At 67.6% G+C, this 111657-nt stretch carries 103 protein-coding genes, 1 tRNA gene and 1 riboswitch (1 of these 105 only partly in view); of the genes, 61 read left to right on the forward strand and 43 right to left on the reverse strand.

All coding sequences use genetic code 11. The annotated features are described in order from the left end of the window. The 5 genes from AC5LXX_RS03610 to AC5LXX_RS03630 form a co-directional block, all read left to right on the forward strand. Positions 1-942 carry the 3' portion of an LTA synthase family protein gene (locus tag AC5LXX_RS03610; protein WP_493410502.1) on the forward strand. The gene continues 588 nt to the left of window position 1, outside the view, so only the last 942 of its 1530 coding nucleotides appear in the window; the start codon falls outside the window, past its left edge; the stop codon is at positions 940-942. Between the two features lie 3 nt (positions 943-945). Continuing rightward, complete coding sequence (locus tag AC5LXX_RS03615) at positions 946-8583, forward strand: SDR family NAD(P)-dependent oxidoreductase (protein WP_493410503.1); 7638 nt, start codon at positions 946-948, stop codon at positions 8581-8583. Beyond that, on the forward strand, positions 8580-9497 hold the full coding sequence (locus tag AC5LXX_RS03620; RefSeq protein ID WP_493402404.1) for a UDP-3-O-acyl N-acetylglycosamine deacetylase: 918 nt from the start codon (positions 8580-8582) through the stop codon (positions 9495-9497). Before AC5LXX_RS03615 ends, AC5LXX_RS03620 begins: the two co-directional genes overlap by 4 nt. 64 nt (positions 9498-9561) lie before the next feature. Then, positions 9562-10890 (forward strand): aminotransferase class I/II-fold pyridoxal phosphate-dependent enzyme, encoded by a 1329-nt coding sequence (locus AC5LXX_RS03625; protein WP_493410504.1) that lies wholly within the window; start codon positions 9562-9564, stop codon positions 10888-10890. Further along, entirely contained in the window at positions 10887-11561 is a 675-nt protein-coding gene (locus AC5LXX_RS03630) for a GNAT family N-acetyltransferase (RefSeq protein WP_493410505.1), read from the forward strand. The genes AC5LXX_RS03625 and AC5LXX_RS03630 overlap by 4 nt, the downstream gene beginning before the upstream one ends. Before the next feature lie 21 nt (positions 11562-11582). Here AC5LXX_RS03630 and AC5LXX_RS03635 read toward each other — a convergent pair whose 3' ends face one another. Together AC5LXX_RS03635 and AC5LXX_RS03640 are read right to left on the reverse strand one after the other, a co-directional pair. After that, complete coding sequence (locus tag AC5LXX_RS03635; protein ID WP_493411082.1) at positions 11583-12416, reverse strand: class II glutamine amidotransferase; 834 nt, start codon at positions 12414-12416, stop codon at positions 11583-11585. A gap of 200 nt (positions 12417-12616) precedes the next feature. Beyond that, positions 12617-12946: a carboxymuconolactone decarboxylase family protein gene (locus tag AC5LXX_RS03640; protein WP_006484989.1), complete on the reverse strand. Its 330-nt coding sequence runs from the start codon at positions 12944-12946 to the stop codon at positions 12617-12619. A 130-nt stretch (positions 12947-13076) separates the two neighbouring features. Between AC5LXX_RS03640 and AC5LXX_RS03645 the strand changes: the two genes are divergently transcribed. From AC5LXX_RS03645 to AC5LXX_RS03685, 9 genes are all read left to right on the forward strand, one after another. After that, positions 13077-14024, forward strand: coding sequence for a cupin domain-containing protein (locus tag AC5LXX_RS03645; protein WP_493410506.1), 948 nt, complete (start codon positions 13077-13079; stop codon positions 14022-14024). 104 nt (positions 14025-14128) lie between these two features. Beyond that, a complete protein-coding gene (gene yiaA / locus AC5LXX_RS03650; RefSeq protein ID WP_493410507.1) occupies positions 14129-14572 on the forward strand; it encodes an inner membrane protein YiaA in 444 nt (147 codons plus the stop codon). Positions 14573-14710: 138 nt separating this feature from the next. Then, the gene (locus AC5LXX_RS03655; RefSeq protein ID WP_493410508.1) at positions 14711-15775 is read left to right on the forward strand and encodes a glycosyltransferase family 2 protein; all 1065 of its coding nucleotides are present in this window, start codon (positions 14711-14713) and stop codon (positions 15773-15775) included. Between the two features lie 48 nt (positions 15776-15823). Further along, entirely contained in the window at positions 15824-16840 is a 1017-nt protein-coding gene (locus AC5LXX_RS03660) for a hypothetical protein (protein WP_493410509.1), read from the forward strand. Further along, on the forward strand, positions 16837-17586 hold the full coding sequence (locus AC5LXX_RS03665) for a hypothetical protein (RefSeq protein WP_493410510.1): 750 nt from the start codon (positions 16837-16839) through the stop codon (positions 17584-17586). Before AC5LXX_RS03660 ends, AC5LXX_RS03665 begins: the two co-directional genes overlap by 4 nt. Next, on the forward strand, positions 17583-18740 hold the full coding sequence (locus AC5LXX_RS03670; protein ID WP_493410511.1) for a glycosyltransferase family protein: 1158 nt from the start codon (positions 17583-17585) through the stop codon (positions 18738-18740). The genes AC5LXX_RS03665 and AC5LXX_RS03670 overlap by 4 nt, the downstream gene beginning before the upstream one ends. After that, entirely contained in the window at positions 18737-19354 is a 618-nt protein-coding gene (locus AC5LXX_RS03675; RefSeq protein WP_493410512.1) for a phosphatase PAP2 family protein, read from the forward strand. Before AC5LXX_RS03670 ends, AC5LXX_RS03675 begins: the two co-directional genes overlap by 4 nt. Further along, positions 19351-20298 carry a fatty acid desaturase family protein gene (locus AC5LXX_RS03680; RefSeq protein ID WP_493410513.1) on the forward strand — a complete coding sequence of 316 codons (948 nt, stop codon included), beginning with the start codon at positions 19351-19353 and terminating at the stop codon, positions 20296-20298. The genes AC5LXX_RS03675 and AC5LXX_RS03680 overlap by 4 nt, the downstream gene beginning before the upstream one ends. Before the next feature lie 861 nt (positions 20299-21159). Beyond that, positions 21160-22968: a hypothetical protein gene (locus AC5LXX_RS03685; RefSeq protein ID WP_493410514.1), complete on the forward strand. Its 1809-nt coding sequence runs from the start codon at positions 21160-21162 to the stop codon at positions 22966-22968. A gap of 401 nt (positions 22969-23369) precedes the next feature. Here AC5LXX_RS03685 and AC5LXX_RS03690 read toward each other — a convergent pair. The 9 genes from AC5LXX_RS03690 to AC5LXX_RS03730 form a co-directional block, all read right to left on the reverse strand. Beyond that, positions 23370-23446: transfer RNA gene (locus AC5LXX_RS03690), tRNA-Lys, on the reverse strand. A 109-nt stretch (positions 23447-23555) separates the two neighbouring features. Then, positions 23556-24305 carry a tol-pal system protein YbgF gene (gene ybgF, locus AC5LXX_RS03695; protein WP_124449297.1) on the reverse strand — a complete coding sequence of 250 codons (750 nt, stop codon included), beginning with the start codon at positions 24303-24305 and terminating at the stop codon, positions 23556-23558. A 19-nt stretch (positions 24306-24324) separates the two neighbouring features. Beyond that, positions 24325-24837 carry a peptidoglycan-associated lipoprotein Pal gene (pal, locus tag AC5LXX_RS03700; RefSeq protein WP_011351072.1) on the reverse strand — a complete coding sequence of 171 codons (513 nt, stop codon included), beginning with the start codon at positions 24835-24837 and terminating at the stop codon, positions 24325-24327. Between the two features lie 17 nt (positions 24838-24854). Further along, positions 24855-26153 carry a Tol-Pal system beta propeller repeat protein TolB gene (gene tolB / locus AC5LXX_RS03705; protein WP_493410515.1) on the reverse strand — a complete coding sequence of 433 codons (1299 nt, stop codon included), beginning with the start codon at positions 26151-26153 and terminating at the stop codon, positions 24855-24857. A 109-nt stretch (positions 26154-26262) separates the two neighbouring features. Continuing rightward, entirely contained in the window at positions 26263-27318 is a 1056-nt protein-coding gene (gene tolA, locus AC5LXX_RS03710; RefSeq protein ID WP_493410516.1) for a cell envelope integrity protein TolA, read from the reverse strand. Continuing rightward, positions 27315-27764 (reverse strand): protein TolR, encoded by a 450-nt coding sequence (gene tolR / locus AC5LXX_RS03715; RefSeq protein ID WP_493410517.1) that lies wholly within the window; start codon positions 27762-27764, stop codon positions 27315-27317. The genes tolA and tolR overlap by 4 nt, the downstream gene beginning before the upstream one ends. Before the next feature lie 10 nt (positions 27765-27774). Further along, a complete protein-coding gene (gene tolQ / locus AC5LXX_RS03720; protein WP_021157170.1) occupies positions 27775-28452 on the reverse strand; it encodes a protein TolQ in 678 nt (225 codons plus the stop codon). Positions 28453-28582: 130 nt separating this feature from the next. Beyond that, positions 28583-29068 carry a tol-pal system-associated acyl-CoA thioesterase gene (gene ybgC, locus AC5LXX_RS03725; protein ID WP_493410518.1) on the reverse strand — a complete coding sequence of 162 codons (486 nt, stop codon included), beginning with the start codon at positions 29066-29068 and terminating at the stop codon, positions 28583-28585. 108 nt (positions 29069-29176) lie between these two features. Continuing rightward, on the reverse strand, positions 29177-29923 hold the full coding sequence (locus tag AC5LXX_RS03730) for an SDR family NAD(P)-dependent oxidoreductase (RefSeq protein WP_124449511.1): 747 nt from the start codon (positions 29921-29923) through the stop codon (positions 29177-29179). Positions 29924-30103: 180 nt separating this feature from the next. After that, a riboswitch (ZMP/ZTP riboswitch) is annotated at positions 30104-30205 on the forward strand. A 137-nt stretch (positions 30206-30342) separates the two neighbouring features. Here AC5LXX_RS03730 and glyA point away from each other — a divergent pair. From glyA to AC5LXX_RS03765, 7 genes are all read left to right on the forward strand, one after another. Continuing rightward, on the forward strand, positions 30343-31590 hold the full coding sequence (glyA, locus tag AC5LXX_RS03735; RefSeq protein WP_124449287.1) for a serine hydroxymethyltransferase: 1248 nt from the start codon (positions 30343-30345) through the stop codon (positions 31588-31590). Positions 31591-31596: 6 nt separating this feature from the next. Continuing rightward, positions 31597-32076 (forward strand): transcriptional regulator NrdR, encoded by a 480-nt coding sequence (nrdR, locus tag AC5LXX_RS03740; protein ID WP_006476792.1) that lies wholly within the window; start codon positions 31597-31599, stop codon positions 32074-32076. 153 nt (positions 32077-32229) lie between these two features. Next, positions 32230-32793, forward strand: coding sequence for a GspH/FimT family pseudopilin (locus tag AC5LXX_RS03745; protein WP_493410519.1), 564 nt, complete (start codon positions 32230-32232; stop codon positions 32791-32793). Further along, positions 32790-33200 carry a type IV pilus modification PilV family protein gene (locus tag AC5LXX_RS03750; protein ID WP_493410520.1) on the forward strand — a complete coding sequence of 137 codons (411 nt, stop codon included), beginning with the start codon at positions 32790-32792 and terminating at the stop codon, positions 33198-33200. The genes AC5LXX_RS03745 and AC5LXX_RS03750 overlap by 4 nt, the downstream gene beginning before the upstream one ends. Beyond that, positions 33184-34023, forward strand: coding sequence for a PilW family protein (locus AC5LXX_RS03755; RefSeq protein WP_493410521.1), 840 nt, complete (start codon positions 33184-33186; stop codon positions 34021-34023). The genes AC5LXX_RS03750 and AC5LXX_RS03755 overlap by 17 nt, the downstream gene beginning before the upstream one ends. Positions 34024-34163: 140 nt before the next feature. Next, positions 34164-34688 (forward strand): pilus assembly PilX family protein, encoded by a 525-nt coding sequence (locus AC5LXX_RS03760; RefSeq protein ID WP_493410522.1) that lies wholly within the window; start codon positions 34164-34166, stop codon positions 34686-34688. Between the two features lie 50 nt (positions 34689-34738). Beyond that, positions 34739-35131, forward strand: coding sequence for a type IV pilin protein (locus tag AC5LXX_RS03765; RefSeq protein WP_493411083.1), 393 nt, complete (start codon positions 34739-34741; stop codon positions 35129-35131). 64 nt (positions 35132-35195) lie between these two features. On the opposite strand, the gene AC5LXX_RS03770 is transcribed toward AC5LXX_RS03765, so the two are convergent. The 3 genes from AC5LXX_RS03770 to AC5LXX_RS03780 all read right to left on the reverse strand — a co-directional run bounded on the left by AC5LXX_RS03770 (position 35196) and on the right by AC5LXX_RS03780 (position 36496). Next, a complete protein-coding gene (locus tag AC5LXX_RS03770; protein ID WP_493410523.1) occupies positions 35196-35639 on the reverse strand; it encodes a DUF3318 domain-containing protein in 444 nt (147 codons plus the stop codon). Positions 35640-35682: 43 nt separating this feature from the next. Continuing rightward, positions 35683-36072, reverse strand: a complete 390-nt coding sequence (locus AC5LXX_RS03775; RefSeq protein WP_124449275.1) for a phage holin family protein — start codon at positions 36070-36072, stop codon at positions 35683-35685. A 121-nt stretch (positions 36073-36193) separates the two neighbouring features. Beyond that, complete coding sequence (locus AC5LXX_RS03780) at positions 36194-36496, reverse strand: ElaB/YgaM/YqjD family protein (protein ID WP_006494044.1); 303 nt, start codon at positions 36494-36496, stop codon at positions 36194-36196. 316 nt (positions 36497-36812) lie between these two features. Here AC5LXX_RS03780 and AC5LXX_RS03785 point away from each other — a divergent pair, with 316 nt between their 5' ends. Beyond that, the gene (locus tag AC5LXX_RS03785; protein WP_034187217.1) at positions 36813-37451 is read left to right on the forward strand and encodes a peroxiredoxin; all 639 of its coding nucleotides are present in this window, start codon (positions 36813-36815) and stop codon (positions 37449-37451) included. 124 nt (positions 37452-37575) lie between these two features. Here the strand turns inward: AC5LXX_RS03785 and AC5LXX_RS03790 are convergent, their stop codons facing one another. Beyond that, positions 37576-38763: an acyl-CoA dehydrogenase gene (locus AC5LXX_RS03790; RefSeq protein ID WP_124449273.1), complete on the reverse strand. Its 1188-nt coding sequence runs from the start codon at positions 38761-38763 to the stop codon at positions 37576-37578. A 115-nt stretch (positions 38764-38878) separates the two neighbouring features. Between AC5LXX_RS03790 and AC5LXX_RS03795 the strand changes: the two genes are divergently transcribed. After that, on the forward strand, positions 38879-39670 hold the full coding sequence (locus tag AC5LXX_RS03795; RefSeq protein ID WP_493402426.1) for an IclR family transcriptional regulator: 792 nt from the start codon (positions 38879-38881) through the stop codon (positions 39668-39670). A gap of 214 nt (positions 39671-39884) precedes the next feature. Here the strand turns inward: AC5LXX_RS03795 and AC5LXX_RS03800 are convergent, their stop codons facing one another. Continuing rightward, positions 39885-40688: an EAL domain-containing protein gene (locus tag AC5LXX_RS03800; protein WP_493410524.1), complete on the reverse strand. Its 804-nt coding sequence runs from the start codon at positions 40686-40688 to the stop codon at positions 39885-39887. A 353-nt stretch (positions 40689-41041) separates the two neighbouring features. On the opposite strand from AC5LXX_RS03800, the gene AC5LXX_RS03805 reads away from it, so the two are divergent. Genes AC5LXX_RS03805 through fahA form a run of 5 tightly spaced genes read left to right on the forward strand, consistent with a single transcriptional unit; the run spans position 41042 to position 46971 of the window. After that, positions 41042-42703, forward strand: coding sequence for an FAD-dependent oxidoreductase (locus AC5LXX_RS03805; protein ID WP_493410525.1), 1662 nt, complete (start codon positions 41042-41044; stop codon positions 42701-42703). Positions 42704-42731: 28 nt separating this feature from the next. Then, entirely contained in the window at positions 42732-42962 is a 231-nt protein-coding gene (locus AC5LXX_RS03810; protein ID WP_124449265.1) for a DUF2783 domain-containing protein, read from the forward strand. Beyond that, positions 42959-44320, forward strand: a complete 1362-nt coding sequence (locus tag AC5LXX_RS03815; protein ID WP_493410526.1) for an MFS transporter — start codon at positions 42959-42961, stop codon at positions 44318-44320. The genes AC5LXX_RS03810 and AC5LXX_RS03815 overlap by 4 nt, the downstream gene beginning before the upstream one ends. 15 nt (positions 44321-44335) lie before the next feature. Beyond that, positions 44336-45670 (forward strand): homogentisate 1,2-dioxygenase, encoded by a 1335-nt coding sequence (gene hmgA, locus AC5LXX_RS03820; RefSeq protein WP_493410527.1) that lies wholly within the window; start codon positions 44336-44338, stop codon positions 45668-45670. Then, complete coding sequence (gene fahA / locus AC5LXX_RS03825) at positions 45667-46971, forward strand: fumarylacetoacetase (protein ID WP_493410528.1); 1305 nt, start codon at positions 45667-45669, stop codon at positions 46969-46971. The genes hmgA and fahA overlap by 4 nt, the downstream gene beginning before the upstream one ends. A 78-nt stretch (positions 46972-47049) precedes the next feature. Here fahA and AC5LXX_RS03830 read toward each other — a convergent pair whose 3' ends face one another. The 5 genes from AC5LXX_RS03830 to AC5LXX_RS03850 form a co-directional block, all read right to left on the reverse strand. Continuing rightward, the gene (locus tag AC5LXX_RS03830) at positions 47050-48210 is read right to left on the reverse strand and encodes an MFS transporter (protein WP_493410529.1); all 1161 of its coding nucleotides are present in this window, start codon (positions 48208-48210) and stop codon (positions 47050-47052) included. A gap of 93 nt (positions 48211-48303) precedes the next feature. Further along, positions 48304-49473, reverse strand: a complete 1170-nt coding sequence (locus AC5LXX_RS03835) for an MFS transporter (RefSeq protein ID WP_493402434.1) — start codon at positions 49471-49473, stop codon at positions 48304-48306. 239 nt (positions 49474-49712) lie between these two features. Next, positions 49713-50462: a 5,6-dimethylbenzimidazole synthase gene (bluB, locus tag AC5LXX_RS03840; protein ID WP_493410530.1), complete on the reverse strand. Its 750-nt coding sequence runs from the start codon at positions 50460-50462 to the stop codon at positions 49713-49715. Between the two features lie 172 nt (positions 50463-50634). After that, entirely contained in the window at positions 50635-51633 is a 999-nt protein-coding gene (locus AC5LXX_RS03845; protein ID WP_493410531.1) for a 2-hydroxyacid dehydrogenase, read from the reverse strand. A gap of 30 nt (positions 51634-51663) precedes the next feature. Further along, positions 51664-52647 carry a LysR family transcriptional regulator gene (locus tag AC5LXX_RS03850; RefSeq protein WP_493410532.1) on the reverse strand — a complete coding sequence of 328 codons (984 nt, stop codon included), beginning with the start codon at positions 52645-52647 and terminating at the stop codon, positions 51664-51666. A gap of 756 nt (positions 52648-53403) precedes the next feature. On the opposite strand from AC5LXX_RS03850, the gene AC5LXX_RS03855 reads away from it, so the two are divergent. Then, positions 53404-54615 (forward strand): pyridoxal-phosphate-dependent aminotransferase family protein, encoded by a 1212-nt coding sequence (locus tag AC5LXX_RS03855; RefSeq protein ID WP_059235871.1) that lies wholly within the window; start codon positions 53404-53406, stop codon positions 54613-54615. A gap of 27 nt (positions 54616-54642) precedes the next feature. On the opposite strand, the gene AC5LXX_RS03860 is transcribed toward AC5LXX_RS03855, so the two are convergent. Further along, positions 54643-55578 carry an AraC family transcriptional regulator gene (locus tag AC5LXX_RS03860; RefSeq protein ID WP_322081977.1) on the reverse strand — a complete coding sequence of 312 codons (936 nt, stop codon included), beginning with the start codon at positions 55576-55578 and terminating at the stop codon, positions 54643-54645. Between the two features lie 134 nt (positions 55579-55712). On the opposite strand from AC5LXX_RS03860, the gene AC5LXX_RS03865 reads away from it, so the two are divergent. The 3 genes from AC5LXX_RS03865 (at position 55713) to AC5LXX_RS03875 (ending at position 57982) form a co-directional block, all read left to right on the forward strand. Further along, a complete protein-coding gene (locus AC5LXX_RS03865) occupies positions 55713-56603 on the forward strand; it encodes a DMT family transporter (RefSeq protein WP_322081978.1) in 891 nt (296 codons plus the stop codon). 122 nt (positions 56604-56725) lie between these two features. Continuing rightward, a complete protein-coding gene (locus AC5LXX_RS03870; RefSeq protein WP_493410533.1) occupies positions 56726-57379 on the forward strand; it encodes a hypothetical protein in 654 nt (217 codons plus the stop codon). Between the two features lie 9 nt (positions 57380-57388). Then, positions 57389-57982, forward strand: a complete 594-nt coding sequence (locus tag AC5LXX_RS03875) for an RES family NAD+ phosphorylase (RefSeq protein ID WP_493410534.1) — start codon at positions 57389-57391, stop codon at positions 57980-57982. A 38-nt stretch (positions 57983-58020) separates the two neighbouring features. On the opposite strand, the gene AC5LXX_RS03880 is transcribed toward AC5LXX_RS03875, so the two are convergent. Next, positions 58021-59235, reverse strand: coding sequence for an MFS transporter (locus tag AC5LXX_RS03880; RefSeq protein ID WP_493410535.1), 1215 nt, complete (start codon positions 59233-59235; stop codon positions 58021-58023). Positions 59236-59572: 337 nt separating this feature from the next. Between AC5LXX_RS03880 and xdhA the strand changes: the two genes are divergently transcribed. The 4 genes from xdhA to AC5LXX_RS03900 all read left to right on the forward strand — a co-directional run bounded on the left by xdhA (position 59573) and on the right by AC5LXX_RS03900 (position 64676). Next, on the forward strand, positions 59573-61135 hold the full coding sequence (gene xdhA / locus AC5LXX_RS03885) for a xanthine dehydrogenase small subunit (RefSeq protein ID WP_493410536.1): 1563 nt from the start codon (positions 59573-59575) through the stop codon (positions 61133-61135). An 18-nt stretch (positions 61136-61153) separates the two neighbouring features. After that, positions 61154-63517 (forward strand): xanthine dehydrogenase molybdopterin binding subunit, encoded by a 2364-nt coding sequence (xdhB, locus tag AC5LXX_RS03890; protein WP_493410537.1) that lies wholly within the window; start codon positions 61154-61156, stop codon positions 63515-63517. Position 63518: 1 nt separating this feature from the next. After that, a complete protein-coding gene (xdhC, locus tag AC5LXX_RS03895; RefSeq protein ID WP_493410538.1) occupies positions 63519-64187 on the forward strand; it encodes a xanthine dehydrogenase accessory protein XdhC in 669 nt (222 codons plus the stop codon). 87 nt (positions 64188-64274) lie between these two features. Next, complete coding sequence (locus tag AC5LXX_RS03900; RefSeq protein WP_493410539.1) at positions 64275-64676, forward strand: polyketide cyclase; 402 nt, start codon at positions 64275-64277, stop codon at positions 64674-64676. A gap of 27 nt (positions 64677-64703) precedes the next feature. Here the strand turns inward: AC5LXX_RS03900 and AC5LXX_RS03905 are convergent, their stop codons facing one another. The 3 genes from AC5LXX_RS03905 to AC5LXX_RS03915 all read right to left on the reverse strand — a co-directional run bounded on the left by AC5LXX_RS03905 (position 64704) and on the right by AC5LXX_RS03915 (position 67895). Further along, complete coding sequence (locus tag AC5LXX_RS03905; protein ID WP_124449232.1) at positions 64704-65651, reverse strand: LysR family transcriptional regulator; 948 nt, start codon at positions 65649-65651, stop codon at positions 64704-64706. Positions 65652-65719: 68 nt separating this feature from the next. Next, positions 65720-66358, reverse strand: coding sequence for a 2-hydroxychromene-2-carboxylate isomerase (locus AC5LXX_RS03910; RefSeq protein ID WP_124449230.1), 639 nt, complete (start codon positions 66356-66358; stop codon positions 65720-65722). 94 nt (positions 66359-66452) lie between these two features. Continuing rightward, positions 66453-67895 carry a TAXI family TRAP transporter solute-binding subunit gene (locus tag AC5LXX_RS03915; RefSeq protein WP_493410540.1) on the reverse strand — a complete coding sequence of 481 codons (1443 nt, stop codon included), beginning with the start codon at positions 67893-67895 and terminating at the stop codon, positions 66453-66455. A 439-nt stretch (positions 67896-68334) separates the two neighbouring features. On the opposite strand from AC5LXX_RS03915, the gene AC5LXX_RS03920 reads away from it, so the two are divergent. The 5 genes from AC5LXX_RS03920 to AC5LXX_RS03940 all read left to right on the forward strand — a co-directional run bounded on the left by AC5LXX_RS03920 (position 68335) and on the right by AC5LXX_RS03940 (position 74647). Continuing rightward, entirely contained in the window at positions 68335-68700 is a 366-nt protein-coding gene (locus AC5LXX_RS03920) for a BON domain-containing protein (RefSeq protein WP_089424630.1), read from the forward strand. Between the two features lie 138 nt (positions 68701-68838). Then, the gene (locus AC5LXX_RS03925; RefSeq protein ID WP_493410541.1) at positions 68839-70929 is read left to right on the forward strand and encodes a D-(-)-3-hydroxybutyrate oligomer hydrolase; all 2091 of its coding nucleotides are present in this window, start codon (positions 68839-68841) and stop codon (positions 70927-70929) included. A 611-nt stretch (positions 70930-71540) separates the two neighbouring features. Further along, positions 71541-73376 (forward strand): S10 family peptidase, encoded by a 1836-nt coding sequence (locus AC5LXX_RS03930; protein WP_493410542.1) that lies wholly within the window; start codon positions 71541-71543, stop codon positions 73374-73376. A gap of 276 nt (positions 73377-73652) precedes the next feature. After that, a complete protein-coding gene (locus tag AC5LXX_RS03935; protein WP_493410543.1) occupies positions 73653-74210 on the forward strand; it encodes a nucleotidyltransferase domain-containing protein in 558 nt (185 codons plus the stop codon). Continuing rightward, a complete protein-coding gene (locus tag AC5LXX_RS03940) occupies positions 74210-74647 on the forward strand; it encodes a hypothetical protein (RefSeq protein ID WP_493410544.1) in 438 nt (145 codons plus the stop codon). Before AC5LXX_RS03935 ends, AC5LXX_RS03940 begins: the two co-directional genes overlap by 1 nt. 76 nt (positions 74648-74723) lie before the next feature. Here AC5LXX_RS03940 and AC5LXX_RS03945 read toward each other — a convergent pair whose 3' ends face one another. The 5 genes from AC5LXX_RS03945 to AC5LXX_RS03965 form a co-directional block, all read right to left on the reverse strand. Then, positions 74724-75512 carry a sulfite exporter TauE/SafE family protein gene (locus tag AC5LXX_RS03945; RefSeq protein WP_493410545.1) on the reverse strand — a complete coding sequence of 263 codons (789 nt, stop codon included), beginning with the start codon at positions 75510-75512 and terminating at the stop codon, positions 74724-74726. A 292-nt stretch (positions 75513-75804) separates the two neighbouring features. Next, positions 75805-77244 (reverse strand): DHA2 family efflux MFS transporter permease subunit, encoded by a 1440-nt coding sequence (locus AC5LXX_RS03950; RefSeq protein ID WP_493410546.1) that lies wholly within the window; start codon positions 77242-77244, stop codon positions 75805-75807. 137 nt (positions 77245-77381) lie between these two features. Further along, positions 77382-78113, reverse strand: coding sequence for a DsbA family oxidoreductase (locus AC5LXX_RS03955; protein ID WP_493410547.1), 732 nt, complete (start codon positions 78111-78113; stop codon positions 77382-77384). 174 nt (positions 78114-78287) lie between these two features. Further along, positions 78288-79082, reverse strand: coding sequence for a helix-turn-helix transcriptional regulator (locus AC5LXX_RS03960; protein WP_493410548.1), 795 nt, complete (start codon positions 79080-79082; stop codon positions 78288-78290). After that, positions 79079-80053, reverse strand: coding sequence for an ornithine cyclodeaminase family protein (locus AC5LXX_RS03965; RefSeq protein WP_493410549.1), 975 nt, complete (start codon positions 80051-80053; stop codon positions 79079-79081). The genes AC5LXX_RS03960 and AC5LXX_RS03965 overlap by 4 nt, the downstream gene beginning before the upstream one ends. A 382-nt stretch (positions 80054-80435) precedes the next feature. On the opposite strand from AC5LXX_RS03965, the gene AC5LXX_RS03970 reads away from it, so the two are divergent. The 10 genes from AC5LXX_RS03970 (at position 80436) to AC5LXX_RS04015 (ending at position 89358) form a co-directional block, all read left to right on the forward strand. Beyond that, entirely contained in the window at positions 80436-81215 is a 780-nt protein-coding gene (locus AC5LXX_RS03970; protein WP_493410550.1) for an ABC transporter substrate-binding protein, read from the forward strand. A 67-nt stretch (positions 81216-81282) separates the two neighbouring features. Then, entirely contained in the window at positions 81283-82527 is a 1245-nt protein-coding gene (locus tag AC5LXX_RS03975) for an NAD(P)/FAD-dependent oxidoreductase (protein WP_493410551.1), read from the forward strand. A gap of 187 nt (positions 82528-82714) precedes the next feature. Further along, positions 82715-82984: a hypothetical protein gene (locus tag AC5LXX_RS03980; RefSeq protein ID WP_493410552.1), complete on the forward strand. Its 270-nt coding sequence runs from the start codon at positions 82715-82717 to the stop codon at positions 82982-82984. Positions 82985-83055: 71 nt separating this feature from the next. Further along, positions 83056-85731 carry a beta strand repeat-containing protein gene (locus AC5LXX_RS03985; RefSeq protein WP_493410553.1) on the forward strand — a complete coding sequence of 892 codons (2676 nt, stop codon included), beginning with the start codon at positions 83056-83058 and terminating at the stop codon, positions 85729-85731. A 299-nt stretch (positions 85732-86030) separates the two neighbouring features. Further along, positions 86031-86390, forward strand: a complete 360-nt coding sequence (locus AC5LXX_RS03990; protein WP_124449204.1) for a COG4315 family predicted lipoprotein — start codon at positions 86031-86033, stop codon at positions 86388-86390. Positions 86391-86423: 33 nt separating this feature from the next. Further along, positions 86424-86939: a sigma-70 family RNA polymerase sigma factor gene (locus tag AC5LXX_RS03995; RefSeq protein ID WP_049032111.1), complete on the forward strand. Its 516-nt coding sequence runs from the start codon at positions 86424-86426 to the stop codon at positions 86937-86939. Next, positions 86936-87718 carry an anti-sigma factor family protein gene (locus AC5LXX_RS04000; RefSeq protein ID WP_493410554.1) on the forward strand — a complete coding sequence of 261 codons (783 nt, stop codon included), beginning with the start codon at positions 86936-86938 and terminating at the stop codon, positions 87716-87718. The genes AC5LXX_RS03995 and AC5LXX_RS04000 overlap by 4 nt, the downstream gene beginning before the upstream one ends. Positions 87719-87746: 28 nt before the next feature. Continuing rightward, positions 87747-88169, forward strand: coding sequence for a quinol oxidase (locus AC5LXX_RS04005; RefSeq protein WP_493410555.1), 423 nt, complete (start codon positions 87747-87749; stop codon positions 88167-88169). Further along, positions 88166-88798, forward strand: coding sequence for a LolA family protein (locus tag AC5LXX_RS04010; protein WP_493410556.1), 633 nt, complete (start codon positions 88166-88168; stop codon positions 88796-88798). The genes AC5LXX_RS04005 and AC5LXX_RS04010 overlap by 4 nt, the downstream gene beginning before the upstream one ends. A gap of 44 nt (positions 88799-88842) precedes the next feature. Further along, entirely contained in the window at positions 88843-89358 is a 516-nt protein-coding gene (locus AC5LXX_RS04015) for an SRPBCC family protein (protein WP_493410557.1), read from the forward strand. A 36-nt stretch (positions 89359-89394) separates the two neighbouring features. Here AC5LXX_RS04015 and AC5LXX_RS04020 read toward each other — a convergent pair whose 3' ends face one another. The 6 genes from AC5LXX_RS04020 to AC5LXX_RS04045 form a co-directional block, all read right to left on the reverse strand. Continuing rightward, on the reverse strand, positions 89395-90444 hold the full coding sequence (locus AC5LXX_RS04020) for an ABC transporter ATP-binding protein (protein ID WP_493410558.1): 1050 nt from the start codon (positions 90442-90444) through the stop codon (positions 89395-89397). A 27-nt stretch (positions 90445-90471) separates the two neighbouring features. Continuing rightward, entirely contained in the window at positions 90472-92070 is a 1599-nt protein-coding gene (locus tag AC5LXX_RS04025) for an ABC transporter permease (RefSeq protein ID WP_493410559.1), read from the reverse strand. A gap of 2 nt (positions 92071-92072) precedes the next feature. Continuing rightward, the gene (locus AC5LXX_RS04030; RefSeq protein ID WP_124449188.1) at positions 92073-93107 is read right to left on the reverse strand and encodes an iron ABC transporter substrate-binding protein; all 1035 of its coding nucleotides are present in this window, start codon (positions 93105-93107) and stop codon (positions 92073-92075) included. A 62-nt stretch (positions 93108-93169) separates the two neighbouring features. Further along, entirely contained in the window at positions 93170-94477 is a 1308-nt protein-coding gene (gene efeB / locus AC5LXX_RS04035; protein ID WP_493410560.1) for an iron uptake transporter deferrochelatase/peroxidase subunit, read from the reverse strand. A gap of 11 nt (positions 94478-94488) precedes the next feature. Continuing rightward, positions 94489-95622 carry a hypothetical protein gene (locus tag AC5LXX_RS04040; protein WP_493410561.1) on the reverse strand — a complete coding sequence of 378 codons (1134 nt, stop codon included), beginning with the start codon at positions 95620-95622 and terminating at the stop codon, positions 94489-94491. Between the two features lie 79 nt (positions 95623-95701). Further along, positions 95702-97168 (reverse strand): carbohydrate porin, encoded by a 1467-nt coding sequence (locus tag AC5LXX_RS04045; protein WP_493410562.1) that lies wholly within the window; start codon positions 97166-97168, stop codon positions 95702-95704. 681 nt (positions 97169-97849) lie between these two features. On the opposite strand from AC5LXX_RS04045, the gene groES reads away from it, so the two are divergent. Further along, positions 97850-98143, forward strand: a complete 294-nt coding sequence (gene groES / locus AC5LXX_RS04050) for a co-chaperone GroES (protein ID WP_011351136.1) — start codon at positions 97850-97852, stop codon at positions 98141-98143. Between the two features lie 46 nt (positions 98144-98189). After that, positions 98190-99830, forward strand: a complete 1641-nt coding sequence (gene groL / locus AC5LXX_RS04055; protein WP_043181578.1) for a chaperonin GroEL — start codon at positions 98190-98192, stop codon at positions 99828-99830. 110 nt (positions 99831-99940) lie between these two features. Here the strand turns inward: groL and AC5LXX_RS04060 are convergent, their stop codons facing one another. The 4 genes from AC5LXX_RS04060 to AC5LXX_RS04075 all read right to left on the reverse strand — a co-directional run bounded on the left by AC5LXX_RS04060 (position 99941) and on the right by AC5LXX_RS04075 (position 102753). Beyond that, complete coding sequence (locus tag AC5LXX_RS04060; RefSeq protein WP_493410563.1) at positions 99941-100390, reverse strand: hypothetical protein; 450 nt, start codon at positions 100388-100390, stop codon at positions 99941-99943. 4 nt (positions 100391-100394) lie between these two features. Beyond that, positions 100395-101009 (reverse strand): peptidoglycan recognition protein family protein, encoded by a 615-nt coding sequence (locus AC5LXX_RS04065; protein ID WP_493410564.1) that lies wholly within the window; start codon positions 101007-101009, stop codon positions 100395-100397. A gap of 15 nt (positions 101010-101024) precedes the next feature. Beyond that, positions 101025-101507, reverse strand: a complete 483-nt coding sequence (locus AC5LXX_RS04070; RefSeq protein WP_493410565.1) for an Hcp family type VI secretion system effector — start codon at positions 101505-101507, stop codon at positions 101025-101027. 379 nt (positions 101508-101886) lie between these two features. After that, positions 101887-102753, reverse strand: a complete 867-nt coding sequence (locus AC5LXX_RS04075) for a hydroxymethylpyrimidine/phosphomethylpyrimidine kinase (RefSeq protein WP_124449180.1) — start codon at positions 102751-102753, stop codon at positions 101887-101889. Between the two features lie 253 nt (positions 102754-103006). On the opposite strand from AC5LXX_RS04075, the gene AC5LXX_RS04080 reads away from it, so the two are divergent. The 8 genes from AC5LXX_RS04080 to AC5LXX_RS04115 all read left to right on the forward strand — a co-directional run bounded on the left by AC5LXX_RS04080 (position 103007) and on the right by AC5LXX_RS04115 (position 109609). Then, a complete protein-coding gene (locus AC5LXX_RS04080) occupies positions 103007-103177 on the forward strand; it encodes a rubredoxin (protein ID WP_004186709.1) in 171 nt (56 codons plus the stop codon). Positions 103178-103281: 104 nt separating this feature from the next. Further along, the gene (locus AC5LXX_RS04085; protein WP_493410566.1) at positions 103282-104583 is read left to right on the forward strand and encodes a hypothetical protein; all 1302 of its coding nucleotides are present in this window, start codon (positions 103282-103284) and stop codon (positions 104581-104583) included. 181 nt (positions 104584-104764) lie between these two features. Continuing rightward, the gene (locus AC5LXX_RS04090; RefSeq protein ID WP_006491354.1) at positions 104765-105343 is read left to right on the forward strand and encodes a YqgE/AlgH family protein; all 579 of its coding nucleotides are present in this window, start codon (positions 104765-104767) and stop codon (positions 105341-105343) included. Then, entirely contained in the window at positions 105340-105789 is a 450-nt protein-coding gene (gene ruvX, locus AC5LXX_RS04095) for a Holliday junction resolvase RuvX (RefSeq protein ID WP_493410567.1), read from the forward strand. Before AC5LXX_RS04090 ends, ruvX begins: the two co-directional genes overlap by 4 nt. Beyond that, complete coding sequence (gene pyrR, locus AC5LXX_RS04100) at positions 105776-106288, forward strand: bifunctional pyr operon transcriptional regulator/uracil phosphoribosyltransferase PyrR (protein ID WP_322082001.1); 513 nt, start codon at positions 105776-105778, stop codon at positions 106286-106288. The genes ruvX and pyrR overlap by 14 nt, the downstream gene beginning before the upstream one ends. Before the next feature lie 73 nt (positions 106289-106361). Beyond that, positions 106362-107393 carry an aspartate carbamoyltransferase catalytic subunit gene (locus AC5LXX_RS04105; protein WP_006476735.1) on the forward strand — a complete coding sequence of 344 codons (1032 nt, stop codon included), beginning with the start codon at positions 106362-106364 and terminating at the stop codon, positions 107391-107393. Between the two features lie 52 nt (positions 107394-107445). Continuing rightward, the gene (locus tag AC5LXX_RS04110; protein WP_322082002.1) at positions 107446-108732 is read left to right on the forward strand and encodes a dihydroorotase; all 1287 of its coding nucleotides are present in this window, start codon (positions 107446-107448) and stop codon (positions 108730-108732) included. Between the two features lie 19 nt (positions 108733-108751). Then, entirely contained in the window at positions 108752-109609 is an 858-nt protein-coding gene (locus tag AC5LXX_RS04115; protein ID WP_493410568.1) for a lysophospholipid acyltransferase family protein, read from the forward strand. An 18-nt stretch (positions 109610-109627) separates the two neighbouring features. On the opposite strand, the gene AC5LXX_RS04120 is transcribed toward AC5LXX_RS04115, so the two are convergent. Further along, positions 109628-110626, reverse strand: coding sequence for a glycosyltransferase (locus AC5LXX_RS04120; RefSeq protein ID WP_493410569.1), 999 nt, complete (start codon positions 110624-110626; stop codon positions 109628-109630). Between the two features lie 103 nt (positions 110627-110729). Beyond that, on the reverse strand, positions 110730-111566 hold the full coding sequence (locus AC5LXX_RS04125) for a symmetrical bis(5'-nucleosyl)-tetraphosphatase (RefSeq protein ID WP_493410570.1): 837 nt from the start codon (positions 111564-111566) through the stop codon (positions 110730-110732). Between the last annotated feature and the right edge of the window lie 91 nt (positions 111567-111657).

The raw sequence follows: 111657 nt of genomic DNA on the forward strand, positions 1-111657 counted from the left end.
GTGGTCGAAGCGGGGCCCTTCGTCTCAGGTACGTCGGTGCAGCACCCCGACGTCATCATGATCCAGAGCGAATCGCTCTTTGACGTGCGGCGCATTTCACCGGCGGTTGCGCCAGCCGTGCTCTCCCAATTTGATCGAGCGCGAAGCGAAGCCGTATGCTACGGCGAGCTTTCGGTGCCGGCATGGGGCGCAAACACGATGCGCACTGAATTCTCGATGCTGACCGGCCTGCCGTTCGAGCGCCTCGGCTACGCGCGCTTTTATCCGTATGCGTTCTTGCGCCGTGCGTGCGCGTCGATCGCAAGCTGGTTCGGTCGCGGCGGTTACGAAACGCTGGCGATTCATCCGTACTACGCTGATTTCTTTGGCCGCAATCGTGTCTTTCCGTTGCTTGGATTCAACACATTTCTCGACATCGAATACTTTGCCGACGCGCCGCGTGCCGGTCCGTATATCTCCGATGCAGCCGTGCTTGACGCAGTGATCGCCGCGCTGGAACGCGAGAGCGAGAAACCGCGTTTCATTTTTGCCATGACGATGGAAAACCACGGCCCATTGCACCTCGAGCAGGTTTTGCCTGGAGAATCATCTTCGAGGCATACTCTTGGCGAAGATGCCTGCTGGCGCGACCTGACTGCCTATCTGCGGCACATTGAAAATGCAGACGCAATGATCGGGCGCTTGCTCGATTATTTGCGCACCCGTGATCGTGAAACAGTCGTTTGCTTTTACGGCGACCACGTCCCCGCATTGCCTCATGTTTTCCAGAAGCTGGGCGTTACCCCGCAACGCAGCGACTACTTCATTTGGCGAAACTACGGCACAGACACTCCCGAATGCCGGAATCTGGCAGCCGAAGAGCTCGGTTCGGTACTTTTGCATGTGGTACAAGATGACGGAAGTCGTGCGGAAGAGCCGTGCGCATCCGAGAAAGCGACATAAAAGATGAACAGTAAGATTGCAATAATTGGGGTGGCTTGTCGGTTTCCCGGGAGCGCTAACAATCTTGGCGACTTCTGGCAACTGCTGCGCGACGAACGCGACGCAGTGACCGAGATCCCCGCCGACCGCTTCGGTACCGACTTCTACCGGCACCCGTCCAAGCGCGAACCGGGCAAGAGCTACACGTTCGCGGCCGGTGTGCTCGACAACGTCGCCGGCTTCGACACCGCATTCTTCGGCATTTCCCCGCGCGAAGCGGCCCAGATGGACCCTCAGCAGCGCCTGCTGCTCGAACTCGCGTGGGAAGCATTCGAAGACGCCGGCGTGCGCCCGGCCGACATGCGCGGCAGCAACTGCGGCGTCTTCGTCGGCGCCGCCAGCATGGATTACGGCAACCGCAACATGGACGATCTGAACGTGATCGATCCGTATTCGGCGACCGGCAACACCCTGAGCATCGCGTCGAATCGCGTGTCCTATCTGTTCGACCTGCGCGGCCCGAGCATGTCCGTCGACACGGCCTGCTCGTCGTCGCTCGTCGCACTCCACCAGGCCGTCAAGGCGCTGCAGTCCGGCGAAGCCGAGATGGCGCTCGCGGGTGGCGTCAACCTGCTGCTGCATCCGTTCGGCTTCGTCAGTTTCTCCAAGGCGTCGATGCTGTCGCCGCGCGGCCGTTGCCGCGCGTTCGATGCGACCGGCGACGGCTATGTGCGCTCGGAAGGCGGCGCATTCGTGCTGCTCAAGCCGCTGGATCGCGCACTCGCCGACGGCGACACGATCCATGCAGTCATCGCCGGCTCCGGCGTGAACTCCGTGGGCCATTCGCCAGGCGGCATCAGCGTGCCGGGCGCGGCCGCGCAAGCGTCGCTGCTGCGCAGCGTGTACGCGCGCGCCGGCATCGATCCGCAGTCGCTCGCGTACCTCGAGGCGCACGGCACCGGCACGGCAGTCGGCGATCCGATCGAGGCGCGCGCGCTGATCGACGTCGTGTCGGGCGAGCGCCCGGCGGACCGTCCGCTGCTCATCGGTTCGGTGAAGACCAACATCGGCCACCTCGAAACGGCCTCCGGCATGGCCGGCCTGCTGAAGGCCGTGCTGTGTCTGAAGCATCGCGCGGTGCCGCGTTCGCTGCATTTCGTCACGCCCAATCCCGGCATCGATTTCGACGGCGGGCGCCTGCGCGTCGTCGATCGCTACATGCCGCTCGAAGCGAGCGACGCGCCGCTGACGGTCGGCGTCAACTCGTTCGGCTTCGGCGGCACGAATGCGCACGTCGTGCTGACCGAGGCGCCGGTCGCAAACGACGTGACGGCGACAGCGCCCGAGCCGGTTCAAACGCAGCTGTCTCCGCTCGTGCTGACCGCGCGCAGCACGCCTGCGCTCGGCGCACTCGCAGGCCGCTATCTGGCGATGCTCGACAACGGCGGCGACTGGCAGGCGCTAGCCGCCGCGGCCGCGCGTCGCCGCCAATGGCTCGAACATCGCGCGATCGTCGCACCGGCCGACGTGGCCGAAGGCCGTGCGGCGCTTGCCGCACTGGCCCAACCGGCCCACGAAGGCCTGCCGCACTGCGTCGCAACCGGCCAGGCACCCGCCGACGCGCTGCGCACCGCGCTCGTGTTCTCGGGCAACGGTTGCCAGTGGGTCGGAATGGGCAACGAGCTCTATGCGGAGAATGCCGTTTTCCGCGCGGCGCTCGACGAAGTCGATGCGCTGTGGTGTGCCGACGGCAGCCCGTCGCTCGTCGACGTGATGCGCGGCGGCCCGAGCGCGGAATGGCTGGCCGGCGCGGGCGCCGAATGGCTCGCCGCGACGGAGAACGCGCAACCGCTGCTGTTCGCGATCCAGGTCGGCATGATTCGCGTGATCGATGCGCGCGGGATGCGTTACGACGCGGCGATCGGCCATAGCGTCGGAGAAATCGCCGCGGCGTGGGTGACGGGCGCGCTGTCACTCGCCGACGCGGTGCGCGTGATCAAGATCCGCAGCCGCGCGCAGGCGATGACGCGCGGCAGCGGCCGGATGGCGGCCGTCGGCATCGGCGACGCGGCGGCACGCGAGCTGATCGCGCGCCACGGGCTCGCGCGCCGGGTCGAGATCGCCGGCATCAACAGTCCCGATGCCGTCACGCTCGCGGGCGAGCTGCAGGGTTTGCAGGCGCTGGAGGCGGCGCTGCGCGGCAGCGGCAAGTTCTTCCAGATGCTGGATCTCGACTATGCGTTCCACAGCAGCCACATGGATCGCATCGAGCCGGTCGTGCTGGCCGAACTGGCCAGCCTGCGGCCGCAACCGGGCAACGGCGCGTTCGTGTCGACCGTGACCGGCGGCGCGCTTTCCGGCACCAAGCTCGACGCGCGCTACTGGTGGCGCAATATCCGCGAGCCCGTGCGCTTCGGCGACGGCATCGCGTACCTGATCGAGCAGGGCGTCCGGTTGTTCGTCGAAGTGTCGCCGCATTCGATCCTGCGCACGTACGTGAAGCAGGCGTTCGCCGCAGCCGGCGCGACCGGCGCGGTGCTGCCGACGCTCAAGCGCGATCACGGCAGCGCGGCGACGCTGCGGCAGGCGATTCTCGCGGCGATCGCGCACGGCGCGAGCGTCGATCCCGACCGCTTTGCACCGGGCACGTCGCGTGCGGCGTTGCCGTCCTATCCGTGGCAGCGCGACCGCTTCTGGCTGACGCCGACGGTCGAAGGCTACGGCCTCGTCAATCGCCGCCGCGAGCATCCGCTGCTCGGCTATCGGCTGCACGAACACGCGTTCGGCTGGGAAAACCAGCTCGATCCGGCAAAGCTGCCGATGCTGGCCGATCACGTGGTCGATGGCGGCGTGGCATTCCCGGGCGCGGGTTATGTGGAAATGGCGCTCGCCGCGGCGCGTACGTTCTTCGACACGGCGGACGCGGCACTCGAAAACGTCGAGATCCGCACGCCGGTCGTGTTCCAGCCGCAGCAGGCGAAGCTGTTCCGGCTCGTGATCGAGCCGCGCACCGCGACTTTCACGATCGAGACGCGCGACCGGATGTCCGATGGCGCATGGACGCTGAACGTGACGGGGCGGATGCTGGAAAGCGGTAGCGTGCTGGGCGCGGCGCGCTTCGTGCCGTCCGGCACGCTGGAGCGCCTGCTCGCGCTGCCGGCCGCCGATGGCGACACGCTGTACGCGAACACCGCGGCGATCGGCCTGACGTACGGGCCGGCGTTCCGCTGGGTCCGCACCGTGCGCGTCGCCGCGGGCGACGATGCGGCGCTGGCCGACGTCTCCGCACCTGCCGCATGCGGCGATGCGCGGGCGCTGTCCGCCTATCTGCTGCATCCGGCATTGATGGACAGCGGGTTTCATCCGCTGTTCGCGCTGCTTGCCGCGCACGCGCGCGACGGCGAACATCCGGCTTACGTGCCGGTGCAGATCGGCCGGGTCGACTATCTGCGCGGCGACACGGTCACTCGCGTACTCGCGAGGATCGACCGGCGCAGCCCGCATTCGGTCGTCGCGCATTTCGAATTCCTCGACGCGCAGGGCGCGATCGTCGCGCGGCTCGGCGCTTGCCGGTTCCGGCGCGTCGATCTCGTCGGCCGCCGGCAGAACCTGCCCGCGCGCTTCGTGTACCGCCTCGAAGAGGTGCCACTGCCGGGCGAAGTCGATGCCGCCGGCCTGCCGGCGCCCGACGCGCTGCTCGCGCAAGCGGTCGCCCGGCTCGATACGGCCGAAGACGACGGCCGCCGCACGCAGCATCTGACCGAAATCCTGCCGCTGCTCGATGTGCTCGCGAGCCTATACGTGCTGCGTGCGTTCGATGCGCTCGGCGCGTTCGCCGCTGCATGGCGGCCGGCGCCCGGGCGCGCGGCGCTGGCGGCACGTCTTGCCGACATGCTCATCGAAGACGGCCTGGCTCATCGCGACGGCGCGCACCTCGTGCGCGACGACGCGGCGTGCGCGGCGTTGCCGCCGCTCGACGAGCTGTGGCGCGGGCTGCTGGCCGAATCGCCGGGGCACGTGGCGGAGCTGACGCTGCTTGCGCATTGCGGCGCGGCGTTGCCCGACGTGCTGAGCGGCGCGAAGGACGGCACCCGCTGGCTGTCGCCGACCGGGCACAGCCTGGTCGAGCAACTCCTTGCCGCATCGCCGACCTGGCAGCACGTGCACGCACTGCTGACGGCCGGCGTCGAGCAGGCGGTCGATGCGTGGCAGCCGGCGCGCCGGCTGCGCGTGCTCGAACTGGGCGCGACGGACGGCGACGTGCTGCAGACGCTCGGCATGCATCTCGCGGCCGCGCGCTGCGATCACACGATCGCCGCGACGGCCGGCCAGCTGGCCGGTTTCGATACGGACGCGGAAGCGGCGGTGCGCACGGTGGCACTGCAATCGGGCGAGCGGCTGTCGCTGTCGGCCGACGATGCCGGGCCTTACGACCTGATCGTCGCGAACCGTGCGCTGAGCGGCCGTCACGATGTGGCCGACGCGCTGAATGCGATGCGGTCATGGCTGGCGCCGGGCGGATTGCTGCTGCTGGCCGAGCCGCGCCGCGGCCGCTTCTCCGATATCGTGTTCGCCCCGCAGGCGGCGTCCACGGAAGTCGATGCGCCCGCGCCGCTGGCGCCGGCTGATCTCGAGGCGGCGCTCGCACGCGCGGGCTACGTCGACGTCGTGCGGCACGTCGAGCAGTCGCTCGATCTGGACGGCACGCCGACGTTCGTCGTCGCGCGTAATCCCGCGAACACGATGGCCGCCCAACGTGGCGGCGACCCGAGCGATCTCGATACGCTGGCACGCAACGAACAATGGCTCGTGATCCACGCGCCGGATGCGGTCGACGGCTTCGGCGGGCAACTGGCCGATGCGCTTGCGCTGGCGGGCTATCCGGCCGATATCGTGGACATCACGCACGCGGCCGACGCGATCGCGTCGCTGCCGGCCGGGCAGCCGGCGCACGTCGTGTTCTGCGCACCGGACACGCCGCTCGCGGAAGCAGCGACGGGCGACGGCCTGATGGCCGCGCAGCGTTACGGCGCGATCGCGCTGGCGGCACTCGTCCGCGCGCTCGGCGCGCAGCCGCACGCGGCCACGCGATTGACCGTCGTCACGCGCGGCGGCGCGCCGTTTGCCGGAGCCGCGAATGCGCACCCGGAGCAGGCGACGCTGTGGGGCCTCGGTCGCGTACTCGCGAACGAGCATCCCGAACTCGCGTGCCGCCTGATCGACGTCGATCGCGCGGCGGCCGGGATTCCCGATGCGCTGATTCGCGAGCTGACCGGCCCGGCGGTCGAGGAGGAAGTTGTCCTGAGCGCGCGCGGGCGGCTGGTGCCGCGCATGCTGACGGCTGCACAGGCGGCAGCGCGCGACGATGGCGCGATCGCACGCGCGTCGGTGCTCGCGTTCGACGCACCGGGCTCGTTGCGCAATCTCGAATGGTTTGCGTTGCCCGAAAGCGCGCTGGGCGAGGACGAGGTGGAAATCGAGCCGGTTGCCACCGGCCTGAATTTCCGCGACGTGATGTATGCGATGGGGCTCCTGTCCGATGAGGCGGTCGAGACCGGCTTCGCGGGCGCGACGATCGGCATGGAGCTGTCCGGCCGCGTCGTGCGGGTCGGCCCTGCCGTGACCGCATTTGCGCCGGGCGACGCGGTGCTCGGCTTCGCGCCGGCATCGTTCGCGACGCGCGTCAGGACGCGCGCGCAAGCGATCGCGCTGAAGCCCGAACGCCTGTCGTTCGAGGAAGCGGCGACCGTGCCGACCACGTTCTTCACTGCGTATTACGCGCTCGTCGAACTCGCGCGGCTGCGCCGCGGCGAACGCGTGCTCGTGCACGGCGGCGCGGGCGGCGTCGGCATCGCCGCGATCCAGCTCGCGCGCCACTTCGGCGCGGAAGTGTTCGCGACGGCCGGCAGCGACGAGAAGCGCGAGTTCGTGCGCCTGCTCGGCGCCGACCACGTGCTCGATTCGCGCAGCCTCGCGTTCGCGGACGAGATCCGTGCGATGACGGGTGGGCAGGGCATCGACATCGTGCTGAACTCGCTAGCCGGTGAAGCGATGGTGCGCAGTATCGACACGCTGCGTCCGTTCGGCCGTTTCCTCGAGCTCGGCAAGCGCGATTTCTACGAGAACAGCCATATCGGGCTGCGGCCGTTCCGCAACAACATCAGCTATTTCGGCATCGATGCCGACCAGTTGATGGGCGCGTTGCCGGAGCTGACCGAACGCCTGTTCGGCGAAGTAATGGCGCTGTTCGCGGCAGGCGTGCTGCATCCGCTGCCGTATCGCGCGTTCCCCGCCGAACGGGCCGAGGATGCGTTCCGCTACATGCAGCAGGCGCGCCAGATCGGCAAGGTGCTCGTGACCTATCCGTCCGGCACGCCGGCGCCGACGCGCGGCGTCGCGGGCGCGGGTTCGCTCGTGCTCGATCCGCAAGGCACGTACCTGGTGGTGGGCGGCACGGGCGGGCTCGGTTTCGCGAGTGCGCGCTGGATGGTCGAGCGCGGCGCACGCCGGCTGACGCTGGCGAGCCGCTCCGGCGAACTCGCCGCCGCGGCGCGCGACGAAGTCGCATGCTGGCGCGACGTGCTGGGCGTCACCGTCGACGTCGTGTCGTGCGACGTGACCGATGCCGCGGCGGTCGACGCGATGATTGCCGCGATCGTCCGGCGTGGCGCGCCGCTGAAGGGCGTGCTGCATTCCGCGATGTCGATCGACGACGGCCTCGTGCGCAATCTCGACGATGCGCGCATGGCCGCGGTGCTCGCACCGAAGGTGGCAGGCGCATGGAACCTGCATCGCGCGACGCGCGGGCTGCCGCTCGACCTGTTCGTGGTCTATTCGTCGGCGACGACCTATCTCGGCAATCCGGGGCAGTCGAACTACGTCGCGGCCAACACGTTCCTGGAAGCGCTGGTCGAACATCGCCGCGCGGCAGGGTTGCCGGGCACGTTCATGGCCTGGGGGCCGCTCGAGGACGTCGGTTTCCTCGCGCGCCACGCCGATACGCGCGAAGCGCTGCAGTCGCGGATCGGCGGTGCGTCGATCACGTCCGACGAGGCGATGGTTGCGCTCGAGCGCACGCTGGTCGCGGGCGCGGCCGGCGAAGCCGTGGTCCGGCTCGACTGGCACGCGGTCGCGCGCGGCATGCCGGCCGCGAAGGCGCGCCGGTATTCGCGGCTGCAATCGAATGCGAGCGGCGGCGATGCGCGCGACGGCGGCACGCAGCTGCGCGAAGAAGTGCTCGCGTTGCCGCGCGACGAAGCGGTCGCGCTGGTTGCGCGGACGCTGCAGGCGCAGATCGCGCGGATCCTGCACATGACGCCCGATCGCATCGCGCTCGACAAGTCGGTGCTCGACATGGGCATGGATTCGCTGATGGGAATGGAACTCGGCCTCGCGGTCGAGGAAGCGTTCGAGGTCAAGCTGTCGGTGATGGCGATCGCCGAGGGCGCGTCGGTGACGACGCTGGCCGCGCGCATCGTCGATTCGATCGGCGCGTCGGCCGATGCCGGCTCCGATGCTGCGGCAGCGACCGTTGCTGCGCAGGAGGCCGTCGCGGCGCTGGCCGCGAAGCACGCGATCGAAGGCGAAGCGCGTGCGATGCTCGACACGCGGCCGTCGCCCGGCACCGGTCATGCGTCGCCGACACTGGAGGTCACTCGATGAGCGCGCCGGCCGGCTGGGCGGCGCGTCAGGGCACGCTGGCACGCCCGCTGACGATCGACGGGCACGGGTTGCACACGGGGCGCCGGGTCGGTGTGCGGATCCTGCCCGCGCGTCCGGAAGATGGCGTGACGGGCATCGCGTTCCGGCGCATCGAGCACGGGCGCACGCTCGCGACGCTGCCGGTCGATCCCGCGCTGCGCCGCGCGCAGCCGCTCTGCACGATGCTGCGCAATGCCGACGGCGTCGGCGTTCGCACGGTCGAGCATCTGCTCGCGTCGCTGCTCGCGTGTGAGATCGATCATGCGATCGTCGAGCTCGATGCGGAGGAAGTGCCGATTCTCGATGGCAGCGCAACGCCGTGGGTCGACGCGATCCGCGCATGCGGCCGCGTCGCGCTCGATGCGCCGAAGCGCTTCATCCGCGTGCTGCGGCCCGTCGTCGTCACGGACGGCGACGGCGACCAGCGGCGCGAAATGCGGATCGAGCCGGCGCCGCGTTACGAATTGAGCGTGCGCAACGACCTGCGCGGCTTCGGCGACATGCACTGGGACGGCGCGCTGACGCCGGCCGCGTTCGAAACCGAAATCGCGCCGTCGCGCTCGTACGGGCGCGTGAAGTGGGCCGTGCCGGCGATCGTCGCAGGCTATCTGCGCGGTGTGCCGATCCTGCGCGGCGCGCGGCCGTCGTGCACCGCGTCCATCGTCGGCAATCGCGTGCTGGGCGGGATGCGGCTGCCGGAGGAATTCGTCCGGCATCGCGTACTCGACCTGGTCGGCGATCTCGCGCTGGCGGGCGCGCCGCTGCTGGCGCGCGTGAGCGCGTTGCGGCCGAGCCACGAGATGAATTTTCGGCTGGTCGATGCGCTGCTGGCCGCGCCGGACGCATGGCAGTGGGCCGAGTTTTCCGACGCGTGACGCCACGCCTTTTAAAAATACGCGGCGTAACATAGCGCCTTTTCGAGATACAGCGAAGGAAGCAATGGCACTGGGAGAGCATCTTCGCCAGCAACTGGCGGCGAAAGCGTTGAAACGGCAACTGGAGCGCGCGACGGATGCCGCCGCGGCGCCCGGTGTGCCCGGCACGCCGGCTGCACAGACTGCTTCGGCACGCAGCCGCTTCGAGTCGATGCCGCAGTATCAGCAGGTCCGGATCATGCGCGAGATGGGCGAGAAGCTGCGCGTCGACTCGCCGTTTTTCCGTGTGCACGACGGCGTCGCCGGCGCGACGACGCAGATCGGCGGCCGCGAATACCTGAACTTCGCGAACTACAACTATCTCGGCCTGGCCGGCGACCCGGACGTGTCCGCGCGCGCGAAAGCCGCAATCGACCGCTACGGCACATCGGCATCGGCGAGCCGGATGGTCGCGGGCGAACGCCCGGTGCAACGCGATCTCGAACGCGCGCTGGCCAGTTTCTACGAAACCGACGACTGCGTCGCGTTCGTGAGCGGCCACGCGACCAACGTGACCGTGATCGGCGCGCTGTTCGGCCCGGGCGACCTGGTCGTCCACGATGCGCTCGCGCACAACAGCATCGTGCAGGGCGCACAGCTGAGCGGCGCGAAGCGGTTGAGCTTCGCGCACAACGACTGGCAGGCGCTCGACGAATTGCTGTCGCGCGTGCGCCGCGAATACCGGCACGTGCTGATCGCGATCGAGGGGCTGTACAGCATGGACGGCGACTTCCCCGACCTGCAGCGCTTCGTCGACGTGAAGACGCGCCATGGCGCGTTCCTGCTGGTCGACGAGGCGCATTCGCTCGGCGTGCTCGGCGCGACCGGCAAGGGCATCCGCGAGCATTGCGGCGTCGCGCCTGACCAGGTCGACATGTGGATGGGCACGATGAGCAAGACGCTGGCCGGCTGCGGCGGTTTCATCGCCGGCTGCCAGCCGCTCGTCGACATGCTGCGCCATCTGGCGCCGGGCTTCCTGTACAGCGTCGGGCTCGCGCCGACGCTCGCCGAGGCGTCGCTGGCCGCGCTCGAACGCCTGCAGGCCGAGCCGGCGCGCGTCGCGCAGCTGCAGGCGCGCGGGCGGCAGTTCCTGACCGAAGCGCGTGCTGCCGGGCTGAATACGGGCACGAGCGCGGGCTACGCGGTCGTGCCGGTGATCACCGGGAGTTCGCTGAAGGCCGCGCAGTGGGCGAACGCGATGTTCGACGAAGGGATCAACGTGCAGCCGATCTTCTATCCGGCCGTCGAGGAAAAGGCGGCGCGGCTGCGCTTCTTCATCTGCTCGACGCACGAGCCGGAGCAGATCAGTCGGACGGTTAATGTGTTGTCGCGGCTGGCGGGACGCAGCGCATGACGCAGGCCGCCGCGTTTGCGCAGGCGGTCCAGCGCGCTGGTGAGGCCGCGCGGTTTCGCGTGGCCGATGCGGATGACGCGGCTGCGTGCGGGCCGCTCGTGTTTGCATCCGGCGTGGCCGAATTCGGCTTCTTTCTCGGCGAAAGTGACGCGCGGTGCATCGCGTTCCTGCAGCAGGCGTTCCGGTCGCGTCACGGGCGCTTCTCGTGGCGCCGGCATCGCGTCGCGGTTGACGACGATGGCACCGTGCTCGCCGTGATGGCGATTCACGACGGGCGGCGGACGACGTTCGACGACGTGCATGTCGTGTGGGCACTCGCGCGCTTCTTCGGCGTGCGTCGCACGATCGGCCAGTTGTTGCGCGGGCTGATCCTCGAAACGGAACTCCCGGCGCCGAAGCGTTCGCAGATCCTCGTCGCGCATTGCGCGACCGACGAACGGCAGCGCGGCACGGGTATCTTCAGTGCGCTGTTCCGCGATGCGCTCGATTCCGGCGCGTTGCCGGCCGACGGCAGCCGCGAAGTCGTGCTCGACGTGCTGACCCGCAACGTGCGCGCCCGCGCACTGTACGAGCGGCTCGGGTTTGCCGCGCTGCCGCGGCGGCGCGCCCGATCGCACCGGCTGCCCGCCGAACTCGATTCGATCCGGATGCGGTTCTCGCGCCGCGCCTGACGGCGCGTGCGGCGCCGCCCGCTACTTATGCCGCGGCGCGAACGGCCGCTGCTGCACATCCGCGCCATGCGCGACGATCGCCATCCCTTCCGGCACTTCCTCCCACGCGCCACGCAAGTCGACGAGCGGCTCGGACACGACCATGAACGCGTCGTCGCCGGCTTCGGCGATGCGCGGGTTATGCGGATACAGCTCGTGCAGGTGCTTGAACGACGTGCTGTGGAACAGCGAGCGCGATTGCCGTTCGCTCGAGTAGCGCACCGCGATGATCTGGTCGCCGTCGGTCGCGCAGATCGTCATGTTGAGCGGATCGGCCACGCGGTGCCGCGCGGCGGTTTCCTCGACCATGCCGACCATCCGTTCGAGCGCCGGCAGCGGCGTCTGTTCGAGGCCGTAGGTCAGCGCCAGACGGAACATCAGCTCGGAATCGGTCGAGCCTTCGAGCGTCGGGAACAGCGCGGGATCGACCTTCATCGTCAGGTCGCGGCGCAGCTTGTGGAAGTCGCGGATCAGCCCGTTGTGCGCGAACAGCCAGCGGCCGTGGCGGAACGGGTGGCAGTTGGTTTCCTGCACCGGCGTGTCGGTCGCCGCGCGGATATGCGCGATGAACATCCGTGAGCGAATCGCGCGCGCGGCTTCGCGCAGGTTGCGGTCGTTCCATGCGGGATGCACGGAGCGATAACGGAACGGGAGTTCGTCGGGGCGCCCGTACCAGCCGAGCCCGAAGCCGTCGCCGTTCGTGGTCGTGGCGCCGAGCTCCGAATGCAGGCTCTGGTCGATCAGCGAATGCTTCGCGCGGAACAGCACGGTTTCCAGATGGATCGGATTACCCGTATAGGCGAGCCAGCGGCACATGGAGCGCTCCTTCACGATGGATCGTTCGCGCATGGTAGCCGACTTCGCAGCGTGTCCGCGTCCGTGCGTGGCGCGACAGCTGCCGGCGCGAGCACGCCGGCCAATCTTCATACATCGCGAGGCGGATGGCCGTCAGGCCTGACGACTTGACGGCCGGGCGCCGCGCGGCAGGGCGGCCCGCGACGGCGCCGCGGTGACGGTCAGTCGCCGAGCGCGTCCATCACACGCGCCGAATAGACGAGCGCCGCGCCCGCATTCAGCGCAATCGCGACGCCGAGCGCTTCCGCCACTTCCTCCTTGGTTGCGCCGTGCTTCGCCGCTTCGGCGGTGTGAACGGCGATACAGCCGTCGCAGCGCGTCGTGACGGCCACCGCGAGCGCGATCAGTTCGCGCGTCTTCGCGTCGAGATGGCCGGTCTTGGCGCCGGCGCCGGACAGCGCCTTGTACCCGGCCAGCGTATCGGGCGACAGCTTGGCGATGTCGCCGATGCGCGTCGAGAGTTCCTTCCGGTATTCGTTCCAGTTCAGCATGATGCGTCCTTATCGAGAAGAAGTGAGGAGGGCGGCGGGCGCCGCGATCTCGGGCGATGCAGACCTATTCTGATCGCTCGCGCTGAGGGTTTCGATACGCTAGAGTGTCAATTTTTAGCGCAATCGTCTCATGGATGCATTGAGTCAACTGCTGTCGCTGGGGCGCAGCCACGTCGAACTCGACGTGCGCTGTCTGCTGGATGGGCCGTTCGCGATGCCGCACGACCCGCTGCCGCCCGGCGAGGCGGCGTTCCACCTGGTGCTGGCCGGCACGTGCCGGCTGCGCACGGTCGACGGCCGCACGCTGCAGCTCGCCGCAGGCGATTTCGTGCTGCTGCCCGCGGGCGGCGCGCACGACCTGCTCGATACGGGGAGCGGCCGGTCGCAGCCGGCCGTGCCGCTGCGCGACGTCGGCGCCGGCGGCGGCGCGGTGCTGCCGGTCAAGTCGAATCTCGATCCGGCCGAACCGGGCGGCGCGAGCGTGGATCTGCTGTGCGGGCGGTTCGTCTATGCGCGCGGCGCGGGCGAGCTGCTGATGCGCACGCTGCCGCAGGTGCTGCACGTCGAATTACGCGAAGCATCGGGGGCCGAGCCGCTGCAACTGCTGACAAGCGTGCTGCGCACCGAGGCGTCGAACGTGCAGCCGGGCGCAGGCGCGATCGTGAACGCGCTCGGCCAGGCGCTGCTCGCATATGCGCTGCGGGCCTATGGCCGCGGCGCGCGCGTGCCGTCCGGCTGGCTTGCGTTGGCGGCCGATGCGCGGCTCGGTCCGTCGGTCCAGGCCGTGCTGCAGGCGCCGGAGCGGCCGTGGACGGTCGAGTCGCTCGGCGACGCGGCGGCCATGTCGCGTGCGACGTACGCGCGGCATTTCCGCGAGAAGGCCGGGATGAGCGTCGGTGCGTTCGTCGCGCAGATCCGGATGATGCATGCGTGCGCATTGCTGCAGGACACGCAGCGCGGGCAGGCGGAGATCGGGCAGGCGGTCGGCTACCAGTCCGAGGCCGCCTTCGGCAAGGCGTTCCGCGCGGTACTCGGCACGACACCGGGGCGCTGGCGGCGCGCGCAGCGCGGCATGTAAGACTGCAAGTGCGACTGTCGTGGCGCGCACCAAAGCTGCTACCATGCGCAAAACGCAGTTCAACGAAAACGATTTCGAACAAGAAGAAAGAGAGGGCAAAAGCAATGAACCAGACCACTATCCAGCAGCCGTCGTTCGCGTTCGTGGCCGCGTCGTGGGCCGCGCTGCTCGCCGGCTTCGCGGCCTTCCTGATCGGCCTTTGGAATGCCGGCATGCAACTCAACGAGAAGGGCTACTATTTCACCGTGCTGGTGTTCGGCCTTTACGCGGCGATCTCGTTGCAGAAGAGCGTGCGCGACCGCGCGGAAGGCATTCCCGTCACGGGCATCTACTACGGCCTCAGCTGGATCGCGCTGCTGCTGTCGATCGCGCTGCTGGTCGTCGGCCTTTTCAACGCCACGCTGCAACTGAGCGAAAAGGGCTTCTACGCGATGTCGTTCGTGCTCGCGCTGTTCGGCGCGGTGGCCGTGCAGAAGAACACGCGCGACCTGCAGAACACGAAGCCGCGCTTCACCGACGCAGACTCCGCGCCGTCGATCCAGGAGTGACGTCGCGCATGGCGGGTGCCTGACCAGGCGGCCCGCCGGGCGACGTGGTCCGCGGCGGCCCGCTTTGGACGGCGTGCCGCAGGCCACCTTCCTGCCGTTTCATCCAATCCGTCGCGCACGACGGTGGAGATATTCCGGATGCCGAACTTCAATGAAACCGCACCGCGTACGCGCGCGGCCGCTCGTTCCGTGGCGGCGAAGGCCGCGCTCGTACTGGAGACGAACAACCTGCGCGGCGGCGCGGGTCTCGCGCAGGCCGTCGACAGCCTGAAGCGCCTCGTGTCGGCGCTGTCGAGGCAGACCGTGCCGCCAGCGGCACTCGCGCAATGGATCATCACGCACGACGGCCTGCCGGCCGATGCGCGCACGGAAATCGCTGCGCTGGCCGGCCGTTCGATCGATTTCGTCGAGATCGGCGCGAGCACCGGCTACTACGATGCGAAGAACGACGGCTTCGATCGCGTCGACGCGGACCGCTGCGACATCGTCGTGTTCGGCGATGCCGATTGCCGCCCGGCCGACGACTGGCTCGAACACCTGCTCGTGCCGTTCGCGCGGGAGTCGGGCGACGCACCCGTCGCGGTGGCGGGGCGCACCAGCTACGCGCCGAACGTGCTCGGCACCGCGCTGACGTCGATCGATTTCATGTATTTCCCGAGTCCGCTGCGCGCCGGTGCGACGCGCAACTTCTATGCGAACAACGTTGCGTTCCGGCGCGATGTATTCGCGCAATTCCGCTACGAGCCGCTCGATGGCGTCTATCGCGCGCATTGCCAAGTGATGGGGTTGCGGATGCAGGCAGCTGGCGTGGCCGTCGAGTTCGCGCCGGATGCACACACGGAGCACCGGCTGCCGGACACGCATTTCGAGTCACTGAAGCTGCGCTGGATGCGCGGCGAGGACAGCGTCGGGCTGACGCCGTATCTCGTGAACGCGTACCTGCCGCGCCGGTGGCAATGGCTCGGCCGCAGCGGCCCGCTCGGCCCGTTCTGCGTGATGGCGATGCGGCTCGGCTACAGCCTGCGGGCACTCGATCATCAGCAGTTGCCGCAACTGGGTGCGGTTCGCTATCTCGCGGCCGTCGGCGTCACGATCGCCGCGTCCGCCGTCGATACGCTCGGCGCACTGGCGCGCGGGTTCGGGCTCGCAGGGCGAGCGTCGGCCCGGCGCGATCTCGATGCGCTGTCCTATCACCGTCATTGAAGCGGCGCCACGTTACTTCGACATCCTGAATCCATTCCGACGACGACCATGCCCTCATTCGCCACCCGTGTTGCCTGCCTCGCCCTGTTTGCCGCCAGCACCGGCGCCCATGCCGCGCCGATCGATCACGCGGGGCGCGGGATCTATCACTTCGCGTCGCAAAGCGGCTGCCCGTTCGCGAGTGCGGCCGCGACGGACTGCAATCGCATCGCACTCGATGCGCCCGAAGTTCATGCGAGCATCGATACCGATGCGCACGCGATCGTCTTCTCGAGCGATGCGAACCGCCGCTCGAAGGACGTGCTCGGCGACGTGCTGCTGCAGGGCACGGGCGTCGACGGCGACGGCCGGCGCGTGCCGCTGAGCGTGCACGTGCTGCTGCGCCGCGACGGCGCGAAATGGGACCGCGACGTGTATGTCCACGCGCCCGTGCGCGGCAAGTTCACTGATGTGCGGATCGATCCGTACCGTGTGCGCGTGAAGGAGGGCGACGGCGAGCGCGACGTGCTGACGCCGGACGAAACGCTTGGGCTGTTCGCGCATCCGTCGCTGGCGTCACGGCTCGCGCGGCATCTCGTGAAGGTGAGCGCGACCGATCCGAAGCAGCCGTCCGCGGACGACATCACGATCGCGCTCGGTGTCGGCGGCCTGACGAAGTCGGTGGCGCGCGCGAGCTTCACGTCGAACGCACCGCGCGATGCGGACGTCGATCGCGCATTGGCGTCGGGCACGTGGGCGATTCGCTTCGACGCACTGAGCAATCACATTCCGGTGTGGGTCGCGCAGCGCGAGCTGTTCCTGTTCGGTCTCGACGGCAGTGCGCTGCTGAAAGACGTGCGCGAGCGCGGTTTCAAGAAGAACGACCGGATCGAATTCGGCGCGCGCGACGGCAACGGCTATCTGCGCGTGAACGGTCATGAGGAAGCGTTCGCGGGCGCCGCGGCGTCCGCGCATGCGTTCATGCAGGAAAGCTTCGTCGGCCTGATCCTCGGCTGGCGTCGCGATCCGGCCGCGGCGGCTGCGGCTGCGACGAAATCCGCGTCCGCACGGAGTGTGCCGGCATGAGTGCGGCAGGCGAACTGCCTGCGTCGCCGCAGACGGCGGACGGCGCGTGCTTCGACTGTCTCGATGTACCCGTGCCGCAGGGTGCGGCGCGGGTGCGTGCGTATCTCGTCGATCGCATCAAGCGGGAGGCGATCCGGCGGCTGCATCGCAGCGCGCACGGCGAGCGCTGGATGCTGCGCATGTACCTGATCGGCGAAGAGGCGACCGAGTGCGCGTTGCATGAAGACTGGACCGGACAGCCGCCGGCCTGGCTCGTGCCGCGGATCGAGCAGCATCTCGCGGACGAGCGCCGTCACGCGGCTGCATTTGCCGATGCGCTGCGCCGGCGCGGCGCCGAGGCTTCGGCCGGGCCGCACGAACCCGACTGGCTGAGCCGGCGCAAGATCATGCGATGGCGAAGGCTCGCGCAACGCCATGCACCGCATTTCGCGCAAGGCGTGCTCGTGCCGGCCTATGCGACGGGCCTGTGCGCGGAACAGATGGCGATGCGCGTGCTCGCACGCCACTGCGCGACGATCGGCGACATGCATCCGCTCCATCCGTTGCTCTCGCGTGTGCTCGCCGACGAGACGCGGCACGTGCGGCTCTGTTCGGATACGTTGCGCCGTCTCGTTGAGCCGTCGGAGGCTGCGCATCTCGCCGCGTTGCTGCGCGAAATCCGCGCGATCGAAGCCGGGTTCGGCGTGACGGGTGCGCTGGCGATGTACGCAGCCGGCTGGATCCATTCGCTTCGTCCGCGCACATGATGCTGCGGATCGTCTATCTCGCGACAGCCGACGCGCGCGGCCACCTGATGCGCGCGCAATTGCTCGTGCATGCGTTGCGTGCGGCCGGCGCGCAGGTCGACGTGTTGACGACGTCCGATGCGGGACAGGCGTTCCTGGCCGCATTCGGCATCGATGCGCCGGTGCTGTCCCGCCACTACGCGGTGCAGTTCGACGAGCGGCAGAACATGCTGCGCGACGCGACCGACCGTAATGTCGCGCACTACGTGTTCAGGCCGACGCGGATGCTGCGCGACCTCGTGCGGCTGCGTGCGATCGTTCGCGATGCGGATCTCGTGATCAACGATTCGTTTCATCCGGCGCTGCTGTTCATGGGCGCGGTGCCGGGCTGGCGCCGCCGCGTCGTTCACGTGTATGGCGGCAGCCTGCGCCGTGCGTTGACCGGCAATTTCGATGCGCGGCTGCCGCGCATGCTGGCGCGTGCATTCGCGCGGATTGTCGACTGGCAGATCGATTCGGCGCTGGGCTGCATCGAACACGATTTTGCGTACGACGCGGCCGACGACGCGCCGCAATCGCGCGGACATTACCGGCTGCCGACGCCGTTGCCGGTTGTCGCCGAACTGCCGGCGCTGGAACAGGCTGCCGCGGCCGTTTATCTGAATCCGCACTTCCGCGACGTCGCGCTCGCCGATGCGCTGTCGGCCGGCATGCGCGACGCGGGGCTTGCCGCGTATCGCGTGGGCGAGGGCTACGCCGGGCACGACGGCTGGACCGGTGTCGATGCCGACTGGGTGACGCGCGCCGCGCATGCGCCGCTGATCGTATCGGCGCCCGGCATGGCCGCGCTGTCGATCGCGCACGTCTATCGCCGCCCGATCCTGCTCGTGCTGACCGATCAGCCCGAGCAGGCGAGCAACGCTGCGCGCGCGGCGCGGCTGCAACTCGTGCACCGCATCGTCACGTGGCGCGGTGATGCTGTGGCATTCCGGCAGGCGATCGGGCAGGCCGTTGCCGACCTGATGCGCAATCCGGGCACGCCGGCAGGAACGCGCGCCGGACGCGAGCAGGCGCGTGCGCGCGTGGACGCATGGACGTCGCGCATCCTCGCACTGCGGTCGCATGCGCGGCCGGCCGACGCGGAAACCCGATGCGAGGCGCCGGCACCGCGATGAAGACGTTGACGCTTCATGACGATCGCCGGCTCGATGTCCAGCAGATGCTGGCCGCGACGTTCGGCATGGCTGCCGGCCTCGCGATCTTCTTCGTGCTCGAGCGCGGCGTCACGCCGCGTTACGTGCTGGCCACGGCGATCGATGCGCGGATTCCGTTCCTCGCATGGTCCTGGTTCGTCTATGTTGCGTTCTTTCCGTTCGTGATCGTGCTGGCCGCCTATGCACGGCCGCCCGCGTTCGCCGCGTTCAAGGAGGCCGTGCTGATCGCGTTCGTGTTCAGTGTCGTCTGCTTCCTGCTGTTTCCGGAAGCCGTGCCGCGGCCCGACGTCGCGGAGATCGGCAACGCGTTCGTGCGCCATCGTCTCGCGCGCATGTGGCAGCTCGATCTCGCGGCCAACGGCTTTCCGAGCCTGCATGTCGCGGTGACGTGCCTTGCGTGCCGGACGCTGGTGGACCGGCGCCGGATCGTGGCGACTGCGGTCGGGCTGCTGATCTGCGCATCGACGCTGACGCTCAAGCAGCATACGGTGGCCGATGTGCTCGGCGGCGTGGTGCTCGCGATGGTCAGTGCGATGTGGGTCGAGCGGCGTTCGCTGCGCAGGAGGTTCGCGTGAAGGTCGCTGGTGTGCGTCAAGGTGTGCCGAACGCGGAACTTGCGCGGTTCGAGCCCGATCCCGCGTTGTTTCGCGTGGATGCGTCGCGTGTCGCGATGGCACTGGCCGGCGACTGGCTGATGATTGCCGCGGCGTTTGCGGCGGCGATCGTGTTGCCGCATCCGTTCGTGTATGCGTGTGCGGCGATCGTGATCGCGCGCAGCCAGCTTGCGCTGGCGGTCATGATGCACGAGGGCGCGCACGGGTTGCTGGCGCGGAACCGGCGTATGAACGACTTGCTCGGGCAACTGTTCGCGGCCGGTCCGTTGTGGTTGTCGCTGCGCACGTACCGTGCGGGTCATCTGAAGCACCATCGCGCGCCGATGCAGCCGGACGATCCCGTCGCGCTGCTGTTCGGCGTGCACGACTATCCGGTGACGCGCGGGCGGTTGGTCGGCCGCCTGCTCGCCTATGCGTGCGGGGTCGGCTACGTGACGAGCGTCGTGAAGCTCGCGCGCGGCAAGTTTGCGCATGCGTTGCCGAAGGTGGAGAAATCGCGCGCGTATGCGGCGTGGGAGATCGTGTCGATGCTGGCCTGCAACGGTTTGCTGTTCGGTGCGCTCGCGTTGGCCGGACATCCGTTGCTGTATGTCGCGCTGTGGATCGTGCCGTCGGTCACGCTATTGCCGCTTGCCGGGCAGGTGCGGGCGATCTTCGAGCACGCGGGGTTGCCGGCTGGCGAGGACCAGAGCCGCAACGCGCGCACGATCTTCCGGCGCTCGTGGCAGACGTTCCTGTTCGGTCCGCATGCGATTCATTTTCATATCGAACATCACCTGTTCGCGCGGATGCCGTTCCATAGCCTGCCGGTCGTGCACCGGCAACTCGCGCAGCGGCAGTTGCTGCCCGACGGCAATCTGTACGCGGGATATGGGGCGGTGCTGCGGGACGTGAGTGTGCGCTGACGTGTCGTTCGGCAGGTCAGCTAATATTCACAAATGTACGACCGTTGATTTCAGGTGACGGGTATTGAATCAGGCGGTACTTTCGTTGACGCTCGAGACACTGGTAGCTGGCGCATACCTGGCCGGATCGCGGCCAATGCGAGTGACAACGCGTACGTACGCAATTGCGACAACCATAAAGCTTTGCAGATCGATGCGAGGGACGATGCGGTGATGATCGCGGAGTCAGCTGGACACGGCACGGTGTTCAGTGTTGCCGCGGCGCTGAATCGTCCGAATGGGCGGTCGTCACGCAGTATGACGATCTGTTCGTCGGCGCCGGGGTAGTGGTGGCTCGCGATTGCGCGTGGCAGGAGCGCCGGCAGCGCAGACGCCGGTTGCGATGACAGAACCGGGATCCGCCGTGACGGCAGGGTCGACGGAACTGACGTAGTAACTCGCTTGCTGTCCATGTTGGCTGTTCAAGCGATTCCATCTCGAGCATTGTCCGATTTTTCGCAACCGTCTCTGCCGCAATGCGAAGCGTATATGCGGCCCTCTTTTGATGGTTTGTTGGCTCTCCATTTCGTCAGCGGATATTCGATCTGTCGAAAGTCTGAATTTTATGGAGAATTGCAAGGAAAGGCAGTAAGATTGCGGTAAGCAAGCATGTTGGTTTCAGTGCGCGAATATTTGAATTGAGAATTCAAATTTGGTCACGACAAGCCAGCTTGAGTGAGACGGATTCAGTCCATCCGGGGAGGTGGGTTGATCAAACGCACGAAATTAAAGAAATTGTCATTGATGCGCAGATATTTTGTTTCATTGGGAAGTGGGTCGCAATTTGCGCAGATCAAGTCAATCTGAATCGGTTATAAAAACATGAAATCTACATTGTTTTTGCATGCGGGTGGGCCGAAAACAGGGTCGTCTGCGTTGCAGAGTTTTCTTGAGTTCAACGCCGAGAAGCTTGGTGCGTGCGGTATAGGGTATCTGAATAAAGCTGGAATGGTGTTTGAGCATCAGATTTCGAGCGGAAATGGTGAAATGTTACGTGAGGCCATTCGTGATGAAGAAAATGATGCCGCGACGATTGCTGCGGTAATTAGATCTTATTTCGGCGCATATTCGAATGCGATTTGTTCGTCTGAATTGTTCGGTGAATTTTCTTCTGAAAATTGGCGCATGCTCGCCGATATTTGTCGAAGGGAAGGTATTCAGTTGCGCGTGATTTTCTACGTGCGAAACGTGATCCCGTTCATGAAATCAGTTTATGATCAGCTCATCAAACGTCATGGACTGTATGAGGATTTTGAGGTATGGGTCGATACGGCTGAATGGCTGCACATATCCACGCTCAAATCCCTCTCCGAAGCGTTATCCAGCGATGAATTAACTGTTATCAGCTACGAGGCAATCAAGAAGCGGGTGGTTGATTCCTTCGCTGGGCTGATTGGAGTTGCTGCTCTTGAGAGTCAGGATAGAATCGTTAATCGATCCCTGACTGGCGTGGAGCGTAGTCTTCTTCGTAGAATAAATCGGGAGTTTGGTGGTTCATTCTCCGAGGAGATTTCGGATCGGATGATTTATGCGGAGCCGTTTGCCAGATCAGAGTCTGTCGAGGTAACTGAAGAAGTCGAGAGAGGGCTCGAGAGGCGGTATAGAGCCGACATCGACTGGATCAATAGTCATTTCTTTGGTGGCGCTGATGTTGTTTCTCTTTCCGGCGAGCGTAACAAGACCGATCGCCGAGCGCTCACCGTTGAGGCCTCGCTGAATGTTGACGGCGAGATGGCGGGCCACGAGGTGCGCGTGAGGGATCTGGTGCTGGACTGGGCGTTGGAAAGAATTGCACTGACTCAGCAGTCCGGTGCCTCGCACGTGGCAAATGCCTTGTTGAATATCGACTGGCATCTGGCAAATGATCCGTTGATCCCGCAGGATTTTGATCCGATTGCTTATTTACTTAATAACACTGACATTCTTGCGTCGGGCACGTCCCCCTATGCCCATTTCATTGCCCATGGCCGGTACGAGATAGGACGGATCTGGACGGCAGGGGCGAATAGTGGTTGGTCGAGAGCCAAAGAGGGATTGGCCGAGATGACGCAGGAGTTGGGTGAACTCAAGGAAGAGTTGGTTCGCGAACGTATCAAGTCGGAGACGGCGTGCGCGATGGTAACGGTGAGCGCCCGTAGTGAGGTTGAGGCATTACTGCGGCAGCAAGCGGAAAGAGAGCGAAAGTATGCAGAGGAGCTTGCTCATGCACATTCGAGAATCGACCGAGAGCGCCTTGCCGCGATCGAAGTTGCCGAGAAAACGTACACGCCGCTGATTGACGAGCATGCGAGGCGCGTGGATGCCCTGGAGACGCGTCTGCTGGATGCGCAGGGCCAGTTGGATAATTCGCGTCAGGAAATTGCACTGCTGCTTCGTCAGCAACTGGAGTGCTCGCAAGCCCACGCAGAGCAGATTGCGCGACTGCACTCGGGTATGGATGAGGAGCGCGCCGCAATGATCGATGCCGCCAGTAAGAAGCAGTTGGTGTTGGCGGAAGAGTTTGAGCGGCGGGCAAGCGTCCTTGAAAGTGAGCTTTCAAGGATGCGAAGTCAATTCGAAGCATCGCGCGGCGAGATCGAGGTGCTCTTGCGCAGAACGGCGGACCTGGAGCGGCAATCGACTCATGAATAAACGGCGGCATTGAATGCCGCATCTGAGTGCCGGGACGCGTTTAAGGCGTCTTGCGATCCTGTTGTCGAAAGTGATGGACGACCTGCTCTGGGTCATGCATTGGCGAATGCGGGTTAGGTGGCTCGGGATATGCCAATGCCGATTGGATTTGCCGGTACGGCGAGTGCGGGCTCGTCGATTTCGGCGGGCATCGACAATGCAGTCCGAAAGCGAAATTCGACTGATTGCGTGCACCGCTGAAACGAATTGGTGGCGGCGTAGTGGACCTCTTGAGCCGAGCCGCCCGTCGCTCCAACGCGCACCCTGCTCCAAGGAAGCGGAAATTCCGAATTCGTCGCAGGAGCGACAGACGCAAAAAAGCCTCCACTTGGGAGGCTTTAATTTGCACTATCAAAGATAGTTGGTAGGGTGGGAGGGACTCGAACCCTCGACTCTCTGATTAAAAGTCAGATACTCTAACCAACTGAGTTACCACCCCACGTTCTTGAAACCTGTTGGGTCGTTGCTTCGACAACTTTGGCAAGCGACCCAAAGAGCAAAAGATTATAGCGACGGATTGTTAGGGTGTCAACAACCCGCCGCGATAATTATTTGATCGTTTCGAGCTTGCCCTGCGCCGTCTGCGCCGCGTTCGATCCGGCGTACTGCGACACGACCTGCTCGAACGTCTTCTTCGCGGCCGCCTTCTGGCCTTGTTCGAGCTGGTTCGTCCCGATCGCCACGAGGGCATCGGCCGCGCGCGGATGCTGCGGGAACTTGCTGACGATCCCTTGCCACGTCGCAGTCGAGCCGCGGTAGTCGCGCAGCGCGTATTGCGCATTGCCGTACCAGTACTGCGCGGTCGGCTGGTAAGGGCTCTGCGGATACTTCGCGATGAACGCGCGGAACGAAGCCGCGGCCGCCTTGAAGTTGCCGTTGCGGAACTGCTGCTGCGCCGCGCTGAGCGCATCCGTTTCACCCGGCTGCACGGTGCCTTCGACACCATCGATCGTCGTCTGCTGCGGCTCGAACTTCTTGAGCCGCGTGTCGAGATCCTGGTAGTACTCTTTCTGCTGCCGCTCGAGCGTCGTCAGCCGGTTCGTCAGATCCTCGTTTTCGCCGCGCAGCGTCGCGACCTGCTGGTTCAGCTGGTCGAGACGGCCGGATTGATCGAGGATCGTACGCTGGGCGGCAGACAACTGGCTCGCCAGGTTGTCGGTTTTGCTGCGCAGATCGAGCACGGCGCGGCGCGCTTCGTTGTCGTCGAACACGCCGGCGTGCGCCGGCGCGGCCGACCACGCCGCGCCGGCGACGCAAAGAGCTGCGGCTGCACGCAGCCAGGTTACACGGTGCGTCATACGGCGATTCTTCCGTTACTTACTGTTGGTAGACGAGGTCGGCGCGACGGTTCTGCGCCCACGATGCTTCGTCGTGACCTGCTGCCTGCGGCTTTTCCTTGCCGAGGCTCACGGCTTCCATTTGCGAATCGTTCACGCCGAGCAGTGCCATCGCACGACGGACGGCTTCCGCACGCTTCTGGCCCAGCGCGAGGTTGTACTCGCTCGTGCCGCGTTCGTCGGTGTTGCCCTGGATCAGCACGTGACGCTGCGGGTGGCTCTTCAGGTACTGAGCGTGCTGCTGCATCAGCGGCTGGTACTCGTCCTTCACCGAATAGCTGTCGAAGTCGAAGTAGATGCTGCGCTTCGCGAGCGGGCTGTTCGGGTCGTTCAGCGGATCGACGTTCACTTGCGCGACATTGTCGGCGCTCGGTTGCGTGCTGACTGCGCCCGCGTTGTTCGCCTTGTCGTCGAGCTTCACGCCCGACTTACATGCGGCGAGCGCGCTGATCATCATCACGGCCAGGGCCAGACGAGCTTTATTCGACATCATGGTTACTCTCCTTGTGGTCATTGCATGAAGGGCCCCCACGACGGCTCGCGAACGGAGCCGCCCTGGACGGACAGGATTTGCGGCGGCGCGCTGCCGTCGGAGGGCACTGCAGCCAGGACATTGCGACCACCCGACTGGGTAGCGTACAGAAGGTACTGGCCGTTTGCCGCGAAGCTCGGCGATTCGTCGTGACTGGTATTCGTGACGGCGTTCGCCGCGCCGGATTGCAGATCCTGAACGTACAGCTTGAAGCCCCCACCCGTGCGGGAGATGTAAGCGAGCAGCTTGCCGTCCGGGCTGATACGCGGACTCGTGTTGTAGCTGCCGGTGAAGGTCACGCGCTGCGCGGCACCGGCGCTTTCACCCTGTGCGGGCATCCGGTAGATCTGCGGCGCACCGCCGCGATCGCTCGTGAAGTAGATCCAGCGGCCGTCCGGCGAGTAGAACGGCTCGGTGTCGATCGAGCTGCTCTGCGTGAGGCGGCGCAGGCCGCCACCCGTCGAGTTGACCGTATAGATTTGCGTATTGCCCGTCAGCGACAGCGCAACGGCGAGCGTGTTGCTGTCCGGCGACCAGGCCGGTGCACTGTTGTTGCCCTTCTGGTCGGAGACGATGTAGCGGCGGCCGGTCGGCAGGTCGTGGATGTAGACGATCGGCTTCTTGCGCTCGAACGACACGTACGCGACCTTCGTGCCGCTCGGCGACCACGACGGCGAGATGATCGGTTCGGTGCTCGTCAGTGCGCTGATCGCATTTTGTCCGTCCGAATCGGACACCTGCAGCTTGTACTTGTTGCCGATCTTGACCACGTATGACAGGCGTGTTGCAAACACGCCCCGCGTTCCAAGCAGCTTCTGGTAGATGTAGTCGGCAATCTGATGGCCCGTTTTGCGCAGCGAGCCGTCGTTTGCTGCCGTCAGCGACAGGCCGCCGAGGCTTTGCTGCTTCACGGTGTCGTACAGGATGAAGTTGACCTTGTACTGGCCGTTCGCTTCGCGGTTCACGCTGCCGGCGACGAACGCATTCGCGCCCTTGGCCTTCCATGCGCCGAGATCGACCGAGGCGGTCTCGGGCACGGGCGTGCTGCCTGCGTCGACGTTGGTGAATTTGCCGCTGCGGGCGAGGTCGGCACGGACGATCGACGTGACCTGCTGCGGCAAGCCCGCCTCGTTCGCGAAATTCGCCGTGGCAATGGGGAACTGGGTCGACCCGACACCGGTGATCAGCACGTTGACCTGGGCGTTAGCGGCGCTGCCCGCCGTAATCAGACACGAGGCCACGAGTGCCCTGAAACCTAGCTTTGTCATCAAACTCATGCTTCTTGCTTCCCGTATGGCTTGGATCGCTGCGCAACCGCAGAGACAGTAAAAATACCCGATTCGTTCCCGTCTGACAGCGACGCCGGGAGTGTAAGCGCATTTCCGCTCACTCCGCTGCCTTGAAGGTAATCGTAATGTCCGACGGGGTACGACCGTTAGAATCGGGCGGCAACGGGACCGATGCGTGGATCGCATTCACCACGGCTTGATCCCACCCCGAATTCCCGCTCGAGCGGGAGACCGATGCGCTCAATACGTCACCGGACGGCGTGCACCGAATCTTGACGACGGTGGTCAGGCCTGCTCGCTCGCCGCCCCAAACGATGTTTGGTTTGACGCGGCGGCGCACCTTGTCGGCATAGCCGGGCGTCGCGGCATTGCCGCCGGAACCCGTGCCCGTGCCGCTTTTCGCGAGGCCTTCGCCGCCGCCTTCACCGGCGCCGGACAGGCCCTGCATCTGTGCGAGACGCGCGTTGCGCTCGCGGTCGAGCTTCGCGTTCGCCGCCGCGCTGGCCTTCGCGCGCGCCGTGGCTTCGGCCTTCGCCTTGGCCTGCGCTTCCGCCTTGGCCTTCGCGGCCGCGTCGGCTTTGGCCTTCGCCGCCTGCTGCGCTTCGAGCTGCGCCTGCTTCTGCTGCTGGAGTTTCTGCTGTTCGAGCTTCTGCTGCTCGGCGAGCTGCTGTTGCTTGAGCTTGTCGGCCTGCTTCTGCCGGTCGCGTTCCGCGGCTTTCTGCGCGGCGAGTGCGGCGGCCTGCTGGGCCGCGAGCTGTGCACGCCGGGCTTCGTCTTCCTCCCGGGCTTTCAGTTGCTGCGCGCGGCGCTGCTGATCGAGCAGCGCTTCGCGCGCGGCGGCTTCCTGCTGCCGCTTCTTCTGCTGCAGCGCGATGTCGGCCTGCTCGTCGCGCATCGGGGGAGGGGGCGGCGCGACCTTCGCGGGCGGCGTGGGCGTGACGACGGGCCGCGGTGCGGGGACGTCGGGCACCTCGGTCCATAGCTCGGCTTCGGCGCCGGCCGGCGTGCTGTTCTGCCACTGCACGCCGTGATAGAGGAACAGCGCGAGCAGCACGTGCATCAGCGCGGCGAGCGCGAACGCGCGCCACGTCCCGCGCTCGCGAGGAGGCTGGAGCGGGTAGGCGGATCTGCGCGTGGATTGCTGCCGGTTCATTGCGATTTGACGAGGAGGCCGACGCGCTTGACGCCGCGCGCCTTCAGATCCGACATCACGGTCATGACGGCATCGTACTGCACGGTCTTGTCGGCCGCGATCACGACCGGCTGGTCAGGGTGATCGGCCTGCCGGGCCGAGATGAAGCTGTCGAGCTCGGCCTTCGTCATCGTGTCTTCCTGAGTCGAGCCCGAGTCGCCCTTGTACTTGACGCTCATCGTGCGGTCGGCCTTGATGTTGACGACGACGGGCGGCATCTGCTCCTGCGGCGCGGCATTGCCGACGGTCGGCAGGTTGATGATCGACGGGGCGACGAGCGGTGCGGTGACCATGAAGATCACGAGCAGCACCAGCATCACGTCGATGTACGGCACGACGTTGATGTCGGCCATTGCACGGCGCGAGCGGCCGCCGCGCATGCTGGATCGGATGGGACTTCCTGCCATGGCGCGCTCCTTACTGGGCCTGACGCTGCAGGATGTTCGAGAACTCTTCGATGAAGGTCTCGAAGCGGATCGCGAGGCGGTCGATGTCGTGCGCGTAGCGGTTGTACGCGACCACCGCCGGAATCGCGGCGAACAGGCCGATCGCGGTGGCGACGAGCGCCTCGGCGATGCCCGGCGCGACGTTCGCGAGCGTGGCCTGCTGCACGTTCGCGAGCCCGCGGAACGAGTTCATGATCCCCCAGACCGTGCCGAACAGGCCGATGTACGGACTGACCGAGCCGACCGACGCGAGGAAGGCGAGGTTCGCTTCGAGCACGTCCATCTCGCGCTGGAACGACGCGCGCATCGCGCGGCGGGCACCGTCGAGCACGAGGCCCGGATCGCTGATGCGCTTTTCCTTCGCCTTCAGGAATTCGCGCATCCCCGATTCGAAGATCCGCTCGAGCGCGCCGATCGTGTGGCGATTGTTGGCCGCGCTCTGGTACAGCGCCTGCAGGTCGCCGCCCGACCAGAAATCCTTCTCGAAGCGTTCGGTCTGCGCGCGCGCGCGGCGGATCGCGAACCACTTGCGGAAGATGAAGGTCCACGACATCAGCGACAGCAACAGCAGCAGTCCCATCACGGCCTGGGCCAGCACGCTCGCGTTGAGGACGAGGGAAATGATCGACAGGTCTTGAGAAGTGTTCATAGAGGTTTGAGTAACGGCCCTTCGGGGCGCCCGGTATGCGTGCGGCGCGGCGCGCCGGCCATGCCTGACGCCGAACCTTGCTTAGTATCGAATCAGAACGGCAAGTTCATAGGCTTTGTCTAAACGGCGCTCATGCGCGCTTCGTTGACACTGGAGCGTGCCCGGCGTCGATGACGGGCCCGCGTTGCAGCGCGTCGAGCACGGCCGGCGGGATGGCCGCGGGCCGGATACCGTTACGGTCGACGCAGCCGAGGCGAATGTGCCCGGCTACGAGCAGCGTGTCGCCACACCAGGCTTCCTGCGTGAATTCCACCGAGGCGCGGCCGATGCGTCCGGGCCGGCTCGTGATCGTCAGCGTGTCGTCGAGTCGCGCCGGCGCGCGGTAGTCGAGCGACGTACTGCGGACGATGAAGATCGCGCCGGTATCGTCGGCGAGCTGACGCTGGTCGATACCGCACGCGCGCAACCACTCGGTGCGGGCGCGCTCGAAGTACTTCAGGTAGTTGGCATAGAAGACGATGCCGCCTGCGTCGGTATCCTCGTAGTACACACGCACCGGCCAGGTGAAGCCGGAAGGCGCTTCCGGGGAGCGGGTAGGCTGAGTCATGGCGCGCATTCTACCGGAAGGCAGGAAGCCGATTCGTAACCGATTCGTAACGGAATGTAGTACGCCGTAGCACACCGCGGGCCGGCCGGAGGCGGGCCCGCGGCTGCGGGCGGCGTATCAGCCGCGATGGATCGTGAGGCCGGCCGGCGCTTGCGCGACCGGCATCATTTCGATCGTGTTGATGTTGACGTGCGCAGGGCGCGTGGCGATCCAGTAGATCGTGTCCGCGATGTCCTCGGCCGTGAGCGGCTGGACGTTCTGGTAGACGTTCGCCGCCTTTGCATCGTCGCCGCGGAAGCGGACGTTCGAGAATTCCGTGCCGCCGCACAGGCCCGGCTCGATGTCGGTTACGCGCAACGGCGTGCCGATCAGGTCGGCGCGTAGGTTCAGGCTGAATTGTCTGACGAAAGCCTTGGTTGCACCGTATACGTTCCCGCCCGGATACGGATAGGTGCCGGCCACCGAGCCCAGATTGAAGATATGGCCGCGACCGCGCGCGATCATGCCGGGCAGCAATGCGTGCGTGACGGTCACGAGGCCCGAGCAGTTCGTGTCGATCATGGTCTGCCACTCGTCGAGGCTCGCCTTGTGGGCCGGTTCGACCCCGAGCGCGAGGCCGGCATTGTTGACGAGCACGTCGAGCGCCGCGAATTCGGCGGGGAGGGCGGCCGGCACGGCCTCGACGGCTGCGCGGTCGCGCACGTCGAGCTCGAACGGCAGAAGGGCGTCGCCGAGTTCGGCGGCGAGCGCGTCGAGACGGTCCTTGCGGCGCGCAGTCGCGACGACGCGGTGACCACCGTTGACGAAGGCACGGGCGATGGCGGCGCCGAAGCCGGCGGACGCGCCTGTGACGAACACGATCATTGCTGCTCCTGGTCGATGACAAAATAGCGGGTAGTATCCCGCAAGCCTACTGAGATTGCCGCACCGCGGCAAGGCGGCAAAGCGTTTCGGCACGGGCACGTAGAGTCTGGCCCCAATTGCATCCGGCGCGCTGCCGTGCGGTTGCCTATTCATGACGCATCCAATACACTAACGCGCTCATCACCCCTGCGTGACTGGCGATAGAACCCGTTCGGGTTCAAGGTGGAGCATCCCACCGTGAAGCGCGGGGCGCCGTTTTTGCCGTTCGCCTGGGCAGCCGTTGTGCGCCGTCGCGTGCATCGCCGGTGGCTGTCCTGCCTCGCGTCATTCGGATTCTTCCGCCACGTCGAGCTGGTCCCGCCAGCAGCGCACCGTACTCGGCCGCTCCGGTCAACCTGTACACACTTAACGGAAACCGTATGTTTGACAGAGCCCAAAGCACCATCGCGAACGTCGATCCCGAAGTCTTTGCAGCGATCGAGCAGGAAAACCGCCGCCAGGAAGATCACATCGAGCTGATCGCGTCGGAAAACTACACGAGCCCGGCCGTGATGGCCGCCCAGGGCTCGCAGCTCACGAACAAGTACGCGGAAGGCTATCCGGGCAAGCGCTACTACGGCGGCTGCGAATACGTCGACGTGGTCGAGCAGCTCGCGATCGACCGCGTGAAGCAGCTGTTCGGCGCGGAAGCCGCGAACGTGCAGCCGAACTCGGGTTCGCAGGCGAACCAGGGCGTGTTCTTCGCGATGCTCAAGCCGGGCGACACGATCATGGGCATGAGCCTCGCGCACGGTGGTCACCTGACGCACGGCTCGCCGGTCAACATGTCGGGCAAGTGGTTCAACGTCGTGAGCTACGGCCTGAACGAAAACGAAGACATCGACTACGAAGCGGCTGAGAAGCTCGCGCAGGAACACAAGCCGAAGCTGATCGTCGCGGGTGCGTCGGCGTTCTCGCTGAAGATCGATTTCGAGCGCCTCGCGAAGATCGCGAAGTCGGTGGGCGCGTACCTGATGGTCGACATGGCGCACTACGCAGGCCTGATCGCGGCCGGCGTGTACCCGAACCCGGTGCCGCACGCGGACTTCGTGACGACGACGACGCACAAGAGCCTGCGCGGCCCGCGCGGCGGCGTGATCCTGATGAAGGCGGAGTACGAGAAGCCGATCAACTCGGCGATCTTCCCGGGGATCCAGGGCGGCCCGCTGATGCACGTGATCGCGGCGAAGGCGGTGGCGTTCAAGGAAGCGCTGTCGCCGGAGTTCAAGTCGTACCAGGAGAAGGTGGTCGAGAACGCACGCGTGCTGGCTGAAACGCTGGTGAAGCGCGGCCTGCGGATCGTGTCGGGCCGTACGGAAAGCCACGTGATGCTGGTGGACCTGCGCGCGAAGAACATCACGGGCAAGGCAGCGGAAGCGGCACTCGGTGCGGCACACATCACGGTGAACAAGAACGCGATTCCGAACGATCCGGAAAAGCCGTTCGTGACGAGCGGCGTGCGCCTGGGTTCGCCGGCGATGACGACGCGCGGGTTCGGCCCGGCGGAAGCGGAGCAGGTGGGCAACCTGATCGCCGACGTGCTGGAGAACCCGGAAGATGCCGCGACGATCGAGCGCGTGCGTGCGCAGGTCGCCGAGCTGACCAAGCGTTTCCCGGTCTATCGCTGATCGCCGATGCGCTGCCCGTTCTGCCGGCATGACGACACGCAGGTCGTAGACTCGCGCGTGTCCGAAGATGGCGCCGCGATTCGCCGGCGCCGTCGCTGCTCGGCTTGCGACAAGCGCTTCACGACGTACGAGCGGGTCGAGCTGTCCCTGCCGTTCGTCGTGAAGAAGGACGGCAGTCGCACGGAGTTCGACCGTCGCAAGATCGTCGCCAGCATGCAACTCGCGCTGCGTAAGCGGCCGGTTGCTGCCGACGCGATCGACGCGGCGGTCGCCCGCATCGAATATCAACTGCTCGCGACAGGCGAGCGTGAAGTGCGTAGCGAGAAGCTCGGCGAACTCGTGATGAACGAGTTGCGCGGCCTCGATACGATCGCTTATGTGCGCTTCGCATCGGTGTATCGCCGGTTCGAGGACGTTTCCGAATTTGCCGACGTGATCGAAGAGTTCCGTCGCGCCTCTCCCGCCAAGACCCCGCGTAAGCGCTGACGCGCTGCGTTCGTTCATCGTCTTCTCCGTTGGTTCAGTTCGCGCCGATTGTGTCGGTCGCGACCGGATGTCGCCAGTCGGCCGTTCGGCAAATGGTGCGAGTCCGCACGCATCGCTACAGTCGTCTCCTCACCCTGGTGGAGGACGATGGCGATGGGGCTGCACACTCAACCTTTGAAAAATCCATGGCTTGGCTCCGGCGGGTTCACGCTCGTCGAGCTGATGGTCGCGCTCGCGCTGGCGGCCGGGCTCGCGCTCTACGCGGCGCCCGCGTTCGACCAGTGGCGCATGCGTGAGCGTGTGGATGCACGCTCGCGTGCGTTGCTCGGCGCGCTTTCGTTTGCGCGTACCGAGGCGACGCGTCTTGGCACGCGTGTCACGCTGTGCCGGGCCGGGAACGGCGGCACCTGTCTGCGTGCCGGCGAGCGGTGCGATGCGGCCGAATGGTCGTGCGACTGGATCGTCAGCGGGCAGGTCGACGGGCAATCGCGCGTACTGAGACGCTATCCGCGCGATGCCGAAGTGGCCGTCGCGGGCGCCGCGCACGATCTGGCTTTTGCGCCGCCGGCCGGCCAGGCGATCGGCGGAATCCGGCGGTTCGAATTGCGTCCGCGGCGCGGCGTGTCCGACGCGGAAGACGCACGCGTGTCGCGTTGCGTGAGGATTGCGGCAGGCGGCCGGGCGCGGGTGGTCGCCGGCCGCTGCGGCTCGGCATGATCGCGATGCGCAACGCCATGCGCGGCACGTCGCTGATTGAGGCGACGCTGGCCATCGCGCTGCTCGCGACCGTGATGCTGGCCGTGGCCGGCAGCCAGCTCGCGATGGCGCGCACTCAGCGGGCGACGATCTGGCGCGAGCGTGCGCTGTGGCTGGCCGACGCGCGTATCGAGCGCTTGTACGCAAGTGCCGGGACAGGCGATGGCCTCGCGGCGCTGGCGGCTGCGTCGTTGCCCGGCGGTGCGATGACGCTCGACGACGGGCCGGGCGGCGTCCGCTACGCGGTCGTCGGCTGGCGTAGCGGCAACGCGGCTGCGTCGCCGCGATGCGAAGCCGCGGGCGTGTCGGCTCAGCCGCCCACGTGCGTCCGGGTTCCGTTTCGGGAGACCGATGCCGATGCACGCTGATCGTCGAATGCGTGCACACACGCTGCTCGAGGTGCTGATTGCGATGACCGTCGGTCTCCTCGTACTCGCAGCGGCAGGCGCGCTCCATCACGCGCAGCGCATCGCGCAACGGCGTGCGGAAGACGCCTTCCGGATGCGCGATGCGGCAGGCACCGCGCTGATGTTGATCGGCCAGCAGATCCAGATGGCGGGGTTCCGGCCGCTCGATATGGAAGGCGCGTCATCGTTGCCGCCGGTGTTCGGCTGTTCGACGGCGCGCGTGCGGGGCGATGGCGCACAGGTGCGGTGCGAGTCGGTGCGCGCTGCGTCGGATGCGCTCCTGGTCCGGTATGTCGGTGATGCGGTGTCGACGTGGTCGACGGTGAGCGGCCAGGCGTCGGATTGCCTCGGGCAAGGTGTCGGCGCGCCTGGCGAGCGGCCGTTGATGGAGAACCGCTTCGATGCGCACGTCAGTCCGTCGACGGGGGAGCCCGAGCTGTATTGCGAAGGGAGCGGCCGTCCGGGCACGCCGCAGCCCGTCGTGTCGGGCGTCGATCAGTTGCGCGTGCGCTATTTGCGTCGCGGCGGCGCGCAATTTGTCGATGCCGATGCGATGCGGGTCGAAGACTGGCGCGATGTCGTGGCCGTGCATGTCTGCGTGCGGGTGCGCGGCGAACCGATGCGCGAGCCGTCCAGCCATGTCGACTGCAACGGTCTTGCCGCCGTTGCACAGGACGGACGTGCACGGTTGACGCTCGATCGCATCATCGCGTTGAGAAATTCAGCGCTCGGCTTCGGAGCTACGTTGCCTGATGCAGCGCGCACACGCGAGGTGTTGCGATGAGCGGGGCAGGTCGGTCCGTGTGGGCGAGATCGCAACGGGTTGCAACGGGCAACGTGCATGGGCCCATCGCCGCGAGCGGCGACGAACCACAACAGGCTGCGTGCACGAGCGCCCTGGCGACGAACCCGTGCGAATCGCGCATGCGCTTCCGGTCGGCATGCCGCGCCTGGCGTCGCGACGCAGGGCTCGCACTGCCGGCAGTCATCGCGGTCGGTGCGGCCATTGCAGCGCTGACAGGCACGTGGTTCGAAGCCGCGCTGACGGAATCGCGTCGCACGCGAGCGCTGTCCGATCGGCTGATCGCATTCCACGCAGCCGATGCCGCGCTGGTGGCTTGCACCGCGCGATTGCTCCGTGGCGCGGCACCCCATGTGAGCGAGCGCGAATCTTACGCGGAGCCCGACGCCTGGCAGCGCATGCCATCGCTGGCGGCCGCCGAAGCATTCACGCCGTTCGCCGGATGGCCGATGGCCGCGCAGCCGCCGCGATGCCTGATCGAGGCGTGGCGCGGGGCAGGGCCGCCCGGTAGCCGTGCTTACCTCGTCACCGCACGTGGCGTCGGTGCGCACGCATCGAGTGCAGTCTGGCTGCAGCACCAGGTCGCGATACGCGACGAGCACGTCGTCGCGCTGCGCTGGCGTCGCGTCGCGGCGGTGCTTCAGTGAACGGCCGCCCTTCCGTATTCCGATCGGCGGGATTCACGCTGATCGAGTTGATGATCGTGCTCGCGATCGTCGCGGTGCTGGCCGGATGGGGCATCCCGTCGTATCGCGAACATGTCGCACGCGTTCATCGCGCGTCGGCGGTGTCCGCGCTGTATCGCGCGGCCCAGTATCTCGAAACGCTGGATGGTTCGTTGCCCTCGGCGTTGCCGGACGCGCTCGTGCAGGCGCCGCCGGATGGGCGTGCCGTCTATCGCCTGACGCTGCGGCGGCCGGGTCGCGACGATTCGCCGGTGAGCTACGAACTGGACGCAAGCCCGCTCGACACGGGCCCGATGCAAGACGATCCATGCGGGTCCTTCACGCTGGATTCCGGCGGGACGAAAGGCAATGTGCGGCGCGATGGCGCCGACGAACCGGGCACGGCGTGCTGGGGTGCGCGTTGAGTCCGCAAGCGTCTGCGAGAAAGGCGCGCGACGGCGCATGGCCGTGCGCGCGGGAGGTCGGCGGTCAGTCGTCGTGCGGGTCGAGCCCGCGCTCGTCGCGGGATTGCTTCCAGATCCGGTAGACCTCCCATGCGGCGAAGCCGAGCGTGCCCCACTTCAGCGCGGGGCCCGCGCTCGCGCGCAGCAGCGAGCGAACGGGTTTCGCCAGCACGAGCGACGCGAGCGAACTCAGCATCGGGTACTGGTTGACGAGATTGCCGAGGCTCGCGTTCAGATTTCTGGCGGACTGGCTGAACTTGTTGGTGGAAAGGCCGGGGATGAAAACCTTGAGCCAGCTGAAGCGCGTGACGGCCTGGCGCATCTCGCCGGCGGCTTCCGCGAGCTCGAGCCGCTCGACTTCGGATCGCAGGATCAGCAGTTCCTTGCGGAGCGCGCGATGCTGCGATGCGCTCCAGTTCGATCGCGACGAATGGGATCGGGGTGAATTGCCCGTAACGTTCTGGCTCATGGCGCGTCGACGAAGTAGGTGGGAGGGGTGAACGCGATGGCGATCACGGCTTGCCGCGGAACAGTTCGCGGTCCTTCTCGAGTTCGGCGAGCGTCGCCTCGAATACGGTCGGTGCGTCGCGCAGGCCCGAGCGGGCTTTCAGCGCGCACACGATGCCGGCGGCGGCATACAGTGCGGTGATTACCGCGAGCGACTGCCAGCGATAGGTATCCCAGAACGCGATCGCGACGAGCACGGTCAGGCTGATGAGCGCCATCGTCGCGAGCATCATCGCGGCGAGCCCGAGGAACAGCACGCCCATCAGGCGCTCCTTCTCCTCGGCAAGCTCGATGCCCACCAGTTCGAGGCGTGTCTGCAGAAGCCCGATCGCGGAGCCGACGAGGCGGCGCAGCGGTCCTTGGCCGGACGGCTGCGAGGTGGTGTCTGTCGTCATGGATGAGGTGCGTGCGCGCAGTGAGCAGCTAGGACAAAGCCGGCCGGCGGAAACCGCCGGCTGGCTTCGACGCCCGCGGGCCGCGCGACGCGGCCCGCGGGACGAAACGGCGCAGAGCGCGTTACTTGCGGTTGATCAGCAGGCCGATCAGCACGCCGACGCCGGCGGCCACGCCGATCGACGTCCACGGGTGCTCGTGCACGTAATCGTCGGTCGCGCGTGCGGCCTTCTTGCCTTTCTCGACCACCACGACCTGGACGTCGGCAGCCTTTTCCTTGGCCTGCTTCAGGCGCGACATCGCCTTCTCGCGCAGCTCGGCCGCACGGTCGCCCGTGCTGCTCGCTGCTTGCTTGAGCAGGTCTTCGGCGTCCGAGAGAACGGTTTTGATATCCGACATCAGTTTCTCCTTGTTGATTTCCGACATTGCAACTCCCTTCGTGCGTCATGCTGCAGGTTCACATCGTAGCGAAACCCCTGCCTGCTGGCGAGCCGGGAACACACGCGGCGGCAGTGCAAGACTGCATGGTAAACGACTTGTAATCATGAACAGAGCGGCAAAGGATTGAAAAGTTTCCCTCGTGGCCGTCCGTCCCGTCCCGGCGCCGGGTAAAAATGACAAAAAAGTATGAATATCAAACGGAATAATCGTTCGCACGACCCATTGCTTCCCGTAAGCTGATGGACTGCCCCGCGCTGTCCAGCGCGCGGTTTCAACCAGCATCGTTCGAGGAGGGAACATTATGAGTCTGCGTCTTGGCGACATCGCACCGGATTTCGAGCAGGAATCGAGCCTGGGCACCATCAAGTTTCACGACTGGCTCGGCAACAGCTGGGGCGTCCTGTTCTCCCATCCGGCCGACTACACGCCGGTGTGCACGACGGAACTCGGGCTGACCTCGAAGCTGAAGGGCGAATTCGAGAAACGCAACGTGAAGGTGATCGCGCTGTCGGTCGACGGCGTCGAATCGCACAAGGGCTGGATCAACGACATCAACGAAACGCAATCGACGGTCGTCGGCTTTCCGATCATCGCCGATGCGGACCGCAAGGTTTCGCAGCTGTACGACATGATCCACCCGAACGCGAACGAGACGCTGACGGTGCGCTCGCTGTTCGTGATCGATCCGAACAAGAAGGTGCGGCTCACGATCACCTATCCCGCCAGCACGGGGCGCAATTTCGACGAAGTGCTGCGCGTGATCGACTCGCTGCAGCTGACCGACAACTACAAGGTCGCGACGCCCGGCAACTGGAAGGACGGCGACGATGTCGTGATCGTGCCGTCGCTGCAGGATCCGGAAGAGCTGAAGAAGCGCTTCCCGAAGGGCTTCAACGCAGTGCGTCCGTATCTGCGCCTGACGCCGCAGCCGAACAAGTAAGCATCGGCGGCCCGGAACCGCGGTTCCGATGAACAACGGCCCGCCCGGCAGTGATGCCGGGCGGGCCGTTTGCTTGGGCGATGACGCACGCGGCATCGCGGCCGCGTGCATCACGTGCGGATGCTCAGAAGAATGCCTGGATGCCCGTCTGCGCGCGGCCGAGGATCAGCGCGTGGATGTCGTGCGTGCCTTCGTACGTGTTGACCACTTCGAGGTTCACGAGGTGGCGCGCGACGCCGAATTCGTCGGAGATGCCGTTGCCGCCGAGCATGTCGCGCGCGAGGCGCGCGATGTCGAGCGCCTTGCCGCACGAGTTGCGCTTCATGATCGACGTGATCTCGACGGCCGCCGTGCCTTCGTCCTTCATCCGGCCGAGGCGCAGCACGCCTTGCAGGCCGAGCGTGATTTCGGTCTGCATGTCGGCGAGCTTCTTCTGGATCAGCTGGTTCGCGGCGAGCGGCCGGCCGAACTGCTGGCGGTCGAGCACATACTGGCGCGAGGTGTGCCAGCAGGACTCGGCCGCGCCGAGCGCGCCCCACGCGATCCCGTAGCGCGCCGAGTTCAGGCACGTGAACGGGCCGCGCAGGCCGCTCACGTTCGGCATCAGGTTCTCTTCCGGCACGAACACCTCGTCGAGGACGATCTCGCCGGTGATCGATGCGCGCAGCCCGACCTTGCCGTGGATCGCGGGCGCCGACAGGCCCTTCCAGCCTTTCTCCAGGATGAAGCCGCGGATCGCGTCCTTGCCGTTCTCTTCGAGCTTCGCCCACACGACGAACACGTCGGCGATCGGCGAGTTCGTGATCCACATCTTCGCGCCGGACAGCGAGTAGCCGCCGGGCACCTTCTTCGCGCGCGTGACCATGCTGCCCGGATCGGAGCCGTGGTTCGGCTCGGTCAGCCCGAAGCAGCCGATCCATTCGCCGGTCGCGAGCTTCGGCAGGTATTTCTGCTTCTGCGCGTCGGAGCCGAATTCGAAGATCGGCACCATCACGAGCGACGACTGCACGGACATCATCGACCGGTAGCCCGAATCGACGCGCTCGACTTCGCGCGCGATCAGTCCGTAGCTCACGTAATTGAGGCCGGGGCCGCCGTATTCCTCGGGAATCGTCGGGCCGAGCAGGCCGACTTCGCCCATCTCGCGGAAGATGGCGGCGTCGGTGCGCTCGTGGCGGAACGCTTCGGTGACGCGCGGCGCGAGCTTGTCCTGTGCGTACGCCTGCGCGGCATCGCGCACCATCCGCTCTTCTTCGGTCAGTTGCTGGTCGAGCAGCAGCGGATCGTCCCAATGAAAAGTTGCAGCGGTCATCGTCTCATCTCCAGTTGGTCCGGTCTTCCAGCCGGGCCCCATGCCAAAAGTTCGCTTGACTGTAGTTCCGCTGTGCGGAACAATGTTTTGCAAATCGAACCCAGTGTAGCACCAGATGACACTTTCAACCATCGACGAAACCACGATCGACGAGCGCAAGTTCGTCGTCGCGCTCGCGCGCGGGCTCGACCTGCTGCGCGCCTTCCGGCCCGGCGAGACGATGCTCGGCAACCGCGACTTCGCGGAGCGCACGGGGCTGCCGAAGGCCACCGTGAACCGGCTCGCCTATACGCTGACCGTGCTCGGTTACCTGCGCTACGACGAGACGCTCGGAAAGTATGCGCTCGACGCCGGCGTGCTGTCGCTCGGCTACGCGCTGCTGTCGGGTTCGGGGACGATCGATCTCGCGCGGCCGCACATGCAGGCGCTCGCGCGCGAGATCGGCGCGGCCGTGTCGCTGGGCTGCCGGGACGGGCTCGACATGATCTACCTGGAGACGATCCGCAGCGAGACGGCGCTGACGCTCGGGCTCGCGCCCGGTTCGCGGCTGTCGATGCTGACGAGCTCGATGGGGCGTGCGTACCTGGCCGTGCAGCCGGAGGATGTGCGCCGCGCGCTCTACGCGGAACTGCACCGCGCGGCAGGCGGCGCGGCGGACGCCGATGCGCTCGTCGCCGCCGCGCAGCATGCGGTGGCCGAATTCTCGGCGGGCGGGTGCTGCTATTCGTTCCGCGCGTGGCACATGGACGTGAACGCGGCGGCCGTGCCGTTTCGCGAGCCGCGCGAGGGGCGCTGGCTGATCCTGAGCTGCAGCGGTCCCGCGTCGTCGATGGACGAGGACGTGTTCCGGACGCAGATCGGGCCGAAGCTGAAAGGGCTCGCGCAACGGCTCGGGCAGACGGCTTGAGCCATGCGGTGCGCGACGGCCATGCCGTCGTCGCCGGTGTCGGCGGGAACCACGGAAGGCGGCGGCGCCTTCCGGTTGCGCCGGCCATGCAGGACATCCAGTCACGAACCGGCCGGCATCGGGCACGGATGACGCAAGCCGAACGGATTCCGCGAACGGCGCGTCGCCCGATTTCGGCACCCGGCACATCGCGCGTGCCGGTCACGCCATCCGCTCAGGCCGTCACGACCTTCGCAAACACGGGGCCCTGCATGAACCGCACGTCGTGCTGGCGCAGCAGCTCGCACTGCGTCTCGTCGACGACGCCGTCGAAGATCAGCGGAATCCGCACGCGCTGCGCATAGGCGACAAGCGCCTTGACCATCCCGTCGCGCAACGCGATCCCTGCATCCATCTTGATGAAGTCGGGCCGCGCCATGTCCGATTCGACCGCGAGGATGCGGCCCGGGTCGGGCAGCTTGTCCGCGACCTTGAAGCCGTGATGCTGGTAGCTGCGCGTCAGGTAGCCGAGGAAGGTCTTGTGCGCGACCGCGACCGCCGGCAGCTCGATCACGATCCGCTCGGGCGGCAGCCCGAAGCGCTGCAGCACCGACGAGAAATGCTTGCCGTGGTCGTACTTCACGCTCTTCAGCAGCCGCTCATGCACGCGCAGGAACAGCAGCCCGTGGCGCTGCGCGCCGAAAAAGTTGATCGCATGCAGCGCGCGCGACAGGCGGTCGATCGCGACCAGCGTCTGGTCGTCGACGGCCGAGTCGACCGGATCGTGCGCCGCGCCCGTGACGACCGTCACGGCCTGGAAGCCGAGCTCGTCGCCATAGCGCTCGATCGCGTCGGCAAATGACGTCGATTGCGGCGCGCCGGGCATCGTCACGTCGTAGATCGGTTCGTAGGCGCTGCCGAGCGTGCGCTCGGGCAGATTCGCGCTCGCGGTGCCGCCTTCGGCCAGCGCGAGGTGATCCCGCAGATACGGCAGTTGCCCGGCACGGGCGACCAGCTCGGGAATGGTGGGCGGAATCATCGGCGTAAGAAGGAAAAACGGCGGCCGAACGGGCCGCCTCGTAGCTTGATATTAGCAGCGCGCGCCAAGCTCGGCTTGGCGTTTCGTTCATATGGTTATCCCGTCCGGGCCCACTCGCCTAGGGTTTACGTTGATTTCACTATTCGTAATTGGTTTTACTATTCGTAAATCCAAGGATTTGTCGCCGATCAAGAAATGCGGCATGCGGGCGCCGCGAGACGGCGCCGTTCACGAATCAACAGGAAGCAAGGAGCGAGACGTGGCGGTTGACAGGACAGCCGGGCAGGCGCGCCGGCAGGAGACGAAGGGCACGACGGGCGCGCCGGTGCGCGCGCGGCAGGGTTGAGGCGCGGATGGCGACCATGAGCATCGATTACCAGACGCTGAAGTTCGAGTACCGCGCGCGCGCGCATGACGCGGCCGTCCATCCGGTCATCGTCGTCGGTGCGGGCCCGGTGGGCCTCGCGGCCGCGATCGACCTCGCGCAGCAGGGCGTGCCTGTCGTGCTGCTCGACGACGACGACACGCTGTCGACCGGTTCGCGCGCGATCTGCTTCGCGAAACGCACGCTCGAGATCTTCGACCGGCTCGGCTGCGGCGAGCGTTTCGTCGACAAGGGCGTGAGCTGGCACGTCGGCAAGGTGTTCCTGCAGGACGAGCAGCTGTACGCGTTCGACCTGCTGCCCGAGGAAGGGCACGCGCGCCCCGCGTTCATCAACCTGCAGCAGTACTACGTCGAAGGCTATCTGGCCGACCGTGCGTTCGAGCTGCCGAACCTCGACATCCGCTGGAAGCACAAGGTGACGGGCATCGAGCAGTCGGCCGAACACGCGGTGCTGACGATCGAGACGCCGGACGGCATCGCGACGCTGCACGCGCGGTACGTGATCGCGGCCGACGGCTCGCGCAGCCCGATGCGCACGATGATGGGCCTCGAAAGCCATGGCCGCACGTTCAAGGACCGCTTCCTGATCGCCGACGTGAAGATGAAGGCGGAGTTTCCGACCGAGCGCTGGTTCTGGTTCGATCCGCCGTTCCACCGCAACCAGTCGGTGCTGCTGCATCGCCAGCCCGATAACGTATGGCGCATCGACTTCCAGCTCGGCTGGGATGCCGACCCCGTCGCCGAGAAGCAGCCGGAGCGCGTGATCCCGCGCGTGCGCGCGCTGCTCGGGCCGGACGTCGAGTTCGAGCTCGAATGGGTGAGCGTCTATACGTTCCGCTGCCAGCGGATGGACACGTTCCGCCACGGCCGCGTGCTGTTCGCGGGCGATTCCGCGCACGGCGTGTCGCCGTTCGGCGCGCGCGGCGCGAACAGCGGCGTGCAGGACGCGGACAACCTCGCATGGAAGCTGAAGCTCGTGCTCGACGGCCGCTCGGACGACCGCCTGCTCGACACGTATGCGAGCGAGCGCGAATTCGCGGCCGACGAGAACATCCGCAACTCGACGCGCTCGACCGACTTCATCACGCCGAAGAGCGCGGTGTCGCGCGTGTTCCGCGACGCGACGCTGAAGCTCGCGCGCGACTGCGAGTTCGCGCGCAAGCTGGTGAACAGCGGCCGCCTGTCGGTGCCGGCGGTACTGGCCGATTCGCCGCTGAACACGCCCGATCGCAACGGCGACGCATTCGCCTGCGCGATGCGGCCGGGCGCGGCGGCGGCCGATGCGCCGGTGCGCGTGCAGGGTGCGTCGGGCTGGCTGCTGCAGCATCTGCGCGGCGGCTTCACCGGCGTGCTGTTCGGCTTGCCGGGCGATGCGGCCGCGCTCGCCAGGGCCGTCGACGGCCTCGCGCTGCCGGTGCGTCCGGTGCTCGTCGTGCCGGCCGGCCATGCGCAGCCGGTGGCCGGCGTCGACGTCGTGGAGGACGTCGACGGTTTTGCCGCCCAACGCTACGACGCGCAGCCGGGCACGTTCTACCTGCTGCGCCCCGACCAGCACGTCTGCGCGCGCATGCGCACGCTCGACCGCCAGGCGATCGCCGACGCACTGGCGCGCGCGACCTGCGCACGCTGAATACGATAAAGACACCGGAGACACCGTCATGCCCGCACTCGATACCCGCCCGCGCCTGGCCGACCCCGACGCATTCTACGAAGCGCTGATCGACATGCATCGCGACCTGTCCGACAGCGACAGCCAGCTCGTCAACGCGAAGCTGATCCTGCTGCTCGCGAACCAGGTCGGCGACGCCGACGTGCTGCGCGAAGCGATGGCGCTCGCGCGCCAGGGCGTGACGCCGCCCGTGCATCCGGCCGCCGAGGTGGCGCAATGAGCGCGGCGCCGGCCGACGCACGCGTGCTCGAGGTCGAGCGCGTGATCGACGAGACCCATCGCCCGGGCTTTCACTGGATGCTGCTGATGCTGTGCGGGCTGTGCCTCGTGATCGACGGGTTCGACGCGCAGGCGATGGGCTACGTCGCGCCGAGCGTGATCGCCGAATGGGGCGTGCCGAAGCAGGCGCTTGGGCCCGTGTTCAGCGCGAGCCTGTTCGGGATGCTGCTCGGCGCGCTCGGGCTGTCGGTGCTGGCCGACCGGATCGGGCGGCGCCCGGTGCTGATCGGCTCGACGCTGTTCTTCGCGGTGACGATGCTCGCGACGCCGTTCGCCGGTTCGATTCCCGTGCTGATGGCGCTGCGCTTCGTCACGGGCCTCGGCCTCGGCTGCATCATGCCGAACGCGATGGCGCTGGTCGGCGAGTTCAGCCCGGCCGCGCATCGCGTGAAGCGGATGATGATCGTGTCGTGCGGCTTCACGCTCGGCGCGGCGCTCGGCGGCTTCATCAGCGCCGCGCTGATTCCCGCATTCGGCTGGCGCTCGGTGTTCTTCGTCGGCGGTGCGGTGCCGCTCGTGCTGACGATCGCGATGGTCGCGCGGCTGCCGGAGTCGCTGCAGTTCCTGGTGCTGAAAGGGCGCGTCGCGCAGGCGCGCGACTGGCTCGCGCGCTTCGCGCCGCAGGCCGGTATCGATGCGAACACGCGCATCGTCGTGCGCGAGCGTGCCGCGAGCGGTGCGCCGGTCGCCGAACTGTTCAGCCATGGCCGCCTGCCGGTCACGCTGCTGCTGTGGGCGATCAGCTTCATGAACCTGATCGATCTGTATTTCCTGTCGAACTGGCTGCCGACCGTGATGCGCGATGCCGGCTATTCGCCGGGCACCGCGGTGATCGTCGGCACGGTGCTGCAGACGGGCGGCGTGATCGGCACGCTGTCGCTCGGCTGGTTCATCGAACGTTACGGCTTCGTGCGCGTGCTGTTCGTGTGCTTCGCGTGCGCGGCCGTGTCGGTGGGGCTGATCGGCTCGGTCGCGCATGCGCTGCCGTGGCTGCTGGTCGTCGTGTTCGCGGGCGGGTTCTGCGTGGTCGGCGGGCAGCCGGCCGTGAATGCACTCGCGGGCCAGTATTACCCGACGTCGCTGCGCTCGACGGGCATCGGGTGGAGCCTCGGCATCGGCCGGATCGGCTCGGTGCTCGGACCGCTCGTCGGCGGACAACTGATTGCGCTCAACTGGTCGAACGGCGCGCTGTTCCACGCGGCCGCGGTGCCCGTGCTGTGCTCGGCGCTGTTCGTTCTCGGCCTGGCGGGCGTGACGCGGCGCAACGGCGTGCAGGCGCCGAACGCCGCCATGAATTGAGGGAGAAAGGAAACGATGACGCTTGACCTGTCGAAACCGGCGAACGCCGGCTACCTGAGCGGTTTCGCGAACGAATTCGCGACCGAGGCACTGCCCGGCGCGCTGCCGCACGGCCGCAACTCGCCGCAGCGTGCGCCGTACGGGCTGTATGCGGAGCAGTTGTCGGGCACCGCGTTCACCGCGCCGCGCGGCCACAATCGCCGCTCGTGGCTGTACCGCATTCGCCCCGCCGCCGTGCACCGGCCATTCGAGCCGTACGCGGGCCCGCAGCGGCTCGTGTCGGAATTCGGCGATTCGGCCGACGTGCCGCCGACGCCGCCGAACCAGCTGCGCTGGGATCCGCTGCCGATGCCGGTCGAGCCGACCGATTTCGTCGACGGGCTCGTGACGATGGCCGGCAACGGCTCGGCCGCCGCGATGAACGGCTGCGCGATTCACCTGTACGCGGCGAACCGCTCGATGCAGGACCGCTTCTTCTACAGCGCGGACGGCGAACTGCTGATCGTGCCGCAACAGGGGCGCCTGTTCATCGCGACCGAATTCGGTCGCGTCGACGTCGAGCCGTTCGAGATCGCGGTGATCCCGCGCGGCGTGCGCTTTTCCGTCACGCTGCCGGACGGCGACGCGCGCGGCTACCTCTGCGAAAACTTCGGCGCGCAACTGCGCCTGCCTGATCTCGGCCCGATCGGCTCGAACGGGCTCGCGAACCCGCGCGACTTCCTGACGCCGCAAGCCGCGTACGAAGACCGCGAAGGCGCGTTCGAACTGATCGCGAAGCTGAACGGCCGCCTGTGGCGCGCGGACATCGGCCATTCGCCGCTCGACGTCGTCGCGTGGCACGGCAACTACGCGCCGTACAAATACGACCTGCGCCTGTTCAACACGATCGGCTCGATCAGCTTCGACCATCCCGATCCGTCGATCTTCCTCGTGCTGCAGGCGCAGAGCGACACGCCGGGCGTCGACACGATCGACTTCGTGATCTTCCCGCCGCGCTGGCTCGCGGCCGAGGACACGTTCCGCCCGCCGTGGTTCCACCGCAACGTCGCGAGCGAATTCATGGGGCTCGTGCACGGCGCGTACGACGCGAAGGCCGAAGGCTTCGTGCCGGGCGGCGCGAGCCTGCACAACTGCATGTCGGGCCACGGGCCCGATGCGGATACGTTCGAGAAGGCGTCCGCGAGCGACACGACGAAGCCGCACAAGGTCGACGCGACGATGGCGTTCATGTTCGAAACCCGCACGCTGATCCGGCCGACGCGCTATGCGCTCGACACCGCGCAGCTGCAGGCCGACTACTTCGAATGCTGGCAAGGCATCAGGAAACACTTCAATCCGGAGCAACGATGAGCGATACCCAAGACTGGCGCGCGACGCTCGACCCGGCTCGCAAGAGCTGGATCGACACCGCGAACGAGCCCACCTGCGATTTCCCGATCCAGAACCTGCCGTTCGGGATCTTCAGCGATGCGAAGCAGGCGGCGCAGCGTGCGGGCGTGGCGCTGGGCGACCAGATCGTCGATCTCGCGGCGCTCGCGCGCGCGGGCCTCGTGACGCTGCCGGCTGGCGCCGATGCGTTCGCCGCGCCGACGCTCAATGCGTTCATCGCGCTCGGCCGCGACGCATGGCGCAGCGTGCGCGTGCAGCTGTCCGACCTGTTCTCGCGCGACAACGCGACGCTGCGTGACGATGCGGCGCTGCGCGCGCAGGTGCTCGTCGCGCAACGTGACGCGACGCTGCATCTGCCGGTCGAGATTCCCGGCTATACGGATTTCTATTCGTCGAAGGAGCACGCGACCAACGTCGGCTCGATGTTCCGCGATCCGAAGAATGCGCTGTTGCCGAACTGGTCGGAGATGCCGATCGGCTACAACGGCCGTGCGTCGTCGGTGGTCGTGAGCGGCACGCCGGTGCGGCGGCCGAACGGGCAACTGAAGCTGCCCGACCAGGAGCGTCCGGTGTTCGGCGCGTGCCGCAAGCTCGACATCGAACTGGAGACGGGCTTCATCGTCGGGAAGGGCAACACGCTCGGCGAGCCGATCGCGTGCGAGGATGCGGAAGCGCATATCTTCGGGATGGTGCTGCTGAACGACTGGAGCGCGCGCGACATCCAGCAGTGGGAATATGTGCCGCTCGGGCCGTTCAATTCGAAGGGCTTCGCGACGACGATCTCGCCGTGGATCGTCACGCTCGATGCGCTCGAACCGTTCCGCGTCGCGCAGCCCGAGCAGTCGCCGCAGCCGCTCGCGTATCTGCGGCACGCCGGCAAGCATGCGTTCGACATCGCGCTCGAAGTGACGCTGCGTGCCGAAGGCGCGGCCGAAGCGACGTCGATCTGCCGCACGAACTTCAGGCACATGTACTGGACGATGGCGCAGCAGCTCGCGCATCACACCGTCGCGGGCTGCAACACGCGCGTGGGCGACCTGATGGGTTCAGGCACGATTAGCGGGCCGACGAAGGATTCGTCCGGCAGCCTGCTCGAACTGACGTGGAACGGCAAGGAGCCGGTCGCGCTGAACGGCGGCGGCAGCCGTGCGTTTATCGAGGACGGCGACGAGCTTACGCTCGCCGGGTGGTGCCAGGGCGACGGCTATCGCGTCGGCTTCGGCACGTGTGCGGGGAAGATCCTGCCGGCGCGGAAGGTGTAACGCGTAGTACGGCAGGACCGAACGGCCCGCGTCATGCGGGCCGTTGCCGATTCGTCGAGGTGGTTTCGTCGATACGAATCAGACCGCGCGTTGCAACGTGGCGCGGCGCTCCCACAGCGCGGCCGCGACGAACGCCGCGACGCAGGCGACCAGCACGCCGACCAGCGCGTTGCTGCCCAGCTGCTCCATCAATGCGCCGGCCACCAGCGGGCCGCCGAAGCTCGCGGCGCTCCACGATGCCGATACGAGCGAGCTCGCGGTGACGAGCGCCGCGCCGCGGAAGCGTTCGCCGCACGCGACCAGCGACAGCGTATAGATGCTGCCGGCCGCCGCGCCGAGCACGAACAGCAGCGGCCAGCACAGCCACGGATTCGCGATGACGAACGGCAGCAGCGGCAGGCCGGCCAGCACGATCCAGCCGGCGCCGAGGTGCACGCGTTCGCGGCCGAGCTTGTCCGCGAGCCAGCCGATCGGGAACTGCATCGCGGTATCGCCGAACAGCATGATCGACGCGAGCAGCACGGCGGTCGCGCTCGCGACGCCGTGATCCATTGCATAGAGCGGCAGCAGCGACAGCGCGAGCGTATCGAACAGCGCGAAGAAGCCGGTGCCGATGATCAGCGCGGGCATGCGGGGCAGCACCGCGAACCAGCTGTCGTGTGCTTCGTGATGCGCGTCGTCGCCGGCGAGCGGCGCGCGCCGGATCGTCGCGAGCGTCGGCAGCGCGAGCAGGAACAGCGCGCCGCACAGCGCGAAGCGGATGTGCGTCGCGCCCGCGATCTGGCTGACGAGCACGGGGCCGGCCATCTGGAACAGCGTGAAATTGGTCGCGTAGATCGCGACGACGCGGCCGCGCGTCGAATCGTCGGCGAGCTGGTTGACCCACGCTTCGCCGATCGTGAACAGCAGCATCAGCGCGGCGCCGCACAGCACGCGCAGCGCGCCCCACAGGATCAGGTTCGACGTGAACTGCATCAGCGCGGTGGCGGCCGCGAGCAGCACGACCGACACGACGATCGCGCGGCGCGAGCCGATATGCCGCGCGAGCGCGGTGACGAACGGGACGATCGCGAGGCCGCCGAGCGCCTGCGCGGCCGTCAGCATGCCGACCACGTTGGTGCCGTGTCCGGCTTCGGTCAGTGCGAGTGCGGTGAGCGGCAACGTGGCGCCGGTCCCGAGGCCGACGACCGCGACGCTCAGGATCAGCGCGAGGAAATCGCGATTGAGAATGGCTTTCATCGGGCGGGATGCTACACCGCGACCCTTGAAAGGTCCATGAAGGCCATCAGGATCGAGTGGGGTTGTGTCCGCAACGATTGCAGCAGGGTTGCGTCACACGTATTCGGTCGGCACGCCGACCGGGCGGCGTTCGAGCGACGCCGACCACAGCGTGAGCGCGAGTGCCGCGACGGCCATCGCGACGCCGACCCACGGCAGGCTCACGAGCGATACACCGGAGCCGATCGCCATCCCGCCGAGCCATGCGCCGGTCGCGTTGCCGAGGTTGAACGCACCCTGGTTCAGCGTCGACGCGAGGTTCGGCGCATCGCTGGCGCGATCGACGATCATGATCTGCAGCGGCGGCACGATCGCGAACGCGAGGATGCCCCACACGAAGATCGTCGCGAGCGCGGCGAACGGCACGTGCATCGTGCCCGCGAACAGCGCGAGGACGATACCGATCAGCGCGAGCGTCGCGATCAGCGACGGCATCCGGCGCCAGTCGGCGAGCTTGCCGCCGAGCGTGCCGCCGACCGTCAGCCCGAGGCCGAACAGCAGCAGCACGTAGGTGACCTGGCGCGGCGAGAAGCCCGTCACGTCCTCGAGGATCGGCGTGATGTACGTGAACACGCTGAACAGGCTCGCGGACGCGAGCACGCTGATGCCGAGCACCATCAGCACCTGCGGGTGCTTCAGCACGCTGAATTCGCGCGTGATGCTGGTGTCGGGCATCGCGAGGTTCTTCGGCAGGCACACCGCGAGCGCGGCGGCCGCGGCGATGCCGATGCCGGTGACGGCCCAGAACGTCGCGCGCCAGCCGAATGCCTGGCCGAGCGCGGTGCCGAGCGGCACGCCGAGCACGTTCGCGAGCGTGAGGCCGGTGAACATCAGCGCGATCGCCTGCGCGCGGCGGTTCGGCGCGACGAGGTTGCTGGCGACGACCGAGCCGATCCCGAAGAACGCGCCATGACAGAACGCGGTGACGACACGCGCGGCCATCAGCACCGCATAGCCCGGTGCGATCGCGCAGAACAGGTTGCCGGCGATGAACAGTCCGATCAGGCCCATCAGCGCGCGCTTGCGCGGCATCTTCGCGGTGACGATCGCGAGGATCGGCGCGCCGATCGTCACGCCGAGCGCGTAGCCCGACACGAGCATGCCGGCGGCCGGAATCGACACGCCGAGATCGCGCGCGACATTGGGCAGCAGCCCCATGATCACGAATTCGGTGGTACCGATTCCAAATGCGGCGACGGCAAGGGCGAAAAGAGGCAGGGGCATCGCGGAGGCTCGGGAAAAATGCCGCACGAGCCAGGCGCGGGAGGCGCGGGACGGGCGGTGGGTCAGTCGAATGACAGCCGCGATTCTACTTCAGTGAAAACCCTTATGCTTGGGGCCAAAACGGCTGTTGCCGGCGTGCGACGCGCCGGCAGGCGGGAAGCTCACAGTGTGGGATTTTGCGGCGATTTCCCGCGTCGGACCGTATCGGGGCCGGACGACGGGCGTGGCTGGTTCGGCCGTCACACGATGCGTTCGGGCGATCCGGCGGGGACGGCATGCGGCACGTTCGTCACGTCGGCTTCCGGCTTCGTGTCTGCAGGCGAAGCGGCCGTGCCGACGCCGTCGATCGCCGCCGGGTCGTCCCAGCCGTTCTCGAACAGGCAAGCCTCGATCGGCATCCGCGCGGCCCAGCGCTCCTGTTCGAGCATCGGCTTCGCATAGAACGCGTCGACGTGCCCGACGCACAGCACGGCGATCGGCTTCGCACCGTCGGGCATCCGCAGCAGCGTGCGCAGCGCGTCGACGTCGAACAGCGACACCCAGCCCATCCCGAGCCCTTCCGCGCGCGCCGCGAGCCACATGTTCTGGATCGCGCACGCGGCGGATGCCAGATCCATCTCCGGCAGCGTGCGGCGGCCGAACACGTGGCGCTCGCGGCCGTCGGCGAGCGCGACGACCAGCAGTTCGCCGCATTCGCGCACGCCTTCGACCTTCAGCCGCATGAATTCGTCCTGCCGCTCGCCGAGCGCATCGGCGGTCGCGCGGCGCTCGGCTTCGACCAGCGCGTGGATCGCGGTGCGCAGCGCGGGATCGGTGATGCGGATGAAGCGCCACGGCTGCATGAAGCCGACGCTCGGCGCATGGTGCGCCGCGCGCAGCAAGCGCGCGAGCACGGCCGGGTCGACGGGCGCCGGCGTGAAGTGGCGCATGTCGCGCCGTTCGAAAATGGCGCGGTAGACCGCGGCGATGTCGGAGTCGTCGAAACGCATGAGCGGCAAAAGCAGGGGAGGACGTCGGCGCAACGATAGCAGACGGCGCGCCCGAAACGTTACTTCATCCGAAACAAAGCGCGGAATTGTTGACGAAGACGAGCGCAGTGCGCGGCACCGTGCACAAGCAAACGATTGCGAGTGCGCTGCCGGCCGTCAAATGGGCCTTTTCTCAGCGATTTGCCGCCACGACGTTCTGCGGCGTGCCGGCGTGCCACGCTTCGACGTTCAGCAGCGTCGTATGCGCGATCTCGGCCAGCGCCTCGCGCGTGAAGAACGCCTGATGCGACGTGACGATCACGTTCGGGAACGTCAGCAGGCGCGCGAGCACGTCGTCCTGCAGCGGCAGGTCGGAGTGATCCTCGAAGAACAGCCCGCTTTCCTCTTCGTACACGTCGAGCCCGAGGTGGCCGAGCTGGCCGCTCTTGAGCGCGTCGACCAGCGCCTGCGCATCGACGAGGCCGCCGCGGCCGGTGTTGATCAGCATCGCGCCGTGCTTCATCCGTGCGAGCGTCCGTTCGTTGATCAGATGGTGCGTCGACGGCAGCAGCGGGCAGTGCAGGCTGACGATGTCGGCGTGGTGCAGCAGTTCGTCGAGCTCGACGTAGCGCGCGCCGAACGCGATCAGCTCGTCGTTGTACGGCGGCACGGAGTGCGCGAGCACGTGCATCCCGAAGCCCATCATGATCTTCGCGAATACGCTGCCGATGATGCCGGTGCCGATCACGCCGACGGTCTTGCCGTGCAGGTCGAAACCGAGCAGGCCGTTCAGCGAGAAATCGCCTTCGCGGGTGCGGGCGACCGCGCGCGGCAGCCGGCGGTTGAGTGCGAGAATCAGCGCGACCGCGTGCTCGGCGACCGCATGCGGCGAATACGCGGGCACGCGCACGACCGTGATGCCGAGCCGCTCGGCGGCCGCGAGGTCGACATGGTTGAAGCCGGCCGAGCGCAGCGCGATCAGCCGCGTGCCGCCGTCGGCGAGCCGTTCGAGCACGGTCGCGTCGATGGTGTCGTTGACGAACGGGCACACGACTTCATAGCCGTGCGCGAGAATCGCGGTTTCCGCGTCGAGGTGCGACGGCTGGAAGTGCAGCCGATAGCCGAACTGCCGGTTGGCGGCGGTAAACGAATCGTCGTCGTACTGCCGGCTGCTGAACAGGATCACGCGCACGCTGCACCTCCGATGGCTGACGCGCGCAGTTTACTGCAGCCCCGTGACGATGTCGGACCGTTCGGGCCCGCGCGACGGCCGCAGGAAGCCGTAGTCCGTCCGGTCGCGAGCCGTCGGTGCGCTGAAGTGGTCGAGCGCGTGCTCGACGAAGCTGCGCGTGCGGGCCGGCACGTACTGGCGGTTCGGGTAGACGAGGGACAACTGCGCGTCGGGATCGTCGATCCGGTAGCTGGCCAGCAGCCGCACGAGCGTGCCGCTGTTGAGCGCGTCGGCGACGCATGGCTCGGGCAGCACGGCGATGCCAGCCCCGGCCACGGCAGCGGCGTGGACCAGCGCGAGCTGGTTGACCGTGCACGCCGGGCGCACCGTGACCGAATGCGCGACGCCGTCGTGGCCGACGAGCTGCCACGTCGGCGCATGCTGGTGCGGCGCGAGCGTGACCCAGTCGTGGCCGGGCAGGTCGTCGGGTGCGCGCGGCTCGCCGCGCCGGTCGAGATAGGCCGGCGCCGCGCAGGCGACGAACGGATTCGGCGCGAGCGCGTGGCCGATCAGCGTCGGGTTGCCGTCGAGCCGGTTGCCCGTGACGATGCCGACGTCGTAGCCCGAATCGAGCACGTCGAGCGGCCCTTCCGAGACGGTCAGCTGTACGCGCAGCTCGGGGTAGCGGTGCCGGAAGCTGCTGACGAGCGGCGTCAGCGCCAGCGGCGACAGCAGCCCCGATGCGACGACGCGCAGCGTGCCGGCCGGCTCGCGCACGGCATGCGCGACGGACGACTCGAGGTGATCGAATTCCTCGAGCAGCGCACGGCAGCCGTCGAGGTAGCGCACGCCGGCCTCGGTGAGCGACAGGTTGCGCGTGGTGCGGTGGATCAGCCGTGTGTTCAGGTGGCCCTCGAGCATCGCGATCGAACGCGTGACGAGTGCATTGGACACGCCGAGATGGTGCGCCGCGCGCCGGAAGCTCTGCTGCTCGGCGACGCAGACGAATACACGCATGGTCTGAATCTGGTTCATGGCTTGCGTATTTCTGGCCCGGTTGATTGATTATGTTGTGATTTTTCGCCGCGCAACCCAGAAAGCGCATCGCGCGGCACCCAGTTCTCCCTCGTATCGAAAAAATCGCTTTTTTCGATTCCGCAGACGATTGTTAAATACCGGACCGATATCCGTCAACCTGAGAAAATGGGCGGCTTGCGGAAAATCGAAATCACGGGTAACGGTTAAACGCTGCAGTGCAGCACATGCGCGCCGCGCAAAACTGACGCGGTATTGGAATATGCGCTGATTCTTCGAATATTATTTATGTTAATCAATGATTTGCGGATGATTCGGGTGGCGTGGCTTCGTTAATTTGCGGAGTCGTTCCCCAATGCGTGCCGCGATAATGGATGTTTTCGGACATGCGCCGGTATTGTGTATCGCATTCCGCGCGGCGGTTTTTATCGGGCAGCTGGCCTATTCCGTTCGATGCGAAAGTTGTCGTAAGCCGTCGGCGTCTCAGAATTGCGGTGTTATTGGCGGAGAAAATCGCGTGCACGGAAGCCGAATGGAACCGTTTCGCAACCGGCCGGCAATCCCTTTTTCAATCGGGATGGCCATCGTGCAATAGGCACGCGGCCGGCTGGCCCGGTCAGGCGACCGGGCCACCGTCGCGCTGTCCGGCCGCGTGTGCCTCTTGCGCGAGGCCGCGGAACGCGGAATCATCGATCAGTTCGCCATGCCGTGCGGCGAGCGTCCGTGCATTTTCTTTCCTCACCTCTTGCCAGCCCCATGTCCATCGATTACTCGCCGATTCCCTGTCCCGTCGTCGTGCCGCTCGACGCGATCCTGCCCGAAGAACCGCTGCTGATGATGGGGGCCGGCCCGGTTCCGATCCCGGCCGCCGTCGCGAAGGCGAACACGATCGTGATCAACCACCTCGGCGCGACGATGGCGAAGATCATCGAGCAGGTGAAGGAGATGGCGCGCTACGTGTTCCAGACCCGCACGAAGTGGGTGCTCGGCGTCGCGGGCCCCGGCTCGGCCGCGATGGAGATGGCGATCTCGAACCTCGCCTGGCGCGGCACGCGCGTGCTGTCGATCCGCAACGGCTTCTTCAGCGCACGGATGGCCGAGATGGCCACGCGCGTCGGCGCCGACGTCGCGACGCTCGAAGTGGCCGACCGCGCGGTGGCGAGCCTCGACGAGATCGCGGATGCGATCGCCCGCGAGCGGCCCGAGATCGTCACGATCGTGCAGGGCGAGACGTCGAACACCGTGTGGAACCGCGACCTGCGCGACATCGCGGCGCTCGCGAAGGCGGCCGGCGCGCTGGTCGTCGTCGATGCGGTGTGCACACTGTCGACGATGCCGCTCGAGATGGACGCGTGGGGCATCGATGCGGTGATCACCGGCGGCCAGAAGGGGCTGTCGTCGATCCCGGGCGTATCGCTGATCGCCTTCTCCGATGCCGCGTGGGAGCGCATGAAGCATCGCACCGAGCCGAACGCGCACTGGTGCCTCGACATGGCGCTCGCGGAAAACTTCTGGCACAACGCCGGCTATCACTACACGGCGCCCGTGTCCGGCGTGCTCGCGCTGCACGAGGCGCTGCGGCTCGTCTGCGCGGAGACGCTCGAAAGCCGCTTCGCACGCCATCTGCGCTGCTCGCTCGCGCTGCAGGCGGGCGTCGAGTCGATGGGGCTCAAGCTCTATGCGCCGAAGGACTGCCGGCTCAATTCGGTGGTCGGGATCGAGACGCCGGAAGGGCTGACGCCCGGGATGGTCTGCGGCCACATCTCGAAGCAATACCAGGTCGAGATCTCGGGCTCGTTCGGCTTGCCGATCGTCCGGATCGGGCAGATGGGCGAGCAGTGCCGCGAACACAACCTGTTCCGCACGCTGCATGCGTTCGGCCGCACGATGGTCGACCTGAAGGTACCGGTCGACCTGCCGGCCGGCGTCGCGGCGCTCGAACAGGAATTGTCCCGGCGCGGCGCGTAAGCAGGGAAGCGAGGGAAGGGGCCGCGCTCAGCGGCCCTGCATCGCGCGCCGGTACGTATTCGGCGTCGTGCCGTGCGCGTCGCGAAAGCGGTGGCTGAAGTGGCCGGCGTTCGCGTAGCCGCAGTCGGCTGCAACTTGCGCGAGCGGCAGCGCCGTCGTGCGCAGCAGTTCGCGCGCCCGAGCCAGGCGTTGCTCGGCCACCCACGCGTGCGGCGCGCGTCCGAACGACAGCCGGAACATCCGCGAGAAGTGGTATTCGGACAGCGCGGCGACCTCGGCCAGCTCGCCGAGCGTCAGCGGCTGCGTGAGATACGTGTCGATGTAGTCGCGCACGCGGCGGCGCACGGCCGGCGCGAGCCCGCCGCGGAACGTCGTGTCGGTGCGTGTCGTGCTTTGCCCGCGCAGCAGCAGGCTCAGCACCTCGTGCGCGGTTTCGTTCACGCGCAGTCGCTCGTCGGCATCGTCCCAGCCGTCCAGCGCGAGCGAGCGCAGCAGCGCGGCGACGCGCGCATCCTCGAAATAGGTGCGATCGGCGAGCTTCAGCTCGCGCGGCTCGCGGTCGAGCTCGCGGATCGCGCGCTGCGTGAAGTGCTCGGGCAGGAAATACAGGTGGATGAAGTGCATCTCGCCGCGTACCCACCAGCGCGATTCATGGTCGCCCGGCAGCGCGCACAGCAGGCTCGGCGCGCCGTAGCGCGGCACGCGCTGGCGCTCGGTCCGGTAGCCGCCGTCGAGGTAGCACGACAGCGTGTGGTGGCCGGGCTGCTCGTAGACCGTTTCGCTTTCATCGGTGATCCGCGTCCATTCGGCGATCGCCAGGTGGTCGCCGAGCCACGCGAAGCGCTCGAGCGTCGCGTTCGCATCGGCGAGCGTGCGGCAGACCGACTGCAGGCCGAACGGTAGATCGCCGCCGGCCAGGGCGGCGGCGTGGTCGACGGGCGGGGCGGAGAGGGAGAGGCTCATGATGCGCCGAGTATAAGCGGGCGCACGGCAGCGCGTGCGGCGCCCCGAAAAAGACCGCAATTCCGGACAATCGGCCCGCGCCGCGCGGCGGCATAGTCGGAATCCCGATTCACCCGATTTTCCGGATTGCCGCCATGAACCTGTCGCTTTATTTCGTCACCGTGCTGATCTGGGGCACCACCTGGATCGCGATCAAGTGGCAGCTCGGCTCGGTGCCGCCGCCCGTATCGATCGCATGGCGCTTCTGGCTCGCGGCCGTCGTGCTGTTCGCGCTGCTGCGCGTGATGCGCCGGCCGGTGCGCCCGCCGCGCGACGCGTGGCGCTTTCTCGTCGCGCAGGGCTTCGCGCTGTTCTGCGTGAACTTCCTGTGCTTTTACTACGCGGAGCAGGTCGTGCCGAGCGGCCTCGTCGCGGTGATCTTCTCGACCGCGCCGCTCCTGAACTCGATCAACGGCCGGCTGTTCATGGGCCGCCCGCTGCGGCCGTCGGCGATCGCCGGCGCATTGCTCGGGCTGACCGGCATCGCGTGCCTGTTCTGGCAGCAGATGGCCGGCCATCTCGACGATCACGCGACCTGGACGGGGCTTGCGATCGCGTTCGCGGGCACGATGTGCTTTTCGATCGGCAACCTGTTGTCGAGCCGGATGCAGTCGATGGGGCTGCACCCGCTCGTGACCAACGGCTGGGCGATGCTGATCGGCGCGGCGATCCTGACCGTCGGCAGCGTGGCGGCCGGGATGCCGTTCACGCTCGACACGAGCCCGCGCTATCTCGGTGCGCTCGTCTACCTCGCGGTGCCGGGTTCGGTGATCGGCTTCACCGCGTACCTGACGCTCGTCGGCCGGATCGGGCCGGAGCGCGCCGCCTACTGCACGGTGCTGTTCCCGATCGTCGCGCTGGCCGTGTCGACGGTGTTCGAGGGCTACCAGTGGTCGCCGCTCGCGGTGGTCGGGCTGCTGCTGGTGGTGGCCGGCAACCTCGTCGCGTTCGACCTGACGCGCCGGCTGTTTCTGCGGACGGCTTGATGAAGTTCGTGGCTGCGCGAGCCCTCGATCGAGGAAACCGGCGAACGATCGGTTTGGTTGACACGGTTGACTTGGTTTCGATTCGGGGCTACGCTCGATCATTCCGGTAGTGACGGGAGGTGATGATGATCGCGCGGGCTCATACGCTGGAAGGGACGGCTGTCATTCTTGATGTCGAGACGGAGGAGGCGCTGCGCAGCGCTGTCGGCGCGGCGACCATGCTCGGTCCCGATCGCGCGCGGGCGCTGCTCAGCCTGCCTGACGAGCAATTGGGGCACCTGTTCAAGGTCGGCATCGCGCAGGTCATCGATCTGGCCGGCACGATCACGTTCGGCATCGCCGCTGCCGCGACGCGCGACAGGAAGCCGACCGGCCGGAAGAAGCGGGCGGAGAGCGTCGCCGTCGATCCGGAGCGGCAGGTGCAGGCGGAACGGCGCATGCTGGTCGCCGACGGCAAGCTGCTGCCTGCCGCGCAGACATGGGCCGGCCTCGGCATGACGCGGCAGGCGCTCAGCAAGGCCGTGGCGTCCGGCCGGATCTTCACGGTCGATGTCGGCGCCGCACAGTACTATCCGGCCTTCTATCTGGCGGGAGATATCGATCGGAAGACCCTGGGCAAGGTGACCCAATGTCTGGGCGGCTTGCCGGGATGGAGCAAATGGCAGTTTTTCACATCGCCGAAGGCATCCTTGGGCAACGTTACGCCGCTCGTCGCGCTGTCGCGCGGGAAAGTGGATGAAGTCGAGCGCGCCGCCACGGCGTTCGCCGAGCGCTAGGCGGCCCGTTTGCTGACGGCGCCGGGGGAACATTTCGCGAGCGCGACACTGGTGACTCGCGAAGTGGCGCCGACGGCGCTGGTGCGTATCTCGCGATATGCGACCGGCGAGCCTTACTTCGGGAAATCGGGCGGCAATCGCTTCGACGATCCGCGCAAGCGGCGGCGGTACGGCACCAGCTATTTCGGCTTCGATCTGCATTGCGCATTCGCCGAGACAGTGCTGCACGACGAAGTCGCCGATCTGGTGCGGGGCGGTTTTCCGCTCGTGACGACCGAACTCGATCGCTACGTCCTGTCATTTGACGGCGCGCCGCTGACCGTCGCCGTCCTGCACGGCTTGCCGTTGAAAAATCTCGGTGGTGACGGCGCGTTGTCGACCATCGCACCGTACGACGTTCCGCAACAGTGGTCGCTTGCCGTCCACCGGCATCCCTGTCGCGTCGACGGGTTTTTGTACATGTCGCGCCATCTCAACACGTCGGAAGCGCTCGTGCTGTTCGATCGTGCGGAACCGAAGCTCTCGCTCGGGCGCGCCGTTCCGTTCAGGCGCCATCCCGATGCGGCCCGCGTATTGCGGGACTTCAACGTGCTGCTGCGTTGACGCGCGTTGCGCGTGCGCCAACGCGCGTCACGCCTCTCTCACGCTGCCGCGCCGCTCCCCGCCACGCGCGCCTGCCGCTGGTACAGCACCATCGACAGCGCGACGCCCACAGCCGCCGCCAGCGCCGCGAACAGGAACACCTGCGGATAGCCGAATGCGCCCGCGACATAACCGGCGAGCGGGCCCGTGATGCCGAGCGACAGGTCGAGGAACACCGAGTACGCGGACAGCGCCGCGCCACGGCTCGCGGGCGGCACGAGCGCGACGGCCTCGACGCCGAGTGCCGGGAAGATCAGCGCGAAGCCGAAACCGGTCAGCGCGGCGCCGACCAGCGCGATGTGCGGCACGGGCGCGAGCCACAGCAGCAACAGGCCCGAGCATTCGAAGGCGAACGACACGATCGCGACGCGGAAGCCGCCGTAGGTCTTGATCGTGTTCGCGAACAGCAGGCGCGCGCCGATGAACAGCGTGCCGAACACGGTCAGCGACAGCGCGGCGTTCGGCCAGTGGCGCGCGGCGTAGTACAGCGTGACGAAGGTCGCGATCGAGCCGAAGCCGGCCGAGCCGAGCGCCAGGCCGAGGCCGTGCGGCAGCACGCGCGTGAACACGCTCGCGTACGACATCCGTTCGCCGTGCACGAGCGGCACCGAAGCGATCAGGCGCGCGAGGTAGAAGCCGGCCGCGGCCAGCGCGATCACGATCACGCCGATCAACGCCGGGTTCAGCGTATTCGCGATCGCGACGCCGACCGGCGCGCCGAGCGCGAGCGCGCCGTAGGTCGCGATGCCGTTCCACGAGATCACCTTCGCGTTGTGCGTGACGCCGACGCGGCCGATGCCCCACAGGATGGCGCCGGTGCCGCACAGGCTTTCGCCGACGCCGAGCACGAGCCGGCTCGCGACCAGCAGCACGAGGCTCGCGACCGGCCAGTGCGCGAGCAGCAGCGCGACGAGCAGCAGCACGCCCGACACACCGCACCCGATCAGCCCGCGCAGCACCGTCTGCTTCGGGCCGAGCGTGTCGGCCAGGCGCCCGGCGAGCGGCCGCGACGCGAGCGTCGCGAAGTACTGGACGCTGATTGCGCCGCCCGCGACGATCGCGGAAAAGCCCAGGTCGTCGTGGACGAAGCCCGGCAGCACCGCGAGCGGCAGGCCGATGGTCAGGTAGCAGATGAACGTGAAGCAGACGACGGACACGATTTGCAGCGTGACCGCGAACCCGCTGCGCGGCGGTGTGGCGGAATCGGTGGACATGGGGTCGGAACGAATGAGCGAAGCAAACGGAAGACGGCGAAAAAGGGAATCGGGATTTTCCCATGGAACCGGTTTTCACGCAGGTACCATTTAGTTAATCGCGACCTCATTTCGGCGATGGCGGACGGTGGCGGCGGCGTCGGGAACGGGCGCAGAGCCCCGTGCGGAAAGGGTGCCGGGCCACCGCCGGCGTCCATATCGCGGCAGTTATATGGGCCCCATGCGTGATGGGCTATGGGTTGCGGAATTTGACGGTGATAGCGTGCAAACTGTCAGAAAAACGTCGGTCAGGCGCTCCGCGCAGGCCGCCTTGCCCCCATTGAAGAAACATCGAGACATGAGTGAGCCGATTCGCTTCTACCATCGTCACGCGCTCCGCGAAGTCAGCGGCGCGGACGTCACCCGCACCGTGCTGCAATACCTGCGCGAGGACGCGCATTGCACCGGCACCAAGGAAGGCTGCGCGGAAGGCGACTGCGGCGCATGCACGGTCGTCGTCGGCGAGCTGACCGACGCCGGCACGGTCGAGTTCAAGGCCGTCAACGCATGCATCCAGTTCCTGCCGACCCTCGACGGCAAGGCGCTGCTGACGGTCGAGGACCTGCGCCAGCCGGACGGTGCGCTGCACCCGGTGCAGCAGGCGATGGTCGATTGCCACGGTTCGCAATGCGGGTTCTGCACGCCCGGCTTCGTGATGTCGATGTGGGCGCTGTACGAGAAGCACGGCCATGAAGGCTGTGCCGCCGCGTGCACGAAGGCGAAGGACGTGCCGACGCGCACCGAGATCGCCGACGCGCTGACCGGCAACCTGTGCCGCTGCACCGGCTACCGGCCGATCGTCGATGCGGCCGTGCAGATGTTTGACGCGGCCGGCGAAGGTGCGTCGGCGCCGGTCGACACGGCCGCGCTGGCCCGCACGCTCGCGTCGCTCAAGCGCGACGACACGTTTGACTACACGACGCCGGGCGGCGCGCGCTTCGCGGCGCCGCGCACGCTCGACGCGCTGGCCGCGCTGAAGGCCGAGCGTCCCGACGCGCGCCTTCTCGCGGGCAGCACCGACATCGGCCTGTGGGTCACGAAACAGATGCGCCGCCTCGACGACCTGATCTACGTCGGCCAGATCGCCGAACTGCAGCGGGTCGTGCACGGCGACGACTGGATCGAGATCGGCGCGGGCGTGACGGTCGAGAAGGGCTATGCGGCACTGGCCGGCACGTATCCGGAACTGACCGAGATGTGGAAGCGCTTCGCGTCGCTGCCGATTCGCAACGCAGGCACGATCGGCGGCAACGTCGCGAACGGCTCGCCGATCGGCGATTCGATGCCGGGCCTGATCGCGCTCGGCGCGCGCGTCGTGCTGCGCGGCGGCGACACGGTGCGCGAGCTGCCGCTCGAGGCGCTGTACACGGGCTACCAGCAGAAGGACATGGCGCCGCACGAATTCGTCGTCGGCCTGAAGGTGCCGACCCGCACCGGCGCGCGCGCGAAGCTGCAGTTCCGCACGTACAAGCTGTCGAAGCGGTTCGACTCCGACATCTCGGCCGTGTGCGCGGCGTTCGCGTTCATCGCGGACGGCGACACGATCCGCGAGCCGCGCATCGCGTTCGGCGGGATGGCCGCGACGCCGAAGCGAGCGACCCAAACGGAAGCCGTGCTCGACGGCGCGCAGTGGCACGAAGCCACCGCGCAGGCTGCGATGCAGGCGCTCGAGCGCGACTACCAGCCGCTGTCCGACATGCGCGCGACGAGCACGTATCGACTCGATACCGCGAAGAACCTGATGTACCGATTCTGGCTGGAGACGCGTCCGCACGACCCGCTGCCGCCGCAAGCCCTGAATGTGCGTGAAGTGGCCGCCGAAGCCGGCGCCGAAGTTGCCGATGTCTCGGCGCGCGTCTGAAGACGGAGAACACCGGACATGAACCAGCAAGCAGAACCGTTCCTGAGCACCCTCGACCCGCAAGCCGACGCCGCGCAGGTCCACGTGTCGCGCGCGCACGAATCCGCGCACCTGCACGTCAGCGGGCGTGCCACCTACACCGACGACATTCCGGTCGTCGCGGGTACGCTGCACGCGGCGCTCGGCCTGTCGGCGAAGCCGCACGCGAAGATCGTGTCGATGAACTTCGACGCGGTGCGCGCGACGCCGGGCGTGGTCGCCGTGTTCACGGCCGACGACATCCCGGGCGTCAACGATTGCGGCCCGATCATCCACGACGACCCGGTGCTCGCGAAGGGCATCGTGCAGTTCGTCGGCCAGCCGATGTTCATCGTCGTCGCGACGTCGCACGAAACCGCGAGGCTCGCCGCGCGCCGCGCGCAAGTCGACTATGAAGAGCTGCCGGCGATCCTCACCGCGCAGGAAGCGCGTGCAGCCGAAACCTACGTGATCCCGCCGCTGAAGCTCGCACGCGGCGACGCGGCCGCGCGGCTCGCCGTCGCGCCGCATCGCGAGTCGGGCGAGATGCTGCTCGGCGGCCAGGAGCAGTTCTACCTGGAAGGCCAGATCGCGTATGCGGTGCCGAAGGACGACGACGGGATGCACGTGTACTGCTCGACGCAGCACCCAAGCGAGATGCAGCACCTCGTCGCGCACGTGCTCGGCGTCGCGTCGCACAACGTGCTGGTCGAATGCCGCCGGATGGGCGGCGGCTTCGGCGGCAAGGAATCGCAGTCGGGCCTGTTCGCGTGCTGCGCGGCGCTCGCCGCATGGAAGCTGCTGTGCCCGGTGAAGCTGCGTCCGGACCGCGACGACGACATGATGATCACCGGCAAGCGGCACGACTTCCATTACCGCTTCGACGTCGGCTACGACGACGACGGCCGCATCGACGGCGTGGCGCTCGACATGACGTCGCGCTGCGGCTTCTCGGCCGACCTGTCGGGCCCGGTGATGACGCGCGCGGTGTGCCACTTCGACAACGCGTACTGGCTCGGCGACGTCGACATCGCCGGCTACTGCGGCAAGACCAACACGCAGTCGAACACCGCGTTCCGCGGCTTTGGCGGCCCGCAGGGCGCATTCGCGATCGAGTACATCCTCGACGACATCGCGCGTTCGCTCGGCCGCGATCCGCTCGACGTCCGCTACGCGAACCTGTACGGCAAGACCGAACGCAACGTGACGCCGTACGGGCAGACGATCGAGGACAACGTGCTGCAGGAACTGCTCGGCGAACTCGAGACGACGAGCGACTACCGCGCCCGGCGCGCGGGCGTGCGCGCATTCAACGCACGCAACACGGTGCTGAAGAAGGGCATCGCCATTACGCCGGTGAAGTTCGGCATCGCGTTCAACGTCACGCACTTCAACCAGGCCGGCGCGCTGGTGCACATCTACACCGACGGCTCGGTGCTCGTGAACCACGGCGGCACGGAGATGGGGCAGGGGCTCAACACGAAGGTCGCGCAGGTCGTCGCGCACGAGCTCGGCATCCGCTTCGGCCGGATCCGCGTGACGGCGACCGACACGAGCAAGGTCGCGAACACGTCCGCGACGGCCGCGTCGACGGGCTCGGACCTGAACGGCAAGGCCGCGCAGGATGCGGCGCGCCAGTTGCGCGAACGGCTCGCGGTGTTCGCGGCGAAGCAGTTCGGCGACGGCAAGGTCGAGGCGGCCGACGTGAAATTCGGCAACGATTTCGTGTCGGTCGGCGGCCACAGCGTGCCGTTCGGCGAAGTGATCGCGAAGGCCTACCTCGCGCGCGTGCAGCTGTGGTCCGATGGTTTCTATGCGACACCGAAGCTGTACTGGGATCAGTCGAAGCTGCAGGGCCGGCCGTTCTACTACTACTCGTACGGCGCGGCCGTGTCGGAAGTCGTGATCGACACGCTGACGGGCGAGATGCGCACGCTGCGCGTCGATGCGCTGCACGACGTGGGCGCATCGCTGAACCCGGCGCTCGACATCGGCCAGGTCGAAGGTGCGTTCATCCAGGGGATGGGCTGGCTGACGACCGAGGAGCTGTGGTGGAACAAGGGCGGCAAGCTGATGACGCACGCGCCGTCGACGTACAAGATCCCGACGGTGAACGACACGCCGCCGGAGTTCAACGTGCGGCTGTTCCAGAACCGCAACGTCGAGGACAGCATCCACCGTTCGAAGGCCGTCGGCGAGCCGCCGCTGCTGTTGCCGTTCTCGGTGTTCTTCGCGGTGCGCGACGCGGTGGCCGCGGTCGGCGACTACCGGGTGAACCCGCCGCTCGACGCGCCGGCCACCGGCGAGTCGATCCTGCGCGCCGTGCAGGCGGTGCGGGCGGCCAGCGCCGCGCAGGCAGGCTGACGTGAACGGGCCCGCTCGTCCGCCGCGTCCCGAGTCCCGCGCGCCTGTCGCGGGGTGCGAAGGCGCGTGCTGCACCGCGTCGTCGTCCATGCAGCCGTTCGCACCCGGCACCGGCCAGCGCAATCGCGCGACCGGCACGCCGGCGCCGATGCACATCGTGCTGTTCGGCGCGGGGCACGTCGGCCACGCGCTCGTCACGCTGCTCGGTGCGCTGCCGTGCGTCGTGCAATGGGTCGATACGCGCGACGAGCTGTTCCCGGACGAATGTCCGCCGAACGTGCAGCCGGAGCCGACCGACACGCCGGAGGCCGTCGTCGACGCGGCGCCGCCTGGTGCGTATTTCCTCGTGATGACGCACAACCACGCGCTCGACTTCTCGCTCGCCGCGCAGATCATGCGGCGGCGCGACTACGCGTACTTCGGGATGATCGGCTCGCGCACCAAGCGCGTGAAGTTCGAGCGCCGGCTTGCCGCGCGCGGCGTCGATCCGGCGCGGCTCGTGGAGATGGTGTGCCCGATCGGTGTCGCGGGCATCGTCGACAAGGCGCCGGGCGCGATCGCGGTGGCCGTGTGCGCGGAATTGCTGCAGGTGCGCTCGGGCATGCCGGTGGCCGATGCGAAGGCGGCAGCGGCCGGGCGCGCACGCGACGAGGTGTCCTGCTCGCGGTGACGCCGCGCGGCCGGCGCACGGTCGCGCGTTTTTGCATACACTGCACGGCAACGCGCGGCATCGGGCCGCGCCTTACCGTGCACGCCCATGTCCGACCACCCGATCTACCTCGACACACTCGATGCGAGTCTCGTCGCCATCGAGCGCTGGCTGTCCGGCGTCGATACCGCGCCCGCGGCACTCGACGCGCTGCTCGCCGCGTTTTCCTCCGGCTTCACGATGATCCTGACCGACGGCCGCGTCGTCGACCATGACGGTACGCGCGCGCTGTTCGCGAAGCTCGCCGGCGCGAAGCCGGGGCTGCGCATCACGTTGTCGGACATCCGCGTGCTCGCGACCAGCGCATCGCATGCGGTGATCACCTATCTCGAAGCACAGCATGCGGCATCGGGCGAACTGCCCGCGCGCCGTGCGACGGCCGTGTTCGAACGCGACGCGGCGGGCGTCGTGCGCTGGACCCATCTGCAGGAAACCTTCTGCACGGCCTGAGCGGCCGCGTGGCGTGCCGGCCGCGCGTCAGCGCTTGCGCGTGCGGGCGACCGTCAGCTCGTCGGACACGCTCTGCATCAGCGCGCACAGCCACGCGATGTCGGTCGGCCGGTCGGGCTGCGGATGCGTGAGCAGGTAGCTCTTGATGCGCGGAAAGGGCACGGGCGGCGTGACGACGACGAGCGGCAGCAACTGCGCATAGTGCGTCGCGAAGCGGCGCGTCGTCGTGAAGATCAGGTCCGACTGCAGCAGCACTTGCGGCACGATCCCGAAGTACGGCAGCGTCGTCACGATGCGCCGCGTGAGGCGCGCGCGTGCGAGGCCGATCTCGATCGCGTTGCGCTTGTCGCCGGTGTACGGCGTCGGTGCGACGTGCGCGGCCGACGCATACGCTTCGCGCGTGAGCGGCACGCGCGCGAGCGGATGCGCGTCGCGCATCAGGCACACGATCGTGTCGGAGAACAGGTCCTGGCGCGCGAACTGCGGGTCGGGCTTCGGCCAGTTGCCGATCACGAGATCGAGCGCGCCTGATTCGAGCGCGCCCGCGTGGTCGAGCGCGGGATTCAGCGAATCGATTTCCAGGTGCGCATGCGGCGCCGCGTCGCGAAAGCGCTCGATCAGCGTCGGCATGAAGAAATCGTTCAGGTAGTCGGGCGCCGCGACGCGGAACGTGCGGCGCGCGGACGACGGATCGAAGTCGCCGTGCGGCGTCGCGATGAAGTCGACCTCGCGCAGCGCGCGCTGCGCGGCCTCGAGCAGCGATGCACCGTATTCGGTCGGCACCATGCCGGATTTGCCGCGCACGAGGATCGGGTCGTTCAGCGTTTCGCGCAGCTTGCGCAGCGCGGTGCTGATCGCGGGCTGGGTCTGGTTCAGCCGCAGCGCGGCCTGCGTGACGCTGCGCTCGAGCAGCAGCGTGCGCAAGACGCGCACGAGCCAGATATCGAGCGAGGCGGTACGGTCGTCGTCTTCCATCGGTTGGGGGTGTTCGGGTGACGCGTAACCTTACCGCAGCCGCGCGTTGGCGTGCGTGATACCGGCCATCACGCACGGCCCTTCGGCAGCGTGCTGATCCGCTTGACCTCGCGCGATTCGAGCCAGTTCGGCGTGCGTGCGCAGTACAGCACCATCGGCAGCGCGTCCTCGCCCCAGAACAGCTGCTGGTTCATCCAGAACGTCGGCACGCCGAACACGCCGAGCGCGATCGCGTCGGCATTGTTGCGGACCAGTTGCGCGGTGGTTTCCTCGAATTCGATCAGCTCGTCGCCGTGGCCGACGCCGACGCGCTCGCACAGCGCGGCGAAGCCTTCCGGCGTCGACGGATCGTTGCCGTCGCGCCAGATGAAGCGGAACATCTCCAGCACGGTCGCGATATCGGCGCGCAGCGCGATCGCGAGGCGCAGCAGCTTGTCGGAATCGAACGGGTGCGCGGGCGGCATCTTGAAGCGGATGCCGAGCTGTTCCGCGCGAAACAGCGCGTGACGGTACGTGAACACGCGCTTGGCCGGCACGTCGGCGGTCGCGCGCTGGCCCCAGTGGCGCTGCAGGTCGGCCAGCGACACGGCCACGGGTTCGAACGGCACGTCCGGCCATTTGTCGTGCTGCTCGAGCAGCAGATACGAGAACGGCGACACGAAGTCGAAGAACCAGGCGGGTTGGGCGGTGTCGAGGCCGGTTGTCATGTCGTTCTCCAGAGGGTGGGGCGTGCGGCGCCTGGCGGCGGCCTCCATGTTACGCGGCGGCACGCGCATGCAGCAATGATCGCGGATCGTCCGCTCACGCGGAACCGGGAGTCGCCCGAGGGGGCGTGCCGGCCGGCGGCGCGGCCTCGGCGCGCGCGTTCGGCGCACCGCCGGCGCCCGGCGAGCCCGCCGGCGTGTCATGGTCGTGCGCGGTGAGCCGTTCGCGCACGAAGCCGATGTGCTCGCGCAGCACGTAGAACTGCCCGGCGTAGGCCAGCGGCATCTTCATCCGGTTCACGGCTTCCTCGATGTCGTCCAGCTCGTCGAGCAACTGCACGCGCTCCTCGGCCGTGTGCTCGCCGAGCGCGCGGCGCTCGAGCGCGATCAGCGCGCCGTACCAGCGGTAGATGCGCGAGCGCACGCGCCAGCCGTACAGCGACGGCACGAGCCGCAGCCCGGGGATCAGCACGACGATCAGCGGCACGACCACGACCAGCAGCCGGTCGACGAGGCTCGCGACCCAGAACGGCAGCCGCCGGTACAGGAGGGTCTTGCCCGACTTGTAGTAGCGCGCGGCGTCGTCGGACAGCGCGAACCCGCGCGTGACGGGCGACGGGAATTCGCCCGCGTGCTGCAGGATCGTCGCATGGCCGTGCACCTCGCGAGCGGCCTCGATCAGCAGGTCGGACAGCGCGGGGTGCAGCGAGTCGCGCGCGACGAGTTCGATGGTCGGCGCGACCGTGTGGATGTCGGCGGGCGGCAGGTTGTGGCCGAGATCGTAGACGCCCATCGGCAGCGTGATCGCGGTCAGGTACGGAAAGCGCCGCGCGTAGGCCTCGGCCTGCGTGAACGAATACACGTGCACGCCCGGCGCGCGGAACAGTTTCGCCATCACCGGGATCTGCGTCGAATCGCCGGACAGGAACGCCGCGTCGATCTTGCCGTCGAGCAGCGCGGTTGCCGCGTCCTCGCCGGCGGTCGGCAGCAGCTCGGTCGGGCCGCCGGGCACGATGCCGTTCATCTTCAGCAGCGCGAGGCTCAGCTCGCGCGCGCCGCTGCCTTCCGCGCCGAGCGCGAGCCGCTTGCCCTTGAAGTCGGACAGGCGCGCGACGACCGGGCCGCGGTACATGATCGCGAGCGGCACGTAACCGATGCTGCCGAGCGACACGAGGTGTTCGTCGCGCTCCTTCGGGCCGATGCCGCTCTGCACGAAACCGACGTCGACCGGCGCGTTCGGGTTCGACAGCCGCTCGAGGTTCTGCGCGGACCCTTCAGACGATTGGACGTCGAGCGTGACGCCGTTCTTCGCGAGGATCGCCTTGTACTTCTGCGCGGCGTTCCAGTACGTGCTGCCGGGCGGGCCGGACGAGATCACGAGCGTGGACGGCGGCGCCGGCTGGATCAGCTTGACCGCGAGCCAGACGGCCGCGGCGGCGAGCAGCACGGTCGGGCCGATCGACAGCGCGAGGTCGCGCCACGACACCGCGACGAAGCGGGCGAGGATGCGGCGGGGCGGGCGAGGGCGGGCAGGCTTCATGGGGTCGGCGGATGACGCTGGCATGACGCATCGGTGACGCTCGGACGGTCGTCACGGGCGATGCGGATTCTCGCGGCGATGGTACCCGGTTTCACCGCGCATGCGCGAGTCGGGCGGCCCGGCGCGGCGCGCCGGCGACAGCGGCGGGCGGCCGCGCGTCAAAAGCTTTGCGCTTCGGCGGGCACTGGATTACATTGTGCGACGCAGCCGCGCCCGATTCGCGCGCGACCCGGCACGCAATGAGACCGGGCGCGTCCGGCCGGCGGCTGCCCGGCCCGGCCGGCCCGCTTTCAGCGTGCGCCGGCCGCCGGCCCGTGTCGCCTCTCTCGTATCGCCGTGGAAAACACCGGCTGTCCCGCCCGTTCGCGCGCGGGCCGGCTGTTTTTGGGGGTATTCGGCCGTACTGTGCACGGCCGTTCCGGAGTGATAAGGAGATAGCATGAAGTCGATCGTGTTGAGAGCGTTGGGTGTCGCCGCCGTGGCGGCCTGTCTGTCGGGCAGCGTGTACGCGCAGTCGAGCGACGCAGCGGCAACGGAAGCGCCGGCGGCCGCGACGAGCGCGCCGAAGGCCGCCGCGAAAACCGCGAAGAAGGCGAACCGCAAGCTCGGCTACGCGGTGCGCAAGGCCATTACGAAGGCAGGCGGCATCGACGTGGCGAACATCGTCGTGCGTTCGAAGGGCGGCGCGATCACGCTGGAGGGCACGGTGCCCGACCAGGCTCAGATCGACAAGGCGGAAGAGGCGGCGAAGGGCGTGAGCGGCGTGACGTCGGTCTCGAACAAACTGACGGTTCAGCAGCAGTAACGCCGGGCGGCGGCGCGCGAGCGCCGCGCGCGCCCGTTTCCACGCGGGCCCCGGCATGCCGGGGCCCGTTTGCGCTTCAGAGGCCGCAAGCCGCGCGCGACGCGGCGGCGGACCGATAACGAAATCGAGGGGGCGGCGATGACGAGGCTCGGGTGGGGCAGGCGGGTGGTGTGGGGTGCGGCGCTGGCCGCGGTCGCGATGCTCGGCGCCTGCAACGGCGACGATTCGGCCGAGCGCAACCGGTTGCCCGGCTTCGTGTCCGGCAGCGTGCGCACGACGGCCTACGACGGCGCGAGCGACGACCTGCTGACGGCCGGCCTCGGCAGGACGGGCCTCGGCACGGCCACCGCGCCCGGCTTCGCGAACGCGTCGCGGCCGACGAGCGCCGAACTGCGCCGCCTGGCCATCTGGTCGAACTACCGCGCGCTCGTCGACATGAGCGCGAATGGCGGCTACGGCCGCTTCTGGGGGCCGAACGTCGATCTCGACGGCAACGACACGCTCGGCGAAGGCAAGATCGCGGGCACCGAATATCTCGCGTATTCCGATGACGGCAGCGGCACCAAAAACGTGACGCTGCTCGTGCAGGTTCCCGCCAGCTTCGATCCCGCGCAGCCTTGCATCGTCACCGCGACGTCGTCGGGCTCGCGCGGCGTGTACGGCGCGATCTCCGCGGCCGGCGAGTGGGCGCTCAAGCGCGGCTGCGCGGTCGCCTACAACGACAAGGGCGGCGGCAACGGCGCGCACGAGCTCGGCTCCGACACCGTCACGCTGATCGACGGCACGCTCGCGAACGCAGTGCTGGCCGGTACCGCGAGCCTGTTCACCGCGAACGTGACGAGCGGCGATCTCGCCGCGTTCAACAGCAGCTTCCCGAACCGCTACGCATTCAAGCACGCGCATTCGCAGCAGAATCCCGAGCAGGACTGGGGGCGCGTGACGCTGCAGTCGGTCGAGTTCGCGTACTGGGCGCTCAACGAGCAGTTCGGACCGCTGATCGACGGCTCGCATCACGGCGTGCGCTATCGCGCGGGCGACATCACGACGATTGCCGCGTCGGTCAGCAACGGCGGCGGCGCGTCGCTCGCGGCGGCCGAGCAGGACAGCCGCGGCTGGATTACCGCGGTGGTGGTCGGCGAGCCGCAGATCAACGTGCGGATGGCGCCGAATGCGATCGTGCGCGCGGGCGGCCAGCCGGTGCCGTCGTTCGGCCGGCCGCTGGCCGACTACGCGACGCTCGCGAACCTGCTGCAGCCGTGCGCGGCCGCGTCGGCGTCGCTCGCCGGCGCGCCGTACCTGAGCGCGCTGCCGGCCGCGACCACGCAGTCGATCCGCACGCAGCGCTGCGCGACGCTCGCCGCGGCCGGGCTGGTGGCGGGCGCCGACACGCAGAGCCAGGCCGCCGACGCGCTCGCGCAGCTCCACGCGGCCGGCTATCTGGCCGATTCCGACCTGCTGCAGGCGCCCATGTGGGATTCGCAGGCGATTCCGGCGATCGCGGTCACCTATGCGAACGCGTACACGCGCTCGCGCGTCACCGACAACCTGTGCAACTTCAGCTTCGCGACGATCAATCCGGCGACGGGTGCGGTCGCGGCGCCCGCCACGTCGCCGATGCCGGCCGTGTTCGGCGTCGGCAACGGCGTGCCGCCGACGGCCGGCATCGACCTCGTGTTCAACAACGGCGCAGGCGTCGACCATCGGCTCGCGACGCCCGATGCGAGCTTCGCGGGCGCGCTTTGCCTGCGCCAGCTGTGGACGAACGGGATGCTCGGGATGCCCGCGAACGTCGATGCGGTGCGCGTGAACGCGAACCTGCACGGCAAGCCGGCGATCATCGTGCAGGGCCGCAGCGACGCGCTCGTGCCGGTGAACCACGCGTCGCGTGCGTATGTCGCGCAGAACGGCATCAGCGAGGCCGGGCGCAGCCAGCTGGTGTTCTACGAGGTGACGAACGGCCAGCACTTCGACGCGTTCCTGCCGGTTGCGGGCTTCGACACGCGCTTCGTGCCGGTCCACTACTACAACCTGCAGGCGCTGAACCTGATGTGGAAGCACCTGAAGAACGGCGCGCCGCTGCCGCCGTCGCAGGTGATCCGCACGGTGCCGCGCGGCGGCACGCCGGGTGCCGCGCCGGCGCTGACGAGCGCGAACCTGCCGCCGATCTCGGCCGCGCCGGGCGCGAACGCGATCACGACGGGCGCAGGCACGATCGACGTGCCGCTCTGACGGCATCCGCCGCACATGCTCCAGCGAAGCCGGACAGTCGTCCGGCTTCTTTTTTTGCGGCATGGAATCGGTCCCGAACGGCCATTTATCCGAATGGCGAGCGCCGTAACAAATTGTTACTTTACGGCATTAAATCCGGAACCTAATATGCGCCGGTATTTTCACTTAATTTAATAAATTCCAGATACGAGATATTCCTTTCCGTTTAGTTAATCGACCCTTTCGATTTTATTAAATCGGCTCGATCTGCGATTGATCGCCGTTTCGCGATTGGTCGGCATCTCGCCGAGGGGGATTGTTCGTCTGTTCGAAGCGGAGCGGCCTTGCCGGGCGGGCTTTGTGGGGCATGCTTTTGCCGTCGATTTTGTGCGTATGCAAATGCGCGAAATGAATTCGTATTGCTGCGGATTATTGAATTGTCGTTTGCAATGGAATTGATTCCATTGTGCGGTTGCAAAAACACGGGTGGGGTAAATCATGCCGGTCGGTATTCGCCGATTCGGTAAAAAACTCGGAATGCGTCGCATAACGAATGCATTCCCGGTGCGGAGCGCCGGCGCAAATGATCCTTTGCGACCGGCGGTATTTATCGTTCTGTTCGAGAGGCAATAATGACGACACGGAAGTCCTTGAAAGACGGTTTCGCGCTATTCGGAACGACTTTGAGCATGCCGCTCGCCGCAGCAGCGGCCGCGGCGCTGCTCGTCACGGGGTGCGGCGGCGACGACGGGCCGAGCCCGGCTGCATCGGCCGCCGCCGCGGCCGCGACGTCCAGCGGCAGCACGCAGGCCAACACCAGCGCAACGGCCGCCGCCGCGGCCGACCAGCCGTACGTCGACACCGACGTGTACGGCACCGGGCCGAACGACGCGGTCACGGATTCGACCGAAGGCGCCGCGGTCGTGCACCGCCAGGTCACGATCGGCGGCAAGACGATCAAGTACACGGCCACCACGGGCCACCTGACCACGATCGATCCGGTCACGTCGGCACCGAACGCGAAGATGTTCTACGTCGCGTACACGCAGGACAATCCGGACCCGTCGAAGCCGCGCCCGGTCACGTTCTTCTACAACGGCGGCCCCGGCTCGTCGTCGGTCTACCTGCTGCTCGGCTCGTACGGGCCGAAGCGCCTGCAGTCGTCGTTCCCGAACTTCACGCCGCCCGCGCCGTACAAGCTGCTCGACAACCCGGACAGCCTGCTCGACCGCACCGACCTCGTGTTCATCAACCCGGTCGGCACCGGTTACTCGACGGCGATCGCCCCGGCGAAGAACAAGGACTTCTGGGGCACCGACCAGGACGCGCACTCGATCGACCGCTTCATCCAGCGCTACCTGACCAAGTATTCGCGCTGGAATTCGCCGAAGTTCCTGTACGGCGAGTCGTACGGCACGGCGCGCAGCGCGGTCGTGTCGTGGGTGCTGCATGAGGACGGCATCGACCTGAACGGGATCACGCTGCAGTCGTCGATCCTCGACTACGCGAACGCGTTGTCCGCACCGGGCACGTTCCCGACGCTCGCGGCCGATGCGTTCTACTGGAAGAAGACGACGCTCAACCCGACGCCGACCGATCTCGACGCGTACATGGTCCAGGCCCGCAACTACGCGGACAACACGCTCGCGCCGCTCGCGCAGAAGCCGAACCCGCAGGACGGCGGCTTCGTGAACGTGCGGCTGAACCTGAACCTGCAGACCGCGCAGCAGATGGGCGCGTACATCGGCACGGACCCGACGTCGCTGATCCAGACCTTCGGCAATCCGGCCGCGCTCGGCAACGTGCCGTCGTCGGACGACAACCCGCCGTACACGTTCTTCCTGACGCTCGTGCCGGGCACGCAGATCGGCCAGTACGACGGTCGCGCGAACTTCACGGGCAAGGGCATCGCGCCGTACATCCTGCCGAACTCGGGCAGCAACGATCCGTCGATCACGAACGTCGGCGGCGCGTACACGGTGCTGTGGAACAGCTACATCAACACCGACCTCAAGTACACGTCGACTTCGTCGTTTGTGGACCTGAACGACCAGGTCTTCAACAACTGGGACTTCAGCCACACGGACCCGACCGGCGCGAACAAGGGCGGCGGCAATACGCTGTACACGGCCGGCGACCTGGCATCGACGATGAGCGTGAACCCGGACCTGAAGGTGCTGTCGGCGAACGGCTATTTCGACGCCGTCACGCCGTTCCACCAGACGGAGCTGACGCTCGCGCAGATGCCGCTCGATCCGACGATCAAGGCGCAGAACCTGACGATCAAGAACTACCCGTCGGGCCACATGATCTACCTGAACGACGCGTCCCGGACCGCGCTGAAGGGCGATCTCGCCAACTTCTACGACGGCATCCTCGCGAACCGTACCGCACTGCAGCGCGTGCTGAAGCTGCAGGCGCGCACGCAGCAGCTCAAGCAGCAGAAACTGCAGCAGCAGGGGCAGTAGGCGGCGTGGGCGGCGAGTGCCGCCTGACGTGAAAAGCGCACCTGCTCATGCATCCCGACGCTTCGAACGCGTGCGTTGACGATGCCGCAGTATTGCCTCGCGATGCCCCGGAGTCATGGACTTCCGGGGCATCGTCTCGTCTGGCGATGCACGCCGGCCGCAAGTCACGGGTGACGGCGTCGCATCATCCTTAAAAAGGGGATGCAAAGCCCTCTATTGAGGATTTTCACGAATATCCTCATAATAGGGACGATCATCCCTAATTTGAGGATTCAGATGGGCCTTGCCGACTTCCTATTCACGCCCGGCATGCAGCGCGTGCTGGGCGCCACGCTGCTTCAACCCGATCGCAGTTTTACGCTGCAGGATTTGCTGCGTCTGGCAGATAGCGGGCGCGGGAGCGCTCAAAAGCAGGTGGATCGGCTGATCGAGGCTGGCGTACTCAAGGAAGATGCCCGGCGAGGACGACAACGGAGCATCCGCGCGAACACGGAATTCATCCTCTATCCGGAATTGGTCGACATCGCACGAAAGTCGTTTGCTGTCGCGGAGCCGTTGAAGGAAGCCTTGTTGCCTTTTGCCGCGCATATTTCCACGGCCTTCGTGTTTGGTTCGGTCGCCAAGGGCACCGATAGTGGCCGCAGCGACATCGACCTGATCGTCATCGGCAACGTCCAGCTCCTCGAGCTATCCGAAGCCTTGCACGCGGCCGAGCAGGATCTGCTGCGCCCCATCAACTTCTCGTTGTACGAACCCGCTGAATGGGCCGCGCTGGTAGACGCCGATCCAGTCATGGCGCAGATCGCCCAAGGCCCCGCGTTGAGGATTCTGTGATGTCACGCCCACCCGAATACGAAAACCTCATCAAGACGAAAGCCTTTGACGCGGTTGCACCGACACCCGGGGCAATCGAGGGCTTCCTGCGCAATGCCGCGGACTACAAGGCCACCGCCGACGAGTTGGATCCCGCCCGGCATCTGCAGGTATTTACCTTGGCCTACGAGGGCTACTTTCAGGTAGTACAGGCCATCCTGGAGTTCTACGAGGTGCGCACCAAGGATGCCGGCCGTAACCTGGCCATCCAGCGGGTATCGACGTCGTTGGGCGTGAGTAGCCAGGAGTTCGCCTTCATCACGAAGGCGCACGAGCGACGCAACGGCACGTCGTACGTTTCGCCGTTTCCGCCGGTGTCGAAAGCGGAAGCCGTCACGATGCTGGGCATCCTGGCGAAATATCTGCCTGTTGCGCGTGCGTTGACCAGTGCGCTGTGAGGCCCGCCAGAAAGTCAGTCCAGATGGTCGGCACGCGCCGTGACGGCGTTTGCCGTCAAGGGCCGCGAGAAGCCCCTTACGCGAGAACGAGCCGCACGCCGACCGCGACGAGCGTCGAGGCGAGCAGGTTGCGCAGCAGCCGCTCGGGCGCGCGCGCCGACAGCAGGCTGCCGATCACGATGCCCGGCAGCGAGCCGAGCAGCAGCGACAGCAGCATCGACCAGTCGACCGAGCCGAGCAGCCAGTGGCCCATGCCGGCGACCAGCGTGAGCGGTACCGCATGCGCGATGTCGGAACCGACGATGCGGGTCGTTGCGAGCATCGGATACAGCAGCAGGAGCACGGTGACGCCGATCGCGCCGGCGCCGACCGACGTCATCGACACGAGCACGCCGAGCACGGCGCCCGTCAGCACGGTCGACCACAGCGTGCGCGCGAGGCTCGGCCTGAGCGGGTTGCGCGCGGCGAACGCCGTGAGTTGCGGCCGGAAGATCAGCGCGAGCGACGTGAGCAGCAGTGCGATGCCGAGCACGAGCTGGATCATCCGCGCGGTGCCCGGCGTGTTCATCCCGTGCGTGTGCAGCCACCACAGCGTGACGGCCGCGGCCGGCACGCTGCCCGCTGCGAGCCGGAGCGTGATGCGCCAGTCGATCGATCCCTTCAGGCCGTGGACGAGGGTGCCGGTGGCCTTGGTCGCGGCCGCGTACAGCAGGTCGGTGCCGACCGCCGTCGCAGGGTGCACGCCGAACAGCAGCACGAGGATCGGCGTCATCAACGAACCGCCGCCGACGCCCGTCAGGCCGACGAGAATGCCGACGAACAGGCCGGACAGGGAGTACAGCAGATCGATATGGGGAAGCGACATCGGAACCAGGCGGTTATGCGGTGTTCGGGGCGGCGCGTGGCCGCGGCGCGCGCGTCAAAGTCCGCCATTGTCGCAAAAGTGACGCGTCAGCGTACGACTCCGTTAAAAATCGGCCGGAAAAGCCGGCGTGGCGGGAGGCAGGACAGGGGCGAAACGGGCGTTTGAATGGCCGTGTGGCCGATGGACAGCCATCGGACCGGGATGCGTGACGCATCCGCCGCGCGCCGCGCCCGGCAAGCGTAAAAAAGGGCGCCACAACGCGCGCGCCCGGCTCGATGGCGGTTGCCGCCGCTCAGTGCATCGCGGGGCCAACGCCTTCGACGGTTGCCTGCCGCCGGATGCGCAATGCGAGGCCGATCAGCGCGGCCACGGCGGCGAAAACCGCGCCGAACGCGAATGCCGCGTGGTAGCCGCCGTTCAGCGCGGCGAGCGGCGCGGCCTGCGCTGCCGCGAGCGCATCGGTGCGGGCGGTCGCGAGGCTCGCGAGCACCGCGAGGCCGAGCGCGCCGCCCATCATGAACGCGGTGTTGACGATCCCCGACGCCAGCCCCGAATCGGCCGGGTCGACGTCGCTCATCGCGGCGAGCAGCACCGGGTTGAACGCGATACCGGCGCCGATGCCGAGCAGCGTCATACCGGGCAGCACGTGCCACACGAAGCCGCCGTCGACCGGCGCGCGGGAGAACAGCGCGAGGCCGCAGGCGGCGATCAGCAGGCCGGCCGCGATCGGGCCGCGGATGCCGAAGCGCATCACGATCCGCGCCGACAGCCCGAGCGAGAATGCGGCCATGATCAGGTTCGCCGGCAGGAACGCGAGCCCGACCTGCAGCGGCCCGTATTGCAGCACGCGCTGCATGTACAGCGCCGACAGGAAGAACCACGCGAACATCGCGGCCGCCCACAGCACGGCGATCACGTTCGCGAGCGCGACATTGCGCGCGGCGAACAGCGAGAGCGGCATCAGCGGATGCGCGGTGCGCGCCTCGATCGCGATGAACAGCGCGAGCAGCACGGCGGCCGCGCCGATCAGCGCGACCGTCTGCGCCGACAGCCAGCCGGCCTCGTTGCCGCCGACGATCCCGTAGACGGCCAGCATCAGCGACGCGGTCACGGTGAGCGCGCCCGCGACGTCGAGCCGCGCGGTGCCGGCCGGCGCACGCGTGCGCGGCAGCAGCGCCGCGCTCATCGCATAGACCGCGATGCCGATCGGCAGGTTGACGAGGAAGATCCAGTGCCACGACAGCGAACTCGTCAGCAGCCCGCCGAGCAGCACGCCGATGCTGCCGCCGCCCGCGCACACGAAGCCGTACACGCCCATCGCGCGTGCGCGCTCGCCGGGTTCGGTGAAGAGATTCATGATCAGCGACAGCGACACGGCCGACACCACCGCGCCGCCGAGCCCCTGCACCGCGCGCGCGGCGATCAGCATCGTCTGCGATTGCGCGAGGCCGCATGCGAGCGACGCGAGCGTGAACACGACGAGGCCCGCGAGAAACATGCGCCGCTGGCCGTACAGGTCGCCGAGCCGGCCGCCGAGCAGCAGGCAGCCGCCGAACGTCAGCAGGTACGCGTTGACGACCCACACGAGGGCCGTTTCGGTGAAGTGGAGGTCGGTGCTGATCGACGGCAGCGCAACGTTCACGATCGTGCTGTCGAGCACGATCATCAGCACGCCGAGACAGAGGACGATCAGCGCATACCAGCGCTTCTCGCCGTGGATCCCGTGGGTCATGGGGCTGCAGCCTTCCGATGGTTATTCGAAGGATGCATTGTAGATGTCGAGGACGCGGGCTTCCTGCCGGTTTGTGGCAGGAGCGGCGCGTAGTGGCGCGCGCCCGCGGACGGGGGCGCCGGAAGCGTGGACGGGCGTTACGAGCGCGCCGGCAGTTCGCAGCCGTCGGGGCCGCAGGCCGCGGCGTCGGCGCCGTCGAGTTCGACAAAGCCGTCACGCCACGCCTGGTCAAGCGCCTGCGCGAATGCGTCGGCCGGCTGGGCGCCCGACACCGCGTAGCGGCCGCCGAACACGAACAGCGGCACGCCGCGCCCGCCGATCTGCGCGGCGCGCGCGATGTCGGCTTCGACTTCGTCGCGGTACGCATCGCTGCGCAACACGGCTTCGACGGCCGTGCGCTCGAGCCCGGCTTCGACCGCGAATTCGGTCAGTTCCGCGTGATCGAACAGCGAGCCGTGTTCACAGAAATACGCGCGGTACAGCCGTTCGGTCAGTGCGTGCGCGCGGCCCGTCGCTTCCGCGAGCTTCACGAGCCGGTGGCCGTCGAGCGTGTCGCCGACGAGCGTGCCGGGCAGGTCGTAGCGCAGCCCGACGCTCGCGGCCGCATCGGTCACCTGGCGCAGCATCTGGTCGACCTGCGCGGGCGACATCCGGTATTTGCCTGCGAGCATCGCCTCGACCGGCTCGACGGGCTGGCCGGGCATCAGCCGGTACGCGCGCAGCGCGACGTCGACGCGGTCGGCGTGCGCGAACGCGGCGAGCGCCTCGTCGAAGCGGCGCTTGCCGATCCAGCACCACGGGCAGATCAGGTCGGACCAGATTGCGACGGTCAGGGTCGGGCGGGCAGTCGGGGCGGGAGCGGTCGTCATGGGCGGTCCAGGGCGGCAAAAAAGTGTAACCGGGACTATATCATTTTATGCATCAGCGCTTCGGCGCGGCCGCGCCCGTGCGGCGGGGCCCGGCCCGGCGTATCACGAAGCATAGGCACGGAAACCGCGGCGCGGTAGCGATGACCGGTGCCGGCCGTCGCCGCGACCGGCCGCTTACGCGTCGCCCTGCGTTTCCTTCAGGTGCTTGAGGTGCTTGTAGACGGTCGCGCGCCCCATCCCGAGCACGTTCGCGACGTAGTTCGCCGCGCTCTTGCCGCGGAACGCGCCTTCCGCGTACAGCGCCTCGACGAGTTCGCGCCGGTGTTCGCGCGTGAGCCCGTTCAGCCCGACCTGCCGCTCGCGCAGCCAGCCGTGCAGGAACGTGTTGATGCGCTCCTGCCAGTCGTCGCGGAACAGCTCGTCGGGCTGGGCGACGACGCCCGCGCCCTTGATGAACAGGTCGAGCGTCGTACGGACCTCGTCGAACACCGCGATGTTGAAGTTGATGCACATCATCCCGGCCGGGCGGCCTTCGTCGTCGAACAGCACGTTGCTGACGCAGCGCATCCGCCGGCCGTCCCAGTTCAGCTTCTCGTACGGGCCGATCACGCGCTCGCGCGCGGAATGATCGATTTCCTCGAGCGCGGAATCGTCGCCGACCTCGCGCTTCGACAGGTTGTTCGCGAGATACAGCACGGTCTGGTCGTGCAGGTCGTGGATCACGACTTCCGCGTACGGGAAGAACAGCGCGGCGATACCGTCGGCGATCGGCGCATAGCGGGTGAGCAGCAGGTCTTTGACGGGGGATTGCTTCTTGCGCATCGGTGTCGCGATCTCGGGTGGGCGGAGGCCGGGCGGCGCGTCGGGCCGGCGTGCGGGCGCACCGGTGGCCGGCATGCCCGTGCGCCCGCGCTCGGCTGCCGCGGCGGTTGCGCCATTGTATCGGCCCCGCGTGCGCGTGCCGCTCATGCGCGCGTCAGATGCGTGTACAGCGCGTGCGCGATCGCGATGTCCTCCAGCCCGAGGCCGATCGACCGGAAGAACACGTGACGCGTGCGCGACGGCGCCGCGCAGGTGCCGGCGACGAGCGTGGGCAGGTCGCCGACGATCCGCCCGGCCTCCCAGCCGTGGTCGGCCGCCGCGATCTGCATCTCGCCGGCGCTGGCGGGCGTCGTGTGGCGGTAGTCGCAGTAGACGTCCATGTCGGGCAGCCACGCGGGCGGGATTTCGTGCGCGCGCGCGACGTTCGTGCTGATCGACGTGACGAGCGCCGGGCGCGTGAGCATCCCGTCGCCGAGCACGGGCGTGCCCGACGACGTGCACAGCATCACGACGTCCGCGTCGCGCACGCAGGCTTCGACGCTCGCCGCCGCACGGGCGCGCGGGTCGAGTTCGGCGAGCTTCGCCTGCTGTGCGGCATCGCGGGCCAGCGCGGGCGAGTACACGCGAATCGTCTCCCAGTCGCGCAGCGCCGCCGTGTGCCGCAGGTGCGCGAGACCGACCGTGCCCGCGCCGACGATCGCCAGGCGGCGCGCATCGCGCGGCGCGAGGCAGTCGACCGCGAGCGCCGTCGTGCCGGCCGTGCGTTCGATCGTCAGCAGCCCCGCGTCGCACCACATCAGCGGCTGGCCGGTCTGCATCGACATCAGCGCGGTCCATGCGGTGACGATTGGTCTCCCGTCGGGCTTGCCGCCCGTCACGACGTACGGCGACAGTTTCGCGCCGAACACCTGCGCATCGGCGAGCGCGCCGAGATACGTGATGAAGTCGCCGGCCTGGCCGGGAAACAGCGTGAGCGTCTGCGGCGGCTGCACCGCGCGCGCCGCTGCGAGCGACGCGAACATGCGGCGCAGCGTGCCGAGCACGTCGAGCGACGGCAGCGCCGCGCGCACGGCGGCTTCGTCGACGGTCAGCGGCAGGGTCGGGACGGTTTGCGTCATGAGGACATCTCCGGTCGGGGCCGGACAGAACTGTCTCGAAAGACGGCGTCCGGCGATGTTAGTTATGGACGAAAAGTCTAATATAGACAAACGAGGTCTGGAGAGTTTTTCTTTTTCGAGACCGGGTGTCGTCGCAATTTTTACGAAAATTGTCGATAAATCAACGATGTATATCGTGATCTGCAGAAATTTCGATCCGGCTCGACAGCGCACGATTCTCGTAACCCCTATAGTCTAAAGTAGACTTTAAGTCTATATTTCGCCTGCAGTACACGGCACGTCGCCTGGCGGCGGCCGCCTGCATCGAATGCCGATCGGGCGCCTGTCAGACGGCGTCGTGCGACAGATCTTCCTCGCCTCAATCCGGAACAGAAGGACCGTCATGAACTGGAAGCTTTCCCTTTGCGCCGCTGCGGCGCTCGCGTGCGCGGCCGTCACGGCCCATGCGGAACAGACCACGCTGCGCTTCGGCATCGAAGCCGCCTATCCGCCGTTCGAGAGCAAGACGCCGGCCGGCCAGTTGCAGGGTTTCGACGTCGATGTCGGCAACGCGGTGTGCGCGAAGCTGAACATGAAATGCGTGTGGGTCGAGAATGCGTTCGACGGGTTGATCCCGGCGTTGCAGGCGCGCAAGTTCGACGCGATCAATTCGGCGATGAACATCACCGCGAAGCGCAAGCAGAGCATCGACTTCACGCCGGCGATCTACGTGGTGCCGATCGTGATGGTCGCGAAGCACGGCTCGCCGCTGCGGCCCGACGTCGCGAGCCTGCGCGGCAAGCACGTCGGCGTGCTGCAGGGTTCGTCGCAGGAGGATTTCCTGAAGGCGCACTGGGCCAATGCGGGCGTGGACGTCGTGTCGTACCAGGATCAGGACCAGATCTACACCGATCTCGTCGCGGGGCGGCTCGACGCGGCCGTGCAGGAAGCACAGACCGCGCAGGACGGGTTCCTCGACAAGCCGCCCGGCCGCGACTACCAGATCGTCGGCGACGCGCTGAAGGATCCGACGACGCTCGGCGAAGGCACGGGCTTCGGGATGCGCAAGAACGACAAGGCGCTGCAGGCGAAGATCGTCGGCGCGCTCGATGCACTGAAGAAGGACGGCACGCTGAGCGCGCTGTCGCAGAAGTACTTCAAGCGCGACATCATCGCGAAGTAAGCGCCGCCGCGCGCCGGCCGCGGGGTCGGCGCGCGGCGCATCGAATCTCGACGCAGGACGGGGAACCATGGATTTCGACGTCATCGTTCTGGGGGCCGGCATCGTCGGCGTGTCGTCGGCGCTGCACCTGCAGGATCGCGGGCTGCGCGTCGCACTCGTCGACCGGCGCGCGCCCGGCGAGGAAACCAGCCACGGCAATGCCGGGCTGATCGAGCGCTCGTCGGTCGTGCCGTACGCGTTTCCGCGCCGGCTCGGCACGCTGCTGCGCTACGCGCGCAACCGCTCGGTCGATCTGTACTGGGATTACCGCGCGCTGCCCGCGTATGCCGGCTGGCTTGCGCGGTTCTGGCGCGAATCGTCGCCGCAGCGGCTCGCCGTCGCCGCGCGCGACCTGCTGCCGCTCGTCGCGGCGAGCGTCGTCGAACACGACGCGCTGCTCGCGCGTACCGACGCCCAGCCGCTCGTGCACGACGGCGGGTGGATCGAGGCGTTCCGTTCGCCCGCGCTGTTCGACGCGGAAGCCCGCACGCAGCAGCGCGTGGCCGCCGCGCACGGGCTGCGGATGGCCGTGCTCGACGCGCGTGCGCTGCGCGATCGCGAGCCCGGCATCGGCGACGCATTCTGCGGTGCCTTCCACTGGCAGGACCCGAAGACCGTGTCGAGCCCGGGCGGGCTGACCAAGGCCTACGCGCGGCTGTTCGAGCGCGACGGCGGCACGTTCGCGTGCGGCGATGCGAAGACGCTCGTGCAGGTGGACGGCGGCTGGCAGGTCGGGTCCGAACACGGGCCGATTTCGGCACGTTCGGCCGTGGTCGCGCTCGGGCCGTGGTCCGAGCGCGTGTTCGCGCCGCTCGGCTACCGCATTCCGCTGCGCGCGAAGCGCGGCTACCACATGCATTACCGGCCGACGCGCGCGCCGCTGAGCGTGCCTGTCTGCGATACCGAGGAAGGCTTCGTCGTCGCGCCGATGGAGGGCGGCCGCCTGCGGCTCACGACGGGCGTCGAGATCGCGCCGCGCGGCGCGCCGCCGACCGGCGTGCAGCTCGCGCGCGCCGAACCGCTGGCGCGCGACGCGTTCGGCATCGGCGAGCGGCTCGACCCCGAGCCGTGGCTCGGGATGCGGCCGTGCACGCCCGACATGCGTCCGGTGATCGGGCCCGCGCCGCGCCATCGCCATCTGTGGTTCGCGTTCGGCCATGCCCACCACGGGCTCACGCTCGGCCCCGCGACCGGGCGCCTGCTCGCCGAAATGATGACGGGTGCGCCGACCTATATCGATCCCCATCCGTACCGGCCCGCGCGCTTCGGCTGACCGGCAATGCGAGGCGGCGATTGCCGTCGCCTCGCGTTGCCGCCTGTATGCCGATCGCTTGACGGCATTCACAGTATTTCATTTTGCTATCCGGATAATCGAAAGCCACGCGACCGGAAATGGTCTGCGTAATCGGCAAGAAAGATAATCGCAAAATAAAGAAAATCAGTAAATCCGCGATTTATCAATGCATTTTCATATTGCTGAAAAGCGTAATGGGCAGCCGGCCATGACGGTATGGGGCACCATCGCGACAGGGCTTTCCGGCGTTACGTGGAATGTACCGGAACACGTTACTACGGGGCTCGCAAACGTTACGTTACATCCATGCTCCGCGGGCCTTTTTCGTCAGACGATTGAGGCAGGTCAACCCGTCGCAACCCGTGAATTTCGTCTGAAATCGATTAAAAAATCGTTATTGCAGAAAAATCGACAGACAAATCAATCCGTTTTTTGAATTGGCACGCTTCGTGCAATCCGTCCCCATGCTTTATCAACGTAGTGCCAACCGAGATGGGGAAAATAACGATGGGACAAAATTTTAAATTGACGGGCGTGGCGCTGTCGGTCGCGACGGTGTTCGGGGTACTGGCTTCGGGTTCCGCGATGGCGGGCGCCCTCGATTCGCTGCCGATCCCGCAAGTGATCGTCAACCCGCCGACGAACAGCGTGTCGGTCGGGCTGGTCGCCACGGGGACGTCGCCGCTGGGCTCGGTCACCGTGACGGCGGGCGGGTCGGGTGCGATCCAGACGTCGCTCGGCGATCCGGGACAAGTGCTGTCGGGTGCCGTGGGGGCGGTGACGGGCGCACTGGGTGGTGGCGGCGGTACGGTGCAGCCGCTCGCACCGGTCCAGGGTGTGTTGAACCAGGTGACGGGTGCGCTGAACGGCGGCAACCCGGCAGGTGCGTTGACCGGTGCGCTGAATACGGCGACGGGGACGCTGAGCAATGCGGTTGGCACCGTGACGGGCGCACTGGGTAATGTCGGCGGTGGATCGAATCCGCTGGCACCGGTGCAGGGTGTGGTGAATCAGGTGACGGGTGCGCTCGGCGGCGGCAATCCGGCCGGTGCACTGACGGGTGCGCTCAATACGGCGACCGGCGCGCTGAGCAATGCGCTCGGCACCGCAACGGGCGCTCTGGGCGGTATCGGAGGTGGATCGAATCCGCTGGCGCCGGTTCAAGGCGTGGTGAATCAGGTGACGGGTGCGCTCGGCGGCGGCAATCCGGCAGGCGCACTGACGGGCGCACTCGGCACGGTCACGGGCGCACTAGGCGGTATCGGCGGCGGCTCGAATCCGTTGGCACCGGTGCAGGGTGTCGTGAACCAAGTAACGGGCGCGCTCGGCAGCGGCAACCCGACAGGCGCGCTGACCGGCGCACTTGGCACGGTGACGGGTGCGCTGGGCGGTATTGGTGGCGGTTCGAACCCGCTGGCACCGGTGCAGGGTGTCGTGAACCAAGTAACGGGCGCGCTCGGCAGCGGCAACCCGACAGGCGCGCTGACCGGCGCACTTGGCACGGTGACGGGTGCGCTGGGCGGTATTGGTGGCGGTTCGAACCCGCTGGCACCGGTGCAAGGTGTCGTGAATGGTGTCACAGGCGCGCTCGGCAGCGGCAACCCGACAGGCGCGCTGACCGGCGCACTTGGCACGGTGACGGGTGCGCTGGGCGGTATCGGCGGCGGTTCGAACCCGCTGGCGCCGGTGCAAGGCGTCGTGAATCAGGTGACGGGCACGCTCGGCGGCGGCAATCCGGCCGGCGCACTGACCGGCGCACTCGGCACGGTCACGGGCGCACTGGGTGGCCTCGGTGGCGGCTCGAACCCGCTGGCACCGGTGCAAGGCGTTGTGAATCAGGTGACGGGCACGTTGGGCGGTATCAGTGGTGGCTCGAACCCGCTAGCACCGGTGCAAGGTGTCGTGAACCAGGTAACGGGTGCGCTCGGCGGCGGCAACCCGGCAGGCGCGCTGACAGGCGCACTCGGGACGGTGACGGGCGCACTGGGTGGCCTCGGCGGCGGCTCGAACCCGCTGGCACCGGTCCAGGGCGTCGTGAACCAGGTAACGGGTGCGCTCGGCGGCGGCAACCCGGCGGGCGCACTGACCGGCGCACTCGGCACGGTCACGGGTGCACTGGGCGGCCTCGGCGGCGGTTCGAACCCGATCACGCCGATCCAGAACATCGTCAACCAGGTCACGGGTACGCTCGGCAGCGGCAACCCGACCGGCGCGCTGAGCAACGCGGTCAACACGATCACGGGCTCGCTCGGCAACCTCGGCGGCGCAGGGAGCCCGCTGGCGCCGGTGCAAGGCGTCGTCACGCAGCTCGCGGGCACGCTCGGCAACGGCAATCCGGCCGGTGAACTGACGAACGCGCTGAACTCGGTGACGGGTGCGCTCGGCAACCTCGGCGGCTCGAACCCGCTGGCGCCGGTGCAGGGTGTCGTCAACCAGGTCGTCGGCACGCTCGGCGGCAGCAACCCGGCCGGCACGTTGAGCAACGCGGTCGGCGCGGCCACGGGCGCACTCGGCAACGCGGTCGGCTCGGTTGCAGGCGCGCTCGGCGCACTGGGCGGCTCGAATCCGCTGGCGCCGGTGCAAGGTGTCGTCAACCAGGTCGTCGGCACGCTCGGCAGCGGCAATCCGGCCGGTGCACTGACGGGCGCGCTGAACTCGGCGACGGGCGCGCTCGGCAACCTCGGCGGCTCGAATCCGCTGGCGCCGGTGCAAGGCGTCGTGAACCAGGTCGTCGGCGCGCTGTCGGGCGCGGCGGGCAACAGCCCGATCGCACCGATCACGAACCTCGTGAACGGCCTGACGGGCGGCAGCAACCCGGCCGGCGCACTGACCGGTGCACTCGGTTCGGTAACGGGCGCACTCGCGAGCGGTCCGGCGGCACTCGGCCAGGCGGCCGGTGCGCTGTCGGGCGCGGCCGGTTCGACGGCAGCGGCAGGCGGCAGCCTGCTCGGCGCGGGCGCGAACGCGGCCGGCGGCACGGCGGGCGCAGTCGGCTCGCTGCTGACGACGGGTGCCAACTCGACGGCGACGGTCGTCAATGCGGTCGGCACGTCGGTGGGTACGGCGCTCGGTTCCGCGCCGAGCCTGTCGGTGACGCCGCATTCGGGCAACGGCTCGCCGAACAACCCGCTCGCACCGGTGACGACGCTGCTCCAGTCGCTGACCGGCGCACTGCCGAAGTAACCGGCCGGCCCCGCACGGCGGCGCCGCATCGGCCGCCGTGCGCGACGATCGTGCCATCCGGGTCGCGCAACGCGGCATGACAGCGATGTCATGCCGCGTTGTCCTTTCGGGTCTCCCGCTGCCTTTCGTCGCATGAATGACCGCCGCCGACCGTTGCGGCGCAGCATGGAATAACCGGTTCCCGCCGTCCGTTTACCTACCGAGTTCCGGCACGGCCGGCCGGCGGGATAATGGTTGTAACGAAACCGATCGTCCCGTCCGGCGGTGTGTGCCATGAGGTCCTGCCAAGGAGAACGGGAATGAAACGGATACTCTTTGCCGCCGCGCTGACGGCGGCGATCGTGCGGCCGGCGGCCGCGGAACCGCCGCAGGTCGGCGACGGGAAACTGGTCGACGAGGCGCACATGACGCTTTACGTGTTCGATCGCGACGCGCCGGGCAAGAGCGCGTGCGACAGCGCATGCGCGGCGAACTGGCCGCCCGCGATCGCGGACGCGTACGACAAGGCATCGGGCGCACTGAGCCTCGTCGCGCGCGACGACGGCAAGAAGCAATGGGCGTACCGCGGGCGCCCGCTGTATCGCTGGAAGATGGACCGCAAGGCTGGCGATGCGGGCGGCGACGGGATCGGCGGCATGTGGCACGTCGCGCGCCCGTGACCGCGCGGCGACGCTGATGCGCAAGGCTTCCTGATGAGCTACGAATCGGATCTGCTGGTGTGGCTGCCGCATCTCACGCGCTATGCGCGTGCGCTGACGGGCGACCGCGCGTGGGCGGACGATCTCGTGCAGGACACGCTCGAGCGTGCGCTGAACCGGCCGCCGCGCGATGGCGGCAACCTGCGCGCGTGGCTGCTGACGTTGTTGCGGCACCGTTTCATCGACCAGTTGCGCGCGCGGCACGAGATCGCGGTCGACGACGCCACCGCACCCTGGCAGACGATGGCCGCGCCGGCCGGCGAGATCGGCGGGCTGGTGCTCCGCGACGTGCAGCGCGCGCTGTACCGGCTGCCGGTCGAACAGCGTGAGGTGTTGCTGCTGGTCGCGCTTGAAGAGTTGAGCTATCGCGATGCCGCACAGGTGCTCGGCGTACCGGTGGGCACGGTGATGTCGCGGCTCGCGCGGGCGCGCGCGCAGATGCGCGCACTGCTGTCGGACGAGCCGTCGGCGCACGGCACGGCCGCGTTACGGGTGATCGGGAAAACATGATGGACGATCCGCACAAGCCTTCGAACGAGCGGGACGACGACGCGTCGGCGCAGCTGCTGTCCGCATTGCTGGACGGCGAGCTGTCCGGGCACGAGCAGCGCGAGATGCTCGAGCGCCTGCGCTCCGATCCGGAGGAGGCCGAACGATTCGCGCATTACCGCGCGCAGCGCGACGCGCTGAAAGCGCTGTTCCCGCTGCCGAGTGCGGTGCCCGCGCTGTTCGTGCAGCGCCGAGCGCCGCGCGGTCGTGCATTCGCGTACGCGTGCGCCGGGCTGGCGGCCGGGTTGCTGATCGGCGTGGCGCTGCATGCGGGCTGGACGGCATTCGGCAGCGATCCGGCGTTCGCCGCGCGCGCCGATGTCGCGTATGCGGTGTACGCAGCCGATCGCGAGCATCCGGTCGAGGTCGGCGCGGGCGATCCCGCGCAGCTTGCCGCGTGGTTGTCGGCGCGCGTCGGGCGGTCCGTGCGCGCACCGTCGCTCGACGAATACGGTTACGTGCTGCTGGGCGGCCGGTTGCTCCCCGGCGATGGCGGGCCGGCCGCGCAGTTCATGTACCAGCGCGCGGACGGCGCGCGCGTGACGCTGTACATGACCGCCTACGATGCGCGGCATCTCGCGCCGCAGTCGATGTCGGCCGACGGCCGCTACACGTATTTCTGGTCGGATCGCGGCATCGGCTACGCGTTGTCCGGCCGCGGCGACGAACGGCGCCTGCGCGAGCTCGCGATCGAGGCGTGCGGCGCGCTCGGCGGCTCGACCGACGCGTGGAAGAGCTGACGCGCGACGCCGGCAGGGAGCCCAGGCGATGAAGACGACGATGACGAAGGTGCTCGTGCAGGTGGCGCTCGCGGCGGCCGCGACCGTCGCGCGGGCGGAAGGCGAGGCGCCGGTGCGCGTGCCGGTCGACGCCGACGGCGTGCAGCGGGTCGCCATCGTCGGCGGCAGCTATTTCTTCCGGCCGAACCATGTGATCGTGCGTGCGCACGTGCCGGTCGAGCTAACCGTGTCGGCCGAACCCGGTGTCGTGCCGCACAGCTTCGAGATCGATGCGCCGCCGCAGGCCGGCATCGCGGTGCGTACCGAGCTCGGCACGACGCCGAAGACGTTCCGCTTCACGCCGGCGCAACCGGGCCGGTTCGCCTACTATTGCACGCATCGGCTGCTGTTTTTCAGGAGCCATCGCGAGCGCGGGATGGAAGGCGCGCTCGATGTCGAGGCGGCGCCGTGATCGCCGCGTTGCTGGCCGCGAGCCTGATAGGAGCGAGCATGACAGCCGACCCCGTGACCGTCGCCCAGGCGCATTTCAACCAAGTCCGCTCGTACCGCGCGACGATCCGCTCGTCGGCGCGCAGCGGCGAGCACACCGAAATCCGCTACGCCTACCTGAAACCGGGCTTCGTCCGGATGGATTTCGTGTCGCCGCATCACGGCGCGGTGCTCGCGTACGACCCCGGCGACGGCAAGGTGCGGCTGCGCCCGTTCGGCGCGCACGCGCCGCCCGCGCTGACGCTGTCGCCGTCCAATCCGCTCGTGCGCGATCGCAGCGGCCACCGTGTCGACCGGTCGGACGTCGGCGAACTGCTGCGCAACGTGCATGCGCTGCAGCAGGGCGGCGCGACCGTGACCGAGGGCGAGGAAGCCGTCGGCGGCCGGACGGCGTTGCGTGTGTCGGTCACCGGTGCGCACGCGCACGTGGTCGACGGCGTGCATCGCTACCGGCTGTGGCTGGACGCGGAGGACGGATTTCCGCTGAAGGTCGTCAGCTTCTCCGGCGATGACGACGTGCCGCTCGAAACCGTGACGCTCGACGACGTGGAAATCGACGTTGCGTTTCCCGAGCGCTTCTTCACGCCCTGATCGATCCACTGATCCGTTCTCCTGATGGACATGCCGGAGGCTGCATGGCGGAATACCGATTCTCGACGACGTGGCGCGTGGACGCCCCGCTCGCGGCGGTCTGGGAGGCGATCTACCAGGTCGACCGCTGGCCCGACTGGTGGAAGGGCGCCATCCGCACCGTCGAGATCGAGCATGGCGACGCGCGCGGCGTCGGCGCATTGCATCGGTACACGTGGAAGGGCGCGTTGCCGTACCGGCTGACCTTCGACATGCGCGTGCGGCGCGTCGAGCGGCTGCATGCGCTCGAAGGCCGCGCGAGCGGCGCGATCGAAGGCGACGGACGCTGGTCGTTCGCCTGCGACGGCGCGCGCACCGTCGTGCGCTACGACTGGCACATCCGCACGCAGGTGCGCTGGATGAACTGGCTCGAGCCGCTCGCGCGCCCGCTATTCCGCTGGAATCACGACGTCGTGATGCGCGAAGGCGCGAAGGGGCTCGCGCGCTTGCTGGCTGCGGCCGTCGAGACGGATGGCCGGACCTTCCGGCCGCTGTCGGGCGCGGGCTGCGCCGATGCGTAGTGACTTATAGCGATGCGTGACGACGGTCCGCGCCGCTCAGCGCGCGTACGCCATCACCGCGCCGTCCACGGCCAGCGCGACGCGTTCGCCGACGGCCGGGCACCGGTGTCCCGGCACGCGGATCCGCACGAGCACGTCGCGATCGGCATCGAGGCGCGCGAGCACGTCGGCATCCTGGCCCGCGAACCGCGCGGCTTCGACGCGCGCCGTATGGCCGCGTGCCGCGTCGACCTGCGTGACCGGCATGATGCCGATTTGCTCCGGACGCAGCATCGCGTCGGCCGGCCCGTCGGGCAGCGGCGCGACGAGCGGCAACTCGCCGAGCGCACAGGCGATGCGCGCATCGCGTACGTGGCCCGCGAGCAGCACGGCCTGCCCGACGAACGATGCGACGTCGCGCGTGACGGGCTGCCGGTACAGCGTCTGCGGCGCGGCCGTCTGCACGAGCCTGCCTTGCCACATCACCGCCACTTCGTCGCCGAGCGTCATCGCCTCGGGCTGGTCGTGCGTGACGAGCACCGACGTCGCGCCGGCCGCGGCGAGTGCGTCGGCCACCGCGCTGCGCGTTTCGTGGCGCAGCGACGTGTCGAGCGCGGAGAACGGTTCGTCGAGGATCACGAGCGACGGCTCGGGCGCAAGCGCACGCGCGAGTGCCACGCGCTGCTGCTGGCCGCCGGACAGCTGCTGCGGTGCGCGGGTCGCGTACGACGCGGGCAGCCCGACCATCTCGAGCAGTTCGTCGACGCGATGATGGCGCCGCCGCGCCGCGCGCGGCAGCCCGAACGCGATGTTGTCGGCTACCGACAGGTGCGGAAACAGCGCGCCTTCCTGCGGAACGTAGCCGATCCGGCGCCGTTCGGGCGGCAGGTGCACGTCGGGCGCGGCCACGCGGCGCCCGTCGATCTCGACGATGCCGCGCTCGGCGCGCTCGAAGCCGCACAGCACGCGCAGCAGCGTGGTCTTGCCGCTGCCGGACGGGCCGAGCAGCGCGAGGCGCGAGCCGCGCCGCACCGTGAGGTCGATGTCGTGCAGGACGGTATGCGATCCGAACGATTTGGACAGGCCGTGGATGCGTAGTTCGCTCATGGGCGGTTCCGGGAAAAAAGGCGACGCTCAGTCGCGCACCGACGCGCGGCCGAGCAACAGGAACAGCAGGCCCGACGCGCCGAGCGACAGCGCAACGAGCAGCGCCGCATACGGCGCCGCGGCCGCGAACGCGAGTGTTGCCGTATCGCTCCACACCTGCGTCGCGAGCGTGCGCGTACCGATCGGCGACAGCAGCAGCGTCGCGTTGAGTTCCGTCACGACCGAGATGAACACCATCGTCGCGGCCGCGCCGAGGCCGGGCGCCGCGAGCGGCAGCACCACGCGCACGAGTGTCGCGCGCCAGCCGAGGCCGAGCGAGCGGGCGGTTTCCTCGAGCCGGACCTGCACGTGCGACAGCGCCGCGCGCACGCTCACCACCGCGAGCGGCAGGAACAGGATCGCGTACGCGGCGACGAGCGCCGGCGCGCTCTGGTAGAGCGGCTGCAGCAGCCGCACGGTGATCGACACGATCGCGAGCGCGACGACGATGCCCGGCACGCCCTGCACGGTCATCGCGGTGCGTTCGAGGAACGTCGCGACGCGGCCCGGGTGACGGACCAGCAGGAACGCGAGCGGCAGCGCGAGCAGCGTCGTGACGGCCGCCGCCGCGAGGCCGTAGCCGCCTGAAGCGAGCGTGGCTTGCCACAGCAGTTCGGGCGACACGTCGGCCGGCGTGACGGCGGCCGCGCCCTGTTGCGTGAGCCAGTAGCCGATCATCGCGAGCGGCACGCCGAGCGTTGCGGCCGCGAGCGCGGCGAACGCGACGGCGACAGGGCCGCGCAGCGTGCCGAGCGGATAACGCATCGCGACGCGGCGCGCGGCGCGGTGCGTATGGCCGTAGCGCGCATGGCCGCGAGCGCGCGCCTCGATCGCGAGACACAGCAGGCACAGCGCGATCAGCACGCAGCCGAGCAGCGATGCGCCGCCGCCGTCGAACGCGGTGCGGTATTCGGCGTAGATCTCGGTCGTGAACGTGCGAAAGCGCAGCAACTGAAATGCGCCGAACTCGGACAGCACGCCGAGCGCGACGAGCAGCATCCCGCCGCACAGCGCGGGGCGCAGCTGCGGCAGCACGACGCGAAAGAACGTGTGCCACGGCGAGCAGCCGAGCGTGCGTGCGCTTTCCTCTAGCGCGGGATCGAGCTCGCGCAGCGCGGCGGCCACCGGCAGGTAGACGAGCGGGAAGTACGCGGAAGTCAGTACGATCAGCGCGCCGAGGAAATCCTGCAGGTCGAGGCTCAGCGACACCCACGCATAGCTCGTGATGAACGGCGGCACCGCGAGCGGGGCGGCGGCGAGCGCGGTCCACAGCGGCCGCGCGGGCAGGTCGGTGCGCTCGATGAACCACGCGACCGCGGTGCCGAGCAGCGTGCACGCGAGCGTCGCGGCGAGCGTGATCGACAGCGTGTTGACCAGCAGTTCGCCGACGAGCGGGCGCCACAGCAGCTCGATCGCATCGTCTACGCCGAAGGTGGCCGCACGGTACAGCGTGAAGCCGAGCGGCAGCAGGATCGCGAGCGGCCCGCACGCGGCCGCGGCGACGAGCGCGCGTGACGCTCGCCGCCGCGTCGCGGTGCGTTCGCCGTCGGGCGCGCTCGTCGCCGTGCGGGACACGGCGTCGCTCATGCTCAGAGCAGGCCGGCCTGGCGCAACAGCTTGCCGGCCTGGCTGTCGTCGCCGAGCTGTTCGAACGTCAGCGCCGGCGGGCTCAGTTCGTCGAACGGCTTCAGGATCGGATCGGGGGCGACGCCCGGGTGCAGCGGATATTCGAAGCTGATGTGGCCGTTCGCCATCAGCTTCTGCGCGCGCTCGCTGACGAGATAGGCGACGAACTTCTGCGCGTCGGCCTGGTGCTTCGACGCCTTCATCACCGCGGCGCCCGACACGTTCACGGCTGCGCCGACGTCATGGTTGCCGAAGTGATGGATCGCGCTTTTCGTCGACTTGTCGCCAAGCTCCGCGTGCAGGCGGTCCCAGTAGTAGTTGTTGATGATGCCGGTCAGCACGCCGCCGCGGTTGACGGCCGCCGTCACGCCTTCGTCGTCGTCGAAGACCTGCGCGTTGGCCTTCAGGCCCTTCAGCCATTGCAGCGTCGCGGCCTCGCCGTGCAGCGCGAGCACCGCGCTCACGAGCGGCAGGAAGTCCGCATCGCTCGGCGCGACGCCGACCTTGCCTTTCCATTCCGGCTTCGCGAGATCGAGCAGCGACGCGGGCAGTTGTTGCGGCTGGAGCTTCGCGGTGTTGTAGACGAGCACGTTCTCGCGTGCGAGCACGCCGACCCAGTTGCCGTCGGCCGGGTTGAAGCGCGCGGGCACCGCCTGCAGCGCGGCGCCGTCGGTCTTCGCGAGCAGGCCCTTGCGGTCGAGCAGCACGAGCTCCGGCGAGTTCTCGGTGAAGTACACGTCGGCCGGCGTGCGGTCGCCTTCCGCGACGATCTGCGCGGCGAGCGCGGGGCCTTCGCCCGAGCGCACCTTCACGGTGATGCCGCTCTGTGCTTCGAAGTCCTTGACGAGCTGGTTGACGACCTGCTCGTGCTGCGCGTTGTACAGCGTAAGCGTCGCGGCATGCGCGCGCGTGGCGTGCAGCGCGCCGGTCAGCATCAGCGCGGCGGCGGCCGCGGCGATCAGGTGCCGCAGCGGGCGGCTAACGGGAAAAGTGTTCATGTCGTCGTCGTGAGGTGCATCCGGGCGGGCCGGGGAAAGAGGTGCGCGGCGTCGCGATGCCGTTACGCTTCGAACAGCGCGGCGCCGATGTACGAACCGGGTTGCGCGCCCGGCGGGCACGCGAAGATCGCGCTGCCGACGTGCGTGGTGAACTGGTTCATGATGTCCAGCTTCGCGAGCTTCTCGTTGATCGGGATGAAGCCCTTGCGCGGGTCGCGCTGGTGCGCGACGAACATCAACCCCGCGTCGTACTCGGTCTGCTGGCGCCACGGCGGCCAGCGCTCGATGTAGAAGTTCGCGCTGTCGTTGTACGAATACGCGCGACGCAGGATCTGCGCGCCGTTGTTCACCTGCGGCGACGCGAGACGCGCATGCGCGTTGTCGGGGATCACCGGATTGCCGTCCTTGTCGACCGCATCGAGGTCGAGTGCCTCGAACTCCTGCTTGCCGCCAATCGGTGCGCCGCTGTACTTCTTGCGGCCGAACACCTGCTCCTGGAAGCCGAGCTCGGTGTTGTCCCAGTGTTCGAGCGTGATGCGGATGCGGCGCACGACCGTGTAGGTGCCGCCGTTCATCCACGCCGGGCCTTCGTTGCCGGCCCACACGAATGCGTTCATCGCGGCCGGATCGTCGCGCGACGGGTTCATCGTGCCGTCCTTGAAGCCCATCAGGTTGCGCGGCGTCTCGCCCGGCTTGCCGGACGTGAAGCCGGCCTGGCCCCAGCGCATCTGCACGGCGTTGCCGCCGAGGCGCACGAGCTGGCGCACCGCGTGGAACGCGACCTGCGCGTCGTTCGCGCACGCCTGGATGAACAGGTCGCCGCCGGTCTTCTCCGGGATCAGCTGGTCGCCGTTGAAGCGTGGCAGGTCGACGAGCGCGGCCGGGCGCTGCTTCGCGAGGCCGTAGCGGTCCTTGCCCGCGACCGCGAACAGGCCGGGCCCGAAGCCGAACGTGATCGTCAGCCGCGACGCGCCGATGCCGAGCGCGTCGCCCGAGTCGGCCGGCGCGACGTCGTCGCCGCCGGTTGCCGGCAGCGGCTGCGCGGTGTCGCCGCGCGTCAGGCGCGCGGCCGCGTCGGTCCATGTCTTCAGCAGCGCGATCACGTCCGCGCGCTTGGTCGTCGTGAGGTCGAGCGCGGCGAAGTACGCGTTGCGCTGCTGCGGCGTCGTGATGCCGCCCTGGTGCTTGCCGTAGAACGGCTCGATGTCGTCGTCGTGCGCGTGCGCGTCCGGTGCCGCAGCGGGCGCCGCATCGGCCGCGCGGGCGGCCGGCATCGTGCTCGCCGCGAGACCTGCGGCCACCGCGGCGCCGCCGGCCTTCAGGAAGCCGCGGCGCGCGGGGCGCGGCGGCGGATTCAGATCGTCTGCCATGGTCGGTTCCGTTACTTCGCGAGCATCAGCGTGTTGACGTCGTCCTGGACGTAATAGAAGCCGTCGCCGGCCGGCGTCATCGCGATCCCGAACAGGTCGCCGTTGCCGGGCGGCGATTGCGCCTTGTCGGTATCGATCCAGCGCGCATAGAGCTGCTTGCCGGCAACCGGGTCGATCTCGACGACCTGGCCGTTCTGCGCGTTGGTCGCGAGCAGATGGCCGTTCGGCGCGGTCGCGAGCGCGAGCGGGCGGCGCAGGAAGCCGTCGGCCGTGACCTGGCGGCCGACGCCCGCGCTCGTGTCGCGCGTGAGCGGATCGTCGATTTCGACGATGCGGTTGCCGATCGCATCGGAGACGTACAGCTTCTTCTGGTCGCCAGACAGCGCGAGGCCGGTCGGGCCGACCAGGAACACACCCTTGTCGGCCTGCGCGCCGAGACCGCTCACGACGACCGTTTCCTGCTTGATGACGGGCGGCTTGCCGGCCGGCACGTCGAGGTCCAGACGCAGCACGGTCGCCTGCTTGTAGACGGGCGGGTTGCCGTCCGCGCCGCCGACGCCGAAGCCGGCCATGCTGACGAACAGCGTCGCGCTGTCGCCGCGGTCGACCACGGCCATGTTGCCCCACGGGTCGTTGATGTTCGTGCTCGACCACGTCGACGCGATCTTGCCTTGCGGATCGAGCACGATCAGGCAGCCGGCGCCCTTCGTCGACGTCGTGCCGTCGTTGCTCGGCGTGCTGCCGACGATCACCCAGCCCGACTTCAGCATCGTCATCGCGGTCGACAGGCCGACGCCGCCGGGGCATGCCTTCAGGTCGCGCGGGATCGATGCGAACAGGCTCAGCTGCCTGGTCGACGGGCGGTAGTTGACGATCGTGCTGCCGGTGCCCTGCAGGTTTGCCGCGTTGTTGAAGTTGTCGACGAGCACGTCGCCTGCCTGGATCGTGCCGGCCGACACCGGCGCGACCGCGATCGCATACGGGTTCTGGTCGCCGTTGTCGGGCACCGTGTTGACGAGCAACGTGTGACGATGCAGCGTCTCGAGGAAGCCTTGCGGCTCGGCGAACGCGCCGGCGGCGGCCGTCAGCGCGACGGCGGCCAGCGCGCCCGTCGCGAGGCGGCGAAGCGGGGCGGATTGAATCATCGGGATCTCCTGGGGGGCGCGCCGCGCCGGCGGCGCGCGAAAACGGGGTGGCGTTGGGCGACGGGTGCGCGTGCGGCGCTCAGAACGTGATCGTCGTGCGTGCGCCGAGCACGAACGTGTTGCGTAGCGGCTGGGTCGCATCGCTCGGGTTCTGGCCCGCGCCGGCGTTGAACGTGTACTGCGCATCGGCCGCGATCACCCACCACGGGTTGACCTGGTACTGGTAGGTCGCCTCGACGGTCGTCTCGCGAGTGCGCACGCCGTACGGGCCGGCCGCGAACGTCCGCGCGGCCTGGTCGAGGTCGGTCACGTGGCTGCCGACCTGGATGTACGTGACGGCGAGGCCGACGCTGTCGTTGTCGCGGCCGTCGAACGGCGCCTTCAGCACGACGCCCGCGTTCGCCGCGAAGCTCACGAGGTTGCGGTCGCCCGGCGCGCCCATCACGCGTGCGAACACGCCGAGGCTTTTCGCGCCGGTCGGGTCGGGCCGCCAGATCATCTGGTCGGCCACCGCATAGAAGCTGTAGTCGCCGTGATGCTGCTGCGCATTGCCGTTCGAAGCGGGATCGGCGAGCGACAGCCCGTCGGTGCCGATGCTCTGGTCCGCGAAGCGGCCGTTGTGATACCAGACGCCGATCTTGTAGGTGCCCGGCAGCCCGTTCGAGTGGCCGGTGTCCATCTCGCCGTCGGACGGCTGGTTCAGCGCGTATTGCAGCTCGCCGATATAGAGCGTGCCGTTGTGCAGGTTGAAGTTCGTGCCACTCAGGTTGCCGGGGTTGTTACCGAGCGGATCGCCGTCGAACACGCCCGCGAGCGCGGTGAGCTTCGGCGTGATCTGTGCGCGCACGCGCACGCCGAGGCCGGCGAGCGGATAGGCGGGGCCGCCGTTCGGCAGATCGTACGACGGCAGCGCGGGCCAGCCGAACATCGTGTTGACGAACGTGTTCGCATACGTGCTGACCATGAATTCCTGGTCGAGGCTCTGCTGGCCGATCTTCACGTCGACGCGCTTGTCGAGGAACGACTGCTGGTACCAGAGCTCCCAAAGACGTGTCGTGTCCTGCGCCTCGATGCCGCTCGCGGTGTTGAGCGTGCCGAGATTGCGCGCACTCAGGTTGCTGCCGTGGATCTGCAGCGCGCTGACGTTGAAGGTGCCGCCGGGCAGGCCGATCGCCTTCTGCGTATCGACCGTCAGCGTCGCGGTCGTCAGCCCGTCGTACGTGCCGCCGCGGTTCAGGCCGCCGCGCAGGTTCGCGAGGTATTCGCTGGTTTCGGTGATCTGCAGCGTCGCGCCGTACTTGCCGAGCCACGGGCGGATGCCGCCCATGTCGCCGAGCAGGCTCTGGCGCGTCCAGATGCCGGTCCACATGTCGGTCGGCTTCGCCTGAATCGCGAGGTCGGCCTCGGGCGCTTCGGGCTGCGCGTCGACCGACGCGGCGGCGAACGCGGCGCCGCTCGCGAACGATGCGCATGCGAGGACGGCCGCACAGGCGGCGGGGCGCATCCCGGTACGGACGCGGTCTCCATGGAACGACACAACCTTCATATCAAATCCCTGCTTCTAATTGGTTTGGAGTCCTGCTTGTCGGGCGCTGTCCCGACGCTCGGCACCGATCGGCCAGGGCATGAAGAAGAGCGCAACGCGGCGCATCGTAGGAGTCTCAAATGAGAAAGTCAATGTAAACGAGAATGATTCGCATCTAAATTACTGAATGTAATGGGAGGACTTACGGATGGGGGGCCGACGGGTGTTTTTCGGGAGGAGAAACGTAAATATCGGCGTAATGAAAATGAATGCTTCGATGCGGAGCGACGGGTCGCCGGGCCGCGGGCGAGACGGTCGTCGGGCGCGGTGAGCGGGCATGCTGTGGCGGACGGAATCGGCGCCTGCGCAGGTTTTTTGATGCGATGCCGCCGGTCGCAGGAACTCCGTGCTTACCCGGTGTCCAAACGGGGCTGGATGCGATTCGCGGGCCGCGCGGGCCCGCGTGCCGGGCCGGGTAGTGTGGGTCGGGGTCTTGTTTTGAAAGGGTTTTTCGTAATTTTCGGGTGTTTTCCCCGCTGCGGCGCCGCGTTGAAAATTCGTCCGGTTTCCCTTCTTGAATTTGTCAAAACCCGTCCATATAATTAGCACTCGCTGCACGAGAGTGCTAACAATTCTCTGCCGGGCGAAAAGCCGGGCAGATTCCCTAAGCGTTCTTCAATCTCAGTCAAGAGAGGAGTGAATATGAACCTTCGTCCTTTGCACGATCGCGTGATCGTCAAGCGCCTGGATCAGGAAACCAAGACCGCCTCGGGCATCGTGATCCCCGACGCCGCTGCTGAAAAGCCGGACCAGGGCGAAGTCCTGGCCGTCGGCCCGGGCAAGCGCGACGACAAGGGCGCCCCGATCGCGCTCGACGTGAAGGTCGGCGATCGCGTCCTGTTCGGCAAGTACGCAGGCCAGACCGTCAAGGTCGACGGCAACGAACTGCTGGTCATGCGCGAAGAAGACATCATGGCCGTGGTCAACGCCAAGTAAGCGTCCTCCGACGGTACATATTCCCAAGAATTCAAGGAGTTAGAAGATGGCAGCTAAAGACGTCGTATTCGGCGATTCCGCCCGTTCGAAGATGGTCGAAGGCGTGAACATTCTCGCCAACGCAGTCAAGGTCACGCTGGGTCCGAAGGGCCGCAACGTGGTGCTCGAGCGCAGCTTCGGCGGCCCGACGGTCACCAAGGACGGTGTGTCGGTCGCGAAGGAAATCGAGCTGAAGGACAAGCTCCAGAACATGGGCGCGCAAATGGTCAAGGAAGTCGCTTCCAAGACCAGCGACAACGCAGGCGACGGCACGACGACGGCAACCGTCCTCGCGCAATCGATCGTTCGCGAAGGCATGAAGTACGTCGCATCGGGCATGAACCCGATGGACCTGAAGCGCGGCATCGACAAGGCAGTCGCAGCGGCTGTCGAAGAGCTGAAGAAGATCAGCAAGCCGTGCACGACGAACAAGGAAATCGCACAGGTCGGCTCGATCTCGGCGAACAGCGACACGTCGATCGGCGATCGCATCGCTGAAGCGATGGACAAGGTCGGCAAGGAAGGCGTCATCACCGTCGAAGACGGCAAGTCGCTGGCAGACGAACTCGACGTCGTCGAAGGCATGCAATTCGACCGCGGCTACCTGTCGCCGTACTTCATCAACAATCCGGAAAAGCAAGTCGCCGTCCTCGACAACCCGTTCGTGCTGCTGCACGACAAGAAGGTGTCGAACATCCGCGATCTGCTGCCGGTGCTCGAGCAAGTCGCGAAGGCTGGCCGTCCGCTGCTGATCATCGCTGAAGACATCGAAGGCGAAGCGCTCGCGACGCTGGTCGTGAACAACATCCGCGGCATCCTGAAGACCGTTGCGGTCAAGGCGCCTGGCTTCGGTGATCGTCGCAAGGCGATGCTGGAAGACATCGCGATCCTGACGGGCGGCCAAGTGATCGCCGAAGAAACCGGCCTGACGCTCGAGAAGGCAACGCTGGCAGAACTGGGCCAGGCGAAGCGTATCGAAGTGGGCAAGGAAAACACGACGATCATCGACGGCGCAGGCGAAGCCGTGAACATCGAAGCACGCGTGAAGCAAGTGCGCGCGCAAATCGAAGAAGCGACGTCGGACTACGACCGTGAAAAGCTGCAAGAGCGCGTGGCCAAGCTGGCCGGCGGCGTTGCAGTGATCAAGGTCGGTGCTGCGACCGAAGTCGAAATGAAGGAAAAGAAGGCACGTGTCGAAGACGCACTGCACGCAACGCGCGCAGCCGTGGAAGAAGGCATCGTGGCAGGTGGCGGCGTTGCGCTGATCCGCGCTCGCACCGCGATCGCAGGCCTGACCGGCGCGAACGCCGACCAGAACGCCGGCATCAAGATCGTGCTGCGCGCCATGGAAGAGCCGCTGCGCCAGATCGTCACGAACGGTGGCGAAGAAGCCAGCGTCGTCGTGGCGGCAGTGGCTGCCGGTACGGGCAACTACGGCTACAACGCAGCAACGGGCGAATACGTCGACATGGTTGAAGCTGGCGTCGTCGACCCGACCAAGGTCACGCGCACCGCACTGCAGAACGCAGCTTCGGTTGCAGGCCTGCTGCTGACGACGGACGCAGCTGTCGCAGAACTGCCGAAGGAAGATGCACCGATGCCGGGCGGCATGCCGGGCGGCATGGGCGGCATGGGCATGGACATGTAATCGACTTCGGTCGATGGTGTCCGGGGCGCGCAGCGATGCGCGCTCCAGCCAAAAGAAAAGACCCGCAGCGATGCGGGTCTTTTTTTATGCGTGTTCCTTCACGACCGGAATTAGAAGCCCGGCAGATAGCACGAAGTGTCGTCGACTTCATCGTGAAGGCCGTAGCTGCACGCGAACGGGTCACGCCAGCCGTTGTGGCGGCCGTTGTAGAGATAGACCGTGTTGCCGTTCGAGGCCCATGTCAGTGACGCAGTGCCGCCGGAGTAAACACGCCACCTCCCCGAACTGCCGTCCGGGAACGAAATGGTGCCGCTCGAATGACAGGGCGAGTAGTAATCATGGGCCACGAACTTGCCGTCAATCGGTGCTGCTCTGGAAAAGAATAGCTTCAACTGGTCGGCGGTCGGTGTGAAGTTCCTGCATGCATCCCTTGTAAGCGGATCGTCTGGGTTCGACGTCTGGCCGGATTGCTCGACCGTCACCGCTGTCACCCCTCTGGCCTGACAGAGGGTGATCGGGATGCACAACGCAACCGCGGCGACGCATCTGGCTAGAGCCATAATGTCACTCCCACCGTGCAGTGCTTGCTTCGGTGGCGTTCTTGCGCCCGACTTCCGGGTGCCGATACACCTCTCGCATCTCGACGTTCAGCGTCTCGGATAATTCGCGAACCAGCCATTTAAGCGATGCATTCTGTTCAGTTGTGACGCTTTCATAGGCCGGCTCCGCAGTTTTCTCGTCGGGGTAGTACATGCCGACAAGTTCGATTCCTATTGCGTCGGAGTTCGACGGGTAGCGGTCGGGAAATGCTTTCCGGGATTCATGGCGATGGAATGCCGTTGGACCGGCTTGGTACGCGCGCCGTGCCGCCCGGAGGTCTGCGGTCGAGCAGTTGAGTGTGGCAATGCAACGTGACTGCAATTTACCGACGTGATTGGTAATCCTGTTCAGGGAGGCGGTCTGATAGATCGTGCCATCCTTGTCGATCAGGAAGTGGGCGCCGTTCGGGACGTGTGCGGTGTTGCTGTAGCTATTGAAGGTGCTGGAGGCGGTAGCGCCTCCGGTTTGATGGACGACGATTCCATTCACGTGCTCCATCGGCCCTCGTTCGATGGACGAGTATATTTTGACGATCACGCGTTCGGCGTCAACATGGCCCTGCCTTGAAATGAACAGCATGACTGCCTCCAATTCTCAAGTCGCCTTGCCGGTTTTGATGTCGTATCCTGCTGCGACGGTTCCTCCGCTCCCGCCAGGCGCGTTCTGAACGACATACTCCTGCCGAATATGGGCAAATGAGAGTTGGACTTCCTCTCGGGGTCGCGCCATGTTGAAATTGGCGGCTGAATTGATCCGCGTGATTACTACGTCATCCAGCGTGATCTTCAGGTACTCGAGTGGCATACGGCCAGCCTTGCGCGCGACCAGGACGGCGTTCTCGATATGATTGCCCTTTAGGCAATGCAGCATGAGGATCGGCGATGCGCGATCGACATAATGCTCGATGGTCAGATCGTTGGCCGTGCACTTGGCTTCGACGCTGCCAGCCCTTGAGCGTGTGGTCGATGGCTGGTCGGCTGACCAATCCCACGCCAATACCTCGATCTCGTCAGGATGCGACGCATCTCGAGATTCGCCTTTGATGCCGGTCAGTTTCAGGAAAATGTCTTGCGCCATCGTATGCTCCTTTGCATCGGTCACATTGAGTGAAATGAACCCTAGCATTGAGCTTGGTGGTCAATCTATTGGACCGGTTCGATTTTCGGCGCAATTCGACGTTGAAAAGTACGACGCCAATTTTTCGTTAGTCGAAAATCGCTTGAGTAAGGCGGGCGCGAGTGCGGATTAAGCCGCGACGATTGAATGGCTGCGATTACCCGGGCCGACGCGCTGGTCGGGAAAACGAAGATTTGGGGAGGGGCGTGCCGAATCGGCAGCTATTAGTGATGTACTGGCGTGCATCAGCGTCGATTTTCCGATGCGCGAGGTGTGCTGCTGAGACGACAAGAAGGACGGCCGGCGTCTGATTGCTTAAACGCCGGCCGCTGTCGGTGACTCAATGCCGGTGCGACGTCCTCGTTACCGGGTCGGCCTTCACGGCCGGCGGCGTGTCCGAGTCTTCATTGCTGCGCGCCCAGAAAAACCGGTCGGGCAGGTACGCGCCCATGCCGGGCCGGAACGCGTCGCGCACGGCCTGATACAGGTATTCCTGCGCCTCGCGAACCGCCTCGGGCGGCTCCTGGCCGTTTGCGAGCAGCGCCGCGATGGCCGCGCCGAGCGTGTCGGTGATGCCCATCAACCGGTGCGGCGAGCGATCCCACATGTCTTCGCGAAGCTGGCCTTCCTCGCCGTACAGCGTGTTGACGAGCCGGTGCGAGCCCGTCTCCGACGACAGGATGTACTCGCAACCCTGCGACAGCAGGTGCGACACGGCCGCGTCGAGATTCGGCGCCTCGGCGTCGCCGTCCGGCTGCGCGAGCGCGATCAGCGTCGCGTGATCGGCCACCAGCAGCGTGGTTTGCGGCGCCAGCAGGTCGGCGATCGATTCGCGCAGGTCGTCGGCCGCGAGCACGTGCTCGTCGTCGAGCGTGAAATCCGGCGCGAGCACGAGCGGCACGCCGTCGTAGTCGGCGACGACCTCCGCGATCGCGCTCACGACTTCCGCGCGCGTCGCCGCGCCGATCTTGAACGCGGCAACCGGCATGTCTTCGAGCAGCATGCGCGCCTGGGCGGCGACGACGTCGGGGTCGAGGCCGGTCACTTCTTCGCAGGCGGCCGAGTCGCGCACGGTGTAGCCCGTCAGGACGGACACGCCGTGACAGCCCATGCTCGCCAGGGTCATCAGATCGGCTTGGAGGCCGGAGCCGCCGGTGGGATCGGACAGGCCGAAGGTGAGGACGATCGGAGGGGCGTTGCTGGACATGTAAAAATGGGGCAAGAGAAAAACGGGAAAGCGACGGAGATGCGGACGGCGAGGCGAGTGGCCGTTTTCGGCCCTGTGTTGCCCGGCAGGCCGCACTTTTCAGCCATTATGCGGTGGAATCCGGCCCGCACGACGGATTTTTTAGCGCAGCGCAACGTAGTCGCCGTCCTCCAGCGCGATTGCTAGGCAGTCCGGCCCCGACACGGTACCATCATGGCTCCCGAATTTACCGACTTTTCCCGACGCGGCTAAGATGGAATACAAGAGCTGGATGTGCCTGATTTGTGGCTGGATTTATGACGAAGAAGCCGGGCTGCCGGAAGAGGGCATTGCCCCGGGCACGCGCTGGGAAGACGTCCCGATCAACTGGACGTGCCCCGAATGCGGCGCCCGCAAGGAAGACTTCGAGATGGTCCAGATCTGACCGGACCGCTGGCCCACGGACACCCCGCTCCGGCCTCGCACCGGCCCGGCGCTCGCGCGCCGCGGTTTGCGCGAGCGACTTGACGATGACAGGCGCGCGTGTCCATGACGTCCGATCCGGCGAACGTTCCCCTCCCTGACGCACTGCCCAACCCGCGTGGCGGCGCCGTGCGCGCGGCCGACGCATGGCTTGCGGCGGCTGCCGACGCATTCGAGCGGCACGACGATGCGACCGCGCCGCTGTCCGCGGCCGCGGCCGTGCTGGCGGAAGCCGGCTGGCTGCCGGCCGCGCGGTTCGCCGGGCAACTGGCGGCCGCCGCGCCGCTGGTCGCCGCCGAGCCGACTTCGGCCGGATGGCGTGCCGCGCTGCGCGATTTCCGCGCGGCCGTCGGGCGCCACAACCTGCGCGAGCTCGCCTGCTCGCCCGTTCTCCTCGACCATTTCCGTGCATTGCGCGCGCAATGCGCCGCCGACCTGCGCGCCAGCGCGCCGCTCGATGCGCTCGCACTCGTCGGCCGCGCGGTGCCGCCGGCCACGCTGCGCGCGCTGCCCGACGCGTTCGCGGCCCGGATCCGCGCCCGCTACGAGCAGGCGCTGCTCGGCGTGCTGCGCCCGGAGCACGGCGCGCCCGACGCGGCGCTGGACGAGCTCGACGCGATGCAGGTCGCGCTCACCGACGACGGGCCGTACGATTTCTGGCGGCTGGCGAACGCGTGCCTGCGCGCGCTGCGCGCAAGCGGCGCGCCCGAGCTGAAACGCTTTCTCGCACGGACCAACCTGCTGCTCGGCGAGCACGCGCAGGGCCGGCGCAGCGCGCCGCCCGAGCTCGTGCGCGAGACGGTGGCGCTGCTGTGGCGCGATTTCGCGCTGTTCGGCGCTGCGGCCGAGGACGTCGCGTTCGTCGACGTGCTGCACGACTACGGGCTGACGGTCGACTGGCACGTCGCCGGCACGCCGGCGTCCGAGGCGTTGTGGGAAGCCGATGCCGCGCGGGCCGAGCACGATGCGGTCGCCGTCGCGCCGACTCGCGCGCTCGGCGTCGTGACCGTCAACGCGCATGCCTATGAGGATTTCCTGCAAACGGCCGATGCGTCGATGGCCGATCTCGCGGCCGACCCGGCCAGGGCCGACGCAGGCGCTGCCTGGCACGCGTCCGGCGCCGCCTACCGGGTCGGCACGGCCGCGTGCGCGCTCGGGCTCGGCCACGCGGCGCTGCTGGCCGACACCCTCGGCCTCGCGTGGCGCCGTGCCGCCCATGGCGTGCCGCTCGCCGACGGCGGCCTCGACGCGCAGGGCCACGCGTCCGACATGCTGCGCGCGGCGTTGCTGAAGATCGCGGCCGGCGTTGCGCCGCCGGACCTCACCGCGGCGTCCGAAGCGCTCGGCACGGCGCTCGGCCGGACCTGACGGACAAGGGGACGGACACCTGGCGCGCCTCTTGTCGCGCGGGCCAGCAACACGCTGCCGACAGCGCCCGCGCGCGTGTTAGAGTGCCGTGTGATCCGCGCGCGCCGTTGCCAGCGTGGCGCGGCGTTGCTTGTTGATCGCGGCCCGGTCAGGTCGCGGCGTCTTTGCTAAAATTCAAACCATGTCAAAGCCTTCCGATCGCATCAATCTCACCAACCAGTTCCTGATCGCCATGCCCAACATGGCCGATCCGACGTTCTCGGGAACGGTGGTCTATCTTTGCGATCACAGCGAGCGCGGTGCGCTCGGCCTCGTCATCAATCGTCCTACCGACATCGATCTCGAATCGCTGTTCAACCGTATCGACCTGAAGCTCGACATCGAGCCGCTGCTGCACATTCCCGTGTACTTCGGCGGCCCGGTCCAGACCGAGCGCGGCTTCGTGCTGCACGAGCCGGTGGAAGGCGCGAGCTACAACTCGTCGATGTCCGTCGACGGCGGGCTGGAGATGACGACGTCGAAGGACGTGCTCGAGGCGGTCGCGACGGGCACCGGCCCGAAGCGCTTCCTGCTGACGCTCGGCCATGCCGGCTGGGGCGCAGGGCAGCTCGAGGAAGAAATTTCCCGCAACGGCTGGCTGACCGTGGCCGCCGATCCGCGCATCGTGTTCGACACGCCGGCCGAAGAGCGCTTCGAAGCCGCACTCGGCCTGCTGGGCGTCAGCTCGTCGATGCTGTCCGGCGAAGCAGGGCACGCATGAGTTGCGCGAGCGCGCGCGATGCGACGCTCCTGGCGTTCGACTACGGCGAAAAACGGATCGGCGTCGCGGTCGGCAATGCGCTGACGCGCTCGGCCCGTGCGCTCGTCGTGATCCAGAACCTGAACCGCGAACACCGCTTCAAGGCGGTCGGCGACCTGCTGGCCGAATGGCGGCCGGACGCGCTCGTCGTCGGCTTGCCGATGCATCCGGACGGCACGCCGCACGACATGACGCAGCAGGCGAAGCGCTTCGGCAACCAGCTGAACGGCCGCTTCGGGCTGCCCGTCACGTGGGTCGACGAGCGCTATTCGTCGGTCGAGGCCGAGGCCGGGCTGCGCGAGCGCAACGTGCGCGGCCGTGCCCGCGCGGAGATGCTCGATGCCGAGGCCGCACGCGTCATCCTTCAACAGTATCTCGATCAATTGTCCGACCATGAGCACCATTGATGCCGAGGCGCTTTACCGCGTCCTGCTCGACCAGATCCGCGCCGCGTACGGCACGGCGTTCGCCGAACCGGGCGGCCCGCGGCTCGCCGGCATTCACAGCGGCGGCGCATGGCTGGCCGAGCGCCTCGCGCGCGACCTCGGCGCACCGGCGTTCGGCGTCGTGAACGTCGCGCTGCATCGCGACGACTACGCGAAGAAGGGACTGCACAGCCAGGCCAGCCCGACGTCGCTGCCGTTCGACGTCGACGGCGCGCGCATCGTGCTCGTCGACGACGTGCTGTACACCGGGCGCACCGTGCGCGCGGCGCTCAACGAACTGTTCGACTACGGCCGTCCGGCGGCGGTCGAGCTCGCGGTGCTGGCCGATCGCGGCGGCCGCGAGCTGCCGGTCGCCGCACGCTTCGCGGGCGGCACGCTCGACGTGCCGGCCGGCGCGACGCTCGTGCTCGCGCGCGACGACGCGCAGTTCACGCTGCGCGTCGACACGCACGGCGCCTGAACGACACGCGAACCGTATCCCGGGCCGCTGGTTTGCACCGCGGCCCGTTTGCATAGTTGGAATCACGCACACCATGACCACCGACACCACTGGCCGCACCGGCAATCCCGCTGCGGCCGCGAGCCCCGACCGGTTCCGCTACGGTTTCCTGAAGGGCAACCCGCAGCTCACGAAAAACGGCGAGCTGAAGCACCTGCTGTCGATCGAGGGCCTGCCGCGCTCGATCGTCAACCATATCCTCGATACGGCCGAGCAGTTCGTCAGCGTGACGGACCGTGAAGTGAAGAAGGTGCCGCTGCTGCGCGGCAAGTCCGTCTTCAACCTGTTCTTCGAGAACTCGACGCGCACGCGCACGACCTTCGAGATCGCCGCGACGCGCCTGTCGGCCGACGTGCTGAACCTGAACATCAACGCGTCGTCGACGAGCAAGGGCGAATCGCTGCTCGACACGATCAACAACCTGTCGGCGATGCATGCCGACCTGTTCGTCGTGCGCCATGCGTCGAGCGGCGCGCCGTACCTGATCGCCGAGCACTGCGCGCCGCACGTGCACGTGATCAACGCCGGCGACGGCCGCCATGCGCACCCGACGCAGGGCCTGCTCGACATGTACACGATCCGTCACTACAAGCGCGACTTCACGAAGCTGCGCGTGGCGATCGTCGGCGACATCCTGCATTCGCGCGTCGCGCGCTCCGACATCCACGCGCTCACCACGCTCGGTGTGCCGGAAGTGCGCGCGATCGGCCCGCGCACGCTGCTGCCGGGCGGGCTCGAGCAGATGGGCGTGAAGGTGTTCCACAACCTCGACGAAGGGCTGAAGGGCGTCGACGTGATCATCATGCTGCGCCTGCAGAACGAGCGGATGAGCGGCGCGCTGCTGCCGTCCGCGCAGGAGTATTTCAAGACGTGGGGCCTGACGCCCGAGCGCCTCGCGCTCGCCGCGCCCGACGCGATCGTGATGCACCCGGGCCCGATGAACCGCGGCGTCGAGATCGATTCGCAGGTCGCCGACGGCCCGCAGTCGGTGATCCTCAACCAGGTCACGTTCGGCATCGCCGTGCGGATGGCGGTGATGGGCATCGTCGCCGGCAACAGCGACTGAGCCCGCTTTCGCGCCTCCATATTCACGCAATCAACGCATTCACAGACAGCGCATGAAGATTCATATCAAAGGCGGCACGCTGATCGATCCGGTCGCCGGCACCGAGCGGCAGGCCGACGTATTCGTCGCGGCAGGCAAGATCGCCGCGATCGCCGAGGACGGCAAGGCGCCGGCCGATTTCAACGCCGCGAAGACCATCGACGCGTCGGGCCTGATCGTCGCGCCCGGCCTCGTCGACCTGTGCGCGCGGCTGCGCGAGCCCGGCTACGAACACAAGGCGACGCTCGCATCCGAGATGGCCGCGGCCGTCGCGGGCGGCGTCACGACGCTCGTGTGCCCGCCGGATACCGACCCCGTGCTCGACGAGCCGGGCCTCGTCGAGATGCTCAAGTTCCGCGCGCGCAACCTGCACCAGGCGAACGTGCATCCGCTCGGCGCGCTGACGGTCGGCCTCAAGGGTGAAGTGATCACCGAGATGGTCGCGCTGACCGAGTCCGGCTGCGTCGGCTTCACGCATGCGAACGTGCCGGTGCGCGACACGCAGGTGCTGCTGCGCGCGCTGCAGTACGCGAGCACTTACGGCTATACGACGTGGCTGCGTCCGCTCGACGCGTTCATCGGCCGCGGCGGCGTGGCCGCGAGCGGGGCGCTCGCGTCGCGGCTCGGGCTGTCCGGTGTGCCGGTCGCGGCCGAGACGATCGCGCTGCACACCATCTTCGAACTGATGCGCGTGACGGGCGCGCGCGTGCACCTCGCACGGTTGTCGTCGGCGGCCGGCCTTGCGCTCGTGCGCGAGGCGAAGGCCGAAGGGCTGCCCGTGACCTGCGACGTCGGCGTGAACCATCTGCATCTGATCGACGTCGACATCGGCTACTTCGATTCGCAGTTCCGGCTCGATCCGCCGCTGCGCAGCGAGCGCGACCGCGAAGCGATCCGCGTGGCGCTCGCCGACGGCACGATCGATGCGATCTGCTCCGATCACACGCCGGTCGACGACGACGAGAAGCTGCTGCCGTTCGGCGAAGCGACGCCCGGCGCGACGGGGCTCGAGCTGCTGCTGTCGCTGACGTTGAAGTGGGCGGACGAGACGCGTACGCCGCTTGCGCAGGCGCTGCGCCGCATCACGTCCGCGCCGGCCGATGTGCTGCAGTTGCCGGCAGGCCGCCTCACCGAAGGCGGCGCGGCCGACCTGTGCGTGTTCGACCCGCGCGCGCACTGGCGCGTCGAGCCGCGTGCGCTGAAGAGCCAGGGCCACAACTCGCCGTTCCTCGGCTACGAACTGCCGGCTACCGTGCGCGCGACGCTCGTGGCCGGGCAGGTCGCGTTCGAGCGCCACTGAACCACGCCGGACCCTCGCCATGACCGCCATTCGCAAGCTGCGTCTCGTCTTTCACCTGTTGCGCGGCATGGCGATCGTCGCGCTGCGTTTTTCGCACGTCACATCCGCGCAGCGCGCCGAGATGACGCGCCGCTGGTCGCTCAAGATGCTGCGGATCTGCGGGATGCGCCTCGTCGTCCATAACGACGGCGCACGCCTCGACGCGAGTGCGCTCGTCGTCGGCAACCACGTGTCGTGGCTCGACATCTATGCGGTCAACGCGTGGCGGCCTACGCCGTTCGTGTCGAAGGCCGAGGTGCGGCAGTGGCCGGTGGTCGGCTGGCTCGCCGAGAAGCTCGACACCGTGTTCCTGCAGCGCGAGAAGCGCACCGAGGCGATGCGGATCATGCACGAGATGGCCGAGCGCCTGCGCAACGGCGGGTTGATGTGCGTGTTTCCGGAAGGGACGACGTCCGATGGCCAGGCGTTGCTGCCGTTTCATGCGAACCTGTTCCAGTCCGCGGTATCGGCCGGCTGCGCGGTGCAGCCGATCTGCCTGATGTACGAGGACGCGCAGCGGCGGCAGTCGGTCGCACCGGCCTACACGGGCGAGGTGTCGCTCGGCAAGTCGCTCGACATGGTGCTGCGCGGCGGCCCGCTCGTCGCGCATCTGTACGTGTGCGATCCGATCGCGCCGGGCGGCGACCGGCGGGCGACGTCCACGGCGGCGCGCGACGCGATCGCGGCCGCGCTGGCGACGCTGCAGGAGAAGGTCGGCAAGCCGTCGGCCGAGTCGCTCGCGGAACTGCAGAAGCATGCGTATCCGGCGACCGAACTCGGTGGCGGGGCGGCGGGTGATGCGGCGGCCGATGAGCCGGTGCCGGGGCGGGAGGGGTGACGTGCTGCTCGGGGGCGGTCAATCCGGGTGGTCTGCGATGTGCCGCGTGTCGATCTCGAGGGCCCCTGATGCGTGCTGCCTGACGACGACATAGTCGTCGTATTCCGGTTGTTCCGACGAATACGTGCTCAGGTAGGCGCGATTGTCCCAGTGAGAAATCTCCGGTGACGATGCGCGCTGGTAGACGTCCGACGCGGGGTGGTCGTTGTTCTGCTGCTCGTGCGGATACCAGTCGAGATGGCGACCGTCGAACGGCGTATAGACACGCATGCCCGACTTTAGGCGCCGGAACGGCTGTGCCGTGCGATGTACGGCAAAGGTCGTGTCGATCGGCGCGCGCAGGTACGCGATTTCCCGGCTGCCGATCGTGCCGATTTCGGGACGCTGGTGCCAGAACTGGCTGATATGGCGGTTCATCACGCGCCCGAACAGCGGGTAGCTCTTGCGGATGTCGTCGATTTTCAGCATCGGCCCGGCACATTCGATGTCCGGAAATGCATTCAGCAACTCGAGATAGACCGCGATCGCGTCGGGGCTCGAGGCGGCGAGGTCGATATCGCAGTCCGTCACGATGTACGGACCCGGCTCCCGGCACGAAAACACCGCCGACACGGTTTCATCGACGAGATTCAATTCGTTGGCATCTGAAATGGCGGCTCGCCTGAACACGCGTATCCCATCATGCTCGAGTTCGTCGAGTACGCGCAGCGTTTCCGGATCATTGCTGCCGTTATCGTGGATGGCAATTTCCACGGGCACGCGCTGCTGCCGGTACGATGCGATAACGCGTCGGAGCATCGCGCCACGGTTGTACGAAATGACGATCAGCGGCAGTGGCTGGAATCCCGGTTCGCCGGGTAGTGCTTCCCGGAAGTTGAACGTTGCCGGTAGGTATCGACGGCCTTCGCGTTGGCCGTGCTCGAGATAGTGCTGCACCGGGTCCACACCCGCAGCGCGTACGTCGGGATGCAACTGCAGATAGGCTTCGGCGGAAAAGTCGGGCGGCAGGCTGCTCATCGATGTCCTCGGTTTCCGGATGGCGCGTACTTCCCGGAATCTACCGTGCGAAGTCGACGCGCGGTTCCAGAACGTTCAGGCCGTGTCGTGCGATGGCGGGCACTCATTCGCCCGGCGTGCCGCATGCTTCGCACTGCACCTGCGTGACCGTACGCTGGGCCGGATCGGCCGTCAGCCGAACGGCCGACAACTGGTTCCCCCATACACATCCGGAATCCAGCGCGACGACGTTGTCGCGCAGCATCAGGCCAAGCGCGGCCCAGTGCCCGAACACGACCGTCACGTCTTCCGTACGGCGCCCCGGTACGTCGAACCACGGCAGGTATCCGGGCGGTGCGCTGTCGGGGCCGCCGTTCGCCTTGAATTCCATTGCGCCGTCGGGCGTGCAGAAGCGCACGCGCGTGAACGCGTTGAACGCGACGCGCATCCGGTCGCGTTTTTTCAGATCTGGGTTCCATTGATTCGGCTCGTTGCCGTACAGCTTCGCCAGCGTGTCTCGCCAGTCGGGCGCGCGCAGCGCACGCTGGAGTTCGTCCGCGAGTTCGAGTGCGAGCGTCGCGTCCCATTGTGGCAGCACGCCGGCGTGCACGAGCAGCTTTCCGTCTTCGACATGCACGAACGGACGATGGCGGACCCAGTCGAACAGCGCGTCGGCGTCCGGCGCGTCGAGGATCTCGCCGATCGTGTCGCCCGGGCGTTCGGTGCGCAGCCCGGCGGAGACCGCGAGCAGGTGAAGGTCGTGATTGCCGAGTACGACGGTCGCGCGGGGGCCGAGGTCGACGAGCGCGCGCAGCGCGGCGAGGGAGCCGGGGCCGCGATTGACGACGTCGCCGGCGATCCACAGCGGCGTGTCGGCGGGAGGCGAAAGCTTTTCGAGCAGGGCCTGGAAAGCGGAATGACAGCCTTGGATGTCGCCAATGGCGATGGGGGTGCGGGTCATGGAGCGGCGGATTTTGCGAGTGTCGATAGCGCGGGAAGAATCATCCATTGAATACGGAATTACGAAATTTGTGTTCCGTAACAGCCTGTCG

The organism is Burkholderia torrens, from assembly GCF_984668525.1.

What these genes read in the sequence shown, in the direction of transcription:
- AC5LXX_RS03615 (WP_493410503.1), top strand. Translation starts at nt 946, where the DNA reads ATGAACAGTAAGATTGCAATAATTGGGGTGGCTTGTCGGTTTCCCGGG.
- AC5LXX_RS03620 (WP_493402404.1), top strand. Translation starts at nt 8,580, where the DNA reads ATGAGCGCGCCGGCCGGCTGGGCGGCGCGTCAGGGCACGCTGGCACGC.
- AC5LXX_RS03625 (WP_493410504.1), top strand. Translation starts at nt 9,562, where the DNA reads ATGGCACTGGGAGAGCATCTTCGCCAGCAACTGGCGGCGAAAGCGTTG.
- AC5LXX_RS03630 (WP_493410505.1), top strand. Translation starts at nt 10,887, where the DNA reads ATGACGCAGGCCGCCGCGTTTGCGCAGGCGGTCCAGCGCGCTGGTGAG.
- AC5LXX_RS03635 (WP_493411082.1), bottom strand. Translation starts at nt 12,416, where the DNA reads ATGTGCCGCTGGCTCGCCTATACGGGTAATCCGATCCATCTGGAAACC.
- AC5LXX_RS03640 (WP_006484989.1), bottom strand. Translation starts at nt 12,946, where the DNA reads ATGCTGAACTGGAACGAATACCGGAAGGAACTCTCGACGCGCATCGGC.
- AC5LXX_RS03645 (WP_493410506.1), top strand. Translation starts at nt 13,077, where the DNA reads ATGGATGCATTGAGTCAACTGCTGTCGCTGGGGCGCAGCCACGTCGAA.
- yiaA (WP_493410507.1), top strand. Translation starts at nt 14,129, where the DNA reads ATGAACCAGACCACTATCCAGCAGCCGTCGTTCGCGTTCGTGGCCGCG.
- AC5LXX_RS03655 (WP_493410508.1), top strand. Translation starts at nt 14,711, where the DNA reads ATGCCGAACTTCAATGAAACCGCACCGCGTACGCGCGCGGCCGCTCGT.
- AC5LXX_RS03660 (WP_493410509.1), top strand. Translation starts at nt 15,824, where the DNA reads ATGCCCTCATTCGCCACCCGTGTTGCCTGCCTCGCCCTGTTTGCCGCC.
- AC5LXX_RS03665 (WP_493410510.1), top strand. Translation starts at nt 16,837, where the DNA reads ATGAGTGCGGCAGGCGAACTGCCTGCGTCGCCGCAGACGGCGGACGGC.
- AC5LXX_RS03670 (WP_493410511.1), top strand. Translation starts at nt 17,583, where the DNA reads ATGATGCTGCGGATCGTCTATCTCGCGACAGCCGACGCGCGCGGCCAC.
- AC5LXX_RS03675 (WP_493410512.1), top strand. Translation starts at nt 18,737, where the DNA reads ATGAAGACGTTGACGCTTCATGACGATCGCCGGCTCGATGTCCAGCAG.
- AC5LXX_RS03685 (WP_493410514.1), top strand. Translation starts at nt 21,160, where the DNA reads ATGAAATCTACATTGTTTTTGCATGCGGGTGGGCCGAAAACAGGGTCG.
- ybgF (WP_124449297.1), bottom strand. Translation starts at nt 24,305, where the DNA reads ATGACGCACCGTGTAACCTGGCTGCGTGCAGCCGCAGCTCTTTGCGTC.
- pal (WP_011351072.1), bottom strand. Translation starts at nt 24,837, where the DNA reads ATGATGTCGAATAAAGCTCGTCTGGCCCTGGCCGTGATGATGATCAGC.
- tolB (WP_493410515.1), bottom strand. Translation starts at nt 26,153, where the DNA reads ATGAGTTTGATGACAAAGCTAGGTTTCAGGGCACTCGTGGCCTCGTGT.
- tolA (WP_493410516.1), bottom strand. Translation starts at nt 27,318, where the DNA reads ATGAACCGGCAGCAATCCACGCGCAGATCCGCCTACCCGCTCCAGCCT.
- tolR (WP_493410517.1), bottom strand. Translation starts at nt 27,764, where the DNA reads ATGGCAGGAAGTCCCATCCGATCCAGCATGCGCGGCGGCCGCTCGCGC.
- tolQ (WP_021157170.1), bottom strand. Translation starts at nt 28,452, where the DNA reads ATGAACACTTCTCAAGACCTGTCGATCATTTCCCTCGTCCTCAACGCG.
- ybgC (WP_493410518.1), bottom strand. Translation starts at nt 29,068, where the DNA reads ATGCGCGCCATGACTCAGCCTACCCGCTCCCCGGAAGCGCCTTCCGGC.
- AC5LXX_RS03730 (WP_124449511.1), bottom strand. Translation starts at nt 29,923, where the DNA reads ATGATCGTGTTCGTCACAGGCGCGTCCGCCGGCTTCGGCGCCGCCATC.
- glyA (WP_124449287.1), top strand. Translation starts at nt 30,343, where the DNA reads ATGTTTGACAGAGCCCAAAGCACCATCGCGAACGTCGATCCCGAAGTC.
- nrdR (WP_006476792.1), top strand. Translation starts at nt 31,597, where the DNA reads ATGCGCTGCCCGTTCTGCCGGCATGACGACACGCAGGTCGTAGACTCG.
- AC5LXX_RS03745 (WP_493410519.1), top strand. Translation starts at nt 32,230, where the DNA reads ATGGGGCTGCACACTCAACCTTTGAAAAATCCATGGCTTGGCTCCGGC.
- AC5LXX_RS03750 (WP_493410520.1), top strand. Translation starts at nt 32,790, where the DNA reads ATGATCGCGATGCGCAACGCCATGCGCGGCACGTCGCTGATTGAGGCG.
- AC5LXX_RS03755 (WP_493410521.1), top strand. Translation starts at nt 33,184, where the DNA reads ATGCCGATGCACGCTGATCGTCGAATGCGTGCACACACGCTGCTCGAG.
- AC5LXX_RS03760 (WP_493410522.1), top strand. Translation starts at nt 34,164, where the DNA reads ATGCGCTTCCGGTCGGCATGCCGCGCCTGGCGTCGCGACGCAGGGCTC.
- AC5LXX_RS03765 (WP_493411083.1), top strand. Translation starts at nt 34,739, where the DNA reads ATGATCGTGCTCGCGATCGTCGCGGTGCTGGCCGGATGGGGCATCCCG.
- AC5LXX_RS03770 (WP_493410523.1), bottom strand. Translation starts at nt 35,639, where the DNA reads ATGAGCCAGAACGTTACGGGCAATTCACCCCGATCCCATTCGTCGCGA.
- AC5LXX_RS03775 (WP_124449275.1), bottom strand. Translation starts at nt 36,072, where the DNA reads ATGACGACAGACACCACCTCGCAGCCGTCCGGCCAAGGACCGCTGCGC.
- AC5LXX_RS03780 (WP_006494044.1), bottom strand. Translation starts at nt 36,496, where the DNA reads ATGTCGGAAATCAACAAGGAGAAACTGATGTCGGATATCAAAACCGTT.
- AC5LXX_RS03785 (WP_034187217.1), top strand. Translation starts at nt 36,813, where the DNA reads ATGAGTCTGCGTCTTGGCGACATCGCACCGGATTTCGAGCAGGAATCG.
- AC5LXX_RS03790 (WP_124449273.1), bottom strand. Translation starts at nt 38,763, where the DNA reads ATGACCGCTGCAACTTTTCATTGGGACGATCCGCTGCTGCTCGACCAG.
- AC5LXX_RS03795 (WP_493402426.1), top strand. Translation starts at nt 38,879, where the DNA reads ATGACACTTTCAACCATCGACGAAACCACGATCGACGAGCGCAAGTTC.
- AC5LXX_RS03800 (WP_493410524.1), bottom strand. Translation starts at nt 40,688, where the DNA reads ATGATTCCGCCCACCATTCCCGAGCTGGTCGCCCGTGCCGGGCAACTG.
- AC5LXX_RS03805 (WP_493410525.1), top strand. Translation starts at nt 41,042, where the DNA reads ATGGCGACCATGAGCATCGATTACCAGACGCTGAAGTTCGAGTACCGC.
- AC5LXX_RS03810 (WP_124449265.1), top strand. Translation starts at nt 42,732, where the DNA reads ATGCCCGCACTCGATACCCGCCCGCGCCTGGCCGACCCCGACGCATTC.
- AC5LXX_RS03815 (WP_493410526.1), top strand. Translation starts at nt 42,959, where the DNA reads ATGAGCGCGGCGCCGGCCGACGCACGCGTGCTCGAGGTCGAGCGCGTG.
- hmgA (WP_493410527.1), top strand. Translation starts at nt 44,336, where the DNA reads ATGACGCTTGACCTGTCGAAACCGGCGAACGCCGGCTACCTGAGCGGT.
- fahA (WP_493410528.1), top strand. Translation starts at nt 45,667, where the DNA reads ATGAGCGATACCCAAGACTGGCGCGCGACGCTCGACCCGGCTCGCAAG.
- AC5LXX_RS03830 (WP_493410529.1), bottom strand. Translation starts at nt 48,210, where the DNA reads ATGAAAGCCATTCTCAATCGCGATTTCCTCGCGCTGATCCTGAGCGTC.
- AC5LXX_RS03835 (WP_493402434.1), bottom strand. Translation starts at nt 49,473, where the DNA reads ATGCCCCTGCCTCTTTTCGCCCTTGCCGTCGCCGCATTTGGAATCGGT.
- bluB (WP_493410530.1), bottom strand. Translation starts at nt 50,462, where the DNA reads ATGCGTTTCGACGACTCCGACATCGCCGCGGTCTACCGCGCCATTTTC.
- AC5LXX_RS03850 (WP_493410532.1), bottom strand. Translation starts at nt 52,647, where the DNA reads ATGAACCAGATTCAGACCATGCGTGTATTCGTCTGCGTCGCCGAGCAG.
- AC5LXX_RS03855 (WP_059235871.1), top strand. Translation starts at nt 53,404, where the DNA reads ATGTCCATCGATTACTCGCCGATTCCCTGTCCCGTCGTCGTGCCGCTC.
- AC5LXX_RS03860 (WP_322081977.1), bottom strand. Translation starts at nt 55,578, where the DNA reads ATGAGCCTCTCCCTCTCCGCCCCGCCCGTCGACCACGCCGCCGCCCTG.
- AC5LXX_RS03865 (WP_322081978.1), top strand. Translation starts at nt 55,713, where the DNA reads ATGAACCTGTCGCTTTATTTCGTCACCGTGCTGATCTGGGGCACCACC.
- AC5LXX_RS03870 (WP_493410533.1), top strand. Translation starts at nt 56,726, where the DNA reads ATGATGATCGCGCGGGCTCATACGCTGGAAGGGACGGCTGTCATTCTT.
- AC5LXX_RS03880 (WP_493410535.1), bottom strand. Translation starts at nt 59,235, where the DNA reads ATGTCCACCGATTCCGCCACACCGCCGCGCAGCGGGTTCGCGGTCACG.
- xdhA (WP_493410536.1), top strand. Translation starts at nt 59,573, where the DNA reads ATGAGTGAGCCGATTCGCTTCTACCATCGTCACGCGCTCCGCGAAGTC.
- xdhB (WP_493410537.1), top strand. Translation starts at nt 61,154, where the DNA reads ATGAACCAGCAAGCAGAACCGTTCCTGAGCACCCTCGACCCGCAAGCC.
- AC5LXX_RS03900 (WP_493410539.1), top strand. Translation starts at nt 64,275, where the DNA reads ATGTCCGACCACCCGATCTACCTCGACACACTCGATGCGAGTCTCGTC.
- AC5LXX_RS03905 (WP_124449232.1), bottom strand. Translation starts at nt 65,651, where the DNA reads ATGGAAGACGACGACCGTACCGCCTCGCTCGATATCTGGCTCGTGCGC.
- AC5LXX_RS03910 (WP_124449230.1), bottom strand. Translation starts at nt 66,358, where the DNA reads ATGACAACCGGCCTCGACACCGCCCAACCCGCCTGGTTCTTCGACTTC.
- AC5LXX_RS03915 (WP_493410540.1), bottom strand. Translation starts at nt 67,895, where the DNA reads ATGAAGCCTGCCCGCCCTCGCCCGCCCCGCCGCATCCTCGCCCGCTTC.
- AC5LXX_RS03920 (WP_089424630.1), top strand. Translation starts at nt 68,335, where the DNA reads ATGAAGTCGATCGTGTTGAGAGCGTTGGGTGTCGCCGCCGTGGCGGCC.
- AC5LXX_RS03925 (WP_493410541.1), top strand. Translation starts at nt 68,839, where the DNA reads ATGACGAGGCTCGGGTGGGGCAGGCGGGTGGTGTGGGGTGCGGCGCTG.
- AC5LXX_RS03930 (WP_493410542.1), top strand. Translation starts at nt 71,541, where the DNA reads ATGACGACACGGAAGTCCTTGAAAGACGGTTTCGCGCTATTCGGAACG.
- AC5LXX_RS03935 (WP_493410543.1), top strand. Translation starts at nt 73,653, where the DNA reads ATGGGCCTTGCCGACTTCCTATTCACGCCCGGCATGCAGCGCGTGCTG.
- AC5LXX_RS03940 (WP_493410544.1), top strand. Translation starts at nt 74,210, where the DNA reads ATGTCACGCCCACCCGAATACGAAAACCTCATCAAGACGAAAGCCTTT.
- AC5LXX_RS03945 (WP_493410545.1), bottom strand. Translation starts at nt 75,512, where the DNA reads ATGTCGCTTCCCCATATCGATCTGCTGTACTCCCTGTCCGGCCTGTTC.
- AC5LXX_RS03950 (WP_493410546.1), bottom strand. Translation starts at nt 77,244, where the DNA reads ATGACCCACGGGATCCACGGCGAGAAGCGCTGGTATGCGCTGATCGTC.
- AC5LXX_RS03955 (WP_493410547.1), bottom strand. Translation starts at nt 78,113, where the DNA reads ATGACGACCGCTCCCGCCCCGACTGCCCGCCCGACCCTGACCGTCGCA.
- AC5LXX_RS03960 (WP_493410548.1), bottom strand. Translation starts at nt 79,082, where the DNA reads ATGAGCGGCACGCGCACGCGGGGCCGATACAATGGCGCAACCGCCGCG.
- AC5LXX_RS03965 (WP_493410549.1), bottom strand. Translation starts at nt 80,053, where the DNA reads ATGACGCAAACCGTCCCGACCCTGCCGCTGACCGTCGACGAAGCCGCC.
- AC5LXX_RS03970 (WP_493410550.1), top strand. Translation starts at nt 80,436, where the DNA reads ATGAACTGGAAGCTTTCCCTTTGCGCCGCTGCGGCGCTCGCGTGCGCG.
- AC5LXX_RS03975 (WP_493410551.1), top strand. Translation starts at nt 81,283, where the DNA reads ATGGATTTCGACGTCATCGTTCTGGGGGCCGGCATCGTCGGCGTGTCG.
- AC5LXX_RS03980 (WP_493410552.1), top strand. Translation starts at nt 82,715, where the DNA reads ATGCATTTTCATATTGCTGAAAAGCGTAATGGGCAGCCGGCCATGACG.
- AC5LXX_RS03985 (WP_493410553.1), top strand. Translation starts at nt 83,056, where the DNA reads ATGGGACAAAATTTTAAATTGACGGGCGTGGCGCTGTCGGTCGCGACG.
- AC5LXX_RS03990 (WP_124449204.1), top strand. Translation starts at nt 86,031, where the DNA reads ATGAAACGGATACTCTTTGCCGCCGCGCTGACGGCGGCGATCGTGCGG.
- AC5LXX_RS03995 (WP_049032111.1), top strand. Translation starts at nt 86,424, where the DNA reads ATGAGCTACGAATCGGATCTGCTGGTGTGGCTGCCGCATCTCACGCGC.
- AC5LXX_RS04000 (WP_493410554.1), top strand. Translation starts at nt 86,936, where the DNA reads ATGATGGACGATCCGCACAAGCCTTCGAACGAGCGGGACGACGACGCG.
- AC5LXX_RS04005 (WP_493410555.1), top strand. Translation starts at nt 87,747, where the DNA reads ATGAAGACGACGATGACGAAGGTGCTCGTGCAGGTGGCGCTCGCGGCG.
- AC5LXX_RS04015 (WP_493410557.1), top strand. Translation starts at nt 88,843, where the DNA reads ATGGCGGAATACCGATTCTCGACGACGTGGCGCGTGGACGCCCCGCTC.
- AC5LXX_RS04020 (WP_493410558.1), bottom strand. Translation starts at nt 90,444, where the DNA reads ATGAGCGAACTACGCATCCACGGCCTGTCCAAATCGTTCGGATCGCAT.
- AC5LXX_RS04025 (WP_493410559.1), bottom strand. Translation starts at nt 92,070, where the DNA reads ATGAGCGACGCCGTGTCCCGCACGGCGACGAGCGCGCCCGACGGCGAA.
- AC5LXX_RS04030 (WP_124449188.1), bottom strand. Translation starts at nt 93,107, where the DNA reads ATGAACACTTTTCCCGTTAGCCGCCCGCTGCGGCACCTGATCGCCGCG.
- efeB (WP_493410560.1), bottom strand. Translation starts at nt 94,477, where the DNA reads ATGGCAGACGATCTGAATCCGCCGCCGCGCCCCGCGCGCCGCGGCTTC.
- AC5LXX_RS04040 (WP_493410561.1), bottom strand. Translation starts at nt 95,622, where the DNA reads ATGATTCAATCCGCCCCGCTTCGCCGCCTCGCGACGGGCGCGCTGGCC.
- AC5LXX_RS04045 (WP_493410562.1), bottom strand. Translation starts at nt 97,168, where the DNA reads ATGAAGGTTGTGTCGTTCCATGGAGACCGCGTCCGTACCGGGATGCGC.
- groES (WP_011351136.1), top strand. Translation starts at nt 97,850, where the DNA reads ATGAACCTTCGTCCTTTGCACGATCGCGTGATCGTCAAGCGCCTGGAT.
- groL (WP_043181578.1), top strand. Translation starts at nt 98,190, where the DNA reads ATGGCAGCTAAAGACGTCGTATTCGGCGATTCCGCCCGTTCGAAGATG.
- AC5LXX_RS04060 (WP_493410563.1), bottom strand. Translation starts at nt 100,390, where the DNA reads ATGGCTCTAGCCAGATGCGTCGCCGCGGTTGCGTTGTGCATCCCGATC.
- AC5LXX_RS04065 (WP_493410564.1), bottom strand. Translation starts at nt 101,009, where the DNA reads ATGCTGTTCATTTCAAGGCAGGGCCATGTTGACGCCGAACGCGTGATC.
- AC5LXX_RS04070 (WP_493410565.1), bottom strand. Translation starts at nt 101,507, where the DNA reads ATGGCGCAAGACATTTTCCTGAAACTGACCGGCATCAAAGGCGAATCT.
- AC5LXX_RS04075 (WP_124449180.1), bottom strand. Translation starts at nt 102,753, where the DNA reads ATGTCCAGCAACGCCCCTCCGATCGTCCTCACCTTCGGCCTGTCCGAT.
- AC5LXX_RS04080 (WP_004186709.1), top strand. Translation starts at nt 103,007, where the DNA reads ATGGAATACAAGAGCTGGATGTGCCTGATTTGTGGCTGGATTTATGAC.
- AC5LXX_RS04085 (WP_493410566.1), top strand. Translation starts at nt 103,282, where the DNA reads ATGACGTCCGATCCGGCGAACGTTCCCCTCCCTGACGCACTGCCCAAC.
- AC5LXX_RS04090 (WP_006491354.1), top strand. Translation starts at nt 104,765, where the DNA reads ATGTCAAAGCCTTCCGATCGCATCAATCTCACCAACCAGTTCCTGATC.
- ruvX (WP_493410567.1), top strand. Translation starts at nt 105,340, where the DNA reads ATGAGTTGCGCGAGCGCGCGCGATGCGACGCTCCTGGCGTTCGACTAC.
- pyrR (WP_322082001.1), top strand. Translation starts at nt 105,776, where the DNA reads ATGAGCACCATTGATGCCGAGGCGCTTTACCGCGTCCTGCTCGACCAG.
- AC5LXX_RS04105 (WP_006476735.1), top strand. Translation starts at nt 106,362, where the DNA reads ATGACCACCGACACCACTGGCCGCACCGGCAATCCCGCTGCGGCCGCG.
- AC5LXX_RS04110 (WP_322082002.1), top strand. Translation starts at nt 107,446, where the DNA reads ATGAAGATTCATATCAAAGGCGGCACGCTGATCGATCCGGTCGCCGGC.
- AC5LXX_RS04115 (WP_493410568.1), top strand. Translation starts at nt 108,752, where the DNA reads ATGACCGCCATTCGCAAGCTGCGTCTCGTCTTTCACCTGTTGCGCGGC.
- AC5LXX_RS04120 (WP_493410569.1), bottom strand. Translation starts at nt 110,626, where the DNA reads ATGAGCAGCCTGCCGCCCGACTTTTCCGCCGAAGCCTATCTGCAGTTG.
- AC5LXX_RS04125 (WP_493410570.1), bottom strand. Translation starts at nt 111,566, where the DNA reads ATGACCCGCACCCCCATCGCCATTGGCGACATCCAAGGCTGTCATTCC.